Source organism: Caballeronia sp. SEWSISQ10-4 2 (genome assembly GCF_030464885.1).
GTDB lineage: Bacteria > Pseudomonadota > Gammaproteobacteria > Burkholderiales > Burkholderiaceae > Caballeronia.
In genome coordinates this window covers 1-99,597 of sequence record NZ_JALPRJ010000033.1, presented here as the reverse complement: position 1 = coordinate 99,597, position 99,597 = coordinate 1, and the positions used below count along the sequence as shown (strand labels likewise).

Below are 99,597 nucleotides of genomic sequence, written 5' to 3'. Positions count from 1 at the left end.
CCTGCTGAAAAGTGCGTGGCGTGAAAGCACTCGCAGGCCGCTATACCCCACGAAAAGGCCATTGATGCCACGCGATCGTGAGCGGCCGGTGAGGGTCGATCAGCGACGTTCGCTCACTATGCTGAGCGATTTTCCAAAAATCGCGGCGTGTATTGCGTGATTTCGGCGAACCGGCCATGAAGCGATCAATATTCGATAAAAGTTGGGGCGTGGCGCCCGGCGGAGGTGTGGGACGACTACGCGTTTGGACTGGCAAAGTGGGTCCCTGTCACGAGGCGTGAAATTCATCCATCGATTCACAAACTATTTGAACCAGGGAGAAGCGAAACCAAATCTTCTTCCGCCACTCCGTCAGATGTAATGAATTGGAAAGAAAAATGTTTCACTGACTTACTAAAGATTTCCTCAGGGTTGCCGTCATTCGTATTACGAAAGCGAATCTCCAATGTAAATAACGGACTCGCGCAACGGCAAAAATTACCTGAGAGCCCCGTGAGCGCGAAAGCGACGGGATTGTTGTATGGCAAGCCGAGACCCGCTCCGGCGTGCAAGTCATGGAGGCTTGCGCGTCTTTCATCTTTGCGCCTGTTTAATGGCGGCCTTGCCGTATATCGCCAAAGCCGCGGGTATTGTCGTGGACGGAGGCACAGCGACCACCGTTTTGACCGCTGCGAATGGCGGACAAACCGTCAATATTGCGCCGGCTGTCTCAGGCGTTTCCCAGAATACCTACAGTTCCTTTAACGTCGGCACCGCAGGCGCGACGCTGAATAATGTCGGTATTAACGCGAGAACGATCGTTAATCAGGTGACGAGTACCAACCCGAGCCTGATAGAGGGGGCAATTACCGTTGCGGGGTCGCGCGCGAATGTGGTTCTGGCTAATCCGAACGGCATCACGGTTAATGGCGGCTCATTCGTTAATACCGGTCACGTCGCTTTATCGACCGGTAATGTGAGTTTTGCCGATCTCCAGATTGCGCCGGGTATATTCCAGCGCGACGTCATCCTGGACACCCGCACCGGCACCATTACCGTAGGTCCTCTCGGACTCGCCAGCACGCTGATCGGGCTTGATCTAATCGCCAAGAACATCCTGATTCAGGGGCCTGTGAACAATGGCTTCAGTTCACTGACAGCGAGTGTTCGTCTCATTGCCGGAACCAGTCACGCGGCGCTCAATACTGCTCTTTCGCCCACAGACAACTCCAATGACTGGCTGACGCTAACGCCGCCTGCCACACCGGACACGGCCGCGTCGTTCGCTGTCGATATTACCGCGGCGGGCAGCCTGAGCAGCGGTCGTGTGCAATTGATCGTGACTGACAAAGGCCCGGGCGTACGCAGCGCCGGCGCGCTGAATGCGACGCTGGGTGACTTTATCCTCACCTCGGCAGGCAATGTCGAGATATTAAATACCTCGGTTGCGGCTGCTCAAAACTTAAGCCTGCAAGTCGCTGACTCCATCTCCTTGTCGAACACGCAGCTCAAGGCGAATGGCGGAACGGCGACCCTGACTGCAGACGGTTCTATCAGTTTTACGGCGAGCAGCCTGATCGCAAGCGGCGGGATTGAGCTGAGCGGTAACGGGATCGAACTGCAAAGCGATGGGCTTAACGGCTCGACGATCGCCTCTGCCGCCAGCGGAGTGACGCTAAAGAGTAGCGGCGACATTGTGAACACTGGCTCCCTCGTGCAGGGACAGAGCCGCATCGCCGGCAATTCAGATTCGAGCGGCGCAGTTACGCTTACCGCGGCCGGCGACATCGTGAACCAGTCGACGCCCACCTCGCCACTCGGCATTCTCTTCGGTCAAGCCGACGACGTATTGCTGAGCGCCGGCGGCTCAATCACCAATCGTAACGCCCGCATCCTGTCGAACACGAACACCACGCTTGCCGCGAACGGGGACTTCAACAACGTGGTCGACCATCTGAACGGCGTGGGCGACGGCGTGCCCTCCTGGTATTCGAATAGAGGCCGAGGGTTGATCTTCCTCGAAAGCCACTCGAACGGTTTTGCCATCGACTACGGATCGCTTGCCGATCCCTCCAAGCTGGCCTACGTCACCGCGGACAGCGGCAACATCAAGATCAGCGCAAACAACGTACTCAATTCTGGCGGCTCGATCCTGTCGAACGGCGGCTCGGTGAACATCAGGGCACGCGCGGCGCTGACGAACGAAGCGAGCTTCACGGGTCAGGCGGCCTACGATCAATCATGCTTCATTTTCTGCCGTTCCCACGCCTCCAGTACCGTGCAGGCGTTCGGGGGTGTGATCGAGGCCGCGACTGACATCGACCTTCAAAGCGGCTCGCAGATCACCAATCGCGGCGGCACTGTGCTGGCGGTCGGCACGCTCTCACTCGATGCACCCAAGACCCTCGCGCAGGGTGTCATGGGTTACACGGCGGTCACGCGTTCGAGCGACCTGAAGGCATGGTTCGGCAACACCTGGTCGGCGATCTACGCGTCCGACACAGGAGGCATTTTCTCCGCCGGATCCGGTCATGTGACTATTAACGGTGAGGCCGACATCGACGGTGGCGTATTCAATGCACCGGGAGGCGTACAGGCTTCCGGGGGTGTCATCACACTGCGTGCGCCCTATCGCGCGCCGGTCACGATCGGCAATCACAACCATGTTGGTCTCGTCTCGTGGTTCGGCCTGTGAGGGCGGGCTTCGTTTCTCGTCTGGCGAAGGGCATTTCGCTCTGCGCCGTGAGCGCGGCCTCGACCCATCTGTGGGCGCAGATCAACCCCAGTCTTCCGGGTGGCGGCGTGTTGCCGCCGATTCCACCGCGCACCGAACAAGATCCCGCGCAGCGCTTGTTGCAGGAGCAGCGCGACCAGCAACGTCAGCAGGAGTTGAGCCAAGCGCCGGCGCAGATTGCCCTGCCGAGTTCGCCGGCATTGCCCAATTTGCCAATGGGCGCGGACGTCGAGTCGCTGCCCGAAACAGGACCGGTGTTCCAGGTCGACCATATCGAGTTTCTCGGCGACACGGTCTTGCCCGTTGCTGAACTCGATGTCGTGACGCACCCGTTCATCGGCAAGAAGCTGGGACGCGACCGTATCAACCTCTTGCTCAGGCGCATCACGGAAGCGTTCATCGAGCACGGGTTGATCACGACGCGGGCGTACCTGGGGCAACAGAACCTGGGCACAGGCACGCTAAAAATCAATGTCGTAGCGGGCAGGGTGTCGGCATTCACGTTAAATGGCAAGCCGTTGCGTCCGGCCGGCCCAGCCACGCCGGCTGTGCCGTGGTACCACACTGAAGGTGGCGGCCTGCTCACGGACGCGGGAACTGCCTGGGCCTTCGCCAGCAGCCGAGGCGATGTCTTGCGTTTGCCCGATCTTGAGCAGGGTGTCGATCAGATCAACCGCTTGCGCCGCAACCAGGCGGAGATCCAGATCATGCCAGGCGAGTCGCCGGGCGATTCCATCGTCGCGATCAAGAACACGTCTGGCGACCGCGTGTTCTACGACCTGGGAATAGACAACTACGGCAGCTCGCAAACCGGCACGCTGCGGTATCGAGCAGGGGTCGAGGCAGATAACGTGATCGGCCTGCAAGAGTCGCTGTCGTTCAACTACGTCGGCACGCAGGACAGCAACGCCGTGGTGTTTTCGGGCGCGGTGCCTTACGGCTACCAGACCTTCAGCTACACGACGTCTCTATCCGATTACCAGCAAACGATCAGTGACGTAGCATTGTTGCAGGGCCGCACCTTCAGCCAGATCCTCGGCTGGAACGACGTTCTGAGCCGCTCCCGCAGCGGTCGCACGAGCGTCGATGTGACGCTCACGAAGATGCGCACGGAACGCTCGATCAACGGCATCGAACTCTCGCCGCAAAACCTGACCGTGGCGCGCGTGGGCGTGAGCACGCTGCGTCGTTTCGTGATGAACGACCAAGCGGCGGCCGCGACCTTCGACCTGGGTGTATCGCAAGGACTGCCGTGGCTCGCGGCAAGCCACGATGCCGGTTCGATCGATCGCGAGCAAGCGCATAGCCAGTTCACGCTGCTCGATTCCACCGGCACGCTGCAGTTCTCGCTCGGCACGTTGGCGGGCAGCGCGTGGACCTATCGCGGCACGTTGCGGGCACAACTCAGCCGTGTCGCGTTGTTTGGTAACGAGCAGATTTTTCTGGGTGGCATGAGTTCGGTGCGTGGGTTCACAGAGGGCGGTATTGCAGGCGACAGCGGCTTCTATATGCGCAACGAGGCGGCCTGGCAGAACGTACCTGTGTGGCGCGGTGCGCACGTCGAACCGTACGTGTTCCTGGACGGCGGCAAATCCCATCTGATTGCCCAGGGCGGCTGGCCTACGCTGGTCGGCGCCGGTGTCGGCACGCGCTTGCAATGGCGCTTCAAGACTCAAACGATTTCAAGCGAAGTCCTGCTCGGACAGGCGTTGCTTCAACCCACCGCGCTCGGCCGCAAAGCGACCGTGCTGCTTGCCACACTCAACTGGTCCATCTAATGGAGAAGATCATGAAGCACGTATTCGTAGCCACGCGTTGCGCCGATACGGCTCGGCGTGCAAGTCATTCGACGAGCCGGACGCTGGCGATCGTCACGTGGGGCATTGTCGTCCCTGTGACGCTTGCCTTCGCTCTGCATGCACACGCTGCCACTAAACCGTCTTTGAAGGCGTCGGACAAGGTGTCCCATAGCACCTCGAGCAAGCCGTCGGAGGCAGCGGCACCGCAAGCTGCATCTGGACCGTTGCCGCCTAACGCGGTCGCGCGCGTGAACAACGTGACGATCACGCAGGTCGATCTCGATCAGGCGGTCCGCGCGTCGGGCGCGCCGGATACGCCCGTGCTGCGTGCTTCGCTAAAGAACCAGTTGATCGCGCGCGAGGTATTTCGGCAGGCTGCTCAAAAGCGTCATTACGACGTCCAGCCGCAAGTGATAGCGGCGGTTGAGCAGGCCAAGACCCTCGCGATGACGCAAGCATACCTGCACGACGAAGTGAAACCCGCACCTGTTACCGATGCGGACGTCAAGGCGAAATTCGACGCGATCGTCGCTACCTTGGGCGAGAACGAATACAAGCCAAGTGTCATCGTGGTGAAAGACGCGGCTGCCGCGCAAAGCGTGCTCGACCAGTTGAAGAAGGGTACCGACTTCGCACAACTCGCCAAGCAAAACAGCATGGGTCCGTCTGCCGCTCAGGGCGGTGCGGTGAGCTGGGTGTCCTTCAAGGAGCCCGTTGTGCAGGGTGCCACGCAGAACTGGCCACTGCCACTTGCCGAAGCACTGGTGAAACTGCCGCAAGGAGCCGTATCGAGCACGCCGGTGCAGGTCGGTGATGTTTTCTGGATTTTGCGCGTCGACCAAAAGCGTCCGACTCAAGTGCCGAAGTACGACGAGATCAAGGACGTATTGCGCTCACAGCTTCAGCAAGCTGCGCTCCAGAAGGCGACCACGCAAGTTGTCGCAGACCTGATGAAGAACGCCCAGATTCAGCAGTAAGGGACGCGCACAAGTCTGCCGGAATTCTTCGGGAAGTCCGGCAATGACGATCTGACGCAGCAAAGCAGTGACGCCACCGGTGGCCCGGGGAAAAAAGGCCGCCGGTCGTGAAGGATCGTCGCCCAAAAAAGCGGCGACCTTCGTCAGGCAATAAAAACAATACAAAAACTATGCGAATTCTGACCAGGGAAGCACTACGCGCGCTAGCGACGGCCCACGAGGCACACGCTCGCGCTGCAGACGAAGAACTGATGCGCTCGCCTTGGGCACCACGCCGGGCACTCGCGCGGCCGTATCGCTTCTGGCAGCGTCTTGTGAGCGGCGTGCTGGCGTTGGTCATGTTCACTGGCGCGTTCACGGTGACCGTCGAACAAAGCCGGGATGCCGCGGGCGTGCTCGCTGCCGGCAACCGTCGTCTCAGTGACAAAGCGTGGGCGCAGTTGCAGATGCTCGCGCGTGTGCGGGTCGATTTCTCAATGCATCGTGCGATGGCCACGCCGATCGTCGATCCCACCGCGCCGATCTCGTTTCAGCCAAAGATCACGCAGACCACGGGTGCCGGCGGCGGTGTCCCTGTCGTTAACATCACGGCGCCGAATACTGCTGGCATATCGCTGAACCAGTACCAGAGCTTCAATGTCGACCCGGTCGGGTTGATTCTCAACAACAGCCTGATGTCCGGCACCTCACTCACAGGAGGAGATCTCCAGGCAAATCCTAATCTGTCAGGCCGCACTGCCAGCGTGATCGTCAATCAGGTGACGTCGACAGGCGCTGCCTACGCGAGTTTGCTGAACGGTCCGCTAGAAGTGTTCGGCGCACCCGCGACGGTCATCATTGCCAACCCAAATGGCATCACGACGCGGGGTACCGGCTTTACAAATACCATCGGCGTCACGCTGTCAACCGGCACACCTCAATTCCTGAGCGGCCTGAACGGCACGGCCTCGGATTTCAACGGCGCACAGGCCGTCGGTTACAGCGTGACTGGCGGGCATATCCAGATCGAGGGCAATGCAGGCGTGAACGGCCCGGGCGCCGGAATCGAAGGCACGGTCGGCACGATCGACCTGATCGGAGAAACCATCGGCGTCAATGCGCCGCTTTACGCAGGCTCGCGCATCAATGTGATTGCCGGCCGTCAGTTCGTGTGGCCGTCCTCGGTGACCGATGCCGGCACGACCTACGCGACGTCGGCGAACGGCGCGACCAACACGGCCGCGGCGATCAATCTTGCCAACGGCCAGGCGAACAACGGGCTCGCCATCGATGCCACCGCATTTGGTGCCATGACCGCCGGACAGATCCAGGTGATCGGAACGGCTGCCGGCATGGGTGTGCGCACGGACACGCAACTGGCCGCGAACGCAGGTGAACTGCTGGTGTCGGCGAACGGCGATATATCTGTAGCGGGGTCCGCGGCGCAGCAGCAGGCGACGCTGCAGTCAAGCGGCAACGTATCGATGTCGGGTTCGCACGTCGGCATCAGCGGTTACACGATCAACGCGAACGGCGACGTCACATCGACCGGCACGATCCAGTCGGGCGGCAAGCTCGCCGTGACGGCCGGCGGCAACGTGAATCTGGCGAACGCGCAGTCGAACGCCGATATGGCGATTGCAACCGGCGCGAACGCCACGCTCGGCGACGTACAGAGCGGCGGCGCACTGGCGGTGACTGCGCAAGGCCATGACGGTGCGGGCGATGTCAATCTCAATGGCACTTCCGTAGTCAGCGCAGCGACGACGCTGCAAGCCGCGCGAGATGTCAACTTCAATGGCCAGACCAACGGCAGCACGTTGCAAGCGACCGCGAAACGCAACGTCAATGTCAACGCTGCGTTGCAGAGCTCGGGCGATCTCGCGCTGACGGCGGCACAAGGCAACATTGCAACGAATTCGACCGTGAAGAGCGGCGGCAATCTCGCCTTGAACTCGGGACAGGACACGGTGGTGGTCGCGCAGGCGACCGCCCAGAACGCAGTTGCAGTGGCAGCGGGGCGGGATTTCACGGTGAGCGGTTCGCTGGCGAGCGGTACGACGCTCACGGCGAACGCCACTCGCGACATCTCGGTGGCGGGGTCGCTAATGGTGGGCACCAACGCCCAGGTCACAGCAGGCCGCAATCTCGATGTGCCTGGAGTCGTGATCGTCCAACAAGATGGCGCGTTCAGCGCGCAAGGCGATCTCACGGGAAGCGGCTCGCTGGCGTTCGGCCAGAGCGGCTCGCTGACGGCCGGTCAGGACGTCGCCTTCACCGGCAAGCTGTTGGCCAATGGCCTGCGGGTGAGCGCAGGCAACAACGTGAGTCTCGCGGACGTGCAGGCGGGCGGCGCGTTCAACGTCGCGGCTAACGGTGTGGCCGGCGGTGTGGCCGGCGGCGGCGATGTGACGTTCAACGGCAACGCTGCGGTGGTGGGTGCGACGAATGTGCAAGCTGCACGTGATGTAGTCGTCAACGGCGTGTTGGCGGGTGGATCGCAGGTAATGCTCAATGCACAGCGCAACGTTGCCGTCGCGAGTACGGGCACGGTGCAGGCTGTCGGCGATCTGACGATTGGCGCGGCCACGGGCAGCGTGAGCTCGGCCGGTACGCTCAATGGCGCGGGCAACCTCGTCGTCAATGGCGCTCAGGATGTCGCGTTGACGGGTAGGACGAGCGTGGTCGGTGATACCGTGCTCACCGCGGGACATGACCTGACCATCGGCGGCACGTTGGCCGGGCAGGGTGGTGCGACGCTCAACGCGGGGCACGACGTGACTGTGGGCGGCAGCAGCGGCTTCGTGAAGGACGTTACCGTCAATGCAGCGAACAATCTGTCGGTGACCGGTTCGCTGCAGGGCGCCGCGGTGTCGGTGACGGCGGGCCAGTCGGTGACGCTCAACAACGTGCAGGCGAACGCGGCCCTGCAGGTCGCGGCCAACGGCGGTCAGATCACGGTCAACGGCACGGTCAGCTCACTGTCGACCGGTTCGCTGACCGGAGCAGGCGACATCGCTGTCAATGGCACGTTGCAAACTGCGGGCCTGCTCGGCATCACGAGCGGCGGGAATACGTCGATCGCCGGCACGGTGCAATCGAACGGCGATGTGACGTTACTGAACGCGGCTGGATCGCTGACGAGTACCGGCGGCATCCAGTCCGGCGGCAACCTTGTCGTCAATGCGGCGCAATCGGTGGATCTCGGCACGCAAGGCACGTCGGCGCTCGGCGATCTCACCGTGAACGCAAGCCAGAACCTGACGATGAACGGTTCGGTGGTCGCGCAGGGTAACGGCACACTGACGGCGGGTGGCACGATTGCTGGTGCAGCGGCAAGCGCCTTCGGCCTTGCCGCGAACGTGAGTTCCGGCAGCGACACGAGCCTTACGGGGTCGCTGCGCGGTGCGACTGTACAGACGAGTGCCGGCGGCTCGGCGTCTCTGCACGACGTGCAGGCCGGCTCAAGCCTCGCGCTTTCCGCGACCAACGACCTGAACGTGACAGGAGCCGTCACGGGCGGCGCAGCGGTGACGCTCAACGCTGGCCAGAACATCAATGTCAGCGGGTCGATCCAGTCCGCAGGCGATACGACACTCACGGCGCTCAACGGCAACGTCGGTTCGACGGGTACGATCGCGAGCAACGGTGCGTTCAATGTGCGGGCTGGTTCGGACGTCAACCTCGGCGGGACGACAACTACCGCACTCGACACCACGCTCAACGCTGCGCGCGACGCCAACGTCACAGGCATGCTCGCCGGGCAGGGACAGGGCATCGTCACGGCAGGGCGCGATATTGGCGGTGGGGGCACGCTGACCTTCATGCAGGCGGCGACGCTCGACGCCGGACGTGATATCGCGCAGGGCGGTCTGGTCCAGGGCCAGTCCGTACAAGCGCACGCGGGCAACAGCGCGTCATTCAACAACATCTCTTCGGCCAGCACGATCAACCTGCAGGCCGACGGTAGCGTGCCTGCCAACTCATCTACATCCAGTGGCGATGTGTCGATTGCCGGCAACGCGCTGGCGAACGGAGCGGTCACGCTCACCGCCGCGCGTGATGCCACCGTCGCGGGCAAGTTGTCGAGCGGGGCAGCAGTCGGTATTGCCGCACGAGGCGACATTGGTGTCAGCGGCACGGTGGAATCGACCGGCGCGATGAACCTCACGGCCCAGGGCAATCTCAATGCGACGGGCGCTGTCACGAGCGGAAGCACGTTGAACGTGGCGACGGGCCTCGATCTGAACGCGGGAGGTGCCACCAGTTCGGTCGGCGCCATGACACTTAACGCCGGGCGTGACGCTGTCCTGAACGGTGCGATTGTCAGTGAAGCTGGCGCGACACTCTCTGCCGCGCGTGATCTGCTCGGTAGTGGCACCCAGGTCGTAGCGCAAGACCTGGGATTGTCGGCGGGACGCAATATCGGCCTGACCGGTTCGATGCAAGCGAATCAGGTTACGGCTACCGCAGGTAACGACGCGTTGCTCAACACGGTGACCTCGGGAAGTACCTTGAGCGTTGCGGCTAACGGTCAGGCGGGCGGGGGCGATGCAAGCATCACTGGCACGGCCGCCGCGCCGGGTGCCGTGAACGTGACTGCTGCGCGCGACGTATCGGTGAGCGGTTCGCTGACGGGCGGCCCGGACGTAACACTGAGCGCCGGTCGCAACGAGACAATCGGCGGCGCGGTGCAGTCGGTAGGCGATTTAAGCGTCACGGCTCAGACCGGGAATGTATCGGTCAGCGGCAGCACACTGTCAAACGGTGCGACCACGTTATCGGCGGCTCAGGATGCCGCGGTTGCCGGCAAGGTCGGCGCCGGTACGGATCTCAACATCACCACGCAGACGGGCAACGTATCGATAGGCGGCAGCGCTACGTCCAATGGCGCGACGACGGTCACATCAGCCGGCGACGCGAACGTCGCGGGCACGCTTGCCAGCGGCACGACGCTCAATGTGACGGCGCACGGCGACATCGGCGTAGCGGGGGCGATTCAATCGACTGGTGCCATGACGCTCGCGGCGCAAGGAAATCTTAACGCGACGGGCGGTCTCAACAGTGGTGCGGCGTTGAACGCGAGCACCGGTCAGGATTTGAGCCTTGGCGCAAGCACCAGCGCGGTTGGCGCGTTGACGCTGACTGCTGGCCGCGACGTCACGCTGAATGGTGTGACGGTTGGCGAAGCGGGCACTACGATCACTGCCGCACGCGACGTGCTGGGCGGTGGTATGCAAGCCTTCGCGCAAGATGCATTACTCACCGCGGGACGTAACCTCGCGCTCACGGGATCCTTGCAGGCGAACACGGTCAATGCGACCAGCGGCAACGACGCGACGCTGAATAACGTCGTATCCGCCAGCACGCTGACCGTGAACGCCAACGGTCTGGCGGGTAGCGGTGACGCATCCATTACCGGCACGGCCACTGCGCCGGGCGTTGTGACGATCAACGCCGCGCGCGACGCCTCCGTGTCGGGTACTTTGACCGGTGGACAGACGGTCACGCTCAGCGGACAACGCAACGCGGCCATCGGCGGATCCGTGCAGTCGATCGGAGATTTGAGCGTCACGGCTCAGGCGGGCAATGCGTCCATCGCCGGCAGTGCTGTCACGAACGGCGCGTTCGTCGTTGCGGCGGCGCAGGATATCGCGATTGGCGGCCAAGCCTCGGCCGTGAACGACATGAACCTCCAGGCCGGAGCTAATATCTCGGTCGCAGGCACGCTGGCGGGGCAACAGAACGGGACACTGTCCGCGGCAGGTAACGTGAGCGGCGCCGGCACAATGGCGTTCGCGCAGGCAGTGAACCTTAACGCGGGCCAGAACGTGGTATTGAGCGGGGCCTTGCAGGGCGCGAGCGTCGATGTCACTGGCGCAAACAACACGCAACTCGGCTCGGCGCAAGCTATCACGGGTGCGCTGAACGTGACCGCGCGCGGGCAAAGCGGCGGCGGTGACGTCTCTCTCCTCGGTAGCGGCACGGCGCTCGGTGCGATCGCGCTGAACGGTGCACGCGATGTGAGCGTAGCCGGGGCGTTGAACAGCGGCGGCGTCACGACCGTCACCGCCGCACGCAACGCGACAGTCGGCGATGTCAACTCGACAGGCGATCTGACGCTTTCCGCGCAGACGGGGAGTGTCAGCGCGGCCAACCTTACCACTCAGGGCAATCTGATCGTCTCGGGCGGCCAGGCGATGTCCGTCACCGGCACGGCAACGGCCGGCGGCAACGCTGCCTTCACGTCCGGCGGCGACATGTCGCTCGGTGCGATCGGGGCGCAGAATGTCGGCACGATCAACGCAGGCGGCAGCCTTGGCGCAGCGTCAATCGCGTTCGGCCAGCAAGCGTCGATCACGGCCGGCGGCTCGATCAACGTGGCGGGCGCGATCGGCACCAACGGCGCGCTGAACGCCACGGCGGGCAACGCCATTGCCATCGGCTCGGCGCAAGCGGGTTCCTCGCTCGTGTTGCAGGCGAATGGTCAGCATGCTCCGGGTGACGTGACGGTCAACGGCGCGACGGTTTCAGGCGGCGCAACGACAATCATTGCTGCCCGCGACGCAACCGTTGCGGGTGCGGCAACCAGCCTCGACGCGTTGAGTGTTGCAGCTGGACGCAACGTGGGCTTCGCTTCATCGATCAGTTCGAACGGCAGTACGTCGATATCCGCGGCCGGCGGCAACCTGAGCGTGGCAGGCGCCATCACGAGTGGGGGCAACCTCGGCGCCAGCGCGGGCGGTTCGATCGGCTTGAACAGCGCATTGGTGAACGGCAACACGACGCTGAACGCGCAGGGCAACATCAGCGCGGCCGGCCCGCTGTTTGGCCTTGGTTCGGCGGGCATCGGGGCGGCGGGCCAGGTGAGCACCGGTTCGATCACGTTCGGACGCGATATCGGTATCAGCGCGGGCGCGGGCATCTCGACTGGCGCGGTGCAGACCGCAGGCCAGTTCCACGCGAACGCGAACGGCGACATTTCGCTCGGTGCGACGACGGCGGTCGGCGATGTGGGCGTGACCTCCAACAACAACAGCGTCGTCTTCAACGGCGCCGCGATTAGCGGCGGCAATCTCACGGCGGTGGCCGGCAACAGCGTCTACGCCGGTGCTGGCATCGCATCCGCAGGTGCGGTCAATGTCAACGGTGTGAATGGCAACGTGACGGTCGGCAGCGTGTCGGCTAATGGCGATGCGAACCTGCATGCGGGTCAAACGCTCAGCTTGAATGGCAACACGACAGTCGTCGGGCAAATCGGGCTGTCGGGTGCGAACGTTGGATTGACTGGAACGATCAGCGGTTCGAAGAGCGTGAGCGTCTCGGCCGCCGGCACGCTCGATGCCAGTGGCGCGACCATCATCGCGTCCCAAAACGAGCAGTTCTCGGGTACCAACGTCACCCTGGGCAACGTGATCGCGGGCGGTTCGCTGGTCGCGAACGCGTCGAACCAACTGACGCTGGCAGGCTCGGAAGTGGCGGTGGTCGGCAATGCATCGCTGATTTCGCAAAACGGCTTCTATAACGCGAGCCAGGTGTTGTCGGGCGGTGCATTGTTCGTGTCGGCGCCGAACCTGACGAATGCGGGCGGCGCATCGCTTGCATCGACATCGACGACCACGCTCAATGCCTCCAACCTGACCAATGCGGGCCTGGTCAACGGCTCTGCTACGAACGTGACGGTTGGCGGCACGCTTTCGAATGTGGGCGGCTCGCTGATGGGCCTCAACTCGCTCGCCATCAATACGGGTGCGCTCAATAACCAGAACGGCCTGATTTTTGCGGGTAATCCCAACGTGCCGGGCGGCCCGACGACGGGCGATTTGTCGCTCACGATCAATGGTGGCGGTGGCTCGCTGGTCAACTCAAGCGGCCAGATGCTGGCGCAGCGCAACCTGGCGATCAACGCGGGCAACGTGTCGTTCGATCCGCTGCAGCAGGGCACGATCAGTCAGGGTGGACAGTTGTCCATCACGGCGGCGGCCATCAGCGTTTCCGGCACGTGGAATTATGGCGGGCAGGGCGCGAGTCTCTATGGCATAAACGGCGTGACCAATACGGGAACGATCACCGGGTCATCGCCGCTTACGCTAACGACCGGTGGAACGTTTACCAACTACGGTCAGGTCATAGGTAACGACGTGACTATTAACGGCACGTTAAGCAACGCTGCCGGGGCCGTGATGCATGCTGGGGATTCGCTATCGCTAAATGGCAGCGTGACGAACCGGGGCACGGTTGAGAGCGCAGGCAACCTGACGTTCAACGGCGGTGGGAACTACGACAATCAGTACGGTACCACCCAGGCGAGCGGCAACATCACACTGAATACCGGCGCGACTGTGTACAACACGGTCGGCACGATTACAGCCGGCGGCAATATCAGCATTACTGCAGGCGCTGTGATTAACGACGCGCTGCAGGGGCCGACGCAAACGTCGACGCAACTGGTCGGAGCCTCGGCGGATCCAGATCTGGTAACCAAGATTGTCGTGGGGACGTTGAATAGCTGGTACTGCCAGAACAGCCAGGGTGACTGCTATCTGTATCAGACTTCGTCGACGGCCACGATCGCTACGCTCCTGCCGAACGTGACGGGCGGAGACGTCGATGTTCGCAGCGGCGGAAGTACATGCTTTGGCGATGCCAGCGCCTGTCAAAACCTGGAAGTCGGCAACTCGCAATCGGGGCAGCACCAGGACATCGCCTTGCCGGGAATCGATCGGACAATCACCGCGCCTGGTTCGGTGTCGCCTGGCGTGATTGCCGCCGGTGGTAGCGTCAATATCACAGCAGGCACGCTGTCGAACGCCGGCAGCACGATTTCCGCCGGACTCGACGTCAACCTGAACTTGCAGTCGCTCAACAACGCGCCGGTGAGCAATGCCACCGCGACGATTGTCGATACTGTCGACAAGGCGCAGCTCGATGCGTTCATGGCGCAAATGAATGCGCTTGGCGTTGTCGGGATTTATGGAACCGTGAGTGTCGGCATATCGGGGACAGTGGTGCCGGAGTCGAGCGTTTCATTTAACCCGAGCGCTAATGTCCCGCCAAGCGTTACTAGTACGACCACGACGTTCGGGTCGCAAGGGCAGATCGTAGCCGGCCGGAACATGACCTTATCGGGCGGCAATCTCGTCAACGGCGGCTTGCTCTATGCCGGCAACAATTTCAACGCCAGTGGGGCGCAGTCGTTTAGCAACCAAGGCCAATACAATTCGACCACAACGACACAGCCCGGCAATGCCATGCTCGGTGGCAATCCCAGCACGACTACATTCTCGTATGCTCAGCAGAACGCTACGGTGTTTGCAGGCAACGACCTGGTTATTGCTGCGGGCCAGATCAACAACACGTATGGCAGCCTCCTCGCGGGCCATGACATTGTCATTGGCGGAGTAGGCTCCACAGCGAGTTCGACCACACCGGCGCAAAGCCTGAACAACACGTCGGGCAACATCGTCGCGGGCAACAACATCACACTGAATGTATCTGGCGCAATCACCAATAACCTGCCGCCGCCCGTAACGCTTCACCAGAACTACGGAGCACAGGAGCAGTACAGCGGGTGCATGACAGTTGGTGGTTACAAGGAAAGCTACTGCGAGGGTTATGTCGACCAGCAAACGGGCAACTCGTCGGTGATCAGCGCGGGCAATAACCTGCAGATCAACGCGGGTAGCCTGACTAATATTGGCAGCCTGATCTCGGCCGGCACGAGCGCGTCGATCAACGTGGCCGGCCCGGTGGTGAACGAAGCCCAGACGCTGAACGCGTACTGGCACTCGCACTGGGTACAGGAGACGGGCGACTTCAGCTCCGACAAGCGGCACGACGTCTGGGCCTGCGGCTCTGCGGCCGAGTGCACGGCACTTTATGGCAGCGCGTATACGAACGCGGGCGGTACGATCGATCCGCCGACGCCGGTGGGCAACATCGCGGCGACGATCCAGGCCCCGAAGCTGTCGATCACGTCGACCGGAGAGATTCAGAACGTCGGCAATGTGATCGGCACGTCCGTCTCGTTGACAGGGCAGAAGCTCATTAACGGTATCACCACGGCGAACACCTACACACCGCGTGTGAATGCGCCTTCGCAGGTCATTTCATTGAGCCAGGTGAACCTACCGGGGCTGAACCTGTCGACGCCGCGCTCGGTAGGCGCACCGCTCCCCACGCCGGTGGCGGGGAAGGCGTCATTCATCACGGGTTCGCTCGATGGTTCGACGTTGGGCGCGCTGGGTCCACAAACGTTGCTTGACAACCTGCCCGCGAGCCTGCAGCCATCTTCGACGCTTTTCTACTACAGCCCACAGGCGGAAGACCTGACGCTACAGCAGGCGGCGCTGCAGCAGACGGGCCAGGCCAGCTTTGTGAGTGGACTGTCTTACGACAGCAAAACCAGTCTGTCGGTCACCGATCAGGAAAAGGCCATCCTGTATCAGAACGCCATCAACTACGCGGAACAGAACAATCTGCAGCTTGGCGACGCGCTGTCGCAGACGCAGATCAACGCGTTAACCCAGCCGATGCTGTGGTACGTCCAGCAGACCGTGCCCGATCCGAGTTGCATCTCGACAGGCGTGGTTGTTTGCCCGACTGTTACTGCGTTGATGCCGCAAGTCTACTTGCCGCAGAACTGGAGCGCGATGTCGGCAGGCGGGAACATCACCGGTCAGAACGTCACGCTCAATTTTAACCAGGATGGACAGGGAAGCATTCTTAACACCGGCAACATTGCCGCCTCGAATACGTTGACGGTCAATACTGGCACGCTGACCAATCAGGCGAACCAGGTCAACGTTGGAGATATCTGGCAGTACATTGCCGCCACTGGATACGAAAAGACGAGTGGCACTGAGGTTCAGCCGGGAGGGTTCATGAGCGCGGCTGACATGAACCTGAATGTGCAGACGCTCAATCAGATCGGTGGAGCGTTGCAGCAGCGCAACGGCGACGGCACGGCGAATAAGGCGGGTACGCAGCAAATGCTGGCTGCGTTGCAGCAGCAGTTGGGATCGAACTTCACGCAGACAACGGTCAGCGACAAGCTGGATACGAGCTTTACCGCCATGGGCGGGTTCGGGGCCAGCTCTCTGGTCATGATGGCGTTTGCCGTGGTTGTGTCGATCATGACGTTCGGGGCGGCCAGCGCGGTCGTCGGCTCGACGCTAGGATCGACAGCAGGGAGCACGTTCGCTTCGGCGACCGCAGCAACGACGACGACTGAGGGCGTCGCGATGCCAGCGATGACCGCGGGTCTCGGCAACGTCGCCTTGTCGGCAGGGATTGCCGGGTTCACGTCGAGCGCGGTCACTCAGTTGGCCAATACCGGAAGCCTCAATTGGGGCAGCGCGTTCGAAACGGGTGCGGTGGCGGCGATCACTGCGGGGCTAACGAACGGCATTACGTACAACTCGACCTCTGGACTCGACTTCTCAACGGTGCCGTTGACGGTCGGCGGCCCTACCAGTTCGCTCGCCAGCCTTGCCGGCGTCAATCCGTCGATCGGCAGCACGGTGAATCAGGCAAGCGCTTCGACTGCTTCGACGCTTGAGACCCGTGCTTTGGCGATGTTGGGTGAAGCGGGTATCTCGGCTGGCGTTGGCACAGCAATCGAGGGAGGGAGTTTTGGTAATGCACTGAAAAATGCTCTGACGCAGGAGGCCGCTGCTGCGGGGGCATTCGCGATCGGCGATGCGGGCCAGGACCCGAATTCGATTTTGGCGCAGGGTTCCATTGGTTACGATTTGGCGCACGCGGCATTGGGGTGTGCGGCGGGGGCAGCGAGTGGCACGGGGTGTGCGGGCGGTGCCATTGGCGGGGCAGTGAGCGCGTTAACGGCCAACGAGATCGCGACGGGGGTGACCGGCGGGCAGGGTGTGACAGATCAGGGGCAACTGGCGGCGATTACTGCTGCCACGATGCTGCTAAGTGGTGGCGTCGCTGGTCTTCTGGGTGCTAATCCGATCGGCGCGGCAACTGCGGCCGAAAACGAGACGCTAAACAACACGTGTGCGCAGGGCCACAACTGCGGCACGCTCGCGAGTGCGCTTACTGATACGGGACGCGCGGCGTGGAACACAGCGCTGGGCGTCGTACAGTCGGTCCCGAACCTGGTGAACGGTGCTTTACCGGGATATCCAGACTATGTGCCATTCCTGAGTGGCTCGATGCTGCCGTACGATGATCCGGATTTCGGCGGTCTCGTATCGCTGGTGGGAACTGTGGGGGCGGCCGCTCTCGTTGGCAGTTCCTCCGGGAAATCGGTAGCGGCAGTTGAAGTGGCTCCAAACAGTGCAACTGCAAGCACGGCAATTCAGACCTATTGGCCGCCGAATAGTGGGTTCTTTACGCAGTCGGTAAATCAGACGTTGGATGCCGGTGCCGTCGTAAGCCGATACGGTGGTTTCTATGATGCGTCAGGAAACTTCGTCGACTATGGCAACTTCGTCGCTCCGGCAGACGTACCGTATGGCATGCGAGCGTTGCCTTCGGGGACGGACGCATCGAAGCCGTTGAGTGTGTACCAGGTTATTACGCCGATACAAAATGTTCCGACAGGACTGGCATCGCCTTGGTTCGGCGAATTGGGCCTAGGTACACAGCATCAGTTACCCTTGACTATCCAAGACTATTTGGACAGTGGCGCGCTGCAACTGCTTAATCGCACGAACCCAACAAAGTGACGGTAAATCGACCTTGAACCCAAACGACAAAAAACAATATCTGGCATTCGATGCGGCGACGGGATATCCGGCTGGATCGCGCATTCGATACGAGTGTGCTAATTGCGGCGGCATATTGGAATCGCTTCCTGAACACGCTGTTGCCTGCAAGTGTCGAAATGTGATTGTCGATAGCGATGCAGGGCGCGTTTCTGTAAAGGATCTTGCTCAGTTTCGCATCTTCGAACTGCTTTGATGGTGCCATTGGTGGGGCCACGAGCGCGCTCGTGAATCCGCTGATCGACAGTAACGGCAATATTCCCCCTGCTGCCTTGGTCGCAATCTCTATGTTGACCGCTGGTGGTATTGCGGGAGCGCTGGGACAAAATCCGCTTGGTGCGGCAACTGCTGCCGAAAACGAGACCTTGAATAATTGGGCGGCGCATGTGGGCCTTTCTGGTAGCCTAAATATCCCTGGAACCGGGGGAAATTACGCTTTTGGTTTCGGCTTATTGGTTGATGGAGACGGGAACATTGGCATGTACAAAAATACACCGTCCACTGTACTGCCCGGTTTAAGTACCGGCGGAGCTGGATCGGTAGGTGTTAGCGTGGGAGTTTATCCGGGCGCGTCAACGATACAAGGCTACTCTGGACCATTCAACAACGTTTCCGTCGGGGCTGGCGATGGCGGGTATATAGGCGCCGACGTATTCCAAGACACTAGCAAATCTCCGTTAGATTCGTCTGCATACGGTGCCGGGCTTACGTTCGGGCTTGGTGTAGGTGCCGGGGGCTCTGCAACTCAAACGAACACAAAGGTGTGTACCGTACAGTCGGGCAATTTAGTATGCAAATGACAAACTTAACGCTCAAAAAAGTTGTCTCTCGGGGACTTGCCGCGTTGCTTTGGCTGCTTATCGGCTTAGCGACGGGGGTGGGGTTGTATTTTTCGAATCGAATCATTAACGCGCCAGCAGTGCCGGATGTGATTTCTGGACACGTCGTCCCTTTCAACAATCACGGACATGTCGTGTTTATTACGCAACTGGACGATCGAATGTTGACCTACGGACCATTGTTTGCGTTTGTTCTTTTTGCGATTGGGTGGCTGAACCGACGAGTAAAGAAGTCTTTGTCTCAGTCTTGAACATTGCTGCAATGGTGCCATTGGCGGGGCCACGAGCGCAGTTCTCTCGCCGCTGGTAGTCGGCGCGCTCGATCCGACTGGGGCACCGCTTAATTCCGCTCAAACCGCGATTGTTGCTGGACTGGCGACGCTGACTGGTGGTGTGGCGGCCGGCGTGGCGGGAACCAATGCACAAGCCGGCGCACAGGCTGCTCAGAATGAAGCGTTGAACAACGCGACGCTCCATCCGCCGCAGAAGACCTGGATTGCACAAAACGCCGCCGCGTTTGCTACGTATTATGAACAACAGACTGGGAAGACGATTACGGTTGCAGAAGCCCAACAAATGTTGCTTGGTACCGGTTACATCATTAACGATGCTACCGCCGCCAGTGGACCGGGATACAACGCGGTGGCGGGGAACTTCATTGCATCGAGTCCCACCGGCAGTGCTTTGTTCTCGCCGACAGCGGCTGAGCGATCTAATCCTGGCCAACTTGTAACGGCATCGGGAGCGTTGACTCCGGAGCAAGCTGCTCTGCCTGGGTCTACGGCAAATCCGATGCTGGGACTGGGTCTCACAGCGGGATTGACGGGCGGACTGGGTATAGCAGCGTATGGTCCGGAGTTGCTGGCGGGTATATCCGATGCATTTGCTGCATACAAAGCGGCTCAAGCAGGATACTCATTGACGACGGCGGCAATGACCGGCGCAGCAGTGTCAGGTGGAAGCTATACGGCTGCGGCGGCGGCAAATGCGACGTACAACTATTTCAACACAGGACAAAGCTTCACGAGTTCCTTTGAGCAGAAGTTTTCACTTGCTGGGCTTGCGGCAGCCTCAACGGTAGGCGCTTACAACAGCATGTTTGGCACGTCGATGTTTAGTTGGGCGGGTATACCGAATAGCATTGCGAACATTACTACTGTGCCTGGGCTAGTGATTCGTTTGAACGGAATCGCACTAGGGCAGGTCGCTGGCAAGGCTGCGCAGGCGGCCGTCAATCAATCCAAGTAGGTGAGGTATGCAATGCATGACAATATTTATCATGGAATCTTAAACGGACTATTCGGGCCTATCGTTGCCCGCTTCGCCACAAGATTTCGTTATGTAACCATCTTTAGTGTAGTAATTACGGCGATATACGTCGTCTGCTTTGCTGCCTTGGTAAGGGCTAGCGGCTTGCATGAAGGTTGTACGATCTTTCTTGCTAGGTTGCTGACACCGACGGGGATTCTTGCGCCGTTAGGTTGTGGGTTGCTGGTTGTTGCATGCGTTTTTGTCTCGTCTATCGGAGCGCGAGGTAAAAAAGAGTGATGGGTACTGCGGTGGTGGTGCCATTGGCGGGGCCGTGAGTGCAGGATTGAATCCGTTAGTCAGCAGCGCGACGAACGGGCAGCTCAGCCCTGCTGCGATGACGGCGATCTCGATGATCGCAAGCGGCACTGTGGCTGGGGCGCTCGGTTACGACGTCCAGGGGGCGATGACAGCGGCCGAAAACGAGACACTGAATAACTTCTGCGATCACAACTCGTGCGGCAAGGCTTTGTCAGCGTTCGCCGCCAACGTGTTGAAGGGCATCGATAACGCAATGAACGCGGGCGCTGGTGTTCCTGCGATGGACTCGTCGACGAATCTTGATTTGCTTAAGGGCGTTGGAAACACAGCACTGAACGCGGCGACATTCTCGTTTCCGGGCAGTGACAGTTTCACGCGGTATTTCTCGTATAGCAACCAAACGATTGGTGGCATTGGGGAATTGTACGGTCTTGGTGGGCTGGGAGAGCTTGCGACATCTAGCTTATCTAGTACAACGTCAACGCCTATTTCGGATACGGTTCTAGCGGCACAACAGCGGCAGGCCGCGATGCTCGACGCGAATACAGGTTTCAACGTAAGCCCAACCAGTTGGGACAGCTATGCCAGTATTGGTCGAAACGGAACTTACATAACAGACCAACAGGCGATCACAGGCATACCGGGGTCGTTAAACTTGGGAGGTGAAACCTCGATAACAAGTTCGCAAGCGGCTCAAGTTGAACAGGCGATGGGATTGCAGCCGGGTTCGTTGGCGATGGGTTTAAAGTGCGTCAAGTGGACGGAATCACAGGCATATCTCCTCAAAGTCCATTGGAAGGAAACCAGTACTTCCAAGGCGGCGGTCAGCATCTCCCTGGGGGAGGGCCGGAAATGGTTATTGAGCCAATCTCGACCACAGATTCGGGGAACGTTAAAACAATTGCTACGGTTAAAGTAAAGTGAGAACCGCAATGCAACGCGTGAAAGCATTTGTTTCAGAGGCAGCGTCGTCGCGGGTCGTAGTGCAGCTTATCGACGAGGCGATCTTGGGTAGGCTCAATGCACTAGGGTTCAGTGCTGTGATTGGCTCGACGCCACAGTTACTTTCGACGACTGTCTCGAGTCAGACGGAAAAGGCGCAGTTGTTCTCGCTACTGCGCGATGAAGATATATGTTTCTCCGCTGGTCCTGATTGGTGCCCGGCGGACGTATTTGAGCATCTTCGCGATCAAGGAATGCTCGCTGGAAAGTATCGGCGGATAGCATGGACAGCGCCGGGGCAGTCGTTGGTTACAGATTGCTGAAGAAATCTGCACTACGTTTTTGACCTCTGAGCCAATCGGTGGCGACGGCGGGAAGCCAAAGGTAACGTGATCATCTTACGGTACCTTATGTGGGCAAACACATAAGGTGCCGGAATTGGGCACGCGGGATACACGACGACCGAACGGGGTGCACATGGAGTTGGAGGTCAAGGAACAATCGTGTTCGGCATCAAGGTGGTTGGCGTGGGGATCTCGATGACCGAGCGGCTAGGCCTTCGCGTCATGGGCGACACGTGTGCGACGACGGTAACAACGGACGAACGGGTGCTGGCCGTCGACGACGTATTTTCTGCGCCAAACTATTCGTACGGCTCATAACGACACGTTCCGTCATCCCAGAGGAGTTGATATTCAACTTCTGGCCCAAAGACCGACGCGATGTAGCAGATCATGGCCGCGTCGAGATAGGTATCGCCGTGTGACAGACGGTCGTCTACGAAGATCGAAACTGGGTCGGCATACGGCCGACGTGCAAAAAAAAACAATTCCGCGCCCCGGATCATCGATCTCATCGATGACGATCTGTTCGCGCTCGATAATTGGCTCTGCCAGTTCGGGATTCAGCGTGTATCGCGGCCAGTGGGAAATGCTAGCGATATCGGCTGCGGACGCGCGCGGATTTAGACGGAGCAGTTCCGCTCGTTCGACCCAGCAGTCGAGGGTTGCGTCTGGAAGGTCTGTCGGGTCCATGAGCTCTCTCCCAAAAACGGCCTTACTCAGCGCTATCATTAGTGCAGGAGGTGGCCCATGTGCGCAAACTACGATCCGTCTAAAGAAATCGATTTCGAGGCATTCAGCGAATTTCCACGTCCGAAGTTTGATTATCCACCTGAGACGTGGAAAGACTACGTCGCGCCGATCCTGCGAATTGACGGCGTGGAGCGGCGAACCGATCCTGCCACCTTTGGCATGGTGCCACGCAAGCATATTCCACCGGGCGTGAAGCTTTTCGACACCATGAACGCACGCGCTGAAAGCGTAGGCGAAAAGCGAAGCTACAGTGGCGCGTGGAAGAATCTGCAGCTCTGCCTGATACCGTGTTACCGGTTAGGTGATCGGTATGGACATGCGCGGCGGCCCCACTGAGCTTTGCACTCGCCCCAATACAAGATGTCCATGGCAGGCCCGTTTTTATTCGCTGTTTAAGCAGAGTTTGTCCATACCCCCCATCTTCAGTCTGTCCGTCAGTGTCCGGCCACGGCGAGACGTTCGAGAAGGTCGTTCAATTATTTGAGGCCAACCGGAACGGGTCGACGGCCCACATTTCGCCGGCGCGGAGATGCGGCTGTGAAAGGGCGAGCCACTCTCTGAGCGGCGTGAGACTTATTCCGGGTGAGACCGAATCACCGAAGGCTTCGGAGACAAACGGGGCATCGTCCTCCGGGCGACGAACGACCTGAACAATGTGCGTGATGCCGCGTGGACGGGGATGGTTACTCGCCCAGGCGGGCTCTCCCATTTTCAGCCCAATGGTGGCGCAACGCGGGAGGCTAATGGCAGTGATCTCTCGCCCCTCAAGAATGAATCCTGTCCGGCTCTCAATCTCGTGGATGATCCGATCCGACCACGTCTGCACAGACTGCATGTCGGCGGCCCCAAAACACTGCGTGGCCAGACGCGCGGTTTTCCGCTTGCATTGCTTTCGTGAGAAGCAACCCAGTCCATCCTGAGCAGTCGATGACCGGAGAGCTCGCCGATAGTCCTTCGGCTTTCACGCCCCGCTGGTATCCAGCTCGACCTGTATAGAGCTGCACCAGCCACCACATCGTCGTCTCGGCCGTCTCGAATATCATGGGCGAATTTTTGTCTTAAGATCAATTACCCGAGCAATTATGCGCCGGCCGCCGCATGTGCATCGATTGGTCGGTATGGCTCAACTGGTGCCGATCGCGAGAGGCACAGAGCGGCCAGTTTGGGACATTCGACAGACAAGTCTGGATCGTTGACAATTGCCGCCTGCTTTCTAAAAAAGCCGAGCCAGGTTACTCAACTCAGGGGCAAATATTGAGATTGTTACGTTGGTTGAGACGCATCATAGTGATCGCGTTGAGCCTCGTTGGGATGTACGGCGTGATGGGATTCGTCCTGCACAAGATCAAGACCACCGAGGAACCGAAGCCCGACGCGCTCCAGTCGTTCCCGTCACCCGACGGTCGCTACCGTGCCGAACTACTCACGTGGGCAGGTGGCGGAGGTATTTCACCGTATTGCCATCAAGCTTTGCTGGTTGTGCCAGCTTCTGTGGACGCCGGGCAAGCGAGCCCCGCCTCTAAATACGGTGTCTATTCGGGTGAATGCGATGATTTCGCCGATCACGGCTTCTCGCCCAAGATTGCTTGGATGAGCAGCAATGCTCTGCGCGTGTCGTTCTCAATAAACAGTACGGCCGCGCTGCCGGCGACCGTGAGGCTGAGGAAAATTGACGCAACGGGCACGGTGAGAGTTGAGTTTGACGCACGGGAGTAAGCAGCAGACAGCTTGGTCGGATTTGCTGCGTGAATGGCCGCTCTTCGACGTTGTGAACGGCTCTTGCGGGTCGAGTTGCGACGTTCGGCGTCGGACCGCGATCGGCCATCTACGGACATAGGATTGATCAAAGGCGTGGTCGCTCGAATGGCTTCTTTACTTCAACAAGCGGCGTCTTCAGTCGTCAGATTTGGGTCACGCGCGACCCCATCATGAACAATCCAGGGACTCAGATTGCTCATGAGACGGGGTTCAGAAATGTACTTTATGGCACAAGCACTTCACCTTACCCTCAAGGGTTGGTCTCGTTTCTCCGAGCCGAAAGCAGGAGTTGAGTCTGAAGGAACTCGGCGATTGAATCCAATCCCGGCTTTTTGTCGCTCGAGATTGCGAGTCGAATCCTGAGGTGGTCACCGACTGGCGTAATTTTAAGTTTGTTGAAAGAGCCTGAGCCGGGGCTCAGTGCGCTTTGAGGAAGGAGGGATGAACAGAAGCCGTTCTCGACCGCCGATACGATGCTCGAGAGATTGCCTGAACGAAATGCAATTCGATGAAGTGGCGCGTGCTGGGCTGCAAGCCGTAAGGTCATGTCTCGAATGACGCAGTCGACGTCGAGGAGGCCAACAGCCATGTAGCTGTCCGCGACCTGCTCGGTCTGCACCGGTTCAGCCCAGACGAGCCTCTCTTCCCATAACGGAAGTCCGGAATCAATGTCCACATCCTGCGTCAGGATAGCAAGGTCTAGTTCGTTGCTCTCCAGTTTTCGCCGCAGTTTTCGACTCAAATCGCACTCTACCGACGGGACAACCGCCGGGAAGTTATCGTGGAGATAAGGTAACGCAGAAGATAAGAGCGCAGGCGCGTAGTCGGCAGGTACCCCTATTCGAATTTCTCCAGCAATCGGCTCACTCAGGAACTCATTCAGCGCCGCGTTTTCGAGCCGAAGCAGCGCGCGGGCGTGCGCGAGCATACGCTCGCCCGCAGGGGTAACGCGCAGATTTTGATTATTGCGCTCAAGCAGTCGTTGCTGAACACACTCCTCAAGTCGCTTGATTTGCATGCTCACAGCCGACTGCGTCAGGAAAAGATGCTCGGCGGCGCTTTTGAGACTACCTGAGAGGCAAACCGTTACATACGTCTCCAGTACGTTAAGGTCGAGCTTTCCTCGTCGCATTGCCTAGCTCCGTCCCAAACCGAGATGACCCGATTATGCTTCCGCCCGTATTCCCACCGCAATCAGACGGCTCATCATCACAGATACGCGCTTCTTTCGTTCGAAACGCCGTTGCGCAAGAGGAACCTTGGGAAAGTGTCCTTACTGCTACAGAAGCGACCGATGGTCAGTGCATCCACTGCTGGATCAAAGGCCGGTTGGCATCAACCCAGACCTTCGTGCCCTTTTCCGGAGTCGACGCGCCTTGCTTGATGATTTCCGACATCAAGGTACCGAGCGAATTGTCGTCCATCTTCCACTGCTGTAACCACCGCTCCACGTCGGGGTGCTGCTTCTTGAATGTTTGCGTTTCAATCCCGTAGATCGAATCAGCGGAGCCGTACACGCCCTTCGGATCCTTCAGGTACTTGAGCTTGTATTTGGACCAGATCCAATGCGGTTTCCAGAGAGTCACGACAATCGGTTCCTTCCTCTGTTCCGCGCGCTCCAACGACAGGATCATTGCCGACTCAGACGACGCCTGAACATCGTAGTTGAGTGCGTAGGCCGTCTTGGCTTTCTCCGTTTCCTGCATGAGGCTGCTCCCGGAGTCGATGCCGATAATTTTCGGCTGGCCGCTCGAAGCAAACAGACTCTTGTTGGCGTTGAGTTGCTCAATGCTGTCGATCGTCACATAGTCCGGAACGACTAGACCCAGATTCGCTTCCTTGAACCACGGTCCGATCAGGGCGACTCTGTCCTTGACCTTATCGTAGGGAGGCTTGTCCAGTGTCGGCAGCCACACCTCGAAGGTGAAGTCAATTTTCCCCTGGGCTACGCCGTTGTAGATGAGCGCTTTGTCCGCATTCTGCAGTCGCACGTCATAACCCTTTTCGCCGAGAAGAATCTTCCAGAGGTTCGCAACGGCGATGTTTTCGGCCCAGTTGTTCACGCCAATGGTGATCGTTTTATCGTCCGCACTAGCCGTGGTCATTCCTGTCAAAAGGAATACGACGGGGATGAGAAACTTGAGCAGTTTGAACATTTTCTTCGAAGTTCCGTATTAAAAGGTTATTGGGGCGTTACGAAAGTGGCGAAGTACCGGGTCAGTTCATTTCTCGCGGCGATCCGCTTCGAGTCATGCAACAAACTTCAAGGCTTCGGGTCGCAATGATCGGCGTCCGAGCACGATGTCGCTCGCCCGTTCCGCCAACATGATGGTTGCGGCGTTAATGTTTGCACTGGGGACAGAAGGCATGACCGATGCGTCGATGACGCGCAGTCTCTCCACGCCCCGCACCTTCAAATCTGGCCCAACGACTGCCGACCGGTCGTTCTTCGCGCCGATCTTGCACGTTCCGCATGGGTGGTACGCACTCGATGCATCCATCTTGATGAACTCGTCAAGGGCGGCGGTCCCGCTTACATCAACGCCCGGCATGTCCTCGCGGTAATGAAAACGACGAAAAGCAGGTTGCCGGGAGAACAGTAGTCCAAGACGCACAGACTCGCGCATGACTCGCCAGTCTTCCTCGGTATCCATGTAGTTTGGATCAATTGAAAGCGGGTCCTCAGCTTCCCTTGCCTTCAATCGGACCTGTCCGCGACTGGTTGGGCGCATTGGACCAACGCCGATGCGATACCCATTCGTTTGCCTGGTGGGAATCCAGTCCTTGTTGAAGAACACAGGGAAGAAGTGGAACTGGATGTCCGGGTGTTCGATGCAATCGGCGCTTTTCAGAAAGGCTCCGACATGGCACTGGTTTACGGACGCAACGCCGGACTTAAACCCGAACCACTGAACTCCAGCGAGTAACATCCTGTGCAACTGGAGTTCGCGGTTGAGCGAGACAGGTTCTCTTGTCTCGATCTGGATGTGGCATTCCAGGTGGTCCTGCAGGTTTTGTCCAACGCCGGGTAAATCGATTCTCACGTCTATGCCCTTGTCTTTAAGATGCTCGCCCGGTCCTATTCCTGACAGCATCAGCAGTTGCGGTGAGCCGAAAACGCCTGCGCATAACAACGTCTCCTTGCGGGCAATGACGTTCACGACGGAGTCACCATGCACCACCTTAAATCCGGTAGCTCTGTTGCCGACAAAATTGATCTGCTTGAGCGTACTCTGCGTCCAGATCGTCAGATTGCCGTCGTCCTTGCGCGAGTGAAGATAGCCATATGAGGCGCTGTTGCGAATACCGTGATCGACACTCATTTCGAAGCGTGACACACCCTCCTGCTGGTATCCGTTGACGTCGTCGGTGAGTGGATAGCCGGCTTCGACGCCTGCATCGAGGAAGGCCTGGTTGAGCGGGCAGAGATGCTCCTGGCGCTGGGCGTGAATGAACCCGTCTGTACCTCGATACGCGCTCTTGACGGCACTTCGCTCGATCTTCCGGAAGTAAGGCAAGCAGCTCTTCCATCCCCAGCCCGTCGCTCCTTCCTGCTCCCACCGGTCATAGTCGAGAGGGTGGCCGCGAAGCCAGGTCATGCCGTTAATCGAAGAGGACCCGCCGAGGACGCGGCCCCGAGGTTGCTGGATACATCGGTTGTCGAGATTCCTCTGCGGTTCCGTCTGAAACCAGTAGTTGTATCGCGAGCCAGGCTCGAAAATCGACCGCAGGCCTGCGGGCATACGGATAACCCACGAGTTGTCGCGTGGACCCGCTTCGATCAGCAGCACCCGATTGCCTGCATCGGCGAGCCGGCGCGCAAGTACGCAGCCGGCCGAGCCTGCTCCGCCAATCACATAATCAAATTCCACCACTTGGCTCATGCGCACGCCCCAGATGCAGCACCGTTGTTGTGGGACCAGGCGTACCGGGTTTCGATTGGAGCGAAGACGTCCCACACGGCTTCGGCGCCTTCGCCAATCGAAACGAAGTCTCCGGCCTCTATGTCGAACTCAGCACCGTGGGAGAAAGTCAGCCTGGCGCGGCCCTGGACGACGTAGAACGTCGCACCCGTAACGTAGTGATGCTCGTACCTTTCACTGTCGCAATGCCAGGTTTCCCAATCGGCAATCCTTTGCTCGATGTCGGCCGGCGCTCGTTGTTTGGAGATGGAAGGAGTGATACTGGAAGGGTTCATGTCGGACGTGCCAGATGCAAATTTAAATGGACGCAAACGAATGATCGGAGGCGTTGAGATTCATCGCCACCCGCTTCGGCGAGCGCATCGACCTGAGGCCCATTCATCCAACGATCCTCGAACGCAAGTTCACGATAACCAGTCAGTATGTTTCAGGCAAACGAAACTATCTGATGTGGTAGTTCAAAATATTTGAAGCACAGAGTCAATAAGATTCGTTTGCTGGCGACCGGAAACCTCTCGCAGAATCGACCCTGGTGTTGGCTCGCTCGAGTTTGGGCTTGTGCTGTGCAAGTGGACCTCGGCGCCTACCAGCCCGCTTTTAGGACGTCATTTTTTGGCTGGACCCTATGTAGCGTGGCACAACTGTGCCGAGCATGGGGAACGTGCCGCCCGTGTGTTGGAAGCGAAACGAGGTGCACAAAAGATGGAAGCAGGTGACTACAAGAAAGTTTATGCGTACCGTCTCGAACGCACGCGTGCGATGCTGAGGGCTGCTGGCATCAGTGCGGCGGTGCTATTCGATCCCTTGAACCTTCGCTATGCCACGAACTGCCGCAACATGCAGGTATGGTCGTCGCATCATATGGTTCGTTATGCGTTTGTCGCCGTCACCGGTCGAGTAGTGATGTTCAACTACGGCGGCGCTCTCCACCTTTCCGACCGTAACGATCTAATCGACGAAGCGCGGCCGGCGAAGTCATGGGATTACTTCGGCTCAGGGTCGCGGTCCGAAGAGCACGCGACACAATGGGCCGTGGAGATTGCCGATTTGCTGACGGAGGTCTGTGGAAATGACGCCATTCTCGGTCTCGATCGCGCGGACCTGTTGCCGCTGCGCGCACTCGACAGGATCGGAGTCCGAACTGTTGATGCCAAAGGGCCGCTTGAACTCGCAAAGTCAATCAAGTCTCCTGAGGAGATGGAGATCATGCGGGATTCGATGCGAGTCTGCACTGACGCCATCGCCTACATGCGTCAGCACGTCAAACCAGGCGTCAGCGAGAATTATCTTCTGTCACTGTTGAATCAGTACAACATCGAACACGGAGGCGAATATCAGGAGACAAGAGGGCTTGCATCTGGTCACCATACGAATCCGTGGTTCGTCGAGGCTTCGGGCAAGATTGTCGAAGCCGGCGAAATGCTGGTCTTCGACAGCGACCTCGTTGGGCCGCACGGTGTCTTTACCGATCAAACCCGGTCTTTCACGATTGGCGACAGACGACCAACGGATGAGCAACGGACGAATTACTCGCTCGCGTACGAACAACTGCAGCACAATCTGTCGTTGCTTCGACCTGGGCTTTCCTTCCACGATTTCATCGGCGAGGCCTGGAAAATGCCGGACGTGTACGTTCCGAACCGCTATGCGGAGATCGTTCACGGAATCGGCTTCGGTGTCGAATATCCGCTCGTCTACTATCCGCAAGAGGCACCAGCGTATCAATATCCCGGCATGTTCGAAGAGGGGATGGCCGTGTGTGTTGAGAGCTACATTGGCGTACCAGGGGGCGTTGATGGTGTGAAGCTCGAACAGCCCGTTTTGATTACGCAAGAGGGACCGGTCTCGCTCTCCGAATGTCCGTTCGAAATGGACTATCTCTAAAGTTTCTGTAAGCAAGCTGGCGCTTCGAGTGCTTCCATCCTTTGGCACCGGGGGCACCAGTAGCGCTGGTGGACGTCGGGAAATCCCTGGAAGCGGTCATTGAAGTTGCGACGGACCGAACGGCTGTTGCGGGTCGAACTGGGACAGTTGACGACTCAGAAACCATCGGTTTCGGACTCCTGTTTGCTTCAAAGTTGCTTTGTGAGTAGCGCTGGTTTTCGTCCTTAAGCTAGACTTTCGAAGTCAAGCCTAGAGCGACGGCTCGAACCCCGGATACCTTCACCGGCTGGCTTGACACTTCGGTGAAGGGTTGCATACGAAGGATGCGACATGCTGGACCGGACGTTCGGCGCGGTAATTCGCGACGTTCCCGATGAGGTGCGCAATCTCGTAACCATCAAAGTGCGCAATGAGAGGTTTGCTCGGAACCCGCTGTCCGATTATTTTCTCGCTGACCTGCTCGCGCCAATAGATACATGCGAAGTGTTTGCATTCCGCCGCGATTGGCGCAACGCTGCGGCCGAACTTGCAGACCTCATCAACCGCGCCCACTCGGAACATTGGGAGAGACCATCGAAGGACCGTACCGCACGTTCTATAACTGGCGAAGCGGAGCCGTCGAATCGAAACGGGATTATCCGGCATGGACGCACCGGGCTGCCATTAATCTCATGTATCGCGCGGGCAGTGCCTTCCAACATGGCGGCGAGGCAGGCGGCGACCCCGAAGACCTGCTGACGGTGGCGCGCATGTTCTGTGGGGCATACATGGAGATTTCCGACGCTCAACTACTCTCGGGTCTCGCAATCACAGAGACGGTGAACGCGGTCCGCCACCTCATCGATACAGTGATGAGTGTCCAGCGGGACCGCGATGTTTCGCACGGGATTGGAGTCTGGCGCAGGCTGATCGGATCGCGCAGGAAGTCTTTCGGCCGGACGTTGAACAAGCAATCGATGCGGCCTCTTTGTCCTTGTTTTATCCAGAGCTACCGTATGTCACGGAATGCAGGCTTCACGCCGAAAAGCTGCTACGTCAATGCGCGCACAGATGCTGCCGCGCTACGGGCTTTGTCTTGCTTTCGGAGGGCGCAGGGTCATCACCCCGCGAGAGAGCGTTCCGGTGGTCATTGCGGGCAGTCCTGGCGTGCTCCAGCTTGATGCGGGGATACGGTCCAATCTGAATCAAACCTTCCCGGCGGTCGGGCTTGGTATAGCGGTACTGCCAGTATTTGAGTCCGTTTGGACGCACCCGTAGGAAGAGGCCGCCGTCTCGCAATCGATAGACGGACTTGCGCGGTTTGGCCGTGCGGCATTGTAGGTCGCGTAAAAGGCATTCAGGCATTGCGCTTGGAATCGATAAAAAAGTACCCAGAAAAGTACCCGCCGTTAGCAGGACTTTCCGGGTAGTTCTTGGCGGATTACGGTTTGAAAGAATCTATGCGAGGCCCATTTTACATGGGCTTTGGGGCGATTTACGAGCGCTGTTGGAGGATGGAATGGGGGGAATGGTGTTCCTCCAGAAAAGCGTAAACGATGAACAATTATCTTGGGGAGGGGCGGCAGAGTTCAACCGTGCTGTATTCAAAGGCGCCCGCTTGATTCCGCGGTCGCCTGCGGCCCCGAGCCTTACGCTTCAAGCCACGGGCGGATTGGCCTCGCGGCGCGGCGGCGGCAACGGAATGAACTCCGTCTCGCCGGACACCTGGCCCATCCGCTGTTCGGTCCATGCAAGTTTCGCCGCCTCGATTTTTTCCCTCGAGCTCGATACGAAATTCCATTCGATAAAGCGCGGGCCGTCCAGCGGCGCGCCGCCGAGCAGCATCGCGATCGCGCCGCCCGTACTGCGCAGATCCGCTGCAACCCCCGTCTTCAGCACGGCCATCTGGCCGGCGTCCAGGGTCTCGCCGTCGATGGTGAGATCGCCTTCCAGCAGATAGACCCCGCGTTCCTCATGCTCAGTATCGAGCGTCACGGCGCTGTCCGCCGAAAACTGCGCCGCAACATAGAGGGTGGGCGAAAACGTGGTGGTCGGTGCCGTTGCGCCGAAGGCACTGCCGGCGATCACCCGCAGGTTCACGCCGTTGCGTTCAAGCTGCGGCAGCGTTGCAGCCGGATGATGCTCGAACGACGGCGCGCAGTCTTCTTCCGCTACAGGCAAGGCGACCCACGTCTGGATGCCGTGCATGTTCTGCCCGGCGGCGCGTTCCTCGTCCGGTGTCCGTTCCGAATGCACGATGCCGCCGCCGGCCGTCATCCAGTTCACGTCGCCGGGAGCGATCTTCTGGACGGAGCCGACGCTGTCGCGATGCATGATCGCGCCTTCGAACAGATACGTCACGGTCGCGAGGCCGATATGCGGATGCGGGCGCACGTCGAGCCCTACGCCGGGCGCGAGCGTTGCGGGGCCGATGTGGTCGAAGAAAATGAACGGACCGATGGTCCGGGCGGCCAGCGCGGGGAGTACCCGGCGCACCATGAGGCCACCGACGTCGTGCTGATGCGGCTTGAGAAACGCTTGAATTGTGGAAGACATAAGGACGTCCGGATTGCGTGCTCGGAACTGCAATTCTACTGGGCGTCGTGTGCAAGCATGCAAGCGCTATGCTGGCGGTATGCCATTCGGCCGGTCGTTCGACCGGATCATGGGGGGTTGACAGTCTTGGGCCATGGAGCGAGAACGCCTTGTCCGAACGGGCTATGGCGTGAGTTTGCACAACGCATTTGCAAAGTCGTCCGCTACAGTGTCGAATTGCGTTCGATCTGATTTCGGGGCGTCGCAGCTTTCGGTCTGATCCAAAAACCAGCTTCGAATAAAACTCACGGAGACGGCGATGTCCCCCAAGGATTTGTTGTCCGCGCTGATTGTGATTCTCGCCTGGGGCGTGAACTTCGTGGTGATCAAGGTGGGCCTGCACGGTGTGCCGCCCATGCTTCTTGGCGCGTTGCGTTTCACGCTGGTCGCTTTTCCGGCGGTGTTTTTCATCAAGCGCCCGGCTGTCCCGTTTCGCTGGCTGCTCGCCTACGGCGCGACCATCTCACTGGGCCAGTTCGTGCTGCTTTTCTACGCGATGTCCGTTGGCATGCCTGCGGGCCTTGCGTCGCTCGTCTTGCAGGCACAGGCGTTTTTTACGCTGATCTTCGCGGCCATGATTCTCGGTGAGGGCTTTCGTGGCCCGAACGTCGCAGGTTTGCTGATTGCGGCTTGCGGGCTTGCTGTGATCGGGGTGCAGGCCGGACACGCAATGACCGTTGCCGGGTTCCTGCTCACGCTCGCGGCGGCGGCCATGTGGGGTATGGGTAACGTGATAACGAAACGGATGGGCAAGGTCGAGTTGCTGTCGCTCGTGGTGTGGGGGAGCCTGGTGCCGCCGCTGCCATTTCTCGCGCTCTCGCTGATGCTGGAGGGGCCGGCGCGCATCTCCGCCAGCTTGTCGGGCATTTCGCTTATCTCGATCCTTGCGATCGTTTATCTGGCGTTTGTCGCGACGATGCTGGGTTATACGTTGTGGGGGAAGCTGCTGGCGCGTTATCCCGCAAGTCAGGTTGCGCCGTTTTCGTTGCTTGTCCCGATCGTCGGGCTGGTTTCAGCGGCCTTGCTGCTCGATGAGGGGTTGAGCCCGATGGAACTCGTCGGCGCGGTGCTGGTGATGGTGGGGCTAGTCGTGAATGTCTTTGGCGGATGGTTTCGGCAGCGGTTTTTATCGGCGGCGAGATAGGCCTGGGGGTTTCGCTCGCACCGTGTTGGTGGGAGCGAAACCCAAGCCCTTTAAGTCATCCGGCTCTTTGCGAGCGGCGGATTCGCCGCAAAGTACCGCTTGATGCCCTTCATGATCGCGTTAGCCATCTTGTCGCGATAAGCATCGTCGTTAAGGCGCTGTTCTTCTTCCGGGTTACTGATAAACGCCGTTTCCACCAGGATCGATGGAATGTCCGGCGCTTTCAACACCGCAAAACCGGCTTGTTCCACCGAGCCCTTGTGCAGCTTGTTGATATCGCCGATCTCGTTCAGCACGAAGTTGCCATAGCGCATCGAGTCGCGAATCTGCGCGGTCGTCGACATGTCGAACAAGGCCCGGTTGACGCTCGCGTCCTGTGTCTTCACGTTGATCCCGCCAATGGAATCCGACGAGTTCTCCTTGTTCGCCATCCAGCGCGCAGCCGCACTCGAAGCGCCGTGATCGGAGAGCGCGAACACCGACGAACCACGCGCTTCGGGCGTGGTGAACGCATCGGCGTGAATGGAAACGAACAGGTCCGCACCCACTCGACGCGCCTTCTGCACACGCACGTTGAGCGGCACGAAGAAGTCAGCGTCGCGCGTCATCATCGCGCGCATGTTCGGCTGAGCATCGATCTTGGCGCGCAGCTTCTTCGCGACATCAAGGGCAATGTGCTTCTCATACGTTCCAGCGCTGCCGATCGCGCCCGGATCTTCGCCGCCATGGCCCGGGTCGATCGCGACGGTGAGCAGGCGCGTCGTGCCGGACTTGTTGCTCTTCGGATTCGAAAAGCCGTAGTCATCGCTGGTGCCGTTGTCGGATGAGTCATCTTGCTGCTGCGCCAGCGCCGTGGGCGGCGGCGTCTTGACCGTAGGCCGTGGCTTCGGGAACGGCGCGGCAGGCGGGACGGGCGGGACGGGCGACGCGGACGGTGAAGGCGCGCGCGGCAGATCGGATTGCGCGTACTTCTGGAAAAACTCGTCGGTGTTGTCCGGTACGTTCGCTTTCGGCGGCGTGGCAGGGCCGCTCAACGTGGCGGGCGGCGGCGTCGGGTTGGGATTGGTCTGGTCAAAGGTTTGCTGCTTGTGCTCGGACTGGGCCAGCAAATCCATCAGCGGATCGGGCGCGACGGCCGGATACAAATCGAAGACCAGCCGATACTTGTAGCTGCCAATCGGCGTCAGCGTAAACACCTGCGGTTTTACAGACCCCTTCAGGTCGAACACCATCCGCACCACGTGAGGCTGATATTGGCCGATACGTACCGACTGGATCTGCGGGTCGTTTGGCGTGATCTTCGAGACGAGATCCTTCAGTTCCTGATCCAGGTCGAGTCCGTTCAGGTCGACCACGAGCCGGTCCGGACCCTGCAGCAATTGCTGGCTGTTTTGCAGCGGCTGATCGGACTCGATCGTGACCCGCGTGTAATCGCGAGCAGGCCACACGCGCACGCCGAGCACCGAACTCGCATGCGCGAGCTTCGGTCCGAGCAGGGCGAGCGCGATGGTCGAAGCGCCCGCGCGCAGCACCTGGCGCCGCCGCCAGTTGTGGGAGGCCGTGGCGGTCGATTCGATCGAATGAAACGGCTTGATCAACAGCTTTCGAGACATGACTTTCCTGTTTCGCTAAACGCGCGCGCGATCAGCACGCGGCCTTCGCCGTCCTGTTCCAGCGTGAATTCGAGGTCCGGCACACCCAGCAACCCGCCAGCGCGTTGCGGCCATTCGACCAGGCAGATCGCGCCGGCATCGAAGTATTCGCGAAAGCCGGCATCGGCCCATTCGGCTGGATCGGCAAAGCGATAAAGATCGAAGTGATAGAGCTCGAGCGGACCCGTTTCCGTAGCAAGCGAATAGGGTTCGACGAGCGTGTAGGTGGGACTGCGCACGCGGCCCGCATGACCGAGTGCCCGAAGCGTCGCCCGCACGAGCGTGGTTTTGCCCGCGCCCAGCTCGCCGATCAACTGGACCTGCAAACCGGGAAAACGTTCGCTCGAGGTGTCTGATTTAGCGCGACGGACCTTGAGAATCGCCTGCGCGAAGCGGCCACCGAAGGCGAGCGTCGCGTCTTCGTCAGGCAGCTCGAAGCGGCGTTCGAGCTGCGCGGCGGGAAGGTTTGCAAACGATCGAGTGAGGCTGTCGGGCATTCTCGTAAAATGTCGTGATGAACCGTTTGCCGGAACACCCTGTGGAACGCGAGAGCGCGTCAGACGACGCCACCGCGAACACGCGCCACTTCAGTATTGACGACGAAGCCGCGCTGGCTGAACTCGCGTTGCGCATCAAGGCGTGGGGGCGCGAGCTGGGGTTCGGTGCAGTCGGCGTCAGCGACGCCGACTTGACGGAAGCCGAAGAAGGCCTGGCTTCATGGCTCGAAGCAGGCTATCACGGCGAGATGGATTATATGGCCAAACATGCGATGAAACGCGCAAGGCCAGCCGAGCTTGTGGCCGGCACGCGACGTGTTATTACAGTTCGGATGGCCTATTTGCCGGCATCGACACTCAGCGGCAAGGCACCAGAAAGTGGCGCGACAGCCGACGGCCAGGCAAGCGACTGGCGCGCGGCCGAATGGGCGCGCATTGACGACCCCGCGGCGGCGGTCGTGTCGGTTTATGCGCGCGGCCGTGATTATCACAAGGTCATGCGCAGCCGGTTGCAGCAATTGGCCGATCGTATAGAAGCCGAAATTGGCGCGTACGGGTATCGCGTATTTACGGATTCCGCGCCTGTGCTGGAGGTTGAACTGGCGCAAAAAGCGGGGACCGGCTGGCGCGGAAAACACACGTTGTTGTTGCAACGCGACGCCGGGTCGCTGTTTTTTATCGGTGAGATTCTGGTGGATATTCCGCTTCCCGCCGACGCTCTGACCCATCCCGATCACGCGCCCGAACACGACGGTTCGCATTGCGGAAGCTGTACGCGCTGTATCGATGTCTGCCCGACCGGGGCGATCGTCGCGCCGTATCGGGTGGATGCGCGCCGGTGCATTTCGTACCTGACCATCGAGTTGAAAGGCAGTATTCCCGAAGAAATGCGGCCGCTGATCGGCAATCGGGTTTATGGCTGCGACGATTGTCAGCTCGTGTGTCCATGGAACAAATTCGCGCAGGCCGCGCCGGTCGCGGATTTCGATGTACGCCACGGCCTGGATCGCGCCTCGCTCGTTGCGCTGTTTGCCTGGAGCGCCCGTGATTTCGATGAACGCATGCAGGGCAGCGCGATTCGCCGTATCGGACATGAGCGATGGTTGCGTAATATTGCGGTGGCGATGGGCAACGCGTTGCGCTCACCGGCGCTGGACGCTCACGAGCGCCTGGAAATACACAACGCGTTGAACGCCCGCGCGGCGGATGCGTCGGAATTGGTCCGCGAACACGTCGAATGGGCGCGGCGCCAGGAAGCATGACCTCACGCTCACAGGAAAAATCAATGGAAGTGACCGAGGCAGAACGCGCGCCGGAACTCGTGTCGAGCGGCGCATCGATCGATCTCTTTTGCGACGCGCTCTGGCTCGAACATGGTCTCGCCAAAAACTCGCTCGAAGCGTACCGGCGGGATTTGCGCTTGTTCGCCGAGTGGTTGTCGACGACGCGCGGCGCGAGCGTCGATACGGCCACCGAAGCCGACATGAACGGCTATCTCGCTGCCCGCCGCGCGGACAAAGCGACCTCGGCAAACCGCCGGTTATCTGTTTTTCGACGCTACTACGGGTGGGCGTTGCGAGAACATCGCGCGCCCGCCGATCCCACCTTGAAGCTGCGCTCGGCCAAACAGCCGCCGCGCTTTCCCAAGACCTTGAACGAAGCCCAGGTCGAGGCGCTGCTGAACGCGCCCGATGTGGAAACCGCGCTCGGTTTGCGCGACCGGACCATGCTTGAGCTCATGTACGCGAGCGGCCTGCGCGTAACCGAACTCGTGACCCTGAAGACCGTGGAAGTCGGCCTGAACGAAGGCGTGGTGCGCGTGATGGGCAAGGGTTCGAAGGAGCGCCTCATCCCGTTTGGCGCCGTGGCGCACGACTGGATCGAACGATATTTGCGCGAATCGCGGCCGGCGTTGCTAGGCGCCCGCGCCGCAGATGCCCTGTTCGTTACCACGCGCGGCGAAGGCATGACGCGTCAGCAGTTCTGGAACATCATCAAGCGCCACGCGCTTACCGGCGACGTGCGCGCGCCGCTCTCGCCGCATACGTTGCGCCACGCGTTTGCCACGCACTTGCTCAATCACGGTGCCGATCTGCGCGTGGTGCAAATGCTGCTCGGCCACACGGATATCTCCACGACGCAGATCTACACCCACGTCGCACGCGAGCGCTTGAGGATCCTGCACAAGGAGCATCATCCGCGCGGTTGAGGGTTATTAGAGGCTAAAGCTCGTCCCGCAGCTTGTGCTTCAACACCTTCCCCGTCGATGCCGCCGGCAGTGCGGCGAGCACCCGGATCTCGGCGGGACGCTTATATGGCGCAAGACGCGCTTCGCACCATTCGACGATATCGGCAGGCAGCGCATGCACCGACGGCACCAGTTCGACGAACGCAATCACTTCCTCGTTGCCCTCGACCGCCCGGCCGATCACCGCCGATTGCAGCACGTCCGGGTGTGAGTTCAGTACGTTCTCGACTTCAGCCGGATACACGTTGAAGCCCGAACGGATGATCAGTTCCTTGCTGCGCCCCACGATATACAGCGCGCCATCGGCCGCCTGACGCGCGAGATCGCCGGTTCGCAGCCAGCCGTCTTGCGTGAGCGTCGCGCGCGTCTGCGCTTCATTGCGGTAATAACCGAGCATCACGTTCGGCCCGCGCACCCACAATTCGCCGACCTCGCCCAGCGCCACATCCACGCCATCCATTGCGACGAATCGCAGTTCGATTCCGGGTATCGGCTCGCCTGCGGAGCAGTCCTCGCGCGGTGCGTCGAGCATGGTCTGCGAGATGGTCGGACTGCTTTCCGTCATCCCATAACCGTTGTGCAGCGGCACTTGGTACACGCTTTCGACGCGCGCCTTCAATGCGGCATCGAGGGCAGACCCGCCGGAATAGGCAAAGCGCAACGCGGGCGCGCGCCATGGTGTGCCGCTCGCTTGCACCTGTTCGACGAGCTTTGCGTGCATGGCCGGCACGCCCTGGAAGATCGATACATTCTCTTCGGCCAATGCCCGTCGCACGGCGTCCGGTGCGAAACGCGGCGCGAGCCTGAGCGTCGCGCCGGCGTACAAACTGCCAAGACACACCGACGCCAGCCCGTAGATGTGCGTAATCGGCAGCACGGCATACACCACGTCGTCGGGCGTCACACGCCGCAGCGTGCTGGACATTGCCGCGATAAACAGCACGTTGCGATGCGACAGCATCACGCCTTTCGGAGCGCCGGTCGTGCCGGTGGTGTAGATCAGCGCCGCACATTGACGGGCCGGATCTGTTTCCACAGGTTCCGGCGCCACGGAGTCATCGACGACAAAACGCCAGGCATCAGCGTTTGATGCAGCGTGCAACCGATCCGCATGACTCGCCGCGTCCTTCGATGTGCCCACGGTAAACGCCACCACACGCGGCTTCGCGTGATTGCGGATTGCATCCACTTCGCTTGCCGAAAGGCGCGCGTTCGTGAGCAAACACCACGCGTCGAGCTTCGCCGTGGCGAACATCAGCACGACCTGCGCGATGCAATTCTCACTCACGATCATCACGCGATCGCCGCCTCGCACGCCGAGACTGGCAAGCTGCCGGGCGGTGTCGTCGATGGTTTGCACGAGTTGCGCCGCGCTCATACGCCGCCCGTCTTCGATCAACACAATATGCTGCGGATCGCGGGCGGCGATGCGCGCGGGAATCTCCGAAATACGCGTGGGCAGCGCGGCGAGCAGGGCATCGACATCCATTTCCATATCAAATCTCCGTGCCGCGCATCAACCCGCGAGCGATGATCACTTGTTGGATCTGCGATGTGCCTTCGTAGAGCCTGAACAGCCGCACGTCGCGATAAAAACGTTCGATGCCGTACTCCGAGATATAACCCGCGCCACCGTGCACCTGCACCGCGCGATCGGCCACGCGGCCGCACATCTCGGTCGCGAAGTACTTGGCGCACGAAGCTTCTATTGATACATCGCGGCCCTCGTCGCGGCGGCGCGCGGCGTCGAGCACCATGCATTCGGCCGCGTAGATCTCGGTCTTGCTGTCGGCAAGCATGGCCTGCACGAGCTGAAATTCGACGATCGGCTGGCCGAACTGCTTGCGCTCCATGGCGTAGGCGAGGGCGTCGCGCAGCATCCGTTTGGCTGCACCGATCGCCACCGCCGCAATGTGCAAGCGCCCTTTATCGAGCACCTTCATTGCTGTCTTGAACCCGACGCCTTCCACGCCGCCGATCAATTGCCCGGCCGGAATGCGGCAATTCTCGAAGATCACGTCGCACGTGTGTGCGCCGCGCTGACCCATTTTCTTGTCGGGTTTGCCAAGCGACAGCCCGGGGGATTCCCGCTCCACAATGAACGCCGAGATGCCGCTCGCGCCTTGTGCGTCGCTCGTGCGTGCCATCACCGTGAAGATGCCGGCTTCGGGCGCGTTCGTGATGAAGCGCTTCGTGCCGTTCAGCACGTAGTGATCGCCGTTCTTGCGCGCCGTGGTTTTCAGCGACGCCGCGTCCGAGCCCGAGTCCGGCTCGGTCAGGCAGAACGACCCGATCAGCTCACCCGCGGCGAGCTTGGGCAGATAGTGCTGCTTCTGCTCCTCGCTGCCGTCGAGCAGAATGCCGATCGAGCCGATGCCATTGTTTGTGCCGATCACGGACCGGAAAGCCGGCGATGTCTGGCCAAGTTCGAACGCCACGCGCACTTCCTCTTCCATGGTCAGCCCGAGTCCGCCGTAAGCCTCCGGAATGGTCAGCCCGAACAAGCCGATCTCGCGCATGGCGGCGAGCACATCGGCGGGAATCTGGTCGGTCTCGTCCACTTCGGCTTCGCGTGGCACGAGCGTCTCGCGCACAAAACGTCGAATGGCGTCTTCAAGCAAGGTCTGGGTTTCTGCATCGCGAATCACGTTGAGTCTCCTGGGTGGCGCACGCCGGATGAGCATTTGCGAACGATCGTGCCACAGTAAATCGGCTCGCACAATTGGCCGTTCGGCCGATGGTGGCCGTGCTTTCGCGCCGCTACAATGCCGTCATGTCCAAGGTAAAACACATTTCCGAAACGCCGGCCACACAGTTTTTGCGTCGGCACAAGGTCGCATTCGGCGAGCATCCTTATGAGTATGTCGAGCATGGTGGCACGGAGGAATCGGCGCGCCAGCTTGGTGTAGATGAACATCACGTGATCAAGACGCTCGTGATGGAAGACGAGCAGGCGAAGCCGCTGATCGTGCTCATGCACGGCGATAAAACCGTCTCGACCAAGAATCTTGCGAGGCAAATTGGCGTGAAGCGCGTCGAGCCGTGCAAGCCTGAAGTGGCGAACCGACATTCGGGGTTCTTGATCGGCGGCACATCGCCATTCGGCACGAGAAAGGCGATGCCGGTGTACGTGGAATCGAGCATCTTCGAGCTCGACACAATCTATCTGAACGGCGGGCGGCGCGGGTATCTGGTGAGCATCGCGCCGCCGGTCCTGACCGAGCTGCTCAAGGCTACTCCCGTGAGTTGCGCGAGCGTCGATTAAAATGCGGGTCCCGGAGTTTCGCTCGCGCCTGCATTCCCGAAGATAAGAAGAAATCAATGAACAATGTGATTGTCGCTGTGGTGGCTTACCTGATCGGTTCGATCTCGTTTGCGGTGGTCGTGAGTTCTACCATGGGTCTCGCGGACCCGCGTTCGTACGGCTCGGGCAATCCGGGTGCGACGAACGTGCTGCGCACGGGCAACAAGCTGGCAGCGGTCCTGACGTTGCTTGGCGACGCCTTCAAAGGCTGGCTGCCGGTGTGGTTGGTCGTGCATTTCGGGGCACGTTTCGGGCTGGATTTCACGGCTGTGGCGCTGGCCGCCATCGCCGTGTTTCTCGGGCATCTGTTCCCGATATTCTTCAAGTTTCAGGGCGGTAAGGGTGTTGCGACCGCGGCGGGCGTGCTGCTCGCCATCAATCCGGTGCTCGGGCTGGCGACCTTGCTGACGTGGGTGATCATCGCGTTGTTCTTCCGCTATTCGTCGATGGCCGCGCTGGTATCGGCGGTATTCGCGCCGTTCTTTGACATCTTCCTTTTCGGCCCAAGCCGCATTTCAGTCGCGGTCGCCGCGATGAGCGCGCTGCTTATCTGGCGGCATCGGGGGAACATCAAGAAGCTGCTGGATGGCAAGGAGAGCCGCATCGGCGAGAAGAAGCGCGCGGCGGAAGCGCTTAAATAAACCGCCGTAAAACCGCGTCGCAAAAGTGAGAAAGCCGCCCTGAAGCAAGGCGATCGCTTAATCTGTTGAAACAGGCGTTCTGATTCGTCAAAACAGCCCCTGTCGGTCAATGACTGACAGGGGCTTCTTCATGTCCGGTCTTTTCGCCGACGCAAAGGTGTTCGAGCAGGGATGCGATTGCAAAGGTGCACTCGGGCTGCCGACGCGTTCTTGCCAGACGGGCGTAAGTGGTCAACTCAGGGCCACTTTTGTAAGAGTCCTACGTGTATCAACCTTGGTGGCGTACCGGGCTTCGTCATCGGGCGCGAAGGTCCTTGAGATGCAGCACCCAGCGAGAGAGAATTCTACACATTTCGGACAATTTGTCTTGGCTATTCAGCATGTTTCGGACATGCAGCCCAGAATATCTACCCAATTGGGTGTTTTTCGGACATAAATAGGGGCGCATAAAATCCATATTTCTACATGTTTCGGACAAAATTGGGTAACATATCTACACATTTCGGACAATCGAACCGCCACGAGAGGGCGGAATCATGCAGAATTCGGACAGAGACACCGCAGAAGTCGTTTTTTCCAGAGAAGACGGAGCAGAGGCGCGTGCGTTGCGCCGACAGTTGGATGCCGGAAATCTCCGGCGCATTTATCGCGGCGTCTACACGCGCAATATCGACAGTCCACTTGAAGCGGTCGTTCTCCGGAACTGGGCGGCGATTGTCAGCCACCTGCTCCCAGGTGCCGTGCTGGCCTTTCGCTCCGCGCTTGAGCATCGGCCGATCGACGGTGCGATTCACGTGCGTCGCGGACAGCGGCGCCGCACCCTTGAGATGCCTGGGCTGATTGTCGAAGTGCACATCGGTGATGGGCCTTTGCTTGAGCCGCCCGCGCCCGACGTGCCGCACCGAAGCATCTATCTGCCGAGCGAAGCGCGTGGCTTCCTCGAGAACATGGCAACAGCGCGCGGTTCATCTGGGCGAGTGCTGCCGCAGGAAAATATCGAATCCCGTCTCGACAAAATTCTCACCATTCGGGGCGACTTCAAGCTCAACGACCTGCGCGACCAGGCAAAAACGGTTGCCGACAAGCTCGACATGCAAGTGGCCGGCAAGCGCCTGGACGGCATTATCGGCGCACTGCTCGGCACGCACGAAGAAAAGAAGCTGAGCAGCAAGCTGGCGCTCGCGCGCGCGTCGGGCAAACCGTATGACCCGGACCGGCTGGAGCTGTTCGATGTTTTGCATGCCGCACTGGCGGGCGAGGTGTTTGCACATCCAGCAAACCCGGCTGCATCGGGAAGAGCGCTTGAGAATTTTGCTTTCTTCGAAGCGTATTTTTCAAATTTCATCGAAGGTACGACGTTCGAGGTTGAGGAAGCCGAGCAGATTGTCTTTCAGGGCGCCATCATTCCGAACCGTTCTGAGGACTCACACGACATTCTTGGCACGTTCCAGGCTGCCGCCACAGCGCCCTGGCGGGGCCGGCCGGCGACGACTGCCGATGACTTTCTTGCCTGGCTCAAAAACGTGAATGCGCTCGTGATGCAGGCGCGTCCGGATAAGGGCCCGGGACAGTGGAAAGAAAAACGGAATATGGCGGGCAACACGCTCTTTGTCCTGCCGGAGCAGGTCCCGGCAACCCTGGCAGAAGGCTTTTCACGCATCAACGCGCTCGCTGACCCAGTAGCTCGCGCGCTCATGACGATGTTCGTTGTGTCAGAAGTCCATCCCTTTCAGGACGGCAACGGTCGCACGGCGCGGCTTGCAATGAACTGCGTGCTCACCGACGCCGGCCTTTGCCGAATCGTCATTCCGACCGTATATCGTGAGGACTATCTGCTACCGCTGAAGCGGTTGACCAACGACCGCGAAGCCGGTCCGTACGTAAGGGGAATGGCGCGTATTTACGACTGGACTTCACGCTTTGAGTACAACCAGCCACTGCACGATGTGCAGGAGCAGCTCGGGCGCTGCAATGCGTTCAAAGAGGACCTGAAGAACTACCGGCTGATATTTCCCGAGAATTCCGCCTCCACTGAGCGGTAGCCACGCGAAGTCCCAGTCATCGCCGGCGCACGGTCGCTCGCCACCAGAGTCGAGTTTACTGTCGGTAAGTCCAATCGCGGGTGACGCGTCAAAGTACCTGCATCCCCTCGGTCTCGGCCACCTTTTCAACGGGCTAAGCGACCGGCTTGGCCCTGAAGGCGGCTTTCTGGCTTTCTTATTCGCTGCGAGGCGTGATTCAACGCAACCCGATCATGCTTAATCGCGGAAATTATTAAAATCCAGCGGCGTATCCGTCACGTCCTTCTTCAGCAATGCGATGGCGCTTTGCAGGTCATCGCGCTTCGTGCCGTTGATACGCACCGCGTCGCCCTGAATGCTCGCCTGGACCTTGATCTTGCTGTCCTTGATCATCTTGACGATTTTCTTCGCCAGATCGCCGGTTACGCCTTTCTTGATTTCGACGACTTGCTTCAGCTTGTCGCCGCCAATCTTCTCGATCTTGCCGTAATCGAGAAAACGCACGTCCACATTGCGCTTCGCGAGCTTGGACAACACCACGTCCTTGACTTGGCCGAGCTTGAAATCGTCGTCGGCAAAAAGCGTCAATTCACGATCCTTTTGCTCGACGCGCGCGTCCGAACCCTTGAAGTCGAAACGCGTGGCAATTTCCTTGTTCGATTGCTCGATGGCGTTTTTCACCTCGATCATGTTTGCTTCGCTGACGACGTCAAACGATGGCATCTGTATTCCCCTTCGTTGAGGCGAGGCGTAAGACATGCACGCACTCGCTATAATCACGGACCAACGTCATTCTACCGATGCCGTCCCGGTTTGCCCAAGGCCGCCCCTGATCCGACCCAAGCGCTTCCTCAATGTCTGAGTTCGAACTTCTCTGCGATTACCCGCTGCTCGCACATAACACGTTCGGTTTCGACGTCCGTGCCAAGCACGCCATTCGGCTGACGGAAGAAGCGCAGATCCCGGCGCTTGGGCATGACACGCGCATCGAGGGCCTGTCGCGATTGGTGCTCGGCGGTGGCAGCAACGTCGTGCTGACAAAGGATTTCGACGGCCTTGCGTTGCTGGTGGAATTGCGCGGCCGGCGGGTGGTTGGCGAAGACGAGGATGCAGTTCTCGTCGAAGCAGGTGCGGGAGAGAACTGGCACGAATTCGTCGCGTGGACCCTGTCGCAAGGCTTGCCCGGACTCGAAAACCTCGCGTTGATTCCGGGTACGGTGGGCGCGGCGCCGATCCAGAACATCGGCGCCTACGGGCTGGAAATGGGCGAGCGCTTCGAGCGTTTGCGCGCGATCGAATTATCGACGGGAGAAACGTGGGAATTCGATCGCGATGCGTGCGCGTTCGGCTATCGCGACAGCTTTTTCAAGCGGGAAGGGCGCGGGCGATTTGTGATCGTATCGGTGACGTTTCGTCTACCGAAAGTGTGGATGCCGCGCGCGGATTACGCGGATATCGCGCGGGTGCTGCAGACAAGCGGCGCGAACGATCCGCAAGCTATCTTCGATACCGTCGTCGCCGTGCGTCAGGCCAAGTTGCCAGACTGGCGCGTGTTGGGGAACGCAGGAAGCTTCTTCAAGAACCCGGTGGTGAGCGCGACCGCCTTCGATGCGTTGAAGGCCCGCGAACCCGATGTGGTGTCCTATAAGCAGCCGGACGGCCAGTTCAAGCTTGCTGCAGGCTGGTTAATCGACCGATGCGGCTGGAAAGGCCGCGCGATCGGCGCGGCCGCTGTGCACGACCGGCAGGCGCTGGTGCTGGTGAACCGCGGCGGCGCCTCGGGTGCACAGATTCTTGAACTCGCCGGCGCCATAAAACGCGACGTCCACGCGCGCTTCGCGGTCGAGCTGGAAGCGGAGCCGGTGTGTCTTTGATTTAAAGCCGCCGCGCCAACAAAAAACCCGCCTGAAAGGAAAAGGCGGGTTTTTTGTTTCACTAAACCTGAGGCGACTCAGCCCCCACGCTTGCGACGCGCATTCTCCGCGATTCGCATGCGCAGCGCATTCAGCTTGATGAAACCGCCAGCATCGGCCTGATCGTACGCACCGCCGTCGTCATCGAATGTAGCGATGTTCTTATCGAACAGCGTTTCCTTCGAATCACGCGCAACCACCGTCACGCTGCCCTTGTACAGCTTCACGCGCGTCCAGCCGTTCACCTTGTCCTGCGTGTGATCGATCAGCACTTGCAGCGCGCGCCGCTCCGGGCTCCACCAGTAGCCGTTGTAGATCAGCGCGGCGTAACGCGGCATCAGATCGTCCTTCAGATGCGCCACTTCGCGATCCAGCGTGATCGACTCAATTCCGCGATGCGCCTTGAGCATGATCGTGCCGCCCGGCGTTTCATAACAACCGCGTGACTTCATGCCGACATAGCGGTTCTCGACCAGATCCAGCCGCCCGATGCCATGCTTTCCGCCAATGGCGTTCAATTCGGTCAGCATTTCCGCCGGCGACAAACGCTTGCCGTTCAGCGCAACCGGATCACCCTTCTCGTACTCGATATCCAGATATTCCGGCTGATCCGGCGCGTCTTCGGGCGCAACCGTCCAGCGCCACATATCGGGCTCGGCCTCCGCTTTCGGATCTTCCAGGTGACGCCCTTCGAACGAAATGTGCAGCAGGTTCGCGTCCATGGAGTAGGGCGCACCGCCTTGCTTGTGCTTCATTTCGATCGGAATGCCCGCCTTTTCCGCGTAAGCCAGCAGCTTTTCACGCGAGAGCAGATCCCATTCACGCCACGGCGCAATCACCTTGATACCCGGCTCGAGCGAGTAATACCCAAGCTCGAAACGCACCTGATCGTTACCTTTGCCGGTCGCGCCGTGCGACACGGATTGCGCACCGACCGCACGCGCGATTTCGATCTGACGCTTCGCGATCAGCGGACGCGCAATCGACGTCCCGAGCAGGTATTCACCTTCATAAATGGTATTGGCGCGAAACATCGGGAACACGAAGTCGCGGACAAATTCCTCACGCAGATCTTCGATAAAGATGTTTTCCTGCTTGATGCCCAGTTGCAGGGCTTTCTTGCGCGCCGGTTCGAGTTCTTCGCCCTGACCGATGTCAGCGGTGAACGTCACGACTTCGGCGTCGTAGTTGTCTTGCAACCACTTCAGGATGACGGAGGTATCGAGGCCGCCTGAGTAGGCGAGCACGACTTTTTTGATATCGCTCATGGTGAACTCGTATGGCTGGAAACGGTGCGCGCAGGGCTTTCAGCGCGCGGAAAACCGCTATTTTGACATCAAACGGCGGGCATTCCGCATTTTCGGGAAGACGCGGCGTTTCCAGGGAAGCGCCGCGCATTGAGCAACGAGGGCACGGCCAAGCTCAGTGATTGAGTTTGCCGAGCAGCAGATATTCCATCAACGCCTTCTGGACGTGCAGACGATTTTCAGCTTCGTCCCAGACCACGCTCTGCGGACCGTCGATCACGTCCGCGCTCACTTCCTCGCCCCGGTGTGCCGGCAGGCAATGCATGAAGAGCGCGTCCGGATGGGCGAGCGCCATCATGTCCGAGTCGACGCACCAGTCGGCGAAGGCCTTCTTGCGCACTTCGTTCTCGGCTTCGAAACCCATGCTGGTCCAGACGTCCGTGGTGACGAGATCCGCGCCCGTGCAGGCGTCGTTCGGATCGGCGAATTCTTCGTAGAACGGGGCGCTGTCAGGAGAAACCAGCGCATGGTCGAGCGTGTAACCGGGAGGCGTGGACAGACGCAATTTGAAGCCGAGGATCTGCGCGGCTTCGATCCAGGTGTAGAGCATGTTGTTCGCGTCGCCCACCCAGGCCACGGTTTTCCCCGCGATCGGTCCGCGGAGTTCGTAGTAGGTGAAGACGTCGGCGAGGACCTGGCACGGGTGATACTCGTTCGTCAGGCCGTTGATCACCGGCACGCGCGAATTCTCAGCGAAACGCTTGATGATGTGCTGCCCGAACGTGCGGATCATGATGATGTCCACCATTCGCGACACCACTTGCGCCGCATCCTCGATCGGTTCACCGCGGCCGAGTTGCGTGTCGCGCGTGCTGAGGAACACGGCATGACCGCCAAGCTGGAAGATGCCCGCTTCGAACGAGAGCCGCGTACGCGTTGAATTCTTCTCGAAGATCATCGCCAGCGTGCGGTCATGCAGCGGATGGTAGGTCTCGTAGCTCTTGAACTTGCGCTTGAGAATACGTGCGCGTTCGAGCACGTAGTCATAGTCGTCGAGAGAGAAATCCTTGAACTGCAGGTAGTGGCGAATTTTTTTTTCGGTCATGAAAATGCGTACGGCGGCTTCAGCCGGCAACTGTGCCGGACGGCGCCGCCGTCGTGGTGGTATCGAATTTCAGCATAAAGGAATTTGCGCCGTTTGACGAGGTGGCCAAATAGCCGATGCGCGCTCCCATAGACCGTCCGGCGCGGTTTAGAGGCTTTGTGTGCAGTGCGGAAAAAGGGCCTCTGCTGTATAATCCGCGAGGTTTCTCCGGCAGTCCTGACACCTTTCGACTGCTTTCAGCGGACCTGACCCGCGGACTCGGCGTGCAGGTTCAATGCGCAGTTTTCGTGGCAGTCAACGTAGTTCGCGGGTAGTTCGCGGCTCGCGCGAGTTCGTCTCGCCGCCACCTGCCGCAAGGCAGTCGCGAACGGCGTCGACCATGGGTTTATTGCGCGCTCAAGGTGACCCGGGCGACGTCGCGATCAGGTCGTAGCACTCGGCCGCGGCGCTGCCGGACGAGGCAGAGTTCAGTGCCGGAGATTGCAGCCGATGACTTTCCGGTTCACCTTGCCAACCATGCATGCGCGTTCGCCGGCGTTCTCCGCCGGTCGTCAAACAGGTATTCCTACATGGCCGAAACAGTTCCAACCGAATACTTCATCCAGGGCGTCACGTCGAACGGCAAGACCTTTCGGCCGAGCGACTGGTGCGAGCGGCTTTGCGGCGTGATGTCGGGGTTCGGCCCGGGAAAGCGCGGCCCGAATGCCCGGCTGCAGTATTCCATCTATGTTCGCCCGACCTTGCTCGGCAACGTGAAGACGGTGATTCTCGACTCGCGCTTGCGTGACATCGAGCCTATGGCTTTCGATTTCGTGATGAACTTCGCCAAAGACAACGATCTGCTGGTGACGGAGGCGTGCGAATTGCCGCCGCATCACGGCACACAGCAGCAGGGCTGAGGGAAGCGCAAGCCTCTTTTCGATCTTGATGCACACGACAAAAAACCCGCCGTCGGCGGGTTTTTCTATTGCTGCTTTTTGTTACCGTTCGCTGTTTTAAGAACGTCGGGACAAAAAGCAGCAGCCTGTCACGCGTCTGTCAAACCAGTGACGCGCAATGGGCGGCAACCAGTGTCTTTAAGCAGCAGGTGCTTGCAGACCCTTGATAGCAGCCGACAGGCGGCTCTTATGGCGAGCTGCCTTGTTCTTGTGAACGATGCGCTTGTCCGCAATGATGTCGATGGTCTTGACCGACGTCTTGTAGATTTCCGCAGCCTTGGCTTGGTCGCCGGCATCGATCGCCTTGCGAACGGCCTTGATGGCGGTGCGGAACTTCGAGCGCAGCGCCGAGTTGTGCGAGTTTGCCTTCGCGCTTTGACGGGCGCGCTTGCGGGCTTGTGCGGTATTTGCCATGACGGTTCCTTATCCTGTTCCAGCTATGTGTTTCAGCGCTTCCCGTTTAGCTTCTGGATCGAATCCAGCTCAATGCTGGCCCGGCTCCACACAAGATAAAACGAGGTCAATCCGATGCGCTGTTTATGATCAAACTCCCGGGATCGATTGCCCGAAAGCGCAAAAACGTCGAAAGAAGACGCGAAGCCGCCGTGCCTAGGGGGTGCCTAGTAGTGCCGAAAGCGGATTCAGGAGCTTCGAAACCGGCGATTATAGCAACGAAATCATGGGACTGGCAAGCCCGGCTGGTTTTTGCCGCAGGGGTTCCGCACGAAGGCCCGCATAAATAAAGCGACGCAGCGGTTGTAAACAATCAGCGGGTCAGGTTTTACTCTTGTTTTTTGCCGGAGCGAGAGATGGCCTCGATCATGGACGCATTTGACGATTTGCGGGATCCGCGCTGGCGTACCTGTCGTTATCCGTTACCGGAAAGCCTGTTCGCGGCATTGAGCACGGTGTTGTGCGGCGTGGAGGAGTGGGAGACGACCACCCTGTGGGCCCGTACCCAACTGGGCCTGGCGGGATACTCCTTGAGCTTGAGTGTAAGGTAAAAACACCTTACTATATATTTTTCGAGAGGGCATGATGAGTACGCTAACCGTGACATCGAAAGGGCAGGTCACCTTACGTAAGGATGTTTTGGACCATCTGGGCGTTCAACCAGGGCAGCGGATCACGGTCGATAAGCTTCCAGACGGTCGGGTGGTGGTAAGTGCTGAGCGCGCCAGCGAGCCGATCAGTGCGGTTTTCAACCTTCTGAAAAAGGAAAACCGTCCCGCGCTGTCGATCGACGACATGAATGACTTGGCTGCGAAAGGTTGGGCTGGTAACCGATGAAGATTACGGCCGATACGAACGTTCTTGTGAGGGCGATGATGGGTGACGACGAGCAGCAAAGCGCGCTCGCGCAATCGGAGCTCGCGGCGGCCGAACTTGTCGCGATCGCGCTTCCGTCGTTATGCGAGTTGGTGTGGGTGCTCTCACAGGGTTACAAAATCGCGTCCGATGAAATTGCCGACGCTGTCCGGCGCCTGACCAATGCCGCACATGTTGTTGTAAACCGTCCAGCTGTCGAAGCCGGGCTTGCGCTGCTGGACGCTGGCGGCGATTTCGCGGATGGGGTGATTGCCTACGAGGGGCGATGGCTGGGCGGCGAAACCTTCGTGTCATTCGACAAAAAGGCGGTGAAGCGCCTCATGGCACAGAGCAAGGCAGCTCGTCTTCTCGAGTGAGAGGGCAGGCAGGGCTTCCGCACGAAGGCCCCTGTCAGGCAAGGCCGAGAGCGGAGTCGCGCACAGCGGTATCCCATGCGGCGAAGTTGCGGATGTTCTTGAGGCTGATCTTTTTCGGCTGGCGGCTCTGCTCAAGTCGAGCAAGGTTCAGCGTGATCTCGCGCAGGCGGGCCATGTTCTGCGCGGCCACCTTGTCGCGGATCAGACTGGCATCCTCACCCCAGGACACATCGAGTACCCAGTGCAACTGGTTTTCGATGTCCCAATGCGCCCGGCTGAGTCGAGCCATCTCCACCGCCTTCACGGCTTTCGAACGGATGTAGTAGCCGCGCTCGGTGCTCATCCTGCCACCTTGCATGCGGGGATCACGCGACTGGCGGGACCAGGCCGGTGGAAACCGGGCGCAGTGAAAGACCACACGCCGTTGCAAATTCTAACGATTCGCCAAATGTTGCAACGCGTCGCATTCATCATGCCGACCGTATAATAAGCGCCCCATGAATCTATTCCGAGCCCTACTGACGGTCAGCGGCTTCACGCTGCTTTCCCGCGTGACCGGTCTGATCCGCGAAACGCTGATCGCGCGAGCCTTCGGCGCCAGTCAATTCACCGACGCATTCTACGTCGCCTTCCGCATCCCGAACCTGTTGCGGCGCTTGTCCGCAGAAGGGGCGTTCTCGCAGGCATTCGTGCCGATCCTCGCCGAGTTCAAGAACACCGAGGGTCACGATGCCACCAAGGCCCTCGTCGACGCCATGTCGACCGTGCTCGCGTGGGCGCTCGCGGCCGTGTCGCTCGCAGGCGTGGCGGGTGCGTCCTGGGTCGTGTTCGCGGTGGCATCGGGGCTCGAGCACGACGGCCATGCGTTCGGGCTCGCGGTGACCATGACCCAGATCATGTTCCCGTACATCATCTTCATCTCGCTGACATCGCTGGCCTCCGGGGTGCTCAATACCTACCGGCAATTCTCGCTGCCCGCGTTCGCGCCCGTGCTGCTCAACGTGTCGTTCATCGCGGCCGCAGTCTTTCTCGCGCCGCATCTGAAAGTACCGGTCTACGCGCTGGCGTATGCGGTAATCGTTGGCGGAATCTTGCAGTTTCTCGTGCAGTTGCCCGGACTCAAGAAGATCGACATGATCCCGCGCATCGGCCTGAATTTCTTTCGGGCGTTGCGGCATCCGGGCGTCAAGCGCGTGCTGATCAAGATGGTGCCCATGACGTTCGGCGTGTCTGTCGCGCAACTGAGCCTGATCATCAATACGAACATTGCGTCGCGGCTCGGGCCGGGTGCTGTGTCGTGGATTAATTATTCCGACCGGTTAATGGAGTTTCCCACCGCGCTGCTCGGCGCGGCGCTTGGCACGATCCTGCTGCCGAGCCTGTCGAAGGCGCACGTGGACGCCGATCCGGTCGAATATTCGGCGCTGCTCGACTGGGGTCTGCGCATCACGTTCCTGATGGCCGCGCCCAGCGCCTGCGCGCTGTTTTTCTTCGCGGAGCCGCTCACAGCCACGCTGTTCCACTACGGTAGATTCGATGCGCATTCCGTCCTGATGGTCGGCCGCGCGTTGTCGGCCTATGGCGTTGGACTGGTCGGGCTGATTCTGATCAAGATCCTCACGCCCGGCTTCTACGCGAAGCAGGACATCAAGACGCCGGTGATCATCGGCATCATCGTGTTGATCGCCATTCAGATCAGCAACGTGATTTTCGTACCAATCTTCGCGCACGCCGGATTGACGCTGTCGATCGGCCTGGGCGCCTGCGTGAATGCCACGTTGTTGTTCATCGGCTTGAGGAAACGCGGGATTTACCAGCCGTCGGCGGGATGGGCGCGGTTCTTCGCGCAATTGCTCGGCGCATGCCTCGTGCTCGCCGGCGTGATGCATTGGGTGGCGGGCAATTTCGACTGGATCGGCATGCGCGCCGCGCCACTGGAGCGAATTGTGCTTCTCGGTGCAAGCCTGGTCGTATTCGGTGCGCTATATTTCGGTATGCTCTCCGTGATGGGCTTCAAATACGCGTATTTCAGAAGGCGAACGCTGTGATGACAACGACGCGCATCCTCGACTATTTCACCTCGCTTGTGGCGGAGGACGAGAGTCTGCCGCTCACCGAGGCGGCGTTGTCGCTCGCCCAGGACGCGTATCCGGATCTCGATTTGCAGGGTGTATTGGCTGAGATCGACGAGCTGGTTTTGCGTGTGCGCCGCCGTATGCCTGAGGACGCCGACATCAAGCAGAAAGTCGGCGTGCTGAATCGTTTTTTCTTCCGTGAGCTGGGTTTTACCAGCAATCTCAACGATTACTACGATCCCGACAACAGCCACCTGAACATGGTGCTCAAGCGCCGTCGCGGGATTCCGATTTCGCTCGCCGTCGTGTATCTGGAGATGAGCGAGCAGCTTGGCATTCCGGTGCGTGGCGTGTCGTTTCCGGCGCACTTCCTGCTGCGCGTGACAACGCCCGATGGCGACGTGATGCTCGATCCGACCACGGGGCATTCACTGTCCGAATCGGCGATGGTCGAGATGCTCGAGCCGTATGTGCAGCGGGTAGGGGAATCGATCGGCAGTGCGCTGCGGATCTTGTTGCAACCCGCGACGCGCCGGGAAATCATCGGACGAATGCTGCGGAATTTGAAGAGTATTTACCTGCAGACGGAACGCTGGCAACGGCTGCTTGCCGTGCAGCAACGTCTGGTGATCCTGATGCCGGAGAGTATTGAAGAAGTGCGCGATCGCGGCTTCGCTTATGCGCGTCTCGACTATCTGCGTCCGGCGATGGAAGATCTGCGTCGTTATCTTGATGACCGGCCCGATGCGGAAGACGCGACCGTTGTGGAAACGGAATTGCATGAGCTCAGGCAGCGCACCCAGCACAACGGCGAGTGATCCGGTCTCTGGTCTTCAAAGCTGAAAAAACTTCAAAGCTGAAAAAAACGGCGGCACATCTAACGCGATGGCCGCCGTTTTTCATGATGTGCACGCGAAAAACTTACTTCGGCTGCATCCGGATTGCACCGTCGAGACGAATCACCTCGCCGTTGAGCATCGGGTTATCGAAGATCTGCTTGACGAGCATGGCGTACTCGTTCGGCTTACCCAATCGCGACGGGAACGGCACCGTTGCACCGAGCGCGTCCTGCACTTCTTGCGGCATGCCGAGCAGCATCGGCGTTTCGAAGATGCCCGGCGCAATCGTCATCACGCGAATGCCGTTGCGCGACAGGTCACGGGCGATAGGCAGCGTCATGCCGACCACGCCGCCCTTCGATGCCGCGTACGCGGCTTGTCCGATCTGGCCATCGTAGGCTGCCACCGACGCCGTGTTCACGATCACGCCCCGTTCACCCGCTGCATTCGGTTCGTTCTTCGACATGGCCGCTGCCGCCAGCCGGATCATGTTGAAGGTACCGATCAGATTCACGCCGATGGTCTTGGCGAACAAATCAAGCGGGTGCGCGCCATCCTTGCCCACGGTCTTCGCGGCCGGTGCGATGCCCGCGCAATTGACCAGCCCGCGCAGGCTGCCGAGTTGCGTGGCCGCTTCCACGGCGCGTTGGCCGTCTTCCTCGCGGCTCACGTCGCACTTCACGAACTCGCCGCCGAGTTCCTTCGCGAGCTTCTCACCGCTGGCTTCGTTCATGTCGGCGAGCACGACCTTGCCGCCGTGGTCGCGGATCAGTTGCGCGGTGGCGGCTCCAAGGCCCGATGCGCCGCCCGTGATGAGAAAAACGTTGTCCTGGATGTCCATGCTGTGTGCTCCTTGATGAGGGTTATACGCAATCGTGCTCGTTCCAAGGATCGCTCAGAACGAAAAACCCGCTCGGCCGATGGAGCACGAGCGGGTTTCGGAACGCGTGTCCCCGAGCGCTTGGGTGTGAGCGCCGGGTGACGATCAGATCAACGCATCGAACACGCGGGTGCGGATTTCATCGACGGTACCCAGACCCGAGATCCGCCGATACTCCGGCGCCTTCAACCCGTTGTTGTTGCCGTGGTTCGACCACGTGTTGTAGTACTCGATCAGCGGCTTGGTCTGCGCAACATAGACGTCAAGCCGCTTCTTCACGGTCTCTTCCTTGTCGTCGTCGCGCTGGATCAGCGGCTCGCCGGTGACGTCGTCACGGCCTTCCTGCTTCGGCGGATTGAACTTGACGTGATACGTACGGCCCGAAGCGGCATGCACGCGCCGCCCGCTCATGCGCTCGATGATGTCCTCGAACGGCACGTCGATCTCGAGCACATAGTCGATAACAACGCCAGCTTGCTTCATGGCGTCGGCTTGCGGAAGCGTGCGCGGGAAACCGTCGAAGAGATAACCGTTCGCGCAGTCCGGTTCCTGCAGGCGTTCTTTCACGAGGTTGATGATGAGCGTGTCCGGCACGAGTTCGCCGGCGTCCATGAAGCGCTTGGCTTCAACGCCGAGCGGCGAACCCGCTTTCACGGCGGCGCGCAGCATGTCGCCCGTCGAGATCTGCGGGATGCCGAACTTTTCCTTGATGAAGGTGGCCTGGGTGCCCTTGCCGGCGCCGGGGGCGCCCAACAGGATCAAACGCATGGTGATATCTCCGAATCGAATAGAAACCGCTGCGCTGCGAGGCTTATTCTCGCATCCGGTCGCTATGGCGCATCGCCCGGTTGAAGCCGCAAACGAGGTGCAACGAGCCGAATTCGGGAGACGGCGCGGCACCAGTCGACACGGGCGCTCAGGAGCGTTGGCGCTGACCGGAAGGCTCGCGCTACCAATCGATTATGCCATGCATCGTCACAATCGCGGCTCGAATACGCGGCTGGAAACCCCGGCAAGTGGGGTGCAGCGGGGGTTAACGCGAGTTGATCGAAAGGGGGCTGCCGCGCTAGGAGGCGTTGAAAACGAGCTGATTTCGCGGGATGCTTCCTGCCCCGTTACGCCGAAGCGCCAAACAACGCGCGGACGCGGGCGAGATCGGTGGGGGTATCGACGCCCGGCGGGGGCGCGTCGTTCGTCGTCAGCACTGCGATGCGCTCGCCGTGCCAGAGCGCGCGCAGTTGTTCGAGCGCCTCGCCCTCTTCGATCGGAGCCACCGACAGCGTGGGGTAAATTCGCAAGAACTTCGCCCGATACGCGTATAAGCCGATGTGCCGCAGCACATTGGAGGGAACGGACGGACGTGCGCCGAGCGCGGCGACATTCGGCCAGTCCTTCTGCCACGCGTCGCGCGACCACGGAATCGGCGCGCGCGAAAAATACAGCGCGACGCTCTTTGAATCCAGCACGACTTTCACCACGTTCGGATTGAAGACATCGGCGGGGTCAGAGATGGGATGCGCCGCGGTCGCGATCGCGCACGACGGATGCGCCGCCAGATGCGCCGCCACGTTGCGCACGAGCGCCGGCTCGATCAACGGTTCGTCGCCCTGCACATTGACCACGATGGTGTCGTCGCTCCAGCCGAAATGCGTCGCGACTTCGGCGAGCCGGTCCGTGCCGTTCGGATGATCGGCGCGGGTGAGCAGGGCGTCGATGCCATGTTCCTTCGCGACTTCGACCACGCGCTGCGAATCGGTGGCGATCAGCACTTGCAGCGCGCCCGATAAACGCGCGCGCTCGGCGACTCGCACGACCATTGGCTTGCCGCCGATATCCGCCAGCGGCTTGTCCGGCAGCCGCGTGGACGCGAGCCGCGCGGGGACGACTGCTATGAAGGGCGGCGCGACCGGAACATGTGCGTTCATAAAACCTCGATTTAAAGCCTCTTTAAAACCTCAGTTCCCGCCGGCGGGTTTCAACGGCTCGACGGGCGTGCCTTCCACGGTCTGGCGGGCTTCGTCCGGCAGCATGATGGGAATGCCGTCGCGGATGGGGTAAGCGAGTTTGTCGACGTTACAGATGAGTTCCTGCGCCGCGCGGTCATACGTGAGCTGGGTCTTGCAAATCGGGCAGACAAGGATTTCAAGCAGGCGTGCGTCCACGAAGTTTCTCCACAACTAATGCGATGAGGCGGGGGCTGAGCACGGCTTCGACTGGAACCACCCAGATGCGCGCGTCACGCCAGGCCCCGAATTTTACTGCATCCTTCTCGGTGATCAGGATCGAATCGGCGTCGATGCCGGCGAACGGATTGTCGCGATAATCATAGTGATCCGGAAACGCGCGCGTGGCCGGCGTGAGTCCAGCCGCGCGCAGCGACGCGAAGAACCTTTCCGGCGAGCCGATGCCCGCCGCGGCCGCGACCCGTTCGCCCTTGAACGCGCCGAGCGGGCGGCGCACGGCCGGGTCATCGAGGAGCCAGGCGTCGCTGGTGGTCAAATCCAGCGAGAAGGTATTTGGCCACGGCGGCAACGTGCGGTCGTAGGGGCTATTGATGAGCGTGGCGTCGCGGTGCCGCGACATCGATTCACGCAGCGGTCCCGCCGGCAGCAGGAAACCGTTGCCGCCCAGACGGTCGTCGAAGACCACAAGTTCGAATGCGCGCGCGAGGCGGTAGTGTTGCAGGCCGTCGTCGCTCACGATCACATCCACCGATGGATGCGCCTTCAGCAACGCCTGCGCCGCCGCGACGCGATCCGGCGAGACCATCACCGGCGCATGCGTGCGGCGGGCGATCAGCAGGGGCTCATCGCCGACTTCGGATGGCTGGCTCGTCGGGCTCACGCGCGTGGCTTCGTGGATCTTCGCGCCGTAACCGCGCGAGACGACGCCCGGCTGGAAACCGGCGGCGCGCAACGCTTCGACGAGAGCGATCACGGTCGGCGTCTTGCCGGTGCCGCCCACGGTCACGTTGCCCACCACGACGACCGGCACCCCCACGTTCACCTGCTTGATCCAGCCGAGCGCGAAGAAGGCGCGGCGAATCGCGGCAATCAGGCCGAACAGGCAGGCAAACGGCGTCAGCGACCACGCGACCCAGCCGCGCTTGCGCCACTCGCGGGCGAGGAAGTTTTCGATCGGCGGCTTGAAATCAGACATGGCGCGCCTTGTGTTCAGGAGCGAACGATGCACGCGATTGGACGGACAGCAACGTCAGGCGGTGCAGCGGCGAGGGGGGCGACAGTGGTGGCAATGTCAGTGATAACGGCCGGCACCTTTGCATCGGGACGGATCTCCAGAATGAGCGGATGTAAGCAGGCGATAAGCGGACGATAAGCGGACGATAAGCCGTCGGCGGACGACAGAGCGCATGATTGCGCTGGCCCTCGAACCCGGCACTCTAGCGCGGCGCTGCCCGGGGCGCCAGTTTAAGGGTAAACCGGACCTCGCCGTGCGGCGTTGAAATGCCTTCGAGTGCAGCCCGAAAATAGGTAGATTCGATGCGAGATTTTGCACACAAACCGCCTGTGGATAACTCTGTGAACAACTTGGGCTCCTGCGGCCTGAAATCGGCTTCGGGAAAGCCTTGCATCGGCTTAGTCACGATTTAGAGATGGAAAACACAATAAAAACAATGACTTAAACTGAGTTCATCAGGATTTAATGAGAGTTTCCGTTAGCTCCCGGTAACTCGCGCCTTGTGGACACTTGCTACACTTCGCACGCTGATCGGGCTTATCGTCCATGCCTTGTTCACCGGCCGCATGGCGCTCTCAGGACGGCTCATGTGTCCGCTCTCAAGCCAGCGTGTTTTTAACCTCAACCGACCACCATTTTCCTCGATGAGCAGCGACCCTTTCACCTCCTCCGGTCAACCCGGCAGCGCCGACGCCGTCATCCCCGTTTCGGCGCTCAATCGCGCGATCGGGTCGATGCTCGAACGCTCGTTTCCGCTCGTCTGGGTGTCGGGTGAAGTATCGAATTTTACGAAAGCGGCGAGCGGCCACTGGTATTTCTCGATCAAGGACGCGCAGGCGCAGATGCGCTGCGTGATGTTCCGCGGCCGCGCACAGTACGCCGAGTTCACGCCGCGAGAAGGGGATCGGATCGAAGTGCGCGGGCTGGTCACCCTGTACGAACCGCGCGGCGAGTTGCAGCTCGGCGTGGAAGCGGTGCGCCGGACCGGGCAGGGGCGCTTGTACGAAGCCTTCTTGAAGCTGAAGGCGAAACTGGAAGCCGAGGGGCTGTTCGCCGGCGAGCGCAAGCGGCCGCTGCCGCACCATCCGCGCGCGATCGGCATTGTGACGTCGTTGCAGGCGGCGGCGTTGCGCGATGTGCTTACCACGCTCGCGCGGCGCGCGCCGCATGTGCCGGTGATCGTTTATCCCGCGCCGGTGCAGGGCGCGGGTGTTGCCGCGAAGCTCGCCGCGATGGTCGATGAGGCCAGCGCCCGCCGCGAGGTCGATGTGCTGATCGTGTGCCGCGGCGGCGGTTCGATCGAGGATCTGTGGGCGTTCAACGAGGAAGTGCTCGCGCGCGCGATAGCCGAAAGTGCCATGCCGGTTGTAAGCGGTGTAGGCCATGAGACGGATTTCACCATCGCCGATTTTGCTGCCGATGTCCGCGCGCCCACGCCCACCGCAGCCGCCGAACTCGTCAGTCCGCAGCGCGTGTTGTTGCTGCGCGATCTGGATCACCGGCATGCGTCGCTTGCACGCGGTTTCGGCCGGATGATGGAGCGGCGCGCCCAGCAGCTCGACTGGCTCGCGCGCCGGCTGGTCAGCCCGGCCGAGCGGCTGGAACGCCAGCGCATGCATTTGCGGCAACTCGCGGCGCGGCTTGCGTCAGCCGGCGCGCGTCCGGTTCGCGACGCGCGCGCGCGTTTTGCGCTCGTGCAGATGCGCTGGCAACGCTGGCGTCCTGATCTCGCCGCCGAGCGGGAACGTCTGATGCGTCTTGCACAACGCCTGGGTGCCTCGCAAGGGCGCCGCCATGAACGAGCGGTGGCGCGGGTGTCGGAGTTATCGGCGAGGTTGCAGGTGTTGAGCCCGCAACGCACGCTCGAGCGCGGCTATGCGGCTTTGATCGACACGCAATCCGGGCGCGCCGTGCGCGCGCCGAATGCGTTGAAGCCCAAGCGGGCGTTGACTGTGCATCTGGCCGAAGGATCGGCCGATATCGTGCTGGCCGACATCCAGCCGCGGCTCTCCGATGAATTTTGACTGTTAGCAGGTGTGCATCGCGTGAAACAGCAGTCGCCTTCACGCGATGTTCACATGACAAACATGACAAACGCGGGTGCTTCAAAGCCCGTATTTTTGACGGCTTAGATGGAACGTTCGAGCATTTTTTACGCCGACGTTAAAGCTTCGTAATCGATACTGCTCATAAAAACCCGCAATTTGCGGGGTTATCCCAACTCGCCTACAATCGAGTGCTCCATTGCCTCACTCCTCACGTCCCCCAAAATCATCATAGAAGGAAGCTCGCACCATGGAACATACCCTCCCGCCGTTGCCGTTCGACAAGAACGCGCTCGCTCCGCACATGTCGGAAGAAACGCTTGAGTATCACTATGGCAAGCATCATCAAACCTATGTGACGAACCTGAACAAGCTGATTCCGGGTACCGAATTCGAAAACCTGTCGCTCGAAGAAATCGTCAAGAAGGCGTCGGGCGGGGTGTTCAACAACGCGGCGCAGATCTGGAATCACACGTTCTTCTGGAACAGCCTGTCGCCCAAGGGTGGCGGTGCTCCGGCCGGCGCACTCGGCGACGCGATCAATGCCAAGTACGGTTCGTTCGACAAGTTCAAGGAAGAGTTCACCAAGGTCGCGACCGGCACGTTCGGCTCGGGCTGGACGTGGCTCGTGAAGAAGGCTGACGGTTCGCTCGACATCGTGTCGACCAGCAATGCCGCTACGCCGCTGACCACCGACGCCAAGGCGCTGCTGACCATCGACGTGTGGGAACACGCGTATTACATCGACTATCGCAACGCGCGTCCGAAGTTCATTGAAGCGTTCTGGAACATTGCGAACTGGGACTTTGCGTCGAAGAATTTCGGCGCTTAAGGTTTCTGAAGCGTGACGAGATAGTTCGGAAAGTGCAATAAAGATTGGAAAATCCGGACCACGCGTTGCAATAAAGTTTGGAAGCGCTAGTAAAAATGAAAGCCCTCTGTTTGAGGGCTTTCGGCTTTCCAGCGTGGGACAGCTAGCACGCCTCACGACATGAAGCAGCGCACGTAGTTGATGGGTGCGTGATCGGCGAGATCGCGCAACACCACATTGCCAGTTTTCCATGCGTAATTGCGCAGATAATCCGTGCGCGCGGCGAGGCGGTCGTCGCGCACGAAGTCCGGATCCGCTGAGGAAGCGAGGACGCCGTCCCGCGTGAGGTAGGCAGCGTCGCTGGCGTGAACGTAACCTGCGACCGCGGGCGGCAGTTCGGTGACGACATCGCAGCAATCGACCAGGCGTGTCATGTCGATGCCGGCGAGCGTCGCGACGAAATCCGCATCGCCCACGCGCGGCGAGCCGATCGTGACGAGCTTGTCTGGCGCGATCACGCTCGCGTACAGCGTGGCGATGGCCGCGCCGAGGCTATGGCCGGTCACGATCAGCCGCCTGCGTGCGGCCCGCGTTTGCTCCAGCCACTGATTCACCGAGGCGAAGACGCTGCGCGCCGCGCACGCGAATCCCTTGTGCACGCGGCCCGCCTTTTCGGTCCAGTCGGTCAGGCTGAATTGCAGATCCGCGCCCAGATCGGAGAGCTGAGTCGGCTCCGTGCCGCGAAACGCGAGCACGCACAGGCCGTCCACGGATCGCGACGCGCCGTAGCCTTGCGTGCCGGTGGCGGCGTCCTCGAAGATGACGACATCGTCGAATCGCACGCGGCCGAGCCCTTCTTTCAGGCGATCGAGTTCGGCCCCGCCGTCCTCGTAATGCATGTAGGCGAGCCGCGCGAATTCGACGGACAACGCCACGTCGTCATAGTCCGTGCCGGCCACGAACACGGTGGCCCGCAATTGCGGCGCCTCCAGCGCGGTGCGGGTCGCGTCATAAGGGATACCGGGCATGATCGCCTCCACGATCTTGAATCAGCATGAACGGACGCACACGCGTGGTCATTTCGCAAGGAAGGTTCTTGCGTACACCTTGGCCCCTTCTTCGTCGATGAACTCCTCGGTGAGATCGGCGCCGTTCAGCGTGAGCGCTACCAAGCCGTTGTATACGCGTCCAGGATAGAGCAGGTCGGCCACCGTGCGGTTCTCATGCCACACCGCGCTCGGATTGGCGACCAGCGAATTGGGCTCGCCCGCGGGCACCGCGCCGTGACCGGCACAACGCGCATGGATGATGCCGCCGCCAATGCTGTTCGGTTGCATCTGAGCGCGTGTACCCCGGTCGCTATACACGATGCCCGCGTGCATGTGCCCCCAGTACCACCACAGTTCCAGTCCCGCGAAGCGTGGCGCGACTTGCCCCCATAGAGCGCTCGGCGTCATTCCGTCGACCGACAGGCCGTTGTGGTGAGTGAGGAGGATGGCGCGTTTGGCCGTTGGATTCGTCGCGATCAGATCGTCGACGAACGCGCATTGGTCCGGATCCAGAAAACCGTGCTGATAGAGATGAATCTCGTCGGCGTGATAGGCGGTGTCGAGGCCGATGACGAGCCAGTCAGCGTTTGTCAGCGCGAAGTAGCTGTTCCTATTCTGCGCGGCGAAATCGCCGTCGCCATCGAGCACGGAGTAATAGCCTTGCGCGCCCGAATACATCTCATGGTTCGAATTCAGCGTAAAGCTTCCACCCGCGCCTGGAGGCCATTTGCCGATGAAGTTCCGTTGCTCTTCCACGCCGGTGCCCGCGTAATAGACGTCGCCAAGGTGGACCGTGTAGGTCGGCGCGAGTGCGCGGATCTGATTGGCAACCTTCTCGGCGGGCGTGGGCACTCCGTCGGTCCGATAGTCGAAGCCGGTTCCCCAGTCTCCCGCGACGGCGATCGATACATCGCCGCCCATCGCGGTCGTCCGCGGGGCGGTGCGGAAGTCCGCCTTTGTTTGCGGTGAGAAATGCTCGAGCCAGCACACGGCGGATTCAGTCCAGCGCACATCGAGCGATTCGTACGGATTCTTGCCGACAAGGTCGCCTTCATCGGATACCGAGGACACGGCCACGCCGCCTGTCGATGTGGGCATCACCTGCGCATGCATCAGCAGGCTCTTGACGTTCGAAAGGATGTGATGCACCGGGGACGAATTCGTATCGCCGCTCACGAGATCGGCGGTCTGGTTGTGCGCCTGATTCAACAGATAGTCGAGCATCTGGTTCTGCTCGGGCGTGCCCGTGACTCTGACGTTGTTCACCGCGACCAGCAAACGCTGCTGAAGATCCTGGAGATCCGTGTCGCTTGGGGCCGCTGTGCCGAATGGACGAAGCTCCGTCGATTGTCCGCTGCCGGATGCGGCGTCGTTGATTTTGAGGGCCATCGTTTCGGTGGGCGTGCTCATACCTGACCTCTCTGGGTAGCAATACGAAAGCCCGAAAGCCGCGGCGACGCGCATGCGCCGGCACGTCCCTTCGTTGCGGGGAACAGGAGTCGGAAGATCCCGAAGGAACGGGCATGAATCTTTCGATGTCATCGCCCGGTCGCACTTCAGCATAGGACAACGTTTGCGCCGGGAGAAACGCAGCCCGGGCCGTTTGGTGGTCTAGCAGACAAAGAGCATGGACGCCGGACGGCGTATGCCAATTGAAATAATCGGATTGCTAACCGACAGGAATGCGTGGTATCGAGACTTTGCTGGAGAGTCTTTGCTGGAGAGTCTTTAGGCACCTCCTGCCTGTGTCGCACAAGATGGTGACGTCCGTCGCCTTCGGCCCTGGACGGCTCGACGAGCCGCAGGGCCGCCGTCACGTTGGCGCCCGTCGACGTGCCGCACAACAGCCCTTCCTCTGCCGCGAGACCGAACGCCATCGCGCGAGCTTCTTCGGTCGATACGTGCTACCTACGGCCAATCGCTAGCGCCTGGCGAATGATCGAAGTTCGCCCTCGAGCGGACTTTCGTGGCCTTGGCCATTTTGCCCAACTGCAGCCATCACCGTTTCAAGGGGGCTGCGATGACGATTTTGGCTGCACAAATCATGCTGCTCGCCATCTGAGGGAAAGTCAGTTCGATGGGTATTTTTTACGCAGACGTTCCTTCACCAAGCGAGCAATGGCTGCCGGTGCCTGCTCTGGTATGGCGAAAACCGAGCTGACGTTGATCTCACAGAGTACGTAGGTATCTTCGCCCGATTCGTTGCGCGGGCCATAAAGAAAGTCAGCATCCCAGATAATCGGTAGCGAATCGCTGTCGATGTTCAGGATATCCATCATTTGCGGCGTCCATTCGAGTTCCATTTTCGCTCTGAGGGCCTGGAAGGGTTCCGCCGAGGCGGGGTGCATGATCCGTGGCCCGGGCTGCGCAGCGTCAGAGTCGGGTCCTTCCGGTGGTGGCGGCAACAGCGCCTTGATCAACTGGTGTCCAAACCCGACAACCTCGTCTGTTCCCATGTAGCAGCGAATCATGCCGTCTGGCAAGCGTGACTGAAAGGGTTGGTCAACAATGCAACCGTCAGGCGTGAGGTATGCTTCGCAGCGCGCCATGAAATCGTGAAGCGTTATCTCTTCCGGCACGCTCCCTCGGCGTGCATGCAGAACTCGAACCAATATGGTGTCGCTGCCCGGCGGCGAGATTTGTTCGACTTTCCAGACCCCCTGACCACCATTGCCCCGGTTTTGTTTGAGCACACGCGGCCCTGCCGATTCAAGCCGCAACGGGAACTCGGACTGGAACGCAGATCTGGTGGGATAGAGATGGGTATCCGTGCCCCAGCCGAGATGCCTGGTGCGATGCAAAACTTCCTTGACGCCCATCTTCAGGATAACGTCAGGGTGGGCGCTGACCCAGGGTCCGCGCGATGCCACTTCCCGCAACATCGCGTCGAGCGCTACCCGGGTCTGCCCGTCATGAATCGGGTCGACCCATACCAGTACGCCATCAACATTCAGGAGCTGTTCACGCACCTCGTCCACCATCTCGTCGGAATAGACGGCGGGTTGCGCCTGGATACCGATCGCCGTCAGTTCTTCGAAGATGCGATAAAAGCGGTTATTCGCCGATGTCGCACTTTGACGCGCCTCATGATCACCGCGCCACAGTACGGCCACCCTGGCCGGTTCAGTTTGACTCATGTCATCCTCCGCACGCGCCTGCATCCTGGGGGCCACTTGAGCGCGAACAACTTCGCGATCAGCCGGTTGGCACTACGCATTCCGACTCTTTCGTCTTTACCGCCACTTACCTGTAGTCCCGGATACAGGCAGCGAATCTGCCATCCGCCGAAGTGTTTGACCGCCCCGAGCGCCCCACGGCCTCAGCCTTGAGGCGCCATGATGCGCAACGTCGCCTGTCCCTTAACATTTTTGAGCGGGAAGTAGGCACGATGCGTCGAGTTATCCACCGCGACGACGTGCGCGTTGGGGCCGATGCGGCCGTCGCCGATCTTCGAGACGTTGCCCGCGTCGGCTTTGAACAGTGAGACGATCCCGGCTTCGCCAGCGACGTAGAGCAGATGCAGTTGCGGGTCGAAGGCCAGGACGTCCGGATCCTGACCGACCTCGAAGGACGACGTGACGCGCATCGTGCGCATGTCGAGCACCAGCAGCTTGTCATTGCCTTCACACGCGATGAAAGCAAGCCGTTGCTGCGGTTCGATCAGCAGTCCGTGATTGCCCCGCGCGCCGGGCAGATTGATGCGCGCAACGATCCGGTCGTTGGCCGGGTCGATTTCGACCAGTTGCTGCCGGGATTGCACGTTCACAAAGATGTGGCGGGAAACCGGATCGTACTGGGTATTGCCGACTTCACCACCAAGCGGGATCGTCGCAATCTGCGTGTTCGAGCGAATGTCGATCACCGTCTCAGTCTCGCCTGTTTCGTCGGAGACATAGAGTTTATGCGCATCGGGCGCGTAGGCCATGCCGTCCGGGTAGCTGCCGCCCGGCATGCGCGCGGTAATTTTTAGCGTGGTTTCGTCGATCGCGACGATCTCATTTGAACCGGTGGCCGACGCATACACGCGTGACATTGCGGGAATCGCTAACACGCCATGCACTGAGGCCACCTCCGGAATCCGGGCGATCACGCGCGCTGCGCGCGTGTCAAACGCGACCACCTCGCCGTCGCCCAGATGGGCAATGAATAACAGGTGGTGGTCCGGGTCAAGGCTTGCGTAGTCGAGTCGGGTCGGCCGTCCGCCGAGCGGAACGTCGGCGAGCTGTTTCAACGACAGGCCGCTCAATTCAAGACCGTCGCTCGCACCTGACGCGGAGAACACCACACCCCCCAGCGCGGCAGCGATAGCGCACGCGACAGAAAGTAGCCAACGAGCAGCAGGCCGAGTCCAAAGTGCATTCATGATGCGAGTTTCATCAGTGTGTTCACCGCGCAGCAATGAGCCGCGGGTGGCGCTCGCTCAATCGTCGTCTTCGCCAGCGTCAGTGGCGATCACCCTTGCGCCTTCGTCAATCAGTAACTCCTGCTTCTGGCTGCCGGAACCCAGCGCGACGGCATAGCGAGTCGTTCCTTCATAGCTAGTCAGTCGGGTTCAGGGCGCTCGCGCGTCATCCATGTCATGACAGTCTCCGCGCGGGCGATGCCGCCTGCATTCTGAGGGTCGCGTTGTCCCAGTTGATGAGGCTAAACAGCTGATTGACGTAATCATTGCGCCGGTTCTGATACTTCAGGTAGTACGCGTGCTCGAACACGTCGAGGACGAGGATGGGTTGAATGCCCCAAGCGGTCAGCTTCTGATGGTTCTCGCACTGCAGGATCATGAGCTTGCCCGCTGCAGGATGGTAGCCAACGACACCCCAGCCGGATGCTTCTACAGCAATCGTCGCGGCAACCAGTTGCGCCTTGAACTTTGCATAGGAGCCGAAATTCCTGTCGATCGCTTTTGCCAGCTCGCCCGTCGGTTGACCGCCTTTGCCCGACACGCTGGTCCAGTAAACGGTGTGCAGGATGTGGCTGGACAGTTGGAACGCGAGTTCTTTCTCGTAGAACTTCACCAGCGCGAAATCGTTTGAGTCCCGCGCTTTCGCCAGGCCGCCTTCAGCCTTGTTCGCGGCAACGACAGCGGGCTTGTGGTGAAAGTTGTAGTGCAGTTCGACGGTGCGCGCATCGATAACGGGTTCAAGCGCGTCATAGGCGAATGGCAGCGGTCCAGCGGCATACTTTCCGTCCGCGTCTGTGAGCTTGTCGGTGTAAGCGGGCTCTTCTGCTGCACGTACCGTTTGTGCCTGGGTCAGCATGATTCCCGCGCCGAGCGCAGCGGTGTCTTGCAGGAAGGTACGACGTGTTGCCATGATTGCGATCCTCGTAGAAATGCGCGCACGCGCGTGCCGTCGGATGGCGTGCTAATGGATGAGCGGATAGACAGCAAGACCAAACAGGGCAGCCGCAACGACAATCACCGGCTCCTGCAGCTTCTTGAAACGCCAGAGCAGCACAACCGTCACAAGCGCAAGCACGACCGTCGGCCAGTCGACGATGGAGCGCCGCGCGATGACGATCACCGATCCCGTGATGGCGCCCACGGCAGCGGCCGTGATGCCGTCAACGAACGCCTTGACGGCAGGTAACTTGCCGTATTTCTTGAAGTACGGCGCCGGCAGCACCGTGAACAGATAGCAGGGCAGGAAAGTCCCGAGCGCGGCGACGCAGGCACCCGAGAATCCTGCGACCAGGTAACCGATGAAGCCGACCGTGATCACAACCGGTCCGGGCGTGATCATCGCGACGGCGACCGCGTCGACGAACTGCTTGTCGTTGAGCCAGTGATGTTCGGTCACGACGCCACCGTAGAGGAACGGCACGATCGCGAGTCCCGAGCCGAACACGAACGCGCCGGCCTTGGCGAAGAAAAGGCCGACCTGGCCGAGCAGCGGCAGGTCAAGACCACTGAGGACACCGCTCATGCCGGGCGCCTGCGTCACGGCAAGCGCATTCAGCCCGCCCCTGCCGAGCCATTTCGGTGGGGCGCGCCAGAACCAGTTGAGCAGGCCACCCACGATAAACAGCCATGCGATCTCGGACTGGGTGACCACGGTCACAACCGCGAGCGTCAGGAATATTGCCCACAGAACTCTGTCTGTGCCGACGGTCTTCCTGGTCAGCTTGTACGCGCTCATTGCGATGATTCCGACCACCGCGGCACCCACGCCGTAGAAGACCGCCTGCATCCAGGGGAGGCCGCCAAACTGTGCGTAGGCCCAGCCGAGCGCCACGACCATCAGGAACGAAGGCAGCACGAAGGCGATACCGGCCAGCGTTGCACCGATGACGCGGTAATGGACGTAGCCGAGGTAAATGCCGAGTTGTGCGGCAAGAGGACCCGGCATCATTTGAGCCAGCGCCAACCCCTCCTTGTAGTCCTGTTCGCTGATCCAGCCCCGGCGCTCAACGAGGTCGCGGTGCATGTAGCCGACCAGCGCCACCGGGCCGCCAAAACCGAAGGTCCCGAGCCGCAGCATGTAAAGGACCAACTGGCCGAGGGTATAGCCCGGTGCGGCCGCGATCGTGGAGTTCATGAACGGCTCCCCGCGTCGCCGTTTTTGGTGCTCGCCCTAAAGTGCGCGTAGATTGAATCCAGCACGCGACCCATCTCGTCGAGCAGTTGATCATCGTCCAGCGCGCGTTGACGCGCGCCGGCCATCACCGCTTCGAAGCCGATTGCCTCGGGCACCGGTGCGCCCCCGACATCGAGCGCGTGCACCATTTCACCGAGCCGAAGAAGTGCCGCGTCGTCGTCGAGGCCGAAGCTCACGACCAGCACCTCAAACGTCACGCGCTCGGCCACGTGCGTAAAGACCGCGCCGTCGAAGTCAAAGCCGATCGCATCCGGTGGGCAGGCCTCCGGTGAAGCCAGCCAGAGAAACCGTGCCGTCGGGTCGATGAAGCGACGGATCAGCCATGCGCTCGCGACGCGATCGACCCATAGCCGTTGCCGCGTTGCCCACGTGCGAGCCTGATAGTCGTCGCGCCGCAGCGGCCGGATGGCCCGCTCGGCCGCATGCGGCTCACCCGGCGACAGGACCGTATCTGCGAGCGCCAGAAAGTCTTCCCAGGCGACTTCGGCGTCGGTCGACTCAGCGCCCGGGAAGTAGTCGATCGTCCGGATCGCGTCATAGTCCTTGCGCAGGCGGCGCAACAGGCGGGTGACCTCAGCCGGCGGCAGTCCTCCCAGCGTTTTCCGTGCAGTGCCCAGTGATGCGACAAAGGTCGCGTAGTCGCCATTGCGATCGAACAGTGCGCGAAAGTCCGCTTCCTGCGACGCGTCGAGGCTTTGCGCGCGCAGCAGATGCGCGGTGCCGCCGGCTTCGTCGATGCTGCAAGCGAGTTCGCGCAGTATGTCCTCGCGCTCCGCGGTGTGCGGCAACAGGTAGATGCCGTCGCGCAGGACGGCGCACCCCTTTGCTTTAAGCGCCCGCCACGCCCGCATGCGCGCGGTGGCGTTCTCGGTCGGAAAAGTCAGGACCAGTACGGCCCAGGTGGTTAAGGTATTCATGTAAAGTAAACTACGCGTTTGTAGCGTACTTTACAATTTATTTTTTAACTTCGGCCGCGACCGGATTGCGCGTCGGCGAATTGAAGCGCTGAGGGACGCCTCTGGCTGACATCCCGCTGTTGTCCGCTCGCGCACGAGTTGGCTTCGACGATACATAACTGTCAGGGGAACCGGCTCGAACTTGTTGGGCCATGTCGTGCATGCTCGGCATGCCGTTGGAACGTAGTCAGCAAATTGGGGAACTGCAGCGCTGCCTTCCGCGCGGCTTTCGCGTGCGAGAGGTCGTGATGAAAGGGGTACCCGGTTTGCAGGCACCATCTGGCACGAATGTGCGTCCAAGATCGAGTAGCAGTCCTCCACATACAGAGTCCGACTGACCCTCGTGGGTCCGGTGCGGCGCGCGAACGTGAAGCGATTGTGGTTGCTGTGACGTCATGCGAGGCGGGAAAGAAGATGGGCCCGTGACGGGATTCGCATCTCACAGCTCCATGCGCCCATCGGCTCGCATAGACAGCATGCGCGCTACCGACGATTCGGTACCGCTGACATAATCCGCTCATCGGTGTCGAATGAATCGGCGGCTTGTCTTTCCCGGCGGCTTCGGCGAAGTTGCCGCCGCCGTCGCCGGCAACAACCATGCACGGAGGACAAATGTCGAAACGCGTGTTGTTTGCGGTATTGCTGCTGACGCTTAGCGTGATCGGGCATTGTGCGGCCGCGCAGCCCATGATCGAACTTACGATAGGCGGCAAGACCCAGTCGTTTAGCCAAGGGGCGTTGCTGGCGCGTCCGGATGCTGCCGAGATTCAAGTTCCGCGAGATGTCGCCTACGGTATGTCGACGACCTACCGCGCAGTGCCGCTGGCCGACCTGCTCGACAGTGCGGCGTTACCCGCGGACAGCGTGCTCGAGGCACGTGCGACCGACGGCTTCGCCGCGCAACTGCCGATGGACCTCGTGCGCAACCGTGATCCTGCGACAGCCGTCGCATGGCTCGCGGTCGAGGACCCGGCGCAGCCATGGCCGAAGCTGCCGGGCAAGCCGGTCAGCGCGGGACCGTTCTACTTGGTCTGGGTTGGCAGGGAAGCGGCATCCGTGCGCAGCGAGCAGTGGCCTTACCAGATCGCGCAACTTGCTACGCAAGCATCTCCATCCGCGCGTTGGCCGGTGCTCGCCGTCGATCCGGCGCTGCCGGCAACCGATCCGATCCGCGCGGGCCAAAGCCTGTTCATCACTCAGTGTCTTGCCTGTCATCGACTCAACCACGCGGGCAGCGCGGACACCGGCCCCGACCTCAACGTGCCGATGAATCCAGTCGAGTACTTCCAGCCCGCGGCATTGCGCCGCTACATTCGCAATCCGGCATCGGTTCGAGACTGGCCCGGCCGGACCATGCCCGCTTTCCCGCGGGACCAACTGAGCGATCGCGAGATCGATCTGATAGTCGCCTATCTTGCGTACATGGCGCAGCGCAAAGTTGGACGGTAAGGCATACAAGTTAAGGTTTGGACGATGCGAAATAGTCTTTCACCGGCCTGTGCAAAGTGGAATTTGCTTCGTCAGGCGGCCGCTGTGGTGGACGGAGGTCGGCCACTTTCGGACGATCGACAACCTCGCCTGGATCCTCGACAATCCGGGGCACTGCAATCCCGGAGCAGAGAAGCGATGAGCAATACTCGCGGAATCCTTACGACTGCGGCGCTACTGTGTGTCGTTCTGATTTCCGGATGTGGGCACACCGTACGAGAGTCCTTCTATCGGATAACCGTCGCTGATCAGCCTGATGCTTTACGCGAGTATGCATCGTGGCCAAGGCACCTTCGCTTTAGCCCCGCGCAAGGTGTCCTGCTGGAGTTCTGGGTACAGGGCCGCCCCGGAGATTTGCCTATCGTTTATACATCAATGAGGCTCGAAAGCAGCACGACATTCAGATGGACATCGCGTAGCTTGGCTTGGCTTGATGGTGACGGAGCCACGATATCGATGGGCGACATTGCGTCGATGAGATTCACAAACTATTGCAAACCGCCGCCGGAACGTGAGTGCTCGATTACCGACACGTCTCTTTCGGACGGCCCGGTCCTCACCCATGAGTCTTCATGGGGCAAGGGCACAATGTCTGTCTATACCATTGCGCCTACGAGCTTGCTTCATGGAGCCGAATTGAAGAAGCTCACCACTACGTGGCTGCTCGGCTACGACCGGTGGCTCGAAGTGAAGTCCGAGCTGACCATTGGCGCAACACAGTCTGGCCCACGGACCCGATATCTCTTGCGGTTGCCCGATGCACAAATCAACGGGCGAACGGTACCTATGCCGATTATTGACATGCAATGGGTGTCGGAGGATGTCTTTGAACCGGCTACGCCAATCAACGATTAATCCGTCGGACAGGTAACCAATGCGCGGGGAGACCCACTTGGCGATTTACATTGGACAGGCTGAAACCCGTGTCAGATAAGTCCGCGTCCAGGGTGTCCGACGTGCCCGGGGAAATTCATCATCTTGCTGTGATAGTGGGATCATCCACGCATGAAGCTGACGGGGCCAATCGGCAGTGAGCGGCCTGGTGGAGACGTCGAACGTCACCCCTGAGATTGCCGACAAAGTGGCGTTCTTTCGCATATCCCGTGCTGACGCAAAGGGCATTTCCCGGACATCAAACTATTCAGCGAATCTTTGTGCAACTGTTTATGCGGGGGCTTTCGGCGAGACAGGTGCATTAAGATGAAGTCTGGAATAAATTTGGCGCCTCTATGATTGTGGCTTCGATCGAAAAGGGGATTCGCCGTGGGAGAAAACCATCGCAGGACACTGATCAAGTCGACCGCCGCGCTCGGTCTGGCCCATCTTTTTGGCCTTGGAAGCCTGAGCGCTTTGGCAGCGTCGGCTGCATCAGGCAAACACATCAAGCCCGGCAGCAAATCTGCGTTGATCGTCGTGGACGTGCAAAATTGCTTCATCGATGGCGGAACGTTGCCAGTGAAAGGCGGCGCCGAGGTCGTCCCACTCATCAACGAGTTGGCTAGCAAGTTCGAGAACATTGTCATTACGCAGGACTGGCACACGGCGGGACACGCGTCGTTCGCCAGTTCCCATCCCGGTAAGAAGCCGTTCGAGACGACGCAGTTGTCGTACGGCACACAGGTCTTGTGGCCGGACCATTGCGTGCAAGGCACCGATGACGCTGCGCTCGACAAGGACCTCAAGCTGCCGACTGCACAAGTAATCATACGCAAGGGTTTTCACAAGGACATGGATAGTTATTCCGCGTTTGAGGAAGCCGATCACAAGACAGAAACCGGCCTCTCGGGATACCTGAAGCAGCGGCGTATTGACACCGTGTTTGTGACCGGACTGGCGACTGACTTCTGCGTTGCATGGACAGCCATGGACGCCCGCAAGGCGGGGTTCGAAGCTTATGTCATCGAAGACGCAACGCGTCCGATTGACCTCAACGGCTCACTTGCGGCTGCGCGAAAAAACATGGATCGCGTGGGCGTAAAGCGGATCCAGTCAAAGGATATCTTGTCGACGTGAGCGGACCGCTCAGATCACTGCCCCGGATATCGCACAAGCTTGCGGTCTAAGGTTGTGCCTTGGGTGTCCAACGTGCCCAAGAATATTTCAATATTTGGCTGACAGGCTGCCCGCGGCCAATAGCTGACAGTGGGCTTCCGACTTGGCTTGCACGTTACCCGCCATTCAAAAGTGCATCGGGCAGCAGCGTACCGGGTTTCAATTCGCGGCCGAGTTTTGCGACGCGTAAGCCATCGATTTGACGGGCGTCGCGACAACTATGATGCGACGAGCGGACTTCCCAATTGTCGCGCACCACAATGCATCTTACGAGGCTTCATCACATAAGTTTTTCGCACCAATCGACGATAAAACGATTCTCACCGCAATCTGCTTGATCCGCCTATTTCTCGAACGCCTAGAACCGCGCATCGGCCTGGTTGTCGAGTAAAAAATTTCTATGTCCGCCGAACATTGATTCGCTCTGCCGTTAGCGATACCCTTAAATCGTCCGTGATCGTCGAATGCTAGTCAACCAGGAGACAACCGTATCGTGAAGCGAGCGTGGGCTTTCTCCTGCATCCTCGCCTTGAGCGCTATCCTCGGCGGATGCGGCAAGGACGGATCGCGAAACGCTACTCAGGAATCGGGCGCATCCGCGAGTCAGGCGCCGGTTCAGCTTGGGCAGGCCGCGAGCGACACACCCGCCGCATCGGGCGCGCAGGGGCGCAGCGTGCCGGCCGCCGTCACTAAGGCGCAGTTGCCGGGGGAAGCAGCCGAAACACTGCGTCTGATCAAAGCGGGCGGCCCTTTCCCTTTTGGCGAGGACGGTGTCTTGTTCCGCAACAGCGCGGTATTGCTGCCGCAGCATCCGCGCGGCTATTACCACGCATACACAGTTCGCACGCCTGGCTCGGCGGATCGCGGGCAGCGCCGCATCGTATGTGGTGGACCGCGCAGGCAGACCGGCGACTGCTACTACACCGACGATTACTACGCCAGTTTCAAACGCATTGCACAATAACTTGAGCCAATTAAAAACGCCCCGGGCCTCCTATAAAGCAGACGTCGGGGCATTGTGTTTTCAGAAGGCGTGCCGCGATGGCCCGATCAGTGGCGTTTGCCCTAGCCGCAACCTGCCAGCTGCTGCGATGGTGTCGTGAGCCAAAGGTAAGAGGCTTCCGGCGGACCGATCACGGTTGGCCATCGAACGGCAGGAAATGCCGTTCGATGGCAGTCGACCCGCGCGAGCGAATGTCCGTTGGACCTTGGAAACAGCCGTTGCTCTCGCGGTGGCCCGAATGACGGCAAGGGGGTCGGTTACGGAAACTATCCGCGCGGGGGGATCCGAGCTCGCGATGTTTCAGGCGCTTAGCACCTGTTTGAAGCGTTGCACGTCAACTCGTCGATCGACTGTAGACTCCATTCGAAGCTCGAGCGACTCCTTGCGCTTTTCTTCAGCGTTCGCGATGAAGTCGGACAGTTCGCGCTCCAAGGCTGAGTCTTTGGCGCCCGGCTTCCACCTCGCGGCTCCGTGCCGCCGGCGCGTGGCCCGAGCAAGTGCTAGCGCTGCTATCGCAGCCTTCGCACATTCGAATTCAACCTGACCACAAAGGTCGATTGGCTCGCCGAATTCGCGAAACGCTTCCACATACTCCCGAGCGGCGTGCACTGTCGCCGGATACTCACGGAGCTCGGAGATAACTTTGCGGCTTAAGACATGCCAGTGAAGCCTGTGCGGGTAGGCAAAGGCGGGAATGGAAACGCCTTTACTGGCTTCGCGGTTCATATGGCCGACTGGCTCCGCTGCTGCCCAGGTGGCCTTATGCATCATTGTCCGGCAGGTTCGGGCGTAGCTTTCCAGCGATAACGCTAGTTCCAGTGCAGTGTCGCGTCGCTGACGCTTGCGCTCCCTGGCATTCCTCGCTGAAATCCAGGTGAGCGTTATGACAGAACCGACTGCCGCTGATGTCAGCGCCAAAGTCACCGGAGTGTTCCAGTCGACTCGCTGGAGATATTCAAGCCATTCCTGCCGCATACGTTGCGCCTCGGAGAAAGAGGTGCACAGAGTATAAGCAATCGTTTGCGCAGTAATCAGAGCAAAATTGGCGTTGTGTGTTTTCCCCACAAACGCTTCAGTACGGCAGTGAGTATCTTGACAAAATGTGCTGATGCGGGGCACCACCCGGACCAGAACGAGGGGAGGCGTGCAAGATATTCAGGATCGGTTCGCTTCATAAGTAGACGGGGTCTGTCGGTCATGGCCACCATCGTTCGCTCGCTTAATCGGCAAGCTTCGGTCAGAAACTAGATGCGCCGCCATAGGTCGATGGTGATCGATTGGAACCAGTGACGGATAAGGGCATAGGTCGGGGAGAAAAGGGTAACGCCAGATTCAAGATGCGAGCGCCGCGCATTGAACGCCTAAACTGTTTCAACGTATGGGCAGGGAGGGAAACTCGTGACGCGATTCGCTGAAGGCGATGTCGGAACGGGCCGGACGTCGAGTATGCAACGCTGAGCCGAACATCGGGATTCGCCTTAGCCAGACGCGAGAGGCGCGGTCGCTGGTGTCCTTCGGATCGCGCGGCTTCGGAACCACCAGGAGGAGTGGCTGTGAAGAAAGAGCAACAGGTTGCACTTGTGACGAATGCGTCGGGCTATGCCGGCCCGCCTGCCGTAGCAGCACTGCTGGATGCGGGATTCCGCGTGCTTGCCCACGATGATTCCTTCGTGGACGACATCGCGTGGGAGCACTTTTCGAACGCGAATGGCAGTGTCGAGCGTGTGAGCGGCAAAAGTGTTGAGCTGCTGGTCGAAGCCGCATGGGCCGTCACTGGGCGGGTTGATGCCATTGTCAGTAACGACCACTTTCCCGCTATCCATCGGCCCACTGTAGATGCATCACTGGACGACCTGCGGCAGACGCTAGAAAAGCTGGTGGTCGGTCCTTTCGCTTTGGTAAAGGCGGCAATCCCGCGTATGAGACATCAGGGCGGCGGGAATCTCGTATTAGTGACATCGTGCCGGACAAAGCTGCCAATGCACGGAGGCGCCATTCCTGATGCCGCGAGGGATGCTGCGAATGCATTGGTTCGATCGTTTTCCGTCGAACTTGCGCCACTTAACATTGCCGTCAACGCAGTGGCACCGAACTTCCTGTATAGCGAGGCTTATTATCCACGCGCTATCTTCATAGACCAGCCGGAGGGTCGTGACTATGTCAGGTCTTCGGTGCCGGCAGGTCGGCTAGGCAGGCCGGAAGAGATCGGCGAACTGATCTGCTTCCTCGCATCGACACAGGCCCGGTTCCTGACTGGCGCTGTAATTGACTTTTCGGGCGGGTGGCCTGCGGCTGCAATGAGGCCCGGAAAGACCGACGATTGAAAGCAACTTGGCACAAAGTGGTACCGATTCTTGCCCTATGCGGGGACGCATACGCATACGCACATCGCATGAGGCGGCGTTCGGGCCATCTACGGCCATTCGACCGTGCTCTCAGGCGGGCATTCGAACGGCGGCTTCAGTCAGGCAACGGACCTTCCCCCGACGATCACGGTCGTCGTGTGATCGGCCTTAGCTGCCATTGGGACGGGCCGGGTTCTACGTCAGCAATGTGACGGATTGCTGACGGTGGCGGCATCGAGCAACCCGACGGCAGCTTCCTGCATTTACGAACTCACACTCCCGACCCATTGCGGAAGTAGCCTGGCCCGGATTGAGCGCCCTCAAGCGGACACTGACAAGCGGATTCAAAGTAGCGGACACGTCGAGGATTGCAGTGCAGGCTAGAGTCGAGGGGCAACAAACGCGCCAGCGCCGTGCTACTCAGCACCGCTTGCCCCCTCCAAACACAGCGCCAACGAACGGCAATCAAGTGTTTACCCTAGCAATCACAAGGCTGCGTGAAATCCTCTTCCCGAGCAGAACGGCAAGGTCGCGGTCAGCGGTTGGTTGCGGGCCACACGAATCACAAAACTGGAGTCAAACACCGCACGCGGCGAACGAGGCGCGGGATATTGCGGCGCGCGAGGCGTGCAGCGGATGAAGACCGACGACGGAAGCAGCGGGTTATCGCTGAATTGCAGAGCGGCCGGTGATTGCCTTATATTTAGAGCCTTGATTCGACCAAGACGGGTTGACTGTCGCCCAGCGTATAAGTCGAACCGTAGCGGTGCAGGAGGCAGGCATGCGATCTTTTGCCAGACCCGAGTCGAAGCCCGTCCAATCGAAGCGCGACGCCGCGCCGGTGCGGACCTTCGCCCCACGCTCGGTCCATGAAACCCTCGCCACCCCAGGCCGCTCGCTCGACCCCGCCTCCCAGCAAAAGTTTGGCGCCGCGTTCGACTTCGACTTCAGCCGCGTCCGCATTCATGATGATTCGCGCAGCGCGCGCTCCGCGGATGACGTCGGTGCACGCGGCTATACCGTTGGGGAACACGTTGTCATGGGCCGCGAAAGCAATGCCCGCACGCTCCCGCATGAACTGGCGCACGTTGCGCAACAACCTACCGCGAGCCGTATTCCACCGCATTTGCCCATGGGCGATGCGCACTCTCCCGAAGAAGCCACCGCGCGCCACGCATCAGACGTGGTGACGGCCGGTGGACACATGCGCATGCCACCCACCTATGGTGTCGTTGCCCTTCAGCGCGACCCCAAGCCCGGCGATCCGCCCGCACGGACCGGCGACGACAAAGGTGAAACGAAAAAAGAAGACCCGCCCGATCCCACACCGTGGCTCACGCTCCAAGCGCAGGGTCTGCTTCAGTACTCGCGCGTCTATACCATTCCCAAGCCGCCGCCTTGGATGCTGGGCGCGCAACTCGCCGCGAACATCCAATTCCACAGAGCTCCCAACAGTACCGGATTTGAACTCGCGCTGGTGGGGCAGTACGGAAGAATCATGACCTGGAACAGCAGCGCTACGGCCACCGGAGACCAATGGTCCGGCGCGCTGCAGCCCTCGTATCTGTTTATCAACACCGGCGGCACTCAGCTTTCTTTGTTCGGCCAGGGCGGATTCGCCTCCACCTCCTCTAGCGATCCCAGTCTCGTGGGCAAGCAGTTCAGTCTGCTGGTCGGCCTTCAAGCAACGCAGGATATCGTGCCGTTGGGGCCGCTGAAGTTGCAAGGCGTCGCGTCCTTGGCTGGCGGTGGGGCGTGGTCAAAAGGACCCGCGGATGATCAATATTCCCGCTCTGGCACGTGGCAGGTAAATGTCGGATTCCAGCTCTCTTGGGACGCGGTGAAGCGCAAACCAGTCCCGCCTCCAGAAAGGGTGGAAGTGAAGCTACCCGACGAGGTGAAGTTGCCTGTCGAAGATCTCAAGAAAACGGACGATCAACAGAAGCGCACTGAGGAAGCCAAGAAGACCGCGGATCAACCGGAGAATAAACCCGCCGACAAGCCCGCGATTCGGCCTCCGCCTTCGGACGCCACGTTTTTCTTCGTCAAGGATCGCCCGGCGCGCGGTCCGGGGAACGACAAAGGCGTTTTGGTGAGTGGAGATCTCAAAGGCCTCAAAGCGCAAATCGAAAAAGCGCTCGCGGCTGATCCTACCTTGAAGATCTCCATCTCTGGAGCGGCCTCCATTGAGGGACCAACCCCTGACTACAATTGCGACCTTGGATCGCGCCGCGCCGAATGGCTGCGGCAGCAATTGAACGTGCCGGTGGCCCGTGTTGCCGATCCAGAACCAAATTTGCTGGCAGGCGCTTGCGCCGATAGCGGCGGATTAATCAGCTTCGGTTCCACGAAAGCGGCCAACACTACCGACGAATCCAAACGCGCCGTGGACCGCTTCGCCGTGGTGCACTTCCACCACGGCAAGTAGACTGTGTTGGCTTACTTCGCCGGTGCCGGCGCTGGCGACGGCACAACCAGGTGCAGACGAACCTCTGCAACCAGCTGTTTTCCGAGTTTGTGACGCAGCTCAAGGCTATGTTTTGGTCAGCCTATACGCGCACCCAGCGCCTCGGGGAGCTGTATGAGTCCAGGCTCTTTGCGAAGGTAGAGGACGGCCGCGGCAACACGGCCCGGTGGATGGACGACCAGAAGTTCCTACCGCTGGGTGACGGACAGGGTTCCACCCGAAATACGACAACTGGCGCCGGCGCCGCAAGGTGCCAAGCGCGTGCTCAGAAGCCGACAGCGGGCGGTTCGAATCAGCTGAATTCATCGCGTTACGGTACCCCAAAGCTGCCGGTCACGACCGGCCGAAATTGGCCGCGTACTATCTGTCGCCGATCGGTCCATTGCAACCCACAGCCGCCATTTAACTGTTCGGACACCGGACGTTCAAGAGGGGCGTCTACCAACATGCTGTCACGGCCTCGGCGCCAGGCCGCGTGCTTCATCACGTCCACGCGAGGATTTGAACCGTGCCCGATTCTATGCCATGCTGCTCTCGCCCAACATCGTGAGAAAAATGAGGGCGTGCGCCGGAGACCAATCCTGTTGTCCATTCCTTCGGAGGAGACATGATTGTGACGTCGAAAGTTCGCTGCAGCATTGCCATCGCCGTGACTTCATCACGCCCTGCAGCCGGCACGTTTTGGCAACGAAGCGCGAAGCAGGCGGCGGCCGTTTCGGGATTCGTTGTCCTCACCTGTCTTTCTAACGTCTGCCTCGCAGACACCCAGGTCGGTGGCACGCTTCCACCGCCTCCGGACAAGCTGTACGGCGATCTGTTCGTAGCGGTCCAGACCGCACAGATCTATCCGGATCAGAAAACATTCGTCGATGCGACGCCGAACGCGGATCCCACCGCGATCGTCCAGCTGTATGAACAGCAAAAGAACAATCCCGGTTTTTCGCTGGCAAACTTTGTCAACCAGTACTTCACACCGCCAAGCGAGCCGGTTATTACACCGCCCCCGAATCAGACGCTGCGCGAGCATATCAACTGGCTGTGGCCCGCGCTCACCCGGACCACGGCGAGCGCGCCGGCGAACAGTTCTCTGATTCCATTGCCGAAGCCCTATGTCGTGCCAGGCGGACGCTTCCGCGAGGGCTACTACTGGGACACCTATTTCACGATGCTGGGGCTCCAGGAATCCGGCCGAGAGGATCTCGTCGACGACATGCTCGACAACTTTGCGTACGAGATCGATACATTTGGCCACATTCCGAACGGCAATCGCACGTATTACCTGGACCGTTCGCAGCCGCCGTTTTTCTCGTACATGGTGACGCTCGCGGCGAAGGTCGAAGGTGGCAAGGTGTATCAGAAATATCTGCCGGCCCTGCGCAAGGAGTACGCCTACTGGATGCAGGGAGAGGGCTCGACCCGCCCGGGCGACGCGACTCGCAACGTCGTGGTTATGCCGGACCATACGGTGCTCAACCGCTATTGGGATGAGCTCGATACGCCGCGCGACGAGTCGTACCTGGAGGACGTGCAGACCGCGCAGCAGGCCACAGGCCGAACTCCAAGCGAGGTTTACCGTGAGCTGCGCGCGACCGCCGAAAGCGGTTGGGATTTCAGCTCACGCTGGTTCGGCGACAACATGACGCTCGCGACGGTGCGCACCACGTCGATTATTCCCGTCGATCTGAACAGCCTCCTGTTTCACCTGGAAACGACCATTGCGCAAGGCTGTGGCGAGAGCCACGATTATCGCTGTGTGGGCGAGTTCGCCGAGCGCGCGGTGAAACGTGCGGTGGGCATCAACCGGTACCTGTGGAATGCCAACGGCTATTACGGGGACTACGACTGGAAGCTTGGGAAGCCGCGGGACAACAAGACGGCGGCGATGCTGTATCCGCTATTCGTAGGTGCAGCATGGCCGGAACGAGCACAGAAGACGGCTCACCAGGTGCAGTCGACGTTGCTGCAGCCGGGAGGGCTCGTGACGACCACGTACAACACGACACAGCAATGGGACGCGCCGAATGGCTGGGCGCCGCTGCACTGGATCGCGATCGAAGGTCTGACGCGTTACGGACAGGATGCGCTCGCGCAGCAGGTCGGCACGCGGTTTCTGACGGACGTAAAGGGCGTCTACGCGTCCGATAAAAAGCTGGTCGAGAAGTACGTGGTAGAAGGCGCGGGAACCGGCGGCGGAGGTGGAGGCGAATATCCGTTGCAGGACGGTTTCGGGTGGACCAACGGCGTGACGCTCAAGCTGCTCGATCTGTACAGCCCGGGCGAGTAGTGTCTGATACGGCAAGGGGCGCACACAGTTAGCAACTGATGTGCGCGCCGCCGTTCCTGAAGCAGAAGGGTGCGGTTTGCACAACGTGGGGCAAAGGCTTGCTGAAAGGCGTACTCGACGTTTGATTGCCTGATCCGGCGCAGGCAACGTCGCATGCCATCACCGGTCGGTCGGTAGCTTCGGCCGAAAGCGGTCGGTCAGCAGAGCCTTCGCCCCGTTCTAGACGTTCGCCGATGACGACACCCGCCGACGATACCGATCATTTACAGGAGCGGCGACTTACCACGACTAGGCGCCAAGGTGAGCCCCCGGCACAGCGTGTGCGAGCACGGCGGCAGCAGACAGAACGCCGATCATGACGACTGCCTCGACTTTTAAAATCGTTAGGAACGAAGCCGCAGAATTGTCCGATACACCCCGTCTTATGCGCGGTAAATAAACTAGTCGGTTGATCCCACCCAATACGATCGCTACACCCACCAGCCCAAGTTTGGCGCTCAGGAGGAGCCCCCAGTCGCTATGCGTGAGCGGCATGAGAGAGCCGCCCAATCCGCGATCAGCGTTGAAGACACCGGTGAAGAGGACCGCCGACACGGCAAGGGTTGCCGCAGCGGACAGGCGCCCGACAAAGTGCGCGAGTTCATCTCCGGTTGCGTCGGCCCGCAGCCGGGGCAGCACGAGGAGTCCGCTCGCGATCACAAGCCCGGCCCACGCAGCCGTCGCGCAGATATGCGCCCAGTGAATCCACTCCGGCAGCGAAAAGTCGCCAGCGTCGGCCGCATGACTTGAGGCCGCTTTGCTAAACGCGAAGACGGCTGCGGCGAACAGAGCGACACTCGTTCCAGCCGGCCGCCCGAACCCTCGCGGAGCCACTGACAAGACCGTCCACACGATCAGGGCGACGAGCCCAATAGACCACGCCGCGCCGAAATGCGATTGGGTCAGTACCAGGATTAACACCGATAAATCGGCTCCCGGCACTGACCCGCTCATCAGCGCGGCCTCGAACAGCAAATTGACGATATCTGCAACGATCAACGCGACGACACAAACGACTACGATCCGTCGCAACCAGTGCCGCAAGCGCGGCGACACATTGTCCAACATCAGCGCCGCCAGACAGGCGCCCACCGCACACGCGAACAGTACATTGGCGAGGGCGGCCACGATGATCGAACCAGATATCGTCGCACGGTCCACTACTTCACCCTGAACGAATAATCGCCCTGCGTACGGTGTCCGTCGTCGGCGACAGCCACCCAATGCACTGTGTACTTGTCAGGTGGTAAGGGGGGCAATGCGACATGGATCGCTTTCTTGTCGTTCGGATCGACTTGCGCCTTCACGGTACTCACCTGCTTACCCGTCGAATTGCTTACGCTCAGCGAGCTGAATGCCGGTTCGAGGGGTCCGTCAAACACGATTGTCACGTTCTCCGGCGCTGGCACTTCGGCACCCGCCGATGGCGTTTGCGTTTGCGGGAACACATGCGCGAATGCGGCGAACGGGATCAGGATGCCGGTCGCGATGGCCGCTGCGCCGCAGCCTCGACGAAGATCATTGAATGCACTCATTGCTAGTCTCCTTTGCCGAAAAGCGGTTTGCCGAGGGAGTTGGGTAGCACGTCATCCAGGTAAAGATGCGCTTGCAACAGGACGCCCACGCCCTTGCCGCTTGCGTGATTGACCGGAATCACCGCCTCGACGCCGAGCTGGCCCCATCGATTGAGCCAGATCACGCCGGGGTTGATACTCCCGGTCGTATGCCCGGAACAGGGGCCACCGGTACAGGTATTCATCGGGAATTCGACGAGCGGAATCAGATTGCTGAACGGTGCCTTGAGCCCCACGTCCTGCACGAAATTCTGCAGATAAGGCAGGCTGTATTGCACCGTGACGCCCCAGCTCAGCGAGTCAGGGTCGGAGCTGTTCATCGTCACGCGCGGGCCGATGGTGCCGGTGATCGCAAATGGTCTCAAATATTTCAGACCGTCCGGCAGATCGCCGAATCCCTTGCCAACATAAAGCGTGGGCGTGATCGCCGAGTGCGGATTAGCGATCGCCTTCGAGCCGGTGTCACCCAGCTCGGCGATCACACCGGCCGACGCCATGAACTCATGAGCTTCATTTACGTAGAAGCGATATTTGACACCGACCGTGAAGTTATCGAAACCACGGGCGGAGCCGCCATTCGGAGCGTTCACGTTCACGTAGCTGGCCGTCCCCATAAGGGCGAAACTCGGCGTGATCAGCTTGTCCCATTCGAGTGTCGTGGCATTGGTGTTTTTGCTGTCGCCGTCACCCGTGTCGGATTTGACGTGTCCGAATTCCATATTGATTTCATCTCCGACGCCCGGATCGTCGACCGCCATCGTCGCCGGGAAAACGCGGTTGCCGGCGATGGCGTGCGCCGTTGCAAGAGAGGGAAAGAGAAGCGTGGCGGCTGCGGCAGCCGGAATGACTAAAGCCACGAGCGTCGGCATACCGCCACGTGCTGGAATGTTGCGCATGGTTCATCCTCTGTGAATGGTCGCGTTTGTAGGGTCGCGGGTCTGTCAGAAGACGCGCGACGGCGCGGCGATGCAATGACACAAGCATCGCCGCCTTGCTGACTCAATCAGGATGAAAATGGAGGTGCGCGCGGCTGCGCTGCGGTGAAAGGGAAAACGCGGCGGATTGTCCGAAACAGGGGAACCGCTGTCGCCTGAGTTGCCCAACCCGTCGGCGCGAAGTTCGGGGTCCCACTCGGTAACACCGGCATGTGGGCAAGTAGCCCGCAATACGCGCATGCCTGCCAATGGACCGCCTTGTCGGGCGACGGAGACTTAGCGGGATCCTCTGTGTCGGAGCCGTTTTGCGCGGAGCAGAAAGCACCCGAGATCGCATCGAAGCGTTGTTCGGCCGAGAGGGTTTGCGAGACGGTTGGCGCGAGCGTCGCCATCAGGATTGCAAGCAATCCCAGAATGCTGCCGATCTTCCGGTGGAAAAGGCTAAGCATGGCTAATGAAGGAGTTGCGGACGGGCTCGTCGAGCGTTGCGCCGCATTATGTCACGCGCCTTCGATGATTTCGATGGGGAGACGCCCTACGAAGGTGTAGGAGGAGCTGGCTATTTCTTTTCGTTGAGGCGCACGTCCATATGATCGGCGGCTTCTGGCTGCTCAGCGAAGTCCAAAAATGTGAGCCGCGCTAGCATGCGACAGTCAGCTGAGGCTTGGAGCCTGCCCGCTGTCGGAATTGAATCGGGAGAAAGCTCGTAAGAAGCAATCATCCTGTAGGTCATGGAGGAGACCGGATAGCGCGGACCGCTCGATTGATGCGTAGCAGGTCAATAGCCCCGTGTTGGATCGACACATTCGGGGATTTCTCCCGTTTTGCGATATCGGTCAATGTTTTGCGCAATGATCGTTGATGCTGTTTTGCGATCCGTCGGCGCGGATATATGCGGCAATACCGTGACGCTCGGATGCGCCCATTGCCAGCTTTCAGGAGGCAGCGGTTCGACGTCAAAAACGTCGAGTACTACGTGCTTGATGCGGCCGGCGTCCAGGGATGCGCGCAGAGCGTCATCGGAAATAATGGGTCCTCGCGCGAAGTTGATCAACGAGGCGCCAGACGGAATATGACCGAGCCTTTCCGCGTTCAATAGACCGGTCGTGCCCGCAGTCAGTGGCAGCAGGCAGACCAAGATGTCAGCTTTCGCGAGCATCGCGGGAAGTTCGGAGTCGCCCGCAAAACAATCGACGCCCGCAAGTGCCTTGCGCGTCCTGCTCCAGCCGCAGACGTTGAAGCCTTCGCCGAGCAAGCGGCGCGCGGCCGCCTCGCCCAACGCGCCCAGTCCAAGCAGGCCAACCGTCTTCTCATGCGGCCTTGTGTAATCGAGCGGCATCCACGAACGGTTGCGCTGCTGCGCGGCATAAGCCGGCATGTCGCGATGCAGATACATGGTCCACGCGAGCACCGCTTCGGCCATGGTATCGGCAAGCTGCGGGTCGATCAGCCTGACGATCTTCAGGTCCGTATCGGCGAGATCGGTCACCAGCCGCTCGACGCCCGCCCATACGCTGTGCACCCATTCGAGCCGCGGCAGTTGCCGGATGTCCTCGGGCAGCGGGTTGATGACAATCGCGAATCTGCTTTCGGGCTTTGCCGCAGCGTCGAGTTCATTCAGCGGGACGATGCATTCGTTTGGCATCTCGCGCCGCAACGCGGCGAGCCATTCGCCGGCAAACCGGTAGTCCGGATTAGCAACAAACGGTATTGGCGATGTCACTTCGCGTAGACCTTGTCGAGTTGCGCAAACCCTTTTACTTCGATCGGATTCCCGCTTGGATCGCGAAAAAACATCGTGGCTTGCTCGCCCGGCTCGCCGGCAAAACGCAGGCTCGGCGGAATCACGAAATCGATATTCGCGTGGACAAGACGGTCAGCGAGCGCGCGCCAGTCAGCCATGTCCATCACGAGGCCAAGGTGCGGCATCGGCACCCAGTGCTCGCCGACTTTGCCCGTGTTCGTCACCGGGAAAGGTTCACCAAGATGCAGCGAGATTTGATGACCGAAGAAATCGAAGTCGACCCATGTATCGGTGCTGCGGCCTTCCTCGCAACCGAGGAGCGCGCCATAAAACGCGCGCGATTCATCGAGGTCCCTGACGTGATAGGCGAGATGGAAAGCGGTTTGCATGGGTCTATTAGCGTGAAGAACAGGTAACGATAGAAAGCCTAGCATCGCCTTTTCGAAAGATATAGCATGGATTAATTTCATTAGCTAAAGGATTTCTTTTGGAGACGCGATATCTGAGAAGCCTGATCGCGGTCGTCGAGTGCGGCTCCATCGCCGATGCAGCGCGCACGGAGCACCTCACGGCCGCAGCGATCGGGCAGCGCATCCAGACGCTTGAACGGGAGCTCGGGTTCGCGTTGCTGTCGCGCGAGGGCTATACCGCCCGGCCGACCGAAGCATGCGCGGCGCTGATGCCGCGCGCACGCCGCCTCGTGAGAGAAGCCGCGCTGCTTGCCGGCGACGCCGACTTCGACGGCCTGAGCGGTGCATTGCGCGTGGGTGCCATTTCGACGGCGCTGACAGGCATGCTTCCCGGATCGCTGCGCACGTTGACACAGCGCGCGCCGCACGCGCGGCCCGTGATCGTGCCAGGCACTTCGCGCGGTTTATTTCAGACTTTGCAGGCGGGCGATCTGGACGCTGCAATCGTCGTCGCGCCGCCGTTTGCGCTTCCAAAAACACTGCGATGCACCCCGCTGCGGCGCGAGCCGCTCGTCTTCCTCGCGGATGCGAAAACCCGTGGAAGCGTCGCCTCGCTGCTGCAGCGCCGCCCGTATATCCGCTACGACCCCGACGCATGGGGTGGCCGGCACGCCGCACAGTTTCTCGCCGATAACGTCCTCGACCCCACGGTCATGTGCGATCTGGACGCGCTCGAAGCGATCGCGTTGCTCGTGTCCGATGGCATGGGCGTAAGTCTCGTGCCCCGTTGGTCGGGCATTGAGCGCTTTGCCGGCGACTGCCGGGTGACGCAAATCGCGGGAACTGCCTACGAGCGCGAAATCGTGCTGCTCACCGGTTTGGACGCCGATCGCCCGAACATGCTGTCGATCCTCGCCGAATCGCTGCAGATGCCATCGACGTAATCTCGAGAAAGCAGATTGTCTCGTTTGGTCACAGCTTCGATGTACGAAATGAAATAAAAATACAATCTTTGGGCGCGAACCTATAAGAAAATCGCTCTGATCCGTGTGGTATTCGTCTGTTTCTACGAAGGAATGGAAGGTGTCGCTTGACGTGTACTTTTTGCTTTTGTATAAATTTGTACAACTAGAGCAAAAAACTTTCTCTTCTTAACCTGGAACTGCCATGAAACCAAGCACTGCACTACGCGCGCTGTTCGCCACGGCGGCTGTCTCGCTTGTCCTCGCCACGCCTGCCCGGGCGGCGGCGCCGGTGAAGACCATCGAAAGCGGGCATCTTACGTATGGCGTCGCGGCAACGTTCGCTCCGTTCGAGTACACCGAGAATGGCACGCTTACCGGGTTCGATATCGATCTCATCAATGCCGTTGCCAAGCAGATGGAGCTTGAGCCCGCGCCGCAGAACATGCAGTTCAGCGGACTGATTCCGGCGTTGCAGGGCGGTCGCATCGACATCATCAATTCGGCGATGTACATCACGCCTGCGCGCAGCGGACAGGTCGACTTCGTGCCGTATATGCGGCTGGGCGACCGGATCATCGTGCAGGCATCGAATCCCGCGAAGATCACCGGCCGCGACGACTCGATCTGCGGAAAGAACATCGCCGTGACGCTCGGCGGTATCGAGGAAACCTATGCGCGCGCCGACGTCCAGCGCTGCGTGGCTGCCGGCAAGCCCTCACCCAACGTCATGACCTTGCCCACCGCGCAGAACTCGGTGCTGAGCCTGAACCAGGGGCGCGCGGACGCCATCTACAACTCGACGCCCGGCACCGTGAAGCTGCTTGCCGAGGTGCCCGATACTTATAAGGCGGTGGGTCCGGAATTCGAGCAGACGACCACGATTGGTTTCGCCGTGCCCAAAGGAAGCGCGGGCATGGCGGCCGCGCTCAAGGACGCGCTGGCGAAAGTCGTCGCTGACGGAACCTATAAGCAACTGATTGATAAATGGAAGCTGCCGGCATCGGTGTCGCTGTTCAACAACTAGCCGATCAATCCATCCAGGCCGCGTGATCCTGCGGCGCCGCGCCCGACAGGCGGCGTCGCAGGATCACGCACGCCGGCATACCGGCCCCACCCGCATGACTGGCACGTCAGAACGCTGAGCCGTTTCGGCAGGGATGCGCTCGTTTGTCGCTCGAGCGAACAGGCGACCCGCGCACGAAGCCGCACCACACGCAGATTCAGAAACCACACAAGGCAAACAATGAAACGAGTTGCATCGATCAGCATGGCAGCCGCACTGGCCAGCCTTTCGGCTAGTGCTCATGCTCAAAGCAGCGTGACGTTATATGGCATTGTCGATGCCGGCATCAGCTACATAAAAACCACCACAGGAAATCGATACAGCCTGCTAAGTGGCGGACTCTCCGGAAATCGCTGGGGATTGAGAGGCAGCGAAGATCTCGGTGGCGGCCTCCGTGCGATTTTCCAGCTCGAATCGGGCTTTGCAATCGGCACGGGCAAACTGGCGCAGGGCGGCCGCGAATTTGGCCGCCAGGCATTCGTTGGCCTGGCGAGCGAGCGCTGGGGAACGCTCGAGCTGGGACGTATGTACGATCCCGTTGTCGATCTCGTGCAACCGCTGAGCGCGGACGGCGCGGGCGGCAGCGTGCCGTTCGCCACCCCGGGCGATGTGGACAACAACGACTTCAGCGCGCGTGTTTCCAATGCAGTGAAATACCTGAGCCCGTTTTATTCAGGATTGCAATTTGAAGCGTTATATGCGTTCGGTGGCGTAGCCGGATCGACGGGACAGGGCTACACATACAGCGGCGCGGTATCCTATAGCAACGGACCATTGAAGCTCGCCGCAGGGTATATGCAAGCCACCAACGCCAACGCGGCCACGGGCAAGCGCACCGGTTGGACCAGTGGTTCCACTGATGCGCTATTCGAGGGTGGTGCGATCAACGCGGCCTACCAGAGCGCGCATGTGCTCGGCATTGCGCAGGCTGCCGCGCAGTATCAACTCGGCGCATTCACGCTCGGCGCAGGCTACAGCAACGCACGCTATACGAGCGATGGCGAGTCGACCTTCGGCACCACTGAGCGCTTCAACACGGGACGCGTGTACGCGTTTTATCGGTCCACGCCAAGCTTGCGCTTCGGTCTCGGCTACATTCTTACCGCCGCCAGCGGCGACACTTCCGCGCACTACAACGTGGTGAGCGCGGGCAGCTTTTATCAGTTGTCCAAGCGCACGGACGTCTATCTGACCGGCGCATTCCAGCGAGCGTCCGGCACGCAGCGCACGGCCTCGGGCGGCACGCAGCGGGCGCTGGCGACCATATCGTCGTACGGTATCGATGGCACCGGCACGCAGGAAATCATCACCGTCGGCTTGCGGCACCGGTTTTAAATCGATCTGAATCGACACAAAGAGAAAATTAGAATGCAGTCCTATCAAATGCCTGTCGTGCAGGACGTGTTCGACGCCGCCGAGCGCCTGCGCGATGTCGTCATCGAGACGCCGATCGTGCGCTGCGATCTGCTCGATGAAATCACCGGCGCGAAGGTTTTCGTCAAGCTCGAAAGCCTTCAGCACACCGGCGCGTTCAAGTTCCGTGGCGCGTATAATTGTCTGTCGCGGCTCGATCGCAATGCGTGCCCGGATGGGGTCGTTGCCTATTCGACCGGCAACCACGGTCAGGCGATCGCGACCGTCGGCCGGATGCTGGGAATTCCGACGACGGTCGTCATGCCGTCGAACGCGCCGCAGAACAAGGTCGAGAAGGCGCGGCTCGCTGGCGCCCGCATTGTCCGGTACGACCGCGAGCGCCAAAGCCGCGAGGAGGTCGCAGCGGAACTGGCGCAGCAAGGCCGCTTCGCCGTGGTGCCGCCGGGCGATCATCATCACGTGATCGCGGGTCAGGCGACGGTCGCGCTCGAAGCGCTGGCGCGGCTTGGCAAGGATGCGGTCGACGCCATTGTCGTGCCGTGCGGTGGCGGCGGGTTATCGGCGGGGACCTGTCTCGCGGTGGAGGCGGCCGGCTCGGGCGCGCAAGTCTGGGCCGCCGAACCGGCCGATTTCGACGATACCCGCCGTTCGCTCGCATCGGGCACGCGGCAAAGCAATTCGTCTGGCATCGCGTCGATGTGCGATGCGCTGCTTGCGCCGATCCCGGCCGAGCTGCCGTTTTCGATCAACAGCCAGCGGCTCGCGGGCGTGCTCGTGGCGAACGACCGCGCGGTCAGGCGTGCGATGGCTTTGTGCTTTGAGGCATTTCGCGTCGTGGTCGAGCCGGGCGGCGCGGTTGCGCTGGCCGCGCTGATGACCGATCCGGCTGCCGCCGTTTTACGTGGCAAGCGTGTGCTGGTCATTGCCTCGGGAGGAAATGTAGACGCCGCGCTGTTCGCCTCGGCGATCAATGATGTTGATTGACTAGCGGATCAATCAGCCCCGCTGCGCTGCCCGCACAAATGCGCTCAACAGCGGATGCGGCGCACCGCTTGCCGAGGACAGTTCGGGATGCCCCTGCATGCCGATAAAAAAGGGATGTGAGCGCGCTTCGATGGCCTCGGCGATCTCGCCGCTTGCATCGCGCGCGGCAACCTGCACGCCTGCCGCCGACAGCGGCGCGACCAGCGCCGGATTCAGCTTGTACCGATGATTGCAGCGAATCTGCGGTTCATCGCCGAGGATCTCGCCAAGTTGCGTTGCGCTCGCCACGGTGATTGGGTGCAGTCCCAGCCGATGAAACAGCAAGCCCTCATGATCCGAGCGGATGGGCACGAAGCTCGGCAGGCTCGAGCCCGAAGCCGTCTCCGCCAGGTCGATATCGTCAGTACGAAGCGCGAGACGGGCGAGGGCGGTGGTCATCGACTGCATGCCGAGACAGAGCCCCACTGTCGGCACCGACGATAACCACGCGTACTTCGCCGCAGCAATTTGCCCCGGCACACGACGCATATCCGCACCGCCCGGCAGGACGATTCCATCCGTAGCGCCAAGCGCTTCGGGCGCGCTGGCGTCGTTCAGGTTGTGCGGCGAGACAAAGCGAACCCTCAAGCTCAGCGCGTGCGCATCGGCGGCATCGGCGAGTGCGGCGAGGGTGGCCGGATAGACATCGCGCTGACCGACCTCCTCGCCGATTAGCGCAATGCGGATTTCACCGACGGCAACAGGGTCGGTCCGTGCTTCGCGCACCGATGCGCTCCATCGCCCGAATGCATCTTGCCGGGCGCGGGTGACGGCAAGCCCGTCGCTGCACACGACGCTCGATACTTCACGCTCGTGTATCACGCGGTATCGGCGCACGGCGATGTTGCTGCTTTCGGCGATTGCTGCCAGTTCATTTGCCACGCCCGGATGAATCGGCACGGCGACATCGTCGGTCGCGGCAAGAATGAGGATCTCGGCCACGCTGCTTGCCGCTCGGAGCACGCGGCCGCTGAGCCGCTCGGCCCACACAAGGCCGCTCGTGACAAGAGTCCCGTCCACGGTCACGTGCTGGCGCGCGTCGGGGAAACGGCTTTCATCGCAGAGAACGGGCAGGTGCATGAAAGACGCAGCTTTTTCAGCCGCGAAGATGGCGGCTTGCACGCCGTAGTGCGCAGGCGTGTCAGCGTCGTCCTCGATGAGATGCAGCATGTCCTGCCCTCCATTTTCAAGCATGAACGCTCAACGCCCGCTCGTTTCCACCGTCGATAAAACCAGCGCCGCGCACGCCTTTTCGATCCGCTGGCACGCATCGCGCAAGGTATCTTCGGGCACCGCATAGGCAATGCGGATGTGATTTCCCACGCCAAACGCGCCGCCGTGTACCACGCCCACGTGCGCGGCATCGAGCAGGTAATTGGCGAAGTCCAGGTCGGTGGCGAGAACCGTCCCGTCGGGCGTCGTCGCACCAATCAACCCCGAGCAGTCGACGAACGCATAGAACGCACCTTCGGAGGCCGCACAATGCAGCCCGGCGCAGCGCTCGACAGCGGCCAGCACCACGCCGCGGTTCAGTGCGAGCGCCGTCAGCCAGTCCGCCATGAAATCCGTGCCGCCGCGCAGCGCGGCGACGGCGGCCGCTTGCGAGATCGTGCTCGGGTTGGACGTGCTCTGCGACTGCAGCGTCTGCATCGCGCGGATTAACCATGAGGGGCCACCCGCGTAGCCAATGCGCCAGCCGGTCATCGAATAGCCTTTCGATACGCCGTTCACCGTCAGCGTGCGCTCGCGCAGGCGCGGTTCGACCTGCACCGGCGTGTAGAAACGCTCGCCGTAGCGCACGTGTTCATAGATGTCGTCGGCCATCAGCAGCACGTGCTCGAAGTCGAGCAGCACGTCGGTCAGCGCCTTGAGTTCATCGCGCGAATACACGGCCCCGGACGGATTGTTCGGCGAGTTGAGGATCAGCCAGCGGGTTTTGGGTGTGATCGCCGCACGCAGTACGTCGGCGCGCAGCTTCCAGCCATCGGCGGCGGTGCTCGGCAGTACGCGCACGCGCCCTTCGGTAATCGCGACCATGTCGGGATAGGAAACCCAGTACGGCGCGCAGATCAGGACCTCATCCTCGGGCGCGGTAGTCGCCAGCAGCGCGTTGAAGATGAGTTGCTTCGCGCCGGTCCCGGAGATCACTTCCAGCGTCGAATACTGGATGTCGTTTTCGTTTGCGAATTTATCGACGATTGCTTCGAGCAGCTCCGACGTCCCGGCGACGGCCGTGTACTTGGTGTCGCCGCGCTCAATCGCGGCAATGCCTGCTTGCTTGATGTGCGCTGGTGTATCGAAATGCAGTTCGCCTTCGCCCAGGTTGATGACCGGCTTACCCTTCGCGAGCAGGACGCGGACCTTGTCCGAGATCACCGCGGTAGGCGAGGGCTGTACGCGCTGCATGCGCGGTGCGAGCTGATTGAAAGACATGTTGACCTCGTATTTTCTTGACTTCGTGTCCGTGATTGTTCGGCGGGTCGAGCCGCGTTTTTACGCTGCTACCCGCAGCAGCGGACGCTCGACAGTGCCAAGCACGCGATAGCCGCTCTCTGTCACCACGACCGTTTCGCTCACACCCACCGTAAATTCGCCGTAGATGCGCAACGCCGGCGGAATGTGAAATGTCATGCCCGGCTCGAGCGGCGTCATCACGCCCGTGTACAGGCTCAGGATCGCACCTTCGCCCCAGTCGGGCGCAAATGAGATGCCCACCGAATAACCGGTGCGCTTCTTGAAGTTATCGGTGTAACCCGCTCGGTCGATAACCCGCTGGCAGGCCAAATGCGGCGCTTCGCACGGCGCGCCGGGCTTGATGGCATCAAGCGCTGCCTGCAACGCTTCCTGGCAGACCTTTTCCATGTCGAGGGCTTCCGGGCGCACTTCGCCGATCCACGCCGAGCGCATGAGCGCGGCATGATAGCGGTCATGACAGGCCGCCATTTCGAGAAACGCGGGCGCGTTGTTCTCGAGCGCGCGCCGCCGCCACGTGCCATGCGGTACGCCCGTGCGCGGACCTGCCGACACGAGCGGCTCCATGCCGACGTATTCCGAGCCCGCCGCGATGGCCGAAGACATCATCGCCGCAACCAGCGTGTTTTCCGTCGCGCCTGGTCTGACGGCAGCGAGACCCGCGCGCATTCCGGCATCCACATAACCGGCTGCAATGGCGATCTTCCCGATCTCCGCCGCCGATTTCACCGCGCGCAGTCGCTCGACGACACCCGCCGCATCGGCAATGCTGCCAAGCTTCTCCATGAGCGTTTCATAGACGGCGATCGGCAGGAACCAGCCGCGTTTATCGATCGCAATGCGCTTGCCCGCGAGCCCTTTCTGCTGGATCACGCGCACGAGGACATCGATAGGATTCTCACCGTCGCTGTAAATCTGGGCGTCCGGAATATACGTATTGGCGATGAAGTTGAAGTATTCGAGCTGGCGGATCACGAAAACCGGCTCGCCCGCGACGGGCAGGATCAGCGCCTGGAACGTGTAGTAGCCGGGCGTCTGCTGGCCCGTCAGATAGAAGATGTTTTCCGGACCGGTCACGATCATCGCGTCGATGTTCTCTTTGGCGAGCGATGCGCGGGCGCGCGCAACACGATGGGCGTACTCATCGGCGGGGAAGGCTGATTCGCAGCCCTGGGCGGGACCTTGGCTTGCCTGCATGGTTGTTTCCTTGGTGGGAAGTGATGCTTAAAGGGGTTGGGTCAGACTGGCATCGAAGGCGATGCCAAGTCCTGTACGGCCGGCCACGCGAAGGCTGCCCGCCTCGTAGGAGAGTCCGCTCGCGGGGTCATCGAGCAGACCGTCGGCGCCATAGAGTTCGGCCCAGCGCGGCGCTGTCGCCATGCACACGTGCAGCGCCGCTGCCGTGGCCGCCGCGCCTTCGTTCATCTGGCCGATCATCAGCGCAATACCGGCTGCCGTAAGCTTGCGCGCCGCGGCGATCGTCGCCATCACGCCGCCGAGCTTGACCAGCTTCAGGTGCGCCGCCACCGGCAACCCCGACAGTTCGATGAGCGCATCGATATCGGCGGGCGACTGCAGGCTTTCATCGAGCATCAGCGTGAGCGGACTGGTTTGCGCGAGCTCACGCAGCGTTGTCCAGTCACCGGCGGCGATGGGCTGCTCCACGTACTCGATTGCGCGCCTGGCGAGCGCATCGAAACGCGCGGGACAATCGGCGGATAGCCACTGGCCATTCGCATCGATGGAGAGCGTCACGCGTTGTCCGAAGCGCTCGCGTAACAGGTCGATGCGGCGCAGGTCGTCCTCGAACGCGCCAATGCCCACGCGCAACTTGAGTTCATGGAAACCGCGCGCAAGATACCCGGCGGCGCGTTCGAGCATGGTTTCGTCGGAGGACCAGAAAAGCGTCTGGTTCGAGCGCCACGTTTGCGTTCGGGCAGCGTCGGCGTTGAACAGGCCGGTCACGCTCACGCCGAGTTGCCGGGCGTGCAGATCGTGCAACGCGCTGTCGATCATCATGCGCACCGGCGCCGAGTAACGCTTGCGCCAGTTCGCGGAGTCGTCAAGCAGTGCTTGCGCGCCGAGCGTCCAGTCGATTTGCGCCAACGCCGAGCGAGCATCGTCCAGAACTTGCGCGGCCTCAAGGCCATTGAGATAAGCGATATTGATCCGCGCTTCGCCCACGCCCGCCTTGCCGTCTTTGACAAGCCGCAGATAAAGCGCGTCCAGATATCCAACACTGCCCGATGACGCCGTATGCAGCACGAGCCCTGCGCCATAATGAAGCGATGCACGGTGAAGAGTGGCTTCCACGGTCGCTCAACCCGCCTGCATCATGTGAATCGCGACATCGCGATAGATCAGGCTGGAAGCAAGCAATTCATTTATAGGAACGAACTCGTCGGGCTTGTGCGCGACTTCGAGCGTACCCGGCCCGATCACGACGCCCGCTGCGCCGACGCTACGGAAGTGCACGAGGTCACAACCGCCCTGGAAGCCGAACGGACCCGGCTCGGTGGTACCGTGCGCCTGGCACGCGGCGAGGCTCGCCTGCACTATCCTCGAATCAAGCGCGGTTTCGGTGGCCCCGCCCGTTGTCGGCCGGTATTCGATGACTTCCGCACGCACGCCAAACTGTTCGTGCGCCAACTCGAGCAACCGGTCGATCTCGCGCTTGACGTCCGACTCCAGTTCGCCCGGCACCATGCGCCGGTCGAGCAACAAGTCACACGCGCCCGGCACGACGTTGTCCGCATGGCCGCCGAACGCGCGCGTGACTGTCAGGCTCGCGGCACCGACCAGCGGATGGCAGCGGCAGCGCACCTCGTTCTCGTGATGACCTTCGATCAGCTTGAGCAATTGGGCTGCGCGGTAAATCGCGTTGTCGCCGAGATGCGGCGTGCCGGAATGCGCGGTCACGCCGTGCACGCGGACCAATGGACGCAAGCTGCCCTTGTGCGCTGAAAACGTCGCATTGGATGTCGGTTCGCCCACCACCACGAAATCCACTTTCGGCCGGCTGGCTGCATAGAACTTAGCGCCTTCGCTGGCGATTTCCTCATCGGCGGTGAATACGCCGAGCAAGGTTCCGCACCAGCCGGCGCGGTTTGCAGCCAGCATGCGCATGGCTTCGATCATCGCGGTCAGGGGACCTTTCGCATCGCATGAGCCGCGGCCATATAGGCGGTTATCGGCTTCGCGCAGTACGAAGGGGTCCGATTTCCATCCATCGCCGGCGGGCACGACGTCGAGATGCGTGTTGAAGGCGAAGGTCGGGCCGGGACCGTTTTCAAGGCGCGCCATCACGTTCGCGCGCCCCGGCTTGTATTCACTCAGCGATAAATCGAAGCCTTCGCTCGCCAGCAGCCCATGCACGAGTTGCGCGGCTTCTAATTCACGGCCGGGCGGATTTTCAGTATTGATGCCGACGAGGGCAGCGAGATCCCGCTTCATGCGAGACAGGTCGGGTTGGGAATGCATGCAGTGAAGGCTCCAGGTCAATGCAGAATCTGGTCGAGGAAACGGCGCGCGCGCTCGTGCGTGGCGCCGCCGAAGAATTTTTCGCTGGTCTCGGTGACGATGACTTCGCCGGCATCCATGAACACGATCTTGTCGGCGGCGCGGCGGGCAAAGCCCATTTCGTGCGTGACCACGATGCTCGTCATGCCTTCCGCACTCAGTTCGGCCATCACGTCGAGCACTTCGCTGACCATTTCGGGATCGAGTGCGGAAGTAGGTTCGTCGTAGAGCATCACCTTCGGCTTCATCGCAAGCGCGCGGGCAATGGCCACGCGCTGCTGCTGGCCACCCGACAACTGGTCCGGATAGTGGTCGGCGCGCTCGCCCAAGCGGACCTTGCGCAGCAGGCCGAGCGCGAGGGCGTGGGCGTCCGCGCGCGCGAGGCCCGAGACGGTCATGGGCGCGAGCATGATGTTTTCTATCGCCGAGAGATGCGAGAACAGCTCGAAGTTCTGGAACACCATGCCGATCTGCTGGCGCACGAGGTGTTCACTCTTGCGTTCGCGAGTGAGGTCGCGGCCTTCGAAGAGTATGTTGCCGGCATCGACGGATTCAAGCAGATTGATACAACGCAGCAGTGTCGACTTGCCCGATCCTGATGGACCGATGACAACAATGGTCTCCTTCGATGCAACATCAATCGAACAGCTTTTGAGGATTTGCGTACTACCGTAGCTCTTGTCGATACGGCTGATCCTGAGCAAGGGCAGGGACGCTCCAGACGATAGGGACGGCGTGGACGACATGGGCAGCCTTTAGCGAACAAGCGGTTGCGAGGTGCCAAGAAGCCGCTCCGTGAACGACATGCGGCGCGTGGCGGAATTACGTTTTCTATCGAGCGCGCGTTCCATCCAGCCTTGCAACACCATGAACAGGGTCGTGAGCGCGAGGTAGTAGATGCCGGCGGCGCTCAGTGCTTCGAGATACTTGAAGTTCGCACTGGCCGCCTGATCTGCGACCAGCAGCAGTTCCTGGACGGCAATCACCGAGACAAGCGCGCTCAGTTTGAGCATGCCGATCATCTGGTTGCCGATAGGCGGCAGGACCACGCGCAGCGCCTGCGGCAGCACGATGTGGCGAAACACTTTCGCGCGCGTCATGCCGAGCGCGAAGCCGGCGGTGCGCTGGCCTTGCTTCACCGCGTGTAAGCCAGAGCGAAAAATCTCCGACATAAATGCGCCTTCATTGAGCGACAGCGCGAGTACTGCGCAAACAAAAGCGCTGAAGCGGATACCGAACGAAGGCAGCACGTTATAGATGAAGATGATCTGAAACAGCACGGGTGTGCCGCGAAATAGCCACAGGTAAAAAAACACGAGCGTCTTGACGATGCGGCTCTGCACGCCGTTAAGCAACGCCAGCACTAGGCCGATCAGCATCCCGAAGCCGAGCGAGACAACCGTCAGCGCAAGGGTGAGCGCCGCTCCGCGGAGAAAAGCTCCTGAGGTGAGGTACTCAAGGAGGAGATGAAGTGACATCTGCACAACTCCGTTTGTCTGAATTGTGTCAATTTATACAAAGGCAAAATTGCCTGGTCAAGCGTAAAGACGTCATTAGCGGCGAATGCCGTGCTTTCCATCTCCCGAATCTTGTATCTGGTAGTGGGTAAAAGTTGTATTTTTTGATATTCTTCTACAGTGAAATCGGAGGAACGGCGAGATGACGAAGCGGGCGGGCAAAGGGGCTCATGTGCTGGCGAAGCAGATTCTTGAATTGATTCAGGAAGCGCGTTTCGACGTGGGTCATCATCTGCGCGAGCAGCAGCTTGCGGATCTGCTCGGCGTGTCGCGCACGCCGGTTCGCGCAGCCATGACGCTGCTCGAGTCGCTGGGTGTCATCGAAGCGCGGAAAAACCAGGGGTTCTTCCTGGTGCGTCCGGCTGACGGTTTGCATCGGGTCGAACTGGCGCAGCCTACGTCCGGCGATGAGGACCTGTACGACCGTCTGGTCACTGACAGGCTCGCGGGTGTCATTCCGGCGTCGCTGACGCAGACCGACATCGCACAGCGTTATGAGGTGGATCGCGTGACCATGACGCGGGCGTTGTCGAGGCTTTCGGAAGATGGCTTGATCGTGCGCAATAAAGGGCACGGCTGGAGTTTCCAGCCGTCGCTGGATTCGTCGCTGACCTTGAAAAGCAGCTATGACTTTCGTCTGACGCTGGAGCCGGCAGGCTTGTTGCTGCCTACATTTTCGCCGGACCGCTCCGCGCTCGAGCGATGCAGGCGAGAACATATTTTTCTGACGTCACAGCTAGGCCTGAACGGCGTGACGCCCACGCAAGTTTTCGAAACCGACGCCAACTTTCACGAAATGCTGGCCGAATACAGCGGCAACGTGTTCATGCATCAGTCGATGCAGCAACAGAACCGGCTGCGCCGGCTGCTGGAGTTCCAGGGTTATGTGAACCGCAAGCGCATCAAGGAATGGTGCGGGGAGCATCTTGAGATCATCGATGCCGTTCTTGCCAACGACATGCCGGCTGCTGCGGAGCGCATGCGCAAGCACCTTTCACACGCCTACCATACGACGGGCGCGGCGAACGCGGCTGGCGCGAAGCGGCAAGGTGGCGTGAGCGCTCTATAGGTCCCTTCCCAAGCACACTAACCGTTGCAAACAACCTTCGAAACTTTGACGCGAAGCGTTCCAAACGTTATTGTCACGGGACATTTGCCGGGTTGGTAATGTTGACGTCCTCCTCGCCCTGATGAACGAGGATTCCCGGCGGCTTACGCCGCCTTGAGCAACGTTGTGTCGTTGCGATTTTCGGCGTCGACCCAGCGCTGCTTGTTCCAGCGCAGGGTGTCAGGCCGTACGGTGGTCTTCACCGCGTCCCAGCTTGTTCCGGGATGATTGAATGCAAGAATGTTGCGGCTGCCGGCCTGGTCCGAGTGGATGGTCGTGTCGCATGTCCGGCAACTCAGGATGTGGCGTGGCTTGCGTGTCACCTTCTTCGACCCACAGGACGTCACCGGGCAGGTGCTCGACGAACCTCGTTCACCTACACGCTTGACCATGATGCCCTGGCGTTCGAGCGCGGCCTGCAGGATCCGGCTCGACGTATCGAACCCCCAGAAGTTGTGTATCCGTGCGCCCCACCTTTTCGAGTAGACACGCTCCTCGCGGATCCCCTTCGGCCAGCCGATATACACGGTGCCCACACACTGGCGCCGGCAGCTCGTGGCGATTTCGCGCGCAATGGCCTGCCACGCGT

General features: G+C 60.5%; 82 protein-coding genes and 1 pseudogene. 41 read left to right on the top strand and 42 right to left on the bottom strand.

Annotated features, from left to right (window positions below; translation table 11 throughout):
* Positions 1–520: 520 nt before the first annotated feature.
* From M0D69_RS22595 to M0D69_RS22540, 12 genes are all read left to right on the top strand, one after another.
* Entirely contained in the window at positions 521–2,674 is a 2,154-nt protein-coding gene (locus M0D69_RS22595) for a filamentous hemagglutinin N-terminal domain-containing protein (RefSeq protein ID WP_301784130.1), read from the top strand.
* A 68-nt stretch (positions 2,675–2,742) separates the two neighbouring features.
* Positions 2,743–4,491: a ShlB/FhaC/HecB family hemolysin secretion/activation protein gene (locus tag M0D69_RS22590; protein ID WP_301784131.1), complete on the top strand. Its 1,749-nt coding sequence runs from the start codon at positions 2,743–2,745 to the stop codon at positions 4,489–4,491.
* Positions 4,492–4,502: 11 nt separating this feature from the next.
* A complete protein-coding gene (locus tag M0D69_RS22585) occupies positions 4,503–5,489 on the top strand; it encodes a peptidyl-prolyl cis-trans isomerase (protein ID WP_301784129.1) in 987 nt (328 codons plus the stop codon).
* 251 nt (positions 5,490–5,740) lie between these two features.
* Positions 5,741–18,160 (top strand): glycohydrolase toxin TNT-related protein, encoded by a 12,420-nt coding sequence (locus M0D69_RS22580; RefSeq protein WP_301784128.1) that lies wholly within the window; start codon positions 5,741–5,743, stop codon positions 18,158–18,160.
* 13 nt (positions 18,161–18,173) lie between these two features.
* Positions 18,174–18,395 (top strand): hypothetical protein, encoded by a 222-nt coding sequence (locus tag M0D69_RS22575; protein ID WP_301784127.1) that lies wholly within the window; start codon positions 18,174–18,176, stop codon positions 18,393–18,395.
* 31 nt (positions 18,396–18,426) lie between these two features.
* Complete coding sequence (locus M0D69_RS22570) at positions 18,427–18,999, top strand: hypothetical protein (protein ID WP_301784126.1); 573 nt, start codon at positions 18,427–18,429, stop codon at positions 18,997–18,999.
* Complete coding sequence (locus tag M0D69_RS22565) at positions 18,990–19,289, top strand: hypothetical protein (protein WP_301784125.1); 300 nt, start codon at positions 18,990–18,992, stop codon at positions 19,287–19,289. The genes M0D69_RS22570 and M0D69_RS22565 overlap by 10 nt, the downstream gene beginning before the upstream one ends.
* 19 nt (positions 19,290–19,308) lie before the next feature.
* On the top strand, positions 19,309–20,286 hold the full coding sequence (locus M0D69_RS22560) for a VENN motif pre-toxin domain-containing protein (protein ID WP_367619747.1): 978 nt from the start codon (positions 19,309–19,311) through the stop codon (positions 20,284–20,286).
* 334 nt (positions 20,287–20,620) lie between these two features.
* Positions 20,621–21,526 carry a hypothetical protein gene (locus M0D69_RS22555; RefSeq protein WP_301784123.1) on the top strand — a complete coding sequence of 302 codons (906 nt, stop codon included), beginning with the start codon at positions 20,621–20,623 and terminating at the stop codon, positions 21,524–21,526.
* A 526-nt stretch (positions 21,527–22,052) separates the two neighbouring features.
* A complete protein-coding gene (locus M0D69_RS22550; RefSeq protein ID WP_301784122.1) occupies positions 22,053–22,211 on the top strand; it encodes a hypothetical protein in 159 nt (52 codons plus the stop codon).
* A 429-nt stretch (positions 22,212–22,640) separates the two neighbouring features.
* Positions 22,641–22,979, top strand: a complete 339-nt coding sequence (locus tag M0D69_RS22545) for an SOS response-associated peptidase family protein (protein ID WP_367619746.1) — start codon at positions 22,641–22,643, stop codon at positions 22,977–22,979.
* 762 nt (positions 22,980–23,741) lie between these two features.
* Complete coding sequence (locus M0D69_RS22540) at positions 23,742–24,359, top strand: hypothetical protein (RefSeq protein ID WP_301784121.1); 618 nt, start codon at positions 23,742–23,744, stop codon at positions 24,357–24,359.
* Between the two features lie 292 nt (positions 24,360–24,651).
* Here M0D69_RS22540 and M0D69_RS22535 read toward each other — a convergent pair whose 3' ends face one another.
* From M0D69_RS22535 to M0D69_RS22520, 4 genes are all read right to left on the bottom strand, one after another.
* The gene (locus M0D69_RS22535) at positions 24,652–25,533 is read right to left on the bottom strand and encodes a LysR family transcriptional regulator (RefSeq protein WP_301784120.1); all 882 of its coding nucleotides are present in this window, start codon (positions 25,531–25,533) and stop codon (positions 24,652–24,654) included.
* 166 nt (positions 25,534–25,699) lie between these two features.
* The gene (locus tag M0D69_RS22530) at positions 25,700–26,557 is read right to left on the bottom strand and encodes a glycine betaine ABC transporter substrate-binding protein (RefSeq protein WP_301784119.1); all 858 of its coding nucleotides are present in this window, start codon (positions 26,555–26,557) and stop codon (positions 25,700–25,702) included.
* A 93-nt stretch (positions 26,558–26,650) separates the two neighbouring features.
* A complete protein-coding gene (locus tag M0D69_RS22525; RefSeq protein ID WP_301784118.1) occupies positions 26,651–28,285 on the bottom strand; it encodes a choline dehydrogenase in 1,635 nt (544 codons plus the stop codon).
* Complete coding sequence (locus M0D69_RS22520) at positions 28,282–28,599, bottom strand: cupin domain-containing protein (protein WP_301784117.1); 318 nt, start codon at positions 28,597–28,599, stop codon at positions 28,282–28,284. Before M0D69_RS22520 ends, M0D69_RS22525 begins: the two co-directional genes overlap by 4 nt.
* A 427-nt stretch (positions 28,600–29,026) precedes the next feature.
* Here M0D69_RS22520 and M0D69_RS22515 point away from each other — a divergent pair, with 427 nt between their 5' ends.
* Complete coding sequence (locus M0D69_RS22515) at positions 29,027–30,208, top strand: Xaa-Pro peptidase family protein (protein WP_301784116.1); 1,182 nt, start codon at positions 29,027–29,029, stop codon at positions 30,206–30,208.
* Between the two features lie 330 nt (positions 30,209–30,538).
* On the top strand, positions 30,539–30,946 hold the full coding sequence (locus M0D69_RS22510) for a hypothetical protein (RefSeq protein WP_301784115.1): 408 nt from the start codon (positions 30,539–30,541) through the stop codon (positions 30,944–30,946).
* 297 nt (positions 30,947–31,243) lie between these two features.
* Here the strand turns inward: M0D69_RS22510 and M0D69_RS22505 are convergent, their stop codons facing one another.
* Both M0D69_RS22505 and M0D69_RS22500 read right to left on the bottom strand, forming a co-directional pair.
* On the bottom strand, positions 31,244–31,552 hold the full coding sequence (locus M0D69_RS22505) for an Arm DNA-binding domain-containing protein (RefSeq protein ID WP_301784114.1): 309 nt from the start codon (positions 31,550–31,552) through the stop codon (positions 31,244–31,246).
* Positions 31,553–31,843: 291 nt separating this feature from the next.
* Positions 31,844–32,743, bottom strand: a complete 900-nt coding sequence (locus M0D69_RS22500) for a pirin family protein (protein ID WP_301784113.1) — start codon at positions 32,741–32,743, stop codon at positions 31,844–31,846.
* Positions 32,744–33,041: 298 nt separating this feature from the next.
* On the opposite strand from M0D69_RS22500, the gene M0D69_RS22495 reads away from it, so the two are divergent.
* On the top strand, positions 33,042–33,926 hold the full coding sequence (locus M0D69_RS22495) for an EamA family transporter (protein WP_301784112.1): 885 nt from the start codon (positions 33,042–33,044) through the stop codon (positions 33,924–33,926).
* A gap of 50 nt (positions 33,927–33,976) precedes the next feature.
* On the opposite strand, the gene M0D69_RS22490 is transcribed toward M0D69_RS22495, so the two are convergent.
* Together M0D69_RS22490 and tsaE are read right to left on the bottom strand one after the other, a co-directional pair.
* Positions 33,977–35,539 (bottom strand): N-acetylmuramoyl-L-alanine amidase, encoded by a 1,563-nt coding sequence (locus M0D69_RS22490; protein WP_301784111.1) that lies wholly within the window; start codon positions 35,537–35,539, stop codon positions 33,977–33,979.
* Entirely contained in the window at positions 35,521–36,075 is a 555-nt protein-coding gene (tsaE, locus tag M0D69_RS22485; protein ID WP_301784110.1) for a tRNA (adenosine(37)-N6)-threonylcarbamoyltransferase complex ATPase subunit type 1 TsaE, read from the bottom strand. Before tsaE ends, M0D69_RS22490 begins: the two co-directional genes overlap by 19 nt.
* 17 nt (positions 36,076–36,092) lie before the next feature.
* Here tsaE and queG point away from each other — a divergent pair, with 17 nt between their 5' ends.
* Positions 36,093–37,337, top strand: coding sequence for a tRNA epoxyqueuosine(34) reductase QueG (gene queG, locus M0D69_RS22480; protein WP_301784109.1), 1,245 nt, complete (start codon positions 36,093–36,095; stop codon positions 37,335–37,337).
* A gap of 23 nt (positions 37,338–37,360) precedes the next feature.
* On the top strand, positions 37,361–38,284 hold the full coding sequence (xerD, locus tag M0D69_RS22475) for a site-specific tyrosine recombinase XerD (protein ID WP_301784108.1): 924 nt from the start codon (positions 37,361–37,363) through the stop codon (positions 38,282–38,284).
* Positions 38,285–38,297: 13 nt separating this feature from the next.
* On the opposite strand, the gene M0D69_RS22470 is transcribed toward xerD, so the two are convergent.
* Entirely contained in the window at positions 38,298–39,818 is a 1,521-nt protein-coding gene (locus tag M0D69_RS22470; RefSeq protein ID WP_301784107.1) for a class I adenylate-forming enzyme family protein, read from the bottom strand.
* 1 nt (position 39,819) lies between these two features.
* Entirely contained in the window at positions 39,820–40,971 is a 1,152-nt protein-coding gene (locus M0D69_RS22465) for an acyl-CoA dehydrogenase family protein (protein ID WP_301784106.1), read from the bottom strand.
* 125 nt (positions 40,972–41,096) lie between these two features.
* Between M0D69_RS22465 and M0D69_RS22460 the strand changes: the two genes are divergently transcribed.
* The 3 genes from M0D69_RS22460 (at position 41,097) to M0D69_RS22450 (ending at position 44,310) form a co-directional block, all read left to right on the top strand.
* Entirely contained in the window at positions 41,097–41,588 is a 492-nt protein-coding gene (locus M0D69_RS22460; RefSeq protein ID WP_301784105.1) for an aminoacyl-tRNA deacylase, read from the top strand.
* 56 nt (positions 41,589–41,644) lie between these two features.
* Positions 41,645–42,268 (top strand): glycerol-3-phosphate 1-O-acyltransferase PlsY, encoded by a 624-nt coding sequence (gene plsY, locus M0D69_RS22455; RefSeq protein ID WP_301784104.1) that lies wholly within the window; start codon positions 41,645–41,647, stop codon positions 42,266–42,268.
* A gap of 536 nt (positions 42,269–42,804) precedes the next feature.
* A complete protein-coding gene (locus M0D69_RS22450) occupies positions 42,805–44,310 on the top strand; it encodes a Fic family protein (protein WP_301784103.1) in 1,506 nt (501 codons plus the stop codon).
* 216 nt (positions 44,311–44,526) lie between these two features.
* On the opposite strand, the gene M0D69_RS22445 is transcribed toward M0D69_RS22450, so the two are convergent.
* Positions 44,527–45,012, bottom strand: coding sequence for a YajQ family cyclic di-GMP-binding protein (locus M0D69_RS22445; protein ID WP_122175156.1), 486 nt, complete (start codon positions 45,010–45,012; stop codon positions 44,527–44,529).
* Between the two features lie 131 nt (positions 45,013–45,143).
* On the opposite strand from M0D69_RS22445, the gene murB reads away from it, so the two are divergent.
* The gene (murB, locus tag M0D69_RS22440; RefSeq protein WP_301784102.1) at positions 45,144–46,163 is read left to right on the top strand and encodes a UDP-N-acetylmuramate dehydrogenase; all 1,020 of its coding nucleotides are present in this window, start codon (positions 45,144–45,146) and stop codon (positions 46,161–46,163) included.
* Positions 46,164–46,240: 77 nt separating this feature from the next.
* Here murB and M0D69_RS22435 read toward each other — a convergent pair whose 3' ends face one another.
* Both M0D69_RS22435 and argF read right to left on the bottom strand, forming a co-directional pair.
* Entirely contained in the window at positions 46,241–47,470 is a 1,230-nt protein-coding gene (locus tag M0D69_RS22435) for an argininosuccinate synthase (RefSeq protein WP_047845159.1), read from the bottom strand.
* Positions 47,471–47,624: 154 nt separating this feature from the next.
* Entirely contained in the window at positions 47,625–48,554 is a 930-nt protein-coding gene (argF, locus tag M0D69_RS22430) for an ornithine carbamoyltransferase (RefSeq protein ID WP_301784101.1), read from the bottom strand.
* A 569-nt stretch (positions 48,555–49,123) separates the two neighbouring features.
* Here argF and M0D69_RS22425 point away from each other — a divergent pair.
* Entirely contained in the window at positions 49,124–49,453 is a 330-nt protein-coding gene (locus M0D69_RS22425) for a DUF3579 domain-containing protein (protein ID WP_122176649.1), read from the top strand.
* A 177-nt stretch (positions 49,454–49,630) separates the two neighbouring features.
* Here the strand turns inward: M0D69_RS22425 and rpsT are convergent, their stop codons facing one another.
* Positions 49,631–49,906 (bottom strand): 30S ribosomal protein S20, encoded by a 276-nt coding sequence (gene rpsT / locus M0D69_RS22420; RefSeq protein ID WP_047845158.1) that lies wholly within the window; start codon positions 49,904–49,906, stop codon positions 49,631–49,633.
* 395 nt (positions 49,907–50,301) lie between these two features.
* Here rpsT and M0D69_RS22415 point away from each other — a divergent pair, with 395 nt between their 5' ends.
* The 3 genes from M0D69_RS22415 to M0D69_RS22405 are packed head-to-tail and all read left to right on the top strand — an operon-like array spanning position 50,302 to position 51,177.
* Positions 50,302–50,496, top strand: coding sequence for a transposase family protein (locus M0D69_RS22415; RefSeq protein ID WP_301784100.1), 195 nt, complete (start codon positions 50,302–50,304; stop codon positions 50,494–50,496).
* A 31-nt stretch (positions 50,497–50,527) separates the two neighbouring features.
* Positions 50,528–50,782, top strand: a complete 255-nt coding sequence (locus M0D69_RS22410) for an AbrB/MazE/SpoVT family DNA-binding domain-containing protein (RefSeq protein ID WP_301784099.1) — start codon at positions 50,528–50,530, stop codon at positions 50,780–50,782.
* Positions 50,779–51,177, top strand: coding sequence for a type II toxin-antitoxin system VapC family toxin (locus M0D69_RS22405; protein ID WP_301784098.1), 399 nt, complete (start codon positions 50,779–50,781; stop codon positions 51,175–51,177). The genes M0D69_RS22410 and M0D69_RS22405 overlap by 4 nt, the downstream gene beginning before the upstream one ends.
* A 34-nt stretch (positions 51,178–51,211) precedes the next feature.
* Here M0D69_RS22405 and M0D69_RS22400 read toward each other — a convergent pair whose 3' ends face one another.
* On the bottom strand, positions 51,212–51,535 hold the full coding sequence (locus M0D69_RS22400; protein WP_301784097.1) for an ISAs1 family transposase: 324 nt from the start codon (positions 51,533–51,535) through the stop codon (positions 51,212–51,214).
* A 121-nt stretch (positions 51,536–51,656) separates the two neighbouring features.
* On the opposite strand from M0D69_RS22400, the pseudogene murJ reads away from it, so the two are divergent.
* Both murJ and M0D69_RS22390 read left to right on the top strand, forming a co-directional pair.
* Positions 51,657–53,225: pseudogene (murJ, locus tag M0D69_RS22395) on the top strand (murein biosynthesis integral membrane protein MurJ); the annotation flags it as partial.
* Positions 53,225–54,070, top strand: coding sequence for a SirB1 family protein (locus M0D69_RS22390; protein ID WP_301784096.1), 846 nt, complete (start codon positions 53,225–53,227; stop codon positions 54,068–54,070). The pseudogene murJ and the gene M0D69_RS22390, both read left to right, overlap by 1 nt.
* Before the next feature lie 103 nt (positions 54,071–54,173).
* Here the strand turns inward: M0D69_RS22390 and M0D69_RS22385 are convergent, their stop codons facing one another.
* The 5 genes from M0D69_RS22385 to lpxK all read right to left on the bottom strand — a co-directional run bounded on the left by M0D69_RS22385 (position 54,174) and on the right by lpxK (position 58,130).
* On the bottom strand, positions 54,174–54,932 hold the full coding sequence (locus tag M0D69_RS22385; protein ID WP_301784095.1) for a 3-hydroxyacyl-CoA dehydrogenase: 759 nt from the start codon (positions 54,930–54,932) through the stop codon (positions 54,174–54,176).
* Positions 54,933–55,076: 144 nt separating this feature from the next.
* Complete coding sequence (adk, locus tag M0D69_RS22380) at positions 55,077–55,739, bottom strand: adenylate kinase (protein ID WP_301784094.1); 663 nt, start codon at positions 55,737–55,739, stop codon at positions 55,077–55,079.
* A 347-nt stretch (positions 55,740–56,086) separates the two neighbouring features.
* Positions 56,087–56,896, bottom strand: a complete 810-nt coding sequence (gene kdsB, locus M0D69_RS22375; protein ID WP_301784093.1) for a 3-deoxy-manno-octulosonate cytidylyltransferase — start codon at positions 56,894–56,896, stop codon at positions 56,087–56,089.
* 30 nt (positions 56,897–56,926) lie between these two features.
* Positions 56,927–57,133 carry a Trm112 family protein gene (locus tag M0D69_RS22370; RefSeq protein ID WP_047845149.1) on the bottom strand — a complete coding sequence of 69 codons (207 nt, stop codon included), beginning with the start codon at positions 57,131–57,133 and terminating at the stop codon, positions 56,927–56,929.
* On the bottom strand, positions 57,114–58,130 hold the full coding sequence (gene lpxK / locus M0D69_RS22365) for a tetraacyldisaccharide 4'-kinase (protein ID WP_301784092.1): 1,017 nt from the start codon (positions 58,128–58,130) through the stop codon (positions 57,114–57,116). The genes M0D69_RS22370 and lpxK overlap by 20 nt, the downstream gene beginning before the upstream one ends.
* A gap of 683 nt (positions 58,131–58,813) precedes the next feature.
* Here lpxK and xseA point away from each other — a divergent pair.
* Together xseA and M0D69_RS22355 are read left to right on the top strand one after the other, a co-directional pair.
* On the top strand, positions 58,814–60,193 hold the full coding sequence (gene xseA, locus M0D69_RS22360; protein ID WP_301784091.1) for an exodeoxyribonuclease VII large subunit: 1,380 nt from the start codon (positions 58,814–58,816) through the stop codon (positions 60,191–60,193).
* 271 nt (positions 60,194–60,464) lie between these two features.
* On the top strand, positions 60,465–61,046 hold the full coding sequence (locus tag M0D69_RS22355; protein WP_301784090.1) for a superoxide dismutase: 582 nt from the start codon (positions 60,465–60,467) through the stop codon (positions 61,044–61,046).
* A gap of 152 nt (positions 61,047–61,198) precedes the next feature.
* On the opposite strand, the gene M0D69_RS22350 is transcribed toward M0D69_RS22355, so the two are convergent.
* From M0D69_RS22350 to M0D69_RS22320, 7 genes are all read right to left on the bottom strand, one after another.
* Positions 61,199–62,053 (bottom strand): lipase family protein, encoded by an 855-nt coding sequence (locus M0D69_RS22350; protein WP_301784089.1) that lies wholly within the window; start codon positions 62,051–62,053, stop codon positions 61,199–61,201.
* 48 nt (positions 62,054–62,101) lie between these two features.
* Positions 62,102–63,484 (bottom strand): metallophosphoesterase, encoded by a 1,383-nt coding sequence (locus M0D69_RS22345; RefSeq protein WP_301784088.1) that lies wholly within the window; start codon positions 63,482–63,484, stop codon positions 62,102–62,104.
* 659 nt (positions 63,485–64,143) lie between these two features.
* A complete protein-coding gene (locus tag M0D69_RS22340) occupies positions 64,144–65,211 on the bottom strand; it encodes a Cj0069 family protein (RefSeq protein WP_301784087.1) in 1,068 nt (355 codons plus the stop codon).
* 182 nt (positions 65,212–65,393) lie between these two features.
* Positions 65,394–66,437: a hypothetical protein gene (locus M0D69_RS22335; RefSeq protein WP_301784086.1), complete on the bottom strand. Its 1,044-nt coding sequence runs from the start codon at positions 66,435–66,437 to the stop codon at positions 65,394–65,396.
* Positions 66,438–66,651: 214 nt separating this feature from the next.
* The gene (locus M0D69_RS22330) at positions 66,652–67,332 is read right to left on the bottom strand and encodes a superoxide dismutase (RefSeq protein WP_301784085.1); all 681 of its coding nucleotides are present in this window, start codon (positions 67,330–67,332) and stop codon (positions 66,652–66,654) included.
* A gap of 105 nt (positions 67,333–67,437) precedes the next feature.
* Entirely contained in the window at positions 67,438–68,610 is a 1,173-nt protein-coding gene (locus M0D69_RS22325; RefSeq protein ID WP_301784084.1) for a chromate transporter, read from the bottom strand.
* Positions 68,607–69,587 carry a chromate resistance protein ChrB domain-containing protein gene (locus M0D69_RS22320; protein WP_301784083.1) on the bottom strand — a complete coding sequence of 327 codons (981 nt, stop codon included), beginning with the start codon at positions 69,585–69,587 and terminating at the stop codon, positions 68,607–68,609. Before M0D69_RS22320 ends, M0D69_RS22325 begins: the two co-directional genes overlap by 4 nt.
* Positions 69,588–70,238: 651 nt before the next feature.
* Between M0D69_RS22320 and M0D69_RS22315 the strand changes: the two genes are divergently transcribed.
* The 4 genes from M0D69_RS22315 (at position 70,239) to M0D69_RS22300 (ending at position 74,130) form a co-directional block, all read left to right on the top strand.
* Positions 70,239–71,075, top strand: a complete 837-nt coding sequence (locus M0D69_RS22315; protein ID WP_301784082.1) for a cytochrome c — start codon at positions 70,239–70,241, stop codon at positions 71,073–71,075.
* Between the two features lie 495 nt (positions 71,076–71,570).
* The gene (locus M0D69_RS22310) at positions 71,571–71,969 is read left to right on the top strand and encodes a hypothetical protein (protein WP_301784081.1); all 399 of its coding nucleotides are present in this window, start codon (positions 71,571–71,573) and stop codon (positions 71,967–71,969) included.
* Between the two features lie 408 nt (positions 71,970–72,377).
* Complete coding sequence (locus tag M0D69_RS22305) at positions 72,378–73,127, top strand: nicotinamidase (protein ID WP_301784080.1); 750 nt, start codon at positions 72,378–72,380, stop codon at positions 73,125–73,127.
* Positions 73,128–73,659: 532 nt separating this feature from the next.
* Complete coding sequence (locus M0D69_RS22300; RefSeq protein WP_301784079.1) at positions 73,660–74,130, top strand: ribonuclease; 471 nt, start codon at positions 73,660–73,662, stop codon at positions 74,128–74,130.
* Between the two features lie 339 nt (positions 74,131–74,469).
* Here the strand turns inward: M0D69_RS22300 and M0D69_RS22295 are convergent, their stop codons facing one another.
* Positions 74,470–75,288, bottom strand: coding sequence for a hypothetical protein (locus tag M0D69_RS22295; protein WP_301784078.1), 819 nt, complete (start codon positions 75,286–75,288; stop codon positions 74,470–74,472).
* A gap of 434 nt (positions 75,289–75,722) precedes the next feature.
* Here M0D69_RS22295 and M0D69_RS22290 point away from each other — a divergent pair, with 434 nt between their 5' ends.
* The 3 genes from M0D69_RS22290 (at position 75,723) to treA (ending at position 81,265) form a co-directional block, all read left to right on the top strand.
* The gene (locus M0D69_RS22290) at positions 75,723–76,493 is read left to right on the top strand and encodes an SDR family oxidoreductase (protein ID WP_301784077.1); all 771 of its coding nucleotides are present in this window, start codon (positions 75,723–75,725) and stop codon (positions 76,491–76,493) included.
* A gap of 802 nt (positions 76,494–77,295) precedes the next feature.
* Positions 77,296–78,942, top strand: a complete 1,647-nt coding sequence (locus M0D69_RS22285) for a DUF4157 domain-containing protein (protein ID WP_301784076.1) — start codon at positions 77,296–77,298, stop codon at positions 78,940–78,942.
* A 646-nt stretch (positions 78,943–79,588) separates the two neighbouring features.
* Positions 79,589–81,265 carry an alpha,alpha-trehalase TreA gene (gene treA, locus M0D69_RS22280; RefSeq protein WP_301784075.1) on the top strand — a complete coding sequence of 559 codons (1,677 nt, stop codon included), beginning with the start codon at positions 79,589–79,591 and terminating at the stop codon, positions 81,263–81,265.
* 288 nt (positions 81,266–81,553) lie between these two features.
* On the opposite strand, the gene M0D69_RS22275 is transcribed toward treA, so the two are convergent.
* The 6 genes from M0D69_RS22275 to M0D69_RS22250 all read right to left on the bottom strand — a co-directional run bounded on the left by M0D69_RS22275 (position 81,554) and on the right by M0D69_RS22250 (position 85,946).
* A complete protein-coding gene (locus tag M0D69_RS22275) occupies positions 81,554–82,465 on the bottom strand; it encodes a copper resistance D family protein (RefSeq protein ID WP_301784074.1) in 912 nt (303 codons plus the stop codon).
* Positions 82,465–82,839, bottom strand: coding sequence for a copper resistance protein CopC (locus M0D69_RS22270; protein WP_301784073.1), 375 nt, complete (start codon positions 82,837–82,839; stop codon positions 82,465–82,467). Before M0D69_RS22270 ends, M0D69_RS22275 begins: the two co-directional genes overlap by 1 nt.
* A gap of 2 nt (positions 82,840–82,841) precedes the next feature.
* Positions 82,842–83,774, bottom strand: a complete 933-nt coding sequence (locus tag M0D69_RS22265) for a hypothetical protein (protein ID WP_301784072.1) — start codon at positions 83,772–83,774, stop codon at positions 82,842–82,844.
* Positions 83,775–83,881: 107 nt separating this feature from the next.
* Positions 83,882–84,262 carry a DUF2946 domain-containing protein gene (locus tag M0D69_RS22260; RefSeq protein WP_301784071.1) on the bottom strand — a complete coding sequence of 127 codons (381 nt, stop codon included), beginning with the start codon at positions 84,260–84,262 and terminating at the stop codon, positions 83,882–83,884.
* Positions 84,263–84,591: 329 nt separating this feature from the next.
* On the bottom strand, positions 84,592–85,536 hold the full coding sequence (locus M0D69_RS22255) for a glyoxylate/hydroxypyruvate reductase A (RefSeq protein ID WP_301784070.1): 945 nt from the start codon (positions 85,534–85,536) through the stop codon (positions 84,592–84,594).
* Positions 85,533–85,946: a VOC family protein gene (locus M0D69_RS22250; protein ID WP_301784069.1), complete on the bottom strand. Its 414-nt coding sequence runs from the start codon at positions 85,944–85,946 to the stop codon at positions 85,533–85,535. The genes M0D69_RS22255 and M0D69_RS22250 overlap by 4 nt, the downstream gene beginning before the upstream one ends.
* A 98-nt stretch (positions 85,947–86,044) precedes the next feature.
* Between M0D69_RS22250 and M0D69_RS22245 the strand changes: the two genes are divergently transcribed.
* From M0D69_RS22245 to M0D69_RS22230, 4 genes are all read left to right on the top strand, one after another.
* A complete protein-coding gene (locus M0D69_RS22245) occupies positions 86,045–86,911 on the top strand; it encodes a LysR family transcriptional regulator (RefSeq protein ID WP_301784068.1) in 867 nt (288 codons plus the stop codon).
* A 223-nt stretch (positions 86,912–87,134) separates the two neighbouring features.
* Positions 87,135–87,956, top strand: coding sequence for an ABC transporter substrate-binding protein (locus M0D69_RS22240; RefSeq protein WP_301784067.1), 822 nt, complete (start codon positions 87,135–87,137; stop codon positions 87,954–87,956).
* Positions 87,957–88,175: 219 nt separating this feature from the next.
* Positions 88,176–89,330 carry a porin gene (locus M0D69_RS22235; RefSeq protein ID WP_301784066.1) on the top strand — a complete coding sequence of 385 codons (1,155 nt, stop codon included), beginning with the start codon at positions 88,176–88,178 and terminating at the stop codon, positions 89,328–89,330.
* Positions 89,331–89,363: 33 nt separating this feature from the next.
* Positions 89,364–90,353 (top strand): threonine/serine dehydratase, encoded by a 990-nt coding sequence (locus M0D69_RS22230; protein ID WP_301784065.1) that lies wholly within the window; start codon positions 89,364–89,366, stop codon positions 90,351–90,353.
* A 12-nt stretch (positions 90,354–90,365) separates the two neighbouring features.
* Here M0D69_RS22230 and M0D69_RS22225 read toward each other — a convergent pair whose 3' ends face one another.
* The 7 genes from M0D69_RS22225 to M0D69_RS22195 are packed head-to-tail and all read right to left on the bottom strand — an operon-like array spanning position 90,366 to position 97,861.
* The gene (locus M0D69_RS22225; RefSeq protein WP_301784064.1) at positions 90,366–91,562 is read right to left on the bottom strand and encodes a gamma-glutamyl-gamma-aminobutyrate hydrolase family protein; all 1,197 of its coding nucleotides are present in this window, start codon (positions 91,560–91,562) and stop codon (positions 90,366–90,368) included.
* Positions 91,563–91,592: 30 nt separating this feature from the next.
* Positions 91,593–92,825: a pyridoxal phosphate-dependent aminotransferase gene (locus M0D69_RS22220; RefSeq protein WP_301784063.1), complete on the bottom strand. Its 1,233-nt coding sequence runs from the start codon at positions 92,823–92,825 to the stop codon at positions 91,593–91,595.
* Positions 92,826–92,885: 60 nt separating this feature from the next.
* Positions 92,886–94,061: a Xaa-Pro peptidase family protein gene (locus tag M0D69_RS22215; RefSeq protein WP_301784062.1), complete on the bottom strand. Its 1,176-nt coding sequence runs from the start codon at positions 94,059–94,061 to the stop codon at positions 92,886–92,888.
* Between the two features lie 27 nt (positions 94,062–94,088).
* Positions 94,089–95,177 (bottom strand): mandelate racemase/muconate lactonizing enzyme family protein, encoded by a 1,089-nt coding sequence (locus M0D69_RS22210; RefSeq protein ID WP_301784061.1) that lies wholly within the window; start codon positions 95,175–95,177, stop codon positions 94,089–94,091.
* Between the two features lie 6 nt (positions 95,178–95,183).
* The gene (locus tag M0D69_RS22205; RefSeq protein WP_301784060.1) at positions 95,184–96,344 is read right to left on the bottom strand and encodes a M20 family metallopeptidase; all 1,161 of its coding nucleotides are present in this window, start codon (positions 96,342–96,344) and stop codon (positions 95,184–95,186) included.
* A gap of 17 nt (positions 96,345–96,361) precedes the next feature.
* A complete protein-coding gene (locus M0D69_RS22200) occupies positions 96,362–97,129 on the bottom strand; it encodes an amino acid ABC transporter ATP-binding protein (RefSeq protein WP_301784059.1) in 768 nt (255 codons plus the stop codon).
* Between the two features lie 9 nt (positions 97,130–97,138).
* Positions 97,139–97,861: an amino acid ABC transporter permease gene (locus tag M0D69_RS22195; protein ID WP_301784058.1), complete on the bottom strand. Its 723-nt coding sequence runs from the start codon at positions 97,859–97,861 to the stop codon at positions 97,139–97,141.
* A 181-nt stretch (positions 97,862–98,042) separates the two neighbouring features.
* Here M0D69_RS22195 and M0D69_RS22190 point away from each other — a divergent pair, with 181 nt between their 5' ends.
* Complete coding sequence (locus tag M0D69_RS22190) at positions 98,043–98,969, top strand: GntR family transcriptional regulator (protein ID WP_301784057.1); 927 nt, start codon at positions 98,043–98,045, stop codon at positions 98,967–98,969.
* Between the two features lie 143 nt (positions 98,970–99,112).
* On the opposite strand, the gene M0D69_RS22185 is transcribed toward M0D69_RS22190, so the two are convergent.
* A partial coding sequence (locus M0D69_RS22185; protein ID WP_301784056.1) for a zinc ribbon domain-containing protein occupies positions 99,113–99,597 on the bottom strand: 485 nt, incomplete at its 5' end.

Bases quoted from the DNA above. Each gene is read 5' to 3' on its own strand.
- M0D69_RS22310 (WP_301784081.1), top strand. From the start codon at position 71,571: ATGGGCGACATTGCGTCGATGAGATTCACAAACTATTGCAAACCGCCG.
- M0D69_RS22450 (WP_301784103.1), top strand. From the start codon at position 42,805: ATGCAGAATTCGGACAGAGACACCGCAGAAGTCGTTTTTTCCAGAGAA.
- M0D69_RS22445 (WP_122175156.1), bottom strand. From the start codon at position 45,012: ATGCCATCGTTTGACGTCGTCAGCGAAGCAAACATGATCGAGGTGAAA.
- M0D69_RS22580 (WP_301784128.1), top strand. From the start codon at position 5,741: ATGCGCTCGCCTTGGGCACCACGCCGGGCACTCGCGCGGCCGTATCGC.
- M0D69_RS22470 (WP_301784107.1), bottom strand. From the start codon at position 39,818: ATGGAAATGGATGTCGATGCCCTGCTCGCCGCGCTGCCCACGCGTATT.
- M0D69_RS22240 (WP_301784067.1), top strand. From the start codon at position 87,135: ATGAAACCAAGCACTGCACTACGCGCGCTGTTCGCCACGGCGGCTGTC.
- M0D69_RS22585 (WP_301784129.1), top strand. From the start codon at position 4,503: ATGAAGCACGTATTCGTAGCCACGCGTTGCGCCGATACGGCTCGGCGT.
- M0D69_RS22330 (WP_301784085.1), bottom strand. From the start codon at position 67,332: ATGCTGACCCAGGCACAAACGGTACGTGCAGCAGAAGAGCCCGCTTAC.
- M0D69_RS22425 (WP_122176649.1), top strand. From the start codon at position 49,124: ATGGCCGAAACAGTTCCAACCGAATACTTCATCCAGGGCGTCACGTCG.
- tsaE (WP_301784110.1), bottom strand. From the start codon at position 36,075: ATGCCCGACAGCCTCACTCGATCGTTTGCAAACCTTCCCGCCGCGCAG.
- M0D69_RS22345 (WP_301784088.1), bottom strand. From the start codon at position 63,484: ATGAGCACGCCCACCGAAACGATGGCCCTCAAAATCAACGACGCCGCA.
- M0D69_RS22595 (WP_301784130.1), top strand. From the start codon at position 521: ATGGCAAGCCGAGACCCGCTCCGGCGTGCAAGTCATGGAGGCTTGCGC.
- M0D69_RS22190 (WP_301784057.1), top strand. From the start codon at position 98,043: ATGACGAAGCGGGCGGGCAAAGGGGCTCATGTGCTGGCGAAGCAGATT.
- xseA (WP_301784091.1), top strand. From the start codon at position 58,814: ATGAGCAGCGACCCTTTCACCTCCTCCGGTCAACCCGGCAGCGCCGAC.
- M0D69_RS22355 (WP_301784090.1), top strand. From the start codon at position 60,465: ATGGAACATACCCTCCCGCCGTTGCCGTTCGACAAGAACGCGCTCGCT.
- M0D69_RS22400 (WP_301784097.1), bottom strand. From the start codon at position 51,535: ATGCAAGGTGGCAGGATGAGCACCGAGCGCGGCTACTACATCCGTTCG.
- M0D69_RS22350 (WP_301784089.1), bottom strand. From the start codon at position 62,053: ATGCCCGGTATCCCTTATGACGCGACCCGCACCGCGCTGGAGGCGCCG.
- M0D69_RS22410 (WP_301784099.1), top strand. From the start codon at position 50,528: ATGATGAGTACGCTAACCGTGACATCGAAAGGGCAGGTCACCTTACGT.
- M0D69_RS22205 (WP_301784060.1), bottom strand. From the start codon at position 96,344: ATGCATTCCCAACCCGACCTGTCTCGCATGAAGCGGGATCTCGCTGCC.
- lpxK (WP_301784092.1), bottom strand. From the start codon at position 58,130: ATGTCTGATTTCAAGCCGCCGATCGAAAACTTCCTCGCCCGCGAGTGG.
- treA (WP_301784075.1), top strand. From the start codon at position 79,589: ATGATTGTGACGTCGAAAGTTCGCTGCAGCATTGCCATCGCCGTGACT.
- M0D69_RS22315 (WP_301784082.1), top strand. From the start codon at position 70,239: ATGTCGAAACGCGTGTTGTTTGCGGTATTGCTGCTGACGCTTAGCGTG.
- M0D69_RS22460 (WP_301784105.1), top strand. From the start codon at position 41,097: ATGTCCAAGGTAAAACACATTTCCGAAACGCCGGCCACACAGTTTTTG.
- M0D69_RS22390 (WP_301784096.1), top strand. From the start codon at position 53,225: ATGACAACGACGCGCATCCTCGACTATTTCACCTCGCTTGTGGCGGAG.
- M0D69_RS22520 (WP_301784117.1), bottom strand. From the start codon at position 28,599: ATGAACCCTTCCAGTATCACTCCTTCCATCTCCAAACAACGAGCGCCG.
- M0D69_RS22525 (WP_301784118.1), bottom strand. From the start codon at position 28,285: ATGAGCCAAGTGGTGGAATTTGATTATGTGATTGGCGGAGCAGGCTCG.
- xerD (WP_301784108.1), top strand. From the start codon at position 37,361: ATGGAAGTGACCGAGGCAGAACGCGCGCCGGAACTCGTGTCGAGCGGC.
- queG (WP_301784109.1), top strand. From the start codon at position 36,093: ATGAACCGTTTGCCGGAACACCCTGTGGAACGCGAGAGCGCGTCAGAC.
- adk (WP_301784094.1), bottom strand. From the start codon at position 55,739: ATGCGTTTGATCCTGTTGGGCGCCCCCGGCGCCGGCAAGGGCACCCAG.
- M0D69_RS22200 (WP_301784059.1), bottom strand. From the start codon at position 97,129: ATGTCGTCCACGCCGTCCCTATCGTCTGGAGCGTCCCTGCCCTTGCTC.
- M0D69_RS22215 (WP_301784062.1), bottom strand. From the start codon at position 94,061: ATGCAGGCAAGCCAAGGTCCCGCCCAGGGCTGCGAATCAGCCTTCCCC.
- M0D69_RS22235 (WP_301784066.1), top strand. From the start codon at position 88,176: ATGAAACGAGTTGCATCGATCAGCATGGCAGCCGCACTGGCCAGCCTT.
- M0D69_RS22415 (WP_301784100.1), top strand. From the start codon at position 50,302: ATGGCCTCGATCATGGACGCATTTGACGATTTGCGGGATCCGCGCTGG.
- argF (WP_301784101.1), bottom strand. From the start codon at position 48,554: ATGACCGAAAAAAAAATTCGCCACTACCTGCAGTTCAAGGATTTCTCT.
- M0D69_RS22540 (WP_301784121.1), top strand. From the start codon at position 23,742: ATGTGCATCGATTGGTCGGTATGGCTCAACTGGTGCCGATCGCGAGAG.
- M0D69_RS22340 (WP_301784087.1), bottom strand. From the start codon at position 65,211: ATGAGTCAAACTGAACCGGCCAGGGTGGCCGTACTGTGGCGCGGTGAT.
- M0D69_RS22505 (WP_301784114.1), bottom strand. From the start codon at position 31,552: ATGCCTGAATGCCTTTTACGCGACCTACAATGCCGCACGGCCAAACCG.
- M0D69_RS22535 (WP_301784120.1), bottom strand. From the start codon at position 25,533: ATGCGACGAGGAAAGCTCGACCTTAACGTACTGGAGACGTATGTAACG.
- M0D69_RS22405 (WP_301784098.1), top strand. From the start codon at position 50,779: ATGAAGATTACGGCCGATACGAACGTTCTTGTGAGGGCGATGATGGGT.
- M0D69_RS22545 (WP_367619746.1), top strand. From the start codon at position 22,641: ATGTGCGCAAACTACGATCCGTCTAAAGAAATCGATTTCGAGGCATTC.
- M0D69_RS22565 (WP_301784125.1), top strand. From the start codon at position 18,990: ATGCAAATGACAAACTTAACGCTCAAAAAAGTTGTCTCTCGGGGACTT.
- kdsB (WP_301784093.1), bottom strand. From the start codon at position 56,896: ATGAACGCACATGTTCCGGTCGCGCCGCCCTTCATAGCAGTCGTCCCC.
- murB (WP_301784102.1), top strand. From the start codon at position 45,144: ATGTCTGAGTTCGAACTTCTCTGCGATTACCCGCTGCTCGCACATAAC.
- M0D69_RS22225 (WP_301784064.1), bottom strand. From the start codon at position 91,562: ATGCTGCATCTCATCGAGGACGACGCTGACACGCCTGCGCACTACGGC.
- M0D69_RS22495 (WP_301784112.1), top strand. From the start codon at position 33,042: ATGTCCCCCAAGGATTTGTTGTCCGCGCTGATTGTGATTCTCGCCTGG.
- M0D69_RS22335 (WP_301784086.1), bottom strand. From the start codon at position 66,437: ATGAATGCACTTTGGACTCGGCCTGCTGCTCGTTGGCTACTTTCTGTC.
- M0D69_RS22265 (WP_301784072.1), bottom strand. From the start codon at position 83,774: ATGCGCAACATTCCAGCACGTGGCGGTATGCCGACGCTCGTGGCTTTA.
- M0D69_RS22220 (WP_301784063.1), bottom strand. From the start codon at position 92,825: ATGTCTTTCAATCAGCTCGCACCGCGCATGCAGCGCGTACAGCCCTCG.
- M0D69_RS22195 (WP_301784058.1), bottom strand. From the start codon at position 97,861: ATGTCACTTCATCTCCTCCTTGAGTACCTCACCTCAGGAGCTTTTCTC.
- M0D69_RS22230 (WP_301784065.1), top strand. From the start codon at position 89,364: ATGCAGTCCTATCAAATGCCTGTCGTGCAGGACGTGTTCGACGCCGCC.
- M0D69_RS22510 (WP_301784115.1), top strand. From the start codon at position 30,539: ATGCTGGACCGGACGTTCGGCGCGGTAATTCGCGACGTTCCCGATGAG.
- M0D69_RS22250 (WP_301784069.1), bottom strand. From the start codon at position 85,946: ATGCAAACCGCTTTCCATCTCGCCTATCACGTCAGGGACCTCGATGAA.
- M0D69_RS22385 (WP_301784095.1), bottom strand. From the start codon at position 54,932: ATGGACATCCAGGACAACGTTTTTCTCATCACGGGCGGCGCATCGGGC.
- M0D69_RS22260 (WP_301784071.1), bottom strand. From the start codon at position 84,262: ATGCTTAGCCTTTTCCACCGGAAGATCGGCAGCATTCTGGGATTGCTT.
- M0D69_RS22500 (WP_301784113.1), bottom strand. From the start codon at position 32,743: ATGTCTTCCACAATTCAAGCGTTTCTCAAGCCGCATCAGCACGACGTC.
- M0D69_RS22320 (WP_301784083.1), bottom strand. From the start codon at position 69,587: ATGAATACCTTAACCACCTGGGCCGTACTGGTCCTGACTTTTCCGACC.
- M0D69_RS22435 (WP_047845159.1), bottom strand. From the start codon at position 47,470: ATGAGCGATATCAAAAAAGTCGTGCTCGCCTACTCAGGCGGCCTCGAT.
- M0D69_RS22270 (WP_301784073.1), bottom strand. From the start codon at position 82,839: ATGAGTGCATTCAATGATCTTCGTCGAGGCTGCGGCGCAGCGGCCATC.
- M0D69_RS22530 (WP_301784119.1), bottom strand. From the start codon at position 26,557: ATGTTCAAACTGCTCAAGTTTCTCATCCCCGTCGTATTCCTTTTGACA.
- M0D69_RS22325 (WP_301784084.1), bottom strand. From the start codon at position 68,610: ATGAACTCCACGATCGCGGCCGCACCGGGCTATACCCTCGGCCAGTTG.
- M0D69_RS22515 (WP_301784116.1), top strand. From the start codon at position 29,027: ATGGAAGCAGGTGACTACAAGAAAGTTTATGCGTACCGTCTCGAACGC.
- M0D69_RS22285 (WP_301784076.1), top strand. From the start codon at position 77,296: ATGCGATCTTTTGCCAGACCCGAGTCGAAGCCCGTCCAATCGAAGCGC.
- M0D69_RS22490 (WP_301784111.1), bottom strand. From the start codon at position 35,539: ATGTCTCGAAAGCTGTTGATCAAGCCGTTTCATTCGATCGAATCGACC.
- plsY (WP_301784104.1), top strand. From the start codon at position 41,645: ATGAACAATGTGATTGTCGCTGTGGTGGCTTACCTGATCGGTTCGATC.
- rpsT (WP_047845158.1), bottom strand. From the start codon at position 49,906: ATGGCAAATACCGCACAAGCCCGCAAGCGCGCCCGTCAAAGCGCGAAG.